We start from the raw sequence: 115343 nt of genomic DNA on the forward strand, positions 1-115343 counted from the left end.
AGCCGCATGGCGCTGAATCCTGGCAGCACGCCCCCGCCTGATCCGTACGACACCGCCGTCACCGCCGGTCCGTGACCCTCCTGGCCCGGGGGTGGTACGGGGCCGCCGGACGAACTCCGCTGTCAGTAGCGGCGGGTGATCAGCGCCCGCTTCACTTCCTGGATCGCCTTGGTGACCTCGATACCGCGCGGACAGGCGTCCGTGCAGTTGAACGTCGTACGGCAGCGCCAGACGCCGTCCTTGTCGTTGAGGATCTCCAGCCGCTGCTCCCCGGCCTCGTCGCGCGAGTCGAAGATGAAACGGTGGGCGTTGACGATCGCGGCCGGGCCGAAGTACTGCCCGTCGTTCCAGAACACCGGGCACGACGTGGTGCACGCCGCGCACAGGATGCACTTGGTGGTGTCGTCGAAACGCTCCCGGTCCTCGGCGGACTGGCGGCGCTCACGGGTGGGCTCGTTCCCCTTGGTGATCAGGAACGGCATGACGTCCCGGTACGCCTGGAAGAACGGCTCCATGTCGACGACCAGGTCCTTGAGGACCGTGAGGCCCTTGATGGCCTCGACCGTGATCGGCTTCTCGGGGTTGATGTCCTTGATCAGCGTCTTGCAGGCGAGCCGGTTCTTGCCGTTGATCCGCATCGCGTCGGAGCCGCAGATGCCGTGGGCGCAGGACCGCCGGAAGGTCAGTGTGCCGTCGAGGTCCCACTTGATCTTGTGGAGGCCGTCGAGGACCCGCTCCTTGGGGTCGATCTCCAGCTCGAAGTCCTCCCAGACCGCGTGCTCGGAGATCTCCGGGTTGAACCGGCGGATCCGGAACGTGACGGTGATCAGGTCCGACGCCGCCGCCTCGGCCTCCACCTTGTCCATGGTCGGGGTAGCCATCAGTACTTACGCTCCATCGGCTGGTAGCGGGTCTGGACGACCGGCTTGTAGTCGAGCCGGACGGTCTCGGAGCCGTCCTCGCCGACCTCGCGGTACGCCATGGTGTGACGCATGAAGTTGACGTCGTCGCGGTTGGGGTAGTCCTCGCGGTAGTGACCGCCGCGGGACTCCTTGCGCGCCAGCGCGGACACCGCCATCACCTCGGCCAGCTCCAGCAGGTTGCCCAGCTCGACGGCCTCCAGCAGATCCGTGTTGAAGCGCTTGCCCTTGTCCTGGACGGACACGTTCCGGTAGCGCTCGCGCAGCTCGCCGATCTTCTCGACGGCCGTCTTGATGGTCTGCTCGGTGCGAAACACCATGACATTGGCGTCCATGGTCTCCTGGAGCTCCTTGCGGATGTCCGCCACCCGCTCGTTGCCCGTGGAGTCCCGCAGGTTCTCGATCAGCTCCTGGACGAAGCTGCCCGGGTTCTCCGGCAGCTCGACGAAGTCGGCCTTCGCCGAGTACTCGGCGGCGGCGATACCGGAGCGGCGTCCGAAGACGTTGATGTCGAGCAGCGAGTTGGTGCCGAGGCGGTTGGCGCCGTGCACCGAGACGCAGGCGACCTCGCCGGCGGCGTACAGGCCGGGCACGACGGTGGTGTTGTCGGCCAGCACCTCGCCCTCGACGTTGGTCGGGATGCCGCCCATCGCGTAGTGCGCGGTGGGCTGGATCGGAATCGGGTCCGTGTAGGGCTCGATACCGAGGTAGGTCCGCGCGAACTCGGTGATGTCCGGCAGCTTGGCGTCGAGCTGCTCCGGCGGCAGGTGGGTGAGGTCCAGATAGACGTGGTCGCCCTCGGGGCCGCAGCCCCGGCCCTCGCGGATCTCCGTGTAGATGGAGCGGGAGACGACGTCGCGGGAGGCCAGGTCCTTCATGACGGGCGCGTACTTCTCCATGAAGCGCTCACCGTCCTTGTTGCGCAGGATGCCGCCCTCGCCGCGGGCGCCCTCGGTGAGCAGGATGCCCATGCGCCAGATGCCCGTCGGGTGGAACTGGAAGAACTCCATGTCCTCCAGCGGCAGCCCGCGCCGGTAGCAGGCGGCCTGGCCGTCGCCGGTGAGGGTGTGCGCGTTGGAGGTCACCTTGAAGAACTTGCCGGTGCCGCCGGAGGCGTAGATCACGGCCTTCGCCTGGAAGATGTGGATCTCGCCGGTCGCCAGCTCGTAGGCCACCACACCGGCGGAGTGCTTGACCCCGTCGACCTCGGTGATGAGCTGGTCGAGCACGTAGAACTCGTTGAAGAACTCCACGCCCTCCTTGACGCAGTTCTGGTACAGCGTCTGGAGGATCATGTGGCCGGTGCGGTCCGCGGCGTAGCAGGACCGGCGGACCGGGGCCTCGCCGTGGTTGCGGGAGTGGCCGCCGAAGCGGCGCTGGTCGATGGTGCCGTCCGGGGTCCGGTTGAACGGCAGGCCCATCTTCTCCAGGTCGAGGACGGCGTCGATGGCCTCCTTCGCCAGGATCTCGGCGGCGTCCTGGTCGACCAGGTAGTCACCGCCCTTGACCGTGTCGAAGGTGTGCCACTCCCAGTTGTCCTCCTCCACGTTCGCCAGCGCGGCGGCCATACCGCCCTGCGCGGCGCCCGTGTGGGAGCGGGTGGGGTAGAGCTTGGTCAGTACCGCCGTACGGCTGCGCTTGGTGGCCTCGATGGCCGCGCGCATGCCCGCACCACCGGCGCCGACGATGACGGTGTCGTACTTGTGGATCTTCATGAGGTGTCGTCAGCCCCGGCTCTAGCGGATGTTCGGGTCGAAGGTGAAGATCACCAGCGTGCCCAGCAGGATGGTGAACACCGTGGCGGCGTACAGCAGGCCCTTGAGCCACAGTCGCGTGTTCGGGCGCTCGGCGTAGTCGTTGATGACGGTACGCAGGCCGTTGGCGCCGTGCAGCATCGCGAGCCAGAGCATCAGCAGGTCCCAGACCTGCCAGAACGGGGACGCCCAGCGGCCCGCGACAAACGCGAAGCCGATCTTGGAGACACCGCCGTCGAGCACCAGCTGGATGATCAGGTGGCCGATGACCAGGACCACCAGCAGTACGCCGGACAGCCGCATGAAGAGCCAGGCGGCCATCTCGAAGTTGCCGCGGGTGGAGCGCGGGGTCCGGCCGGTCCGCTTGCGCGGGGGCTCGATCACCGGTGCCGGGTTGTCGACGTCGTACTGGGGGCCGGTCTCGACGGGGCCGATGGCGGCGGAAGAGGTGTCAGCGGACATAGCGGCGTCAGCCTCCGAAGACTTCGCGTGCGGCGTGGCCGAGGACGGGGTAGAGGGCGCCCACCATCAGGACGATCCAGATGCCCATCACGGTCCAGAGCATCTGCTTCTGGTACCGCGGCCCCTTCGACCAGAAGTCCACGGCGATGACCCGGAGGCCGTTCAGCGCATGGAACAGGACGGCGGCCACCAGGCCGTATTCGAGCAGGGCGACGATCGGCGTCTTGTAGACGGCCACGACCTTGTCGTAGTCCTCTGGCGAGACGCGGACAAGAGCGGTGTCCAGCACATGGACGAACAGGAAGAAGAAGATGAGGACGCCGGTGACTCGGTGAGCCACCCAGGACCACATTCCTTCCCGGCCGCGGTACAGCGTTCCAGCCGGCACGGAAGAACCCTCCGGGAGCGGGGACTGGGGCCTGCCGGCTTGGGTTGTCGGTCTGGCCCGGCCGGGTACGGTCCACCGGCCCCGGCCATCGTAGCGACGCTTTGTCGGTTCGTTCGCGCGGGGTCCTCCGGTGTGATCAAACCGGCAGTCAAAGAGCCACGGACGGACTACCCGGTCCGGGGCCCGGACGCCCGCCTCGGCCGGGTGCCTAGGCCGGGTCCGCCGGGGCGTGGACCCCGGCCGCGGCGAGCAGCCGCAGCCGGGCCCGGGCGAGCCTGCGGAGCTGTTCGGCCGCGATCTCCCGCTCCTGTTCCGGCTCATGGGCCAGCCGCAGCCGGATGCCCGCGAGGATCTGGTCCACCTGCTCGCCGGCGCCGTAGCCGTCGAGGCTGATCACGAACGTGTGTCCGAACCGGTTCTCGTACGCGTCATGGGCGGCGGCCAGGGCCATCAGGACGTGCGGGCCCTGCGGCGCGTCCGGGTGCGGGCCGGTGGGGTACTCGTCGGCCAGCGCCTCGGCCAGATCGCCGGGGCCGAGGTCGTAACCCGCCTCGTCGGCGGCGGCCAGCAGGGCCGCGGTATCGGGGTACGGGCGGTGGGCGGCCACCCGCTCGGCCCAGCGGGCGCTGCCGCAGCAGGCGAGCAGCGCGGCGACGGCCTCCTCGTGCGGTGCCTGGTTGAGCCGGGTCACGCCCGGCGCGGTCCGGCGCCCGGCGGGGGCGCTCTCCGGTGGCCGTACCGCCCCGGCCGGCCGAATCTGGTGCGAAGCGCCGCCCGTGCCCCCGGGCGCCCCGGTGACCGGCGACCCGCCCACGGTCCGCGGACTGCCGGTGGCCTGTGCGGGTAAGACGGCCCGGGGCCCCCGCAGGGCGTCCGGCAGACCGGTCCCGGTTTCGGCATCGCTGAACAGCGTGGGCTCCTCGGGGCGGAGGACGGCAGGGGATGCCGTGAGCGTGATCGAGTGCTGGTGAGGGAGGGGCGAATGGGACACAACGCTATCCAGGTGTACGAGCAGACGTCCGACGGATGCGCGATTTTCACCCGGACGGGAGGGTTTCAGACCATGTGATGGACGGAACATGGGCAGAACTTGACGCTCCTGATCGAACGACGGCGGGGGATGAGCACCCGGTGGGAGCCGGTTCCCGCGGGCGCCGGTCCGACCGCCCCCGGGTGAGCGGCCGGGACGCGGCACACGTATCTGCCGCAGGGGCCGTAGGAGATCCGGACGGCCGCGGGCCGCGCGGGGGCGCGGAGACGGCCGCGGACCGCGTACGGGATACGGACGGCTGATGACGGACGGCGGGACCCGGGACCGGGTTACCGGCCGGGACTGCGGGACTGCGGTGCTCAAGTACTGCGGCACTGCGGGATCTGCGGGACTGCGGGATCTGCGGGACTGCGGGACTGCGGTGCTCAAGTACTGCGGCACTGCGGGATCTGCGGGATCTGCGGGACTGCGGGACTGCGGGACTGCGGTGGTGCGAGACGGTGAGAAGGGAGACGGACGGGTGATACCTGACGCGGAGACGGCCCGGCGGCCGGTGCGGCGGCTCCGGGGCGCGGCCCCCGGGGCCGTACTCCTCGCCCTTGTCCTCGGCGGCTGCACCGGCGGTGGCGGGACGGGCTCCGGTACCGGGGCCGTGCGCTCGCCGGACGCCGTATCGCCGTCCCCGTCCCCGTCGCCGACCCGGCCGGGCCCGCCCACCAGCGACCCGGACTCCCGGCTGCCGCTCTCCGCCCCGCCCGCGACCGTGCCCGCCGTCGCCCGCCACCAGCCGGCCCGCGGCCCCGGCTGGAAACCCGGCCCCGGATCCCGTGTGGTCATCGCCCCCGGTGCCGGTCCGCTCCGCGACGAGGCCGGACTGCTCGCCCGTGAGCTGGGCATCCCCTACGCGGGCAGCGCCCCCGTGCGGACCGGTGACATCGAACTGGCGCTGGACGCGCGGGCCGCGGGCGGACCGGAGTCGTACACCGTCCGCACCGGCGGCGGCCGGACCCTGGTCACCGGCCGCGACGAGGCCGGGGCCTTCTACGGCACCCGGACCGTGAAACAGGCGCTGCGCTCCGGCGGCACGGTCCCGGAGGGCACGATCACCGACGCCCCGGACCGGCCGCAGCGCGGGCTGATGGTCGATATCGCGCGGAAGCCGTTCACCGCCCGCTGGCTGGAGGACCGGCTGCGGGAGATGGCCGATCTCAAGCTCAACCAGCTGGGGCTGCACTTCTCCGACGACCAGGGCTTCCGGATCGAGTCCACCACCCATCCCGAGGTGGTCTCGGCGGAGCGGCTGACCAAAGCCGAGGTCCGCCGGATCCTGGCGCTCGCCGCCTCCCTCCACATCACCGTGATCCCGGAGATCGACTCCCCGGGCCATCTCGGCGCGGTGCTGAAGGCGCACCCCGGGCTCCGGCTGAAGGACGCCGCCGGACGGCCGGTGCGCGGCGCCGTCGACATCGGGAACCCGGCGGCCGGAAAGCTCGTCGACGAACTGCTCCGGGAGTACGCCGGGCTCTTCGGCGGCCGCTACTGGCATCTCGGCGGCGACGAGTACGCGGCGCTGGCCAGGAAGGATCCGGAGGCGTCGTTCCCGGGGCTGGCGGCGCTGGCCCGGGAGCGGTACGGGCCCGGCGGCCGGGTCCAGGACCTGGCCACCCGGTGGGTGAACGACCGGGCGGCGGTGGTGCGCGGCCTCGGCCGGGTGCCCAAGGCGTGGAACGACGGGTTCTTCCGCGGGGGCAGGGTGTCCGTGGACCGGGACGTCGAGGTCGAGTACTGGACCGGCAAGGAGATCGGGGCCCGCCCGCCCGAGGAGTATCTGGCGGAGGGGCGTCCGGTGGTGAACCTCAACGACGAGTACCTCTACTACGTCCTCGGCGAGCCCAACGACTTCACCTACCCCACCGGGCGGCGGATCTACGAGGAGTGGACCCCGCTGGTGCTCCGCGGCACCCGGCCGGTGCCCGGGCGGTACGACGGCCGGATACTCGGCGCCCGGTTCGCCGTCTGGTGCGATCTGGCGGGGGCGCAGACCCCGGAGCAGGTGGCCCGGGGGATCGCCCTGCCGCTGGCGGCGACCGCGCAGAAGGTCTGGGACGAACGGAAACCGGCACGCGACTGGGCGGACTTCGCGGCACTGGCGCGGAAGGTGGGGCAGGTGGCCGGGGGCTGAGCCGGTGCGCGGAGCGGCGGCTGTACCAGGCGGCGGCCCCGTCCCGGCGGGTCGGCCCCGGCCCGGCTTATCACCGCGCGGCGGTGATTTCCCTTGGACGCGGGGCTGTCCGGAGGCGTAGCGTCCGCACACGCCCGTGGCCGGAGGACAGCGTGTCGTCCGGGGGAGACGGCCGTTTGCCGTGCCGATCGGGCCGTTCCCTTCGCCGGACCGCGGCCGCACCGCGCCAGGCGCCGTCCGCGCCGCCGCTTCCGGGTGTCCGTCGTTCCACCACTGCTGCTCTCCGGGGGGCCGGATCCATGACTCTCTGTTCCATCTGCCGACGGGATACCGCCGCGGGCGCGCAGGGCCTCTGCGCGCGGTGCGCGGCCGGGGCCACGATCGCCGGGCAGCAGCCCGCGGCCGGGACCGTGCCCGGTATCCCGGCCGCCCCGGCGCCCGCCGCCGGTGCGCAGGCCGCCGGGCACCCGGCCGTACCGCCGCCGCCCGCCGCTCCCGCTCCCGGTCCGGTCCCGGCCCCGGCGGCCTATCCGGCCCCGGCGCCGTACGGCGCGGCCCCGCAGTACGGCGCCGTTCCGCAGTACGGCACGTTCACCCCGCCGCCCCGGCCGGTGAAGGCGCCCGTCGGGCTCTCCTATGCGGTGATCGCGCTGCTCGGTCTCTGCATCGTCGTCGACCTCTTCGCGATCGGTGTCTCGGTGCATGTCCGCGGGGTGGCGGAGTCCCTCGACAACTCGCCCTTCTCCATCACCCAGGCCGAGGCCGACGACGCCGACCGGATGATGGCCGTGGCGATCGCCTTCAAAGGGGTGGCGCTCCTGGTAACCGGCGTCCTCTTCGTCATCTGGTTCGCCGCGGCGCGTGCCAACGCGGCCGTTTTCGCGCCGGACGTCACCCGCTGGGGCCAGGGCTGGGCGATCGGCGGCTGGTTCATTCCCCTTGCCGGACTGGTCATTCCGCGGCTGGTCGCGGGCACCATCTGGGAGGGCAGCCGACGGGAGCGGTACGCGCACAGCGGCACCGCGCCCCTGACCGTCTGGTGGACCCTCTATGTGATCGGAATGCTGGCCGGGCAGGTCGGTCTCCAGAACTACTCGAGGTCGGAGACCCCCTTCGAGGCGCTCTTCGGCGCGACCTGGCTGATCATCGCGGACACGATCGACATCGCCGCCGCCGTCGCCGCGATCGTCGTCGTACGGAAGATCACGCGCATGCAGCAGGAGAAGGCGGCGGCGGCCTGGCAGCCCGCGCCCGTACCGCCGGTGCACCACACGTACTGACTCCGGTATCCGGCCCGCCCCGGGCGGCCCGACAGTGCGGGCCCGCCCGGGGGAGTGCGGGCCCACACCGCGTCCCAGGGGGCTCGAACGGGGCGTCACAAGGCGTCCGCAAGCCACTCTCCTGGTGGCCCGAATGTAACAGAGCCCTGGCGTAAGTGTGTACGATCCGGGCCGAGTTGAAGGAGAAACAGGGGTGGCCGCCACCGCCCCGCTCCGGGCCGGCAGAGGCCATGGCCCGCCCGGGCCATGGCTTTTTCCCTGCCGGAGGGAGTAGTTTGCGCCACCGGGCCGTGTCCGCGAAGCGCCGTCCGGCCCCCCTCAGGGCGGACGGCACCGCCGTGCGGAAGCGGCCCGGTGCGCAGGTGGAGCGAGCCCGCGCCGCTGTGCGGAAGCGGCCGGATTCGCAGGTGGAGCGAGCGGCCGCGGCCGCGATGGGAGGCGTCCGGTGACGTCCGATGGCCTGAGTGAGCTGAGAGAACTGATGGCACGCGCCGACGAGCGTGCCCTGGCCGCAAGCGGGGTGGCCTGTTTGGAACGCTGCCTTCCGCTGCTGGGGGAAGGCGGGGCGGGGCCCGAGGCGCTGCGCCCGCTGTGGGCGGGGCTCGCCAACGGCCCGGCGCACTGGGCCGAACGGCTCGCGGAGGCCAGGGAGGCGCTCAAGGGCCCGCCGGAGCGCGACACCGGGGCCGTCGCCGACCCGTCGGAGGCGGCGGACGGAACCGGCCCGGCCGCGGCCGACACCGTACGGGCCATGCTCGACAACGCGCCCGCCGACTGGGCCGAGGCCCCGCTGCGGACCTGGGCGGGGGAGTGCTCGGCCACCGCACTCGACCTGAACCGCAGGCTCGCGGCCGGGGCGTCCGGTGAGGCCCCGGCCAACGATCCGCTCTCCGCGGGGGAGCTGCGGCGGCAGATCAGGATGCTGCACCTGCTGGCCGACGGCGAGGGGCCGAACGGACTCCGCCAGGCGCTGAACGCGGCCACCGAAGGCCGCCGGGTGCTGGCCGCCGCCCTCTCGCGGCGGGCCCGCAGCAGCAGCCGTACCTGAGAACCCGGACCGGCGTGGCCGCCGGAACGGGACGAGCCGGGGAACGGGGCCGGTGGCGGAGCGGGTGCCGCCGCGGAGGGGTTCGCCGGGCCTGCGGAGGAGCGCGGGCCGGGGACCGGATCAGCCGGGGAGCGCGGGGACGTGGAGTGCGTCACGTCCCGGACGCGGCAGGTGTGAGGGCGGCGCCGGGCGGTGAGAAGACCCGCCGGGACGGTCCGGTGGATGGACGACCGGGGCCGCCACCCCCCACAGGAGAGGCCCCGGTCGCCGTCCGCAGGGTCCGCGGTACGGCCCCGTAACCCACTCTGCGCCGGGCGGCCGGTTTCTGTCACAGGCCCTTCCGTACAGACTCGTCCCGAATATTGTTGCAAGTTGTACAAACCATGGACGGGGTGCCTTGCCACGACGTAGCGTGCTGGTCTCGTAGGAGTGCTCAGGGCAGAGCGGTACAGCACTGACCAGCTAATCCGAACAGGTACAGGTAGAGGTTGTGCTGGGGGACGACGCGGAGCTGACCACCGCGGTGCTCGCGGCACAGAACGGGGACGAGTGCGCGTTCCGTTCTGTGTACCGCGCGGTGCACCCGCGGCTGCTCGGCTATGTACGGACGCTCGTCGGCGAGCCGGATGCCGAGGACGTGACGTCCGAGGCCTGGCTGCAGATAGCCCGTGACCTCGGCCGGTTCAGCGGTGACGCGGACCGGTTCCGCGGCTGGGCCGCGCGGATCGCCCGGAACCGGGCGCTCGACCACATCCGGATGCGGGGCCGCCGTCCCGCCGTCGGCGGCGACGAGTCCGAACTCACCGGACGGGCCGCCGAATCCGACACCGCCGACGAGGCCATGGAGGCGCTCTCCACCGGGAGCACGATGGCGCTGATCGCCCGGCTGCCGCAGGACCAGGCGGAGGCGGTGGTGCTGCGGGTGGTCGTCGGGCTCGACGCCAAGAGCGCCGCCCAGACCCTCGGCAAACGCCCCGGAGCCGTCCGCACCGCCGCCCACCGCGGGCTGAAGCGGCTGGCCGAGCTGCTCGGCGGCGACGATTCGGAGGGCGTCAGTCCGGAGCCCTCGGGGCCACCGTCCGTTCCGCTCCGCCGGGCCGGGGAGTATTCCCGCGGTGCCGCGCGCGCTCCGTCGGACCCGGCCGGGTCCGACGGGCTGAGCGCCCCGGGCGGCCGGACCGCCGGGACCGCCGGAAATCTCGACGGTGTACCGCCGCAGCGCGGCCGGGACCAGGGGGCGGCGGCGTCCGCCGGTGTGACGCAATCCTGGTGGCGGACGCAGAAGGACATGTGATGGCCGACGACCGGAACGAGTGGCTCGACCAGGTGACGGCGGAGCGTCTGATGCGCGGCGAACCGGTCTCCGGCCTCGGCGAGCTGGGCGGACCCGCCCGCGCCGAGGCCGCCCGGCTGGCCGGGGCGCTGCGTGCGGTCGCCGCTCCCGAGGCCGGGGCCGACCGGGGCGAACTGCCCGGTGAGGCCGCCGCGGTGGCCGCCTTCCGGGCGGCCGCGGCCTCGGCGGCGGCGGGTCCGCGGTCCGCGGACGGAGCCACCAGCCTGGGCATCGTCAAACTGGCGCCCGGCGCCGTTCCGGACACCGGAGCGCCGCGCGGTGCGCGCGGCGCCGGACACCGGCGGAAACTGAGCGCCCCGTTCCGCCTCGGGGTCGTGGCCGTCGTGGCCGGATTCGCCTTCGGCGGGGTCGCCGTCGCCTCCGGTGCCGACTTTCTGCCCTCCCCCTTCGACGGAGCCGGCCCCACCGCGACGGGGACGTCCGTCTCCGCGGGTCCGGGCGAACGGCCCGATGCCGGTCCGCGGGCGCCCGGTCCCGCCACCGAGGGTCTGTCGCCGGGGGACGGCGGGCCGCCGAGTTCGTCACCCGCACGACCGGTCGGCAGCACACCGAAGCCCGAGCTCCAGGGCGAGCCCTATCACCGGGTGGCCCGGGCCTGCCGGGAGCACCGCGCGGGGACGACCCGGCCCGAGGGCCGTGCGCTGCTCCAGCGGCTGGCCGGGAAGCCGGAGCTGGTGGGCCCGTACTGCGACGGAGTGCTGGGCACCGCCCTGCCGGGGGCGGGCGCCGGGGACAACCGCGGCAGCCAGGGCCGGGTCGACGCGCGCAACGGCGCGGGCAAGGTCAAGGGCAACGGCAAGGTGAAGAACAACAAGAACAACAACAAGAACAAGGTCAAGAACAAGGGCGGCCAGGGCCAGGGGAACGCCAACGGGAACGCCAACGGCAACGCGACCGGAAACCCGGCCGGGAACGCCACCGGGAACGGCGGAGCCGGCAGTGGCCAGGGGACCCCGGGCGGCGGCACCGGCGCCCAGGACGCCCTGCCGCCCGGTCACGGCCACGGCGGCCCCCACAACCACGACCGCAAGGCCGAGAAGACACAGAAGTCCGGCGAACGCCGGGGAGTGGCCCCGGGCCGCCGGGGCGCGACGAGCGGTTCGGGCACGGGTACCGGCCCGGGGGAGTCCGTCGCCGGATCCGGTGGCAGCGCCTTCGGCGGCGCGGCCGGTACCGTCGTGTTCCCGCCGGTGCTGCTCGTCTGAGCCCGTTCTCCGGCCACCCCGGAGCTGCGATTTTCCGATGATGTTCGCGGTGGTGTGACGTTTCCGGGCGGGGCGGCGCTGTAGAGAGTGAGCCGACTGGTCATCGGCGAGCGCCAGTAGCCGGGGTTCCCCCCGTACCTACGGCTTGGCGCACCGGCGCGGGCGGGGCACGTTCCCCCGGTCCCGCCCGCGCCCCTTCTTCTCCCGCTCCGCCGTGCGGCGTTGCCCGGTGCTCACCGGTGCACCACGACCCGGTCCCCGATGCGCACTCCGTCGAAGAGTGCGGCGACGGCGGCCCGGTCCCGGACGTTGACACAGCCGTGCGAGGTACCGCGGTAGCCGCGGGCGGCGAAGTCGGCGGAGTAGTGGACCGCCTGGCCGCCGCTGAAGAAGAGGGCGTACGGCATCGGGGTGTCGTAGAGCGTCGAGACATGGTCGCGCGACTTCAGGAACACGCTGAACACCCCTTCCCGGGTCGGGGTGTACTGCGAACCGAAGCGGACGTCCATGGTGGCGCGGACCGTGCCGTTGACGACCCATGACAGGGTCCGGGTCTTCTTGCTGATGCAGAGCACCCGGCCGTCCAGGCAGCGCGGGTCGAGCGACGGCCCGCGGGCCGCGGTGGTCCTGCCCGCCAGTTCGTCCCGGGTCGGGCGCGCGGTCATCCCCAGCAGCCGGTCCCAGGTGGCCCCGGTGACCGAACCGCTGGGCAGAAGACCCCGTTTGCCCTGGAAGCCCCGGACGGCGGTGGCCGTCACCTTCCCGTAGAAGCCGGTGGGCGCGCCGCCGTACCAGCCGATCTGCGCCAGCCGGGCCTGGAGCTCGCGTACCCGCTCGCCCTGGTCGCCCCGCCGCATCAGCACCGGGCCGCCGGTCTCCCGGGCCGCCGCCGACTGCCGCTGCCCGGTGGCGGCCGGGGCCGGGCGCTCGGCGGGGGCGGCGCTCCGGGCGGGCGTCCCGTCCCCGGAACGGCCGTCGTCCGGCGGCGACGACGGCGACTGCGACGGGGGCGACGGCGGCGAGGGTACGGAGGTGGCGGAGCCCGGCGCCGGTACGGCCCCCGGCTCCCCGGCCGGCCCGTCCGCCGCCCGGGCGGAACAGCCCGCGGCGAGCGCGAGCACGGCTGCCGCGGCCGCCGTCCTGCGTACCAGTACCAGAGTCCTGCCGGTCATTGCGTCCCCCCACGGTCGCCGTACCCCTGCCGGGCCCGCACCGGCCCACTGCCGAGGATGCTCCTCCCGGCCTGCCGGGCGGTGCGTTCCCGAGCATCATGAGGAAGACGAGACGAAAGCGACACCCCGCGACCGGCGAGGGGCCGACGGCGGAGCGGTTCCGTCCGAATCCCTTCGGGATCCGTCCGGACCGGGGCGGCGGTGCCGGTGGCGGCCGGGCCCGCGGACCGGAGGCGAGACGGACGATGGCAACTGCGCGCGAGTCGGAGTCCGGGCTGCCGGTGGAGGCGGTGTACGGCCCCGAGGCCCTCGCGGACTGGGACCCCGCGGCCAGACTGGGCGCACCCGGCGCCTACCCGTTCACCCGGGGGGTCTATCCGACCATGTACACCGGCCGCCCCTGGACCATGCGGCAGTACGCGGGCTTCGGCACCGCCGCCGAGTCCAATGCCCGCTACCGGCAGCTGATCGCCGACGGCACCACGGGGCTGTCCGTCGCCTTCGACCTGCCCACTCAGATGGGCCACGACTCCGACGCGCCCCTCGCGCACGGCGAGGTCGGCCGGGTCGGGGTCGCGATCGACTCCCTCGACGATATGCGGGAGCTGTTCGCGGGCATCCCGCTGGACCGGGTCTCCACCTCCATGACCATCAACGCCCCGGCCGCGGCACTGCTCCTCCTCTACGAGCTGGTCGCCGAGGAGCAGGGCGTGCCGGGCACCCGGCTCGACGGCACCATCCAGAACGACGTGCTCAAGGAGTACATCGCCCGGGGGACGTACATCTTCCCGCCCGGACCGTCGCTGCGGCTGACCGCCGACACCCTCCGCTACTGCCGCGACCGGCTGCCCCGGTGGAACCCGATCTCGGTCTCCGGCTACCACATGGCGGAGGCCGGGGCGTCGCCCGTGCAGGAGGTGGCGTTCACCCTCGCCAACGCCGTGGCCTACCTCCGTACCGCGCTGGCCGCCGGGCTCACCGCGGACGACATCGGCCCCCGGCTGTCGTTCTTCTTCGTCGCCCGCACCACACTCCTGGAGGAGGTCGCCAAGTTCCGGGCGGCCCGCCGGATCTGGGCCGGGATCATGCGGGACGGGTTCGGCGCCCGGCAGCCGAAGTCCTGGACGCTGCGGTTCCACACCCAGACCGCGGGGGTCCAGCTCACCGCGCAGCAGCCGGAGGTCAATCTGGTGCGGGTCGCCGTCCAGGCGCTCGCCGCCGTCCTCGGCGGCACCCAGTCGCTTCACACCAACGCCTTCGACGAGGCCATCGCCCTGCCCACGGAGCACGCGGCGCGGCTCGCTCTCCGGACCCAGCAGGTGCTGGCGTACGAGACCGATGTGACCGCGACCGTCGACCCGTTCGCCGGTTCGTACGCCGTGGAGAGCATGACCGACGCGGTGGAGGAGGCCGTGCTGGCGCTGCTGGCCCGGATCGACGAACTGGGCGGGGCGGTCGCCGCCCTCGGCCGGGGCTTCCAGACCGGGGAGATCGAACGGAACGCCTACCGCATCGCCCGCGAGACCGACAGCGGGGAACGGGTCGTCGTCGGCGTCAACTGCTTCCGGTCCGCCGCGGACGCCGCCCCGGGCTCCGGCTCCGGCGGCGGGGAGCGGGCGTACCAGGCCCTGCGCGTCGACCCGGCGATCGAGGCCCGCCAGCAGGCCCGGCTGGCCGCGCTCCGGGCCGCCCGGGACCCGGCGGCGGTGACGGCGGCCCTGACGGCCCTGCGCACGGCGGCCGGGGGCACCGCGAACGTGCTGCACCCCATGAAGGAGGCGCTGCGGGCCCGGGCGACGGTCGGGGAGGTCTGCGGGGTGCTGCGGGAGGTGTGGGGGGTCCACCGGCCCGCGGCCGGATCCTGACGGCGGGCCGGACGCCGTACGCCCCCGGCGTGGTCGGCCGACCACCCGGAACCGGCCCGGGGGAGCCAGCCCGTACCGCCCCGCCGGTGTCCGCGGACGGTTGTCCACAGGCCAGGACCCCGCACTGGACAGGTGTGCGAAACTGCTCGGCATGCTGGGCGTAACCGATCTGCCGACGTTCCTCGCCGGAATGGTTCTGATCATTCTGCTGCCGGGGCCGAACTCGCTCTACGTACTCTCCGTCGCGGCCCGCAGGGGCGCGCGCACGGGCTACCGCGCCGCGGCCGGCGTCTGGGCCGGGGACACCGTGCTCATGGTGCTCTCGGCGGCGGGCATCGCCTCCCTGCTGACCACGAACGACCTGCTGTTCAGCATCGTCAAATACGCGGGCGCGGGCTATCTGACCTGGCTGGCGATCGGCATGCTCCGCGCCGCCTGGAGCATGTGGCGCGACCGTGACGGCGACCAGGCGGCCGCCGCCCCCGCCGAAGCGGCCCCGGCCCCGGCCGAGCGCCCGTTCCGGCGGGCCCTGCTGATCAGTCTGCTCAACCCCAAGGCGATCCTGTTCTTCATCGCCTTCTTCGTGCAGTTCGTCGACCCCGGCTACGCCTATCCGGCGCTCTCCTTCGCCCTGCTCGGCGGGCTGGTGCAGCTCGGCAGCGTCCTCTATCTCACCCTGCTCATCTTCACCGGCACCCATCTGGCGGACGCCTTCCGCCGCCGCCGCAGACTCTCCGCGGGCGCCACCTCCGCGGCGGGCGCGCTCTTCCTGGGCTTCGCCGCGAAGCTGTCGCTGAGCAGCGCCTGACCCGACGCCCCTGCCCGCTTCCGCCCGGCCTTTCCGGCCGGGCGGCAGCCGGCAACCCTGGGGCCGTACGGGCCGGAGCCGACCGCGCCCGGGCGGGCCACCGGCCCGGCGCCCGGGGGTGATACCGGCGTAAGTCAGCCGTCCAGCCGGGCGCCCAGCCCGGTGACCCCCGCCGGGAGATACGGCGAGGAGACCGGCACCGGCCAGCCCATCCGGCGGACATGGCAGACCAGCGCCAGCGCGTCCAGGTCGAGCACCGTACGGCCGGTGTCCGCCGCGTCGCCCCCGGCGTAGTGGTCGCGGTGGGCCTCCAGGGTGTCGGCGAGGGCCAAGGCGAAGCCCTCGCGGTCGCCCTCCACCACCTGGGAGAGCAGCACCGCGGGCGGGGCGAGGGGGTGGCCGGGGCTACGGCCGCCGGAGGCGAGGGCCCGGTCGGTCGCCGGGACCGGGTCGGTGCCGCGGAGGTAGTCGTGGAGCGCGGCCCCGTACGCCGCCACCGCCGGAGCGTCGCCCCCCTGCCGGAAGAACCCGGGCTCCACCAGGACACAGGCGGCCAGTGACCGGCGGTCGCCCGTGATCAGCGCCAGCGCCGCCGTCTGCTTCCAGAAACCGGGCCCGGCGGCCGGGTCCGGCCGGGCGGGCAGCACCCGTTCCGTGCCCGCCACGGCGACCGGCAGCCCGGTGCCCTCCGGTGCCAGCGCCAGCCGGAGCACCGCCGCGCCCGCCTCCGCCGCAGTCCGCAGCATCCCCGGTACCCCCGGGTCCCGGCCCGCCGGGTCGGCCGCCACCCGGTGCAGAAAGACCGACAGCAGTCCGTGCGTCAGATGCTTCAGCGCGGTCGCCGCCTCCGCCGGATGCTCCCGGGGATCGCGGAACCTCGCCAGTTCCCGCGCCAGATAGTCCTCGAACGCCGCGACGTCCCCCTGCCGCGCGTACGGCGGCTCCGGCCGGTCCACCAGCAGGGGACCGGCGGCCAGTGCCGCCACGGCGTCGGGGCACTTCCCGCGGCCGTACGCCGCCACCCGGTCCCGCGGCGGCCGGAAGCCCGACACCGGCCCGTACGGCAGATACGCCGACTCGAACCGCAGGGCCCAGCCGTTCCACCGGACCGCCATCGCCGCCAGCGCGATTGCTTCCAGCGGGAGGAGCCCGGCGAGCGCGGGCCGGGCGTACGACGCCTCGACCGCCCGGTGCTCCGTCAACTGGGCGGCCAGCGCCCGGACGAACGCCTCCTCGTCGTCCGCCGCCAGGGCCCGCAGGGTCACCAGCGCCGCCCGGTACTGGCGGCCGAGGGCGGGATCCGGGTCCAGCCGGTCGCAGAGCACCCCGATCAGCGCGGCCCGCTCCTCGTCGGGCAGCGGCCCGGCCTGCGACTCCGGCCTGCCCTCCACATGGCCGTGGACATGGATCAGCAGGGCGTGGACCAGTGCCACGTCCGGCCGGGCCTCGTGCCCGGCCAGCGGGGCCGCCGTATCGACGAACAGCCGGCCGTGCTCGTCGGACGTGCCCGCGACATAGGAGAGCAGGAACGCCGTGAGCCAGATCCCCGGCCGTACCGCCGTCGGGCGGCCGGTGCCGGGATCCGGATGGACGACCGTCGTACCCGTGTACCCGATCCGGACCGGGCCGCCCCGGCCCGCGGCCAGCAGGACCGAGCCGACCGCCGCGGCCGCCGCCGACTCGAAGGCGGCCCGGGCGTCCTGGTCCGTCAGCCCGGGATGGTCGACCGAGCGCGCGGCCGCATAGCCGAGCAGCGATTCGGCGATCAGCCGCCAGCGGTCCGCCGGACGCGGATCGTGCTCCACCGCCCGTAGGTCCAGGGCGATCCGCTCCCCGAACCCGTTCAGCGCCCCGGCCACCTCCGGCAGCCCGATCTCATGACGTTCGATCCGCATGGCCGCCGCCCCCCTGGCCTCCCGGCCGTCCGCCCTCGTACCTGCTGTGCCGTGCTGAGTCGATCTTGGTCACACAGCATAGGAAGGACCGCCGACTCCGTTGTCATCACGGGTGGTTACATGCCCCTGGTATGTGCCGCGGATCGCGGACCGGCCACGATTCGGCCGCAGCTCGTACGGGCGGCAGCCCCGGTCGTGTCCCCGGCCCGGCGGCCGGTCCATGCTGGGGGCTCCACTGCGGACGTCGAGGGGGAGACGTGAGCGCACGACGGAGCATTGCCGCGCTGTGCCTGGTGACAGGGCTGGTCACGACGGCGGGGGCCTGTTCGGTACCGACCAAGGATCTGACGGCCGTGTGGATCGGGGCGGACGGGATACCGGTCGCCGAGATCCGGCCGTGCGACGGGGACCGGGCGTACGGCCTGACCCTGGAGAGCTTTTCGGACACCCCGTCCGGAGCGGCCACGGTGATCTCCCCGGGGACCGCGGCGGCCGGGACCGGTGCCGTACGGCGGGTGAACACCTCCTGGTCCGTCGGACACCGGGACGGCGTCTCCGCGGCCGGGTTCCCGCTCTTCTCACCCCCGGCCGCCTGGAAGGTGCGCACGAAAGGGCCCCAGGAACTGCGCCCGGGCCACCGCTACTCCCTGGACTTCCGGGGGGACGCCGAGGACTGGGACACGTACAACTCCTGGCTCGACTTCACCCTGGAGGACCTGAAGTCGCTGAAGCCGGGCGAGGTCTGGAACGGCGACGCGGTCACCCGGGAGGAGTTCGAGAAGACGGCCCGGGACATGTGCTGACGGGCCGGGCCGCCCGCCACCGGCCGCCCGGTCCGTTCTTCAGCCGGCCCGTTCCCTGCACCGCGGGCAGCCCCCGGAAGGGGCCGCGCGGCCCCGCCCCGGCGGAGCGGGCCGCGGCCTTGCCGGGGCCGCCGCCGTACGGAACGGATCCGCCCCGCCCTCAGTCCTGCCGCTCCGCCACGCCCCACCCCACCGCGTCCGGCAGGGTCGCGTTGCCGCCGCAGACCACCAGGCCGATGCGGGTGTCCGGGCCGGAGCGGCCGAGGACGCGGCGGGCGGCCGGGAGGAGGCAGCCCGCGGCCGGTTCGGTCCAGAGCTTGGCGTGGTGGGCCAGGTCCCGGACGCCCCGGACCGCCTCCGCGTCGGGGACCACGATCACGCCCTCCAGCAGCGCCGCCGCATGGTCGTACGTCAGCCGGGAGACCGAGGGCGCGCTCAAGGTGGTCACCAGCGACGACAGCTCGACCGGCACCGGGCCGCCCGCCGCCAGCGCCCGGGACATCGACTCCGCGCCGGCCGTCTCGACGCCCCAGACCCGGACCCCGGGCAGCAGCGCCTTCAGCGCCACCGTCACCCCCGCGATCAGCCCCCCGCCGCCGATGCTGACCAGGACGTCCGTCGGAGTGTCCGCACCGGTCGCCGGAAGGTCCTCGGCGAACTCCAGCCCGACCGTCCCCTGGGCCGCGATCACCAGCGGATCGTCGAAGGGGTGGACCAGCGTCATGCCCTCCGCGCGCAGCCGCTCCATCAGCGCGAACGCCTCCGGCATGGTCTCCGTGAGCCGGACGTTCGCCCCCGCCGCCGCGGCTGCCTCCACCGACCGCGCCGAGGCCGTACGCGCCATGCAGACCGTCGCCTTGATGTCGAGCATCCCGGCCGCCACGGCCACCGCCACACCGTGGTTGCCGCCGCTCACCGCGACCACGCCCGCCGCGCGCTGCGCCGCGTCCAGCGACAGCAGCTTCGCCAGCGCGCCGCGCGCCTTGAAGGAGCCCGTGCGCTGGAGAAGCTCCAGTTTCGCGGTGACCGGGGCCCCGAGCAGCTCCGAGAGCCCGGGGGAGAACACGGTCGGCGTGCGGACCACATGCCCCTCGATGAGCCGGGCAGCCGCGTGTACATCCTCGATGGCAATCATGTCCTCATCCTCGCACCGGCCCACCGGGCCGAAACGGGGCCGGTCCGGGCGGCGCCGGAGCGGCATGACTCCTCCGGAGGCGGGGAAGGGCGAGCACCGGTACGGTCGGAAAGAGGCCGGACCTTACCCACACGGGTGCGTAACCATGCGCGCGCAGTCCATTTTTCTTCCCCTAATGGATTGAACTTTTGTTGATCAGTGGTCAGTTGACCCCCTGCTGGGCCTACTCTTCAACAGGTGAACCAACTGATGTCCCGAGAGTCCGAAGCCGATCTGCCCGGGAGCGTCTCACTGCCCGGCACGCTGTCCGAGCCCCTGCGTGCCGAGCTGATCGCGTTCCGCCGTGACCTCCATATGCACCCCGAGCTGGGCAATCAGGAGTTCCGGACGACCACCGCGATCAAAAACCGGCTCGAAGCGGCCGGCCTCGCGCCGCGGGTGCTGAGCGTGGGCACCGGACTCGTCTGTGACATCGGTACCTGGGACGGCGTGACGCCGATGCTGGCGCTGCGCGCGGACATCGACGCGCTGCCGATTCCCGACACCAAGACCTCGGTGGCCTACCGCTCCACCGTCCCGGACCGGGCCCACGCCTGCGGCCACGACGTCCACACCACGACGGTCCTCGGCGCCGGACTGGTCCTCGCCGAACTGGACCGGGCCGGGCTGCTGCCCGCGCCGGTGCGGCTGCTCTTCCAGCCCGCCGAGGAGGTCCTGCCGGGCGGCGCGCCGGACGCGATCGCGTCCGGGGTCCTCGACGGCGTCGGGCGGATCATCGCGGTCCACTGCGACCCCAAGGTCGACGCCGGGTTCATCGGACTGCGGCCCGGGCCGATCACCTCCGCCTGCGACCGGCTGGAGGTCACCCTCGACGGGCCCGGCGGCCACACCGCCCGCCCCCATCTGACCACCGACCTGGTCACCGCCGCCGCGAAGATCGTCACCGAGGTGCCGGCACTGGTGGCCCGCCGGGTGGACGCGCGCTCCGGCCTCGCTGTGACCTGGGGACGTATCGAGTCCGGCCATGCCTGCAATGTGATCCCGCAGCACGCGGAGCTGTCGGGGACCGTGCGCTGCCTCGACCTGGCGGCCTGGCGGGAGGCGCCCGATCTGGTCCATGCCGCGATCGACGAGGTCGCGGCGCTGCACCGGGCGAAATCGCAGATCGACTACATCCGCGGGGTGCCGCCGGTGGTGAACGATCCGGAGGTCACCGACCTGCTGCGGGCCGCCCAGGCGGCCCGCCGCGGCGCCCACACCGTGGAGGACACCGAGCAGAGCCTCGGCGGGGAGGACTTCTCCTGGTATCTGGAGCATGTGCCGGGCGCGATGGCCCGGCTGGGCGTCCGCCGCCCCGGCGACACGGTCCGCCGCGATCTCCACCGGGGCGACTTCGACGTCGACGAGGAGTCCATCCGTGTGGGCGTCGAGCTGTTCACGGCGGCGGCGCTGCTGAGCGCCCGCGACACCAAAGCCGCCGAGAGCGGCGAGAACGCCGAGAGCCGCGAAGACGCCTGACCCGCCGGGGACCCCAACCCACCCGGTGGCCTGTACCCCGGGCGGGCCCCGCGGCCGGGGCCGTGTCCCGTCGCACGGGACACCCGGCCGGTGCCGGGCGGCCACCCCGCCCGTACAGCCGTCCGTACGCCCCGCAAGCCCCACGCCCGGCTGTCGGTCCCGGGCTCCGGGCCCGCGCGGGGACCACACGCGCCCGGCCCCCGCACCCCCCGCGCCCGGACCCCGCAGGGGACCCGCGCCCGGCGCCGTGCGGCCCCGCACCCCCGGGGACGGGTGTCCCGGAGCACCCCGGCAAGCTCCCCGCAGGGGCCCTGCGCCCGGCGCCGTGCGGCCCCGCACTTCCGGGTGCCCGCCCCCGGCCGCGCCCGCACCCCCGGGACGGGCGCCCCGGAGCCCCCGCCCGGCCCCGCGGAAGCCCGGCGCCCTCCACGCCTCCCGAGCCCCCCGCAGGGGCCCTGCGCCCCCGGAGACCGCCCAGGCCCCCCGCAGGGGACCGGCGATTTCCGGACATGTTGTGGTGGGCGGCCCACCCGCCTCATCCGTCCCCCGTGACCCTTTTCCGTCACCGTCCCGTCACCCTCCCGACCGGCGAACGCGACGATCCGATAACGACTCATGAACGGGTCTTTAACTGACATCTACGCGCGTTACGATCGCGGCGAAACCAGCGCCGGAAGAGGCGCTTTCGGTCAGTCTCGAAGGGACCCTCCTCTTGCGCCGGGTATCCAAGATCACCGCCGCGGGCATCACGGCCGCGGCCCTCGCTCTCACGGCCACCGCGTGCGGCGAGTCCTCCACCGAGTCCAGCTCCTCCAGCACCTCGTCCGCCGGTACCGGCGGCAAGCTGAAGGTCGGCGCCGCGTACGACGTCGGCGGCCGCGGTGACAACTCCTTCAACGACTCCGCCGCGCGCGGCCTGGACAAGGCCAAGGCCGAGCTGGGCGCCGAGGTCAAGGAGCTGACCGCCAAGCACGGCGAGACCCCCGCCGACCGCGAGGCGCGTCTGGTCTCCCTGGCCGAGGGCGGCTACAACCCGGTCATCGCCGTCGGTTTCGCCTACAAGGACTCCGTCGACAAGGTCGCGGCCAAGTTCCCGAAGACGACCTTCGGTCTGGTCGACTCGGTCTCCGAGGCCAAGAACGTCGACAGCATCGTCTTCACCGAGGAGCAGGGCTCCTACCTCGCGGGTGTCGCCGCGGCCCTGAAGTCCAAGGACGGCAAGGTCGGCTTCATCGGCGGTGTGGACCTGCCGCTGATCAAGAAGTTCGCGGCCGGCTTCGAGCAGGGCGTCAAGGAGACCAAGCCGAGCGCCTCGGTCCAGATCCAGTACCTGACCACCGGTACCGACCTCTCCGGCTTCGGCAGCCCGGACAAGGGCAAGGCCGCCGCCCAGGGCATGCTCGACAAGGGCATCGACGTGATCTACGCGGCCGCGGGCGGCTCCGGCGCCGGCGCCATCGAGGCCGTCGCCGCCAAGAAGGGCACCTGGGCCATCGGTGTCGACTCCGACCAGGCCAAGGACCCGGCCCTGTCGAAGTACGCCGCCTCCATCCTGACCTCGGTGGTGAAGAACGTCGACACCGGCGTCTTCGAGCTGTCGAAGTCCGTCAAGGACGGCAAGCCGCTGACCGGCGTCCACACCTACTCGCTCGCCGAGGACGGTGTCAGCCTCACCACCACGGGTGACCACCTGAAGGACATCCAGGCGAAGCTCGACGAGGCGAAGAAGAAGATCGTCGACGGTCAGATCAAGGTCAAGACCACCATCTGATCCCAGCAGTCGATCAGGGCCCGGGCGAGCGGCCGTACCGTTCCTCCGGGCCCTGATCCACGCGGTACCCCCCGATCCCCACGGTGTTCCCACCCCCCTCCCGGGAGCACCGCGCAAGGGGCGTCAAACGATTTGGTGGCGCTACGCGCGTAGCATCTACCGGCCGCCGTAAAGCACGGTATTTTTCGCCACCACACCCCCGCCCCAGCTCCTCCTCCGCTCCTGCCCAGGGAGAGTGCGTCATCAACGCGTCCAGCAGCCCCCATGCCGTAGAGCTCCGCGGCATCACCAAACGATTCCCCGGAGTCGTGGCCAACCACGACATCGACATCACCGTGCGCCGCGGTACCGTCCACGCCCTCGTCGGCGAGAACGGCGCCGGGAAGTCCACCCTGATGAAGATCCTCTACGGCATGCAGAAGCCGGACGAGGGCACCATCACCATCGACGGCGAGCAGGTCTCGTTCCACAGCCCCGGCGACGCGATCGCCCGCGGTATCGGCATGGTGCACCAGCACTTCATGCTCGCCGACTACCTGACCGTGCTGGAGAACGTGGTCCTCGGCTCCGAGAAGCTCTACGGCATCGGGGACCGGGCGCGCGCCAAGATCAGGGAGATCTCCGACGCCTACGGCCTCGGGATCCGCCCCGACGCGCACGTCGAGGACCTCGGCGTCGCCGACCGCCAGCGGGTGGAGATCCTCAAGGTCCTCTACCGCGGTGCCCGCACCCTGATCCTGGACGAGCCCACCGCCGTCCTGGTGCCGCAGGAGGTCGACGCGCTCTTCGACAATCTGCGGGAGCTGAAGGCCGAGGGCCTGACGGTCATCTTCATCTCGCACAAGCTGGGCGAGGTGCTCTCGGTCGCCGACGACATCACCGTCATCCGGCGCGGCACCACGGTCGGCACCGCCGACCCGGCGAACACCACGCCCAAGCAGCTCGCCGAGCTGATGGTCGGCAGCGAGCTGCCGTCGCCGGAGACCCGCGAGTCGACCGTCACCGACGTTCCGATGCTCACGGTCGACGGGCTGCGGCTGACCGCCACCGACCCGGACGGCGTGGTCCGCGCCGTACTCGACGGCATCGCCTTCACCATCCACAAGGGCGAGGTGCTCGGCATCGCCGGTGTGGAGGGCAACGGCCAGTCCGAACTGGTCGAGGCGGTGATGGGCATGCGGACCGCGGACAGCGGCACCGTCGTGCTCGATGGCGCCGACATCTCCCACACCCCCACCCGGAAGCGGCGCGAGGACGGCATGGCCGTCATCCCCGAGGACCGCCACCGCCACGGACTGCTGCTCGAAGCGCCGCTGTGGGAGAACCGGATCCTCGGCCATGTCACCGAGAAGCCCAACAGCAAGGGCGCCTTCCTCGACATCAAGGCCGCCCGCGCCGACACCGAGCGGATCGTGCGCGAGTACGACGTCCGCACCCCCGGTATCGACGTCACCGCCGCCTCCCTCTCCGGCGGCAACCAGCAGAAGCTGATCGTCGGCCGGGAGATGAGCCACAACCCCAAGCTGCTGATCGCCGCCCACCCCACCCGCGGTGTGGACGTCGGCGCGCAGGCCCAGATCTGGGACCAGATCCGGGAGGCCCGCCGTGAGGGCCTCGCGGTCCTGCTGATCTCCGCCGACCTCGACGAGCTGATCGGCCTCTCCGACACCCTGCGGGTGATGTACCGCGGCAGGCTCGTCGCGGACGCGGACCCCGCGACGATCACCCCGGAGGAGCTGGGCTCCGCCATGACCGGCGCGGCCACCGGCCATCTGGAGCACACCGAGGACGCCGTCCCGGAGAGCTCCGCCGACGAGACCCCCGGCGCCGAGCGCCGCACGGACGGGGGAGAGGACCGATGAAGAAGTTCGACAAGGAGCGGGTGCTCCTGGGGCTCGCCGCCCCGCTGCTGGCGATCGTGGTCGCCTTCCTGGTCACCGCGCTGGTGCTGGCCGCGACCGGCAAGGAGCCGTTCAACGCCTTCAGCATCATGTTCGACTACGGCTCGAAGTCGGACAGCCAGGTCTACATCATCAACAAGGCCACCACGTACTACCTCGCGGGCATCGCGGTCGCCATCGGCTTCCGGATGAACCTGTTCAACATCGGAGTCGACGGCCAGTACCGGCTGGCGGCCTTCTTCGCCGCGGCCCTCGGCGGCGCGCTGACCCTGCCGGGCCCGGTGCAGATTCCGCTGATCATCCTCTGCGCGATGCTCGTCGGCGCCATGTGGGCCGGTATCGCCGGTCTGCTCAAGGTCACCCGCGGGGTCAGCGAGGTCGTCTCGACGATCATGCTGAACGCGATCGCCACCGCGATCATCGGCTATCTGCTCCAGCAGGGCCGGCTCGGCCACCTCGACCAGGCCGGTACCAAGGTCTCCACCAAGCCCATCCCGGAGTCCTCCCGCTTCTTCGAGTTCCCGACCCAGCCCGAGCCCGTCTGGGGCTTCCTCGTGGTCGCCGTGCTCGTCGGAGTGGCGTACTGGTTCACGCTCTCCCGTACCCGCTTCGGCTTCGACCTGCGCACGGTCGGCCAGTCCGGCTCGGCCGCCCAGGCCAGCGGCGTGAACGTGAAGAAGATGGTCATCACGTCCATGCTGATCTCCGGCGCCGCCGCCGGTCTGGTCGGTATGCCGACCCTGCTGAACGACAGCTACGAGTACAGCGGCGACTTCCCGGTCGGCATCGGCTTCACCGGTATCGCCATCGCCCTGCTCGGCCGCAACCACCCGATCGGCATCGCGCTCGGCGCGATCCTCTGGGCCTTCCTGGAGCGCGGCAGCGGCCAGCTGGAGTTCCAGGGCTACGACAAGGAGATCGTCGGCGTCATCCAGGGCGTCATCGTCCTCTGCGTGGTCATCGCCTACGAAGTCGTCCGCCGCTACGGCCTCAAGCGCCAGCAGCGGCAGGTCGGCGCCAAGCTCGCCGCCCAGGCCCGCTCCAACGGCAACAACGGCAACGGCAACACCGACAAGCAGGAGGTGTCGGCGTGACCGCCACGGCGACCACGACTCCGCCGCCCGCCGCCCCCCGGGTGAGCGGCGGCAAGGGCGGGCGCACCCGCCTGTCCTTCCCCATGATCCTGCTGATCATCGCGGGCGCGCTGGTCGCGCTCTCCGCGGTGCGGGTCATCACCGGGGCCGACGACATCACCTCCTCCGGCCTGATCAGCGCCTCCCTGGCGCTGGCCGTCCCGATCGGCCTCGCCGGTCTCGGCGGTCTCTGGGCCGAGCGGGCGGGCGTCGTCAACATCGGTCTCGAAGGCATGATGATCCTCGGCACCTTCTTCGGTGCCTGGGCCGGCTGGCAGACCGACCCGTGGATCGGCGTTCTCGCCGGTGTGCTGGGCGGTATGTTCGGCGGCCTGCTCCATGCGATCGCCACCGTCACCTTCGGTGTCGACCACATCATCTCCGGTATCGCGATCAACATCCTGGCGCTGGGCATCACCACCTACTTCGCCAAGCTCTGGTTCAACAGCGGCGAGGCCGCGGCCAAGGGCGGCAGCCCCAAGCAGTCGCCGCCCTCCGACGACATCGCGACCGTGACCCTGCCCGGCCTCTCGGACCTCTTCAAGACCATCGAGAACCACGAGTGGTTCTTCGTCTCGGACGTCGCGGGCATCCTCGGCGGCCTGGTCACCGATGTCTCGCTGCTGACGATCGTCGCCATGCTGCTCTTCGTGGGCACCTTCGCGGTGCTCTGGAAGACCGGCTTCGGCCTCCGGCTGCGCTCCTGCGGCGAGAACCCGATCGCGGCCGAGTCCCTCGGTGTCAACGTCTACAAGTACAAGTACATCGCGGTGATCATCTCCGGCGGTATGGCCGGTCTCGGCGGTGCCTTCCTCTCCCTGGTCACCTCGCACATCTACAACGAGGGCCAGACCGGCGGCCGCGGCTATATCGGCCTGGCGGCGATGATCTTCGGCAACTGGCGGCCCGGCGGGCTCGCGATGGGCGCCGGACTCTTCGGCTACGCCGACGCCCTCCAGCTGCGCAACGGCGGCCAGTCCGTCCACGCACTGCTCCTGCTGCTGGTGGTCGTCCTGGTCGGCCTCGCGCTCTGGAAGTACTACCGCAAGGCGTTCGTCCCGGCCACGGTCAGCGCCGTGATCGCGGCGGCCGTCCTGGTCTGGTACCTGGGCACGGACACCGTCCCGACCGAGTTCGTCACCGCGACCCCGTACATCGTGACGCTGCTGGTCCTGTCGCTCTCCGCGCAACGGCTGAGAATGCCCAAGGCGGACGGTATGCGCTACCGCAAGGGCCAGGGCAAATGACCCCGGCCGCCGCGCCGGACGCGTTCGACTGGGAGGCCCTGCGGGTGCAGGCGCGTGAGGCGATGGCCCATGCGTACGTCCCGTACTCGGACTTCCCGGTCGGCGCGGCCGCCCGGGTCGACGACGGCCGCACGGTCACCGGCTGCAATGTCGAGAACGCCTCCTACGGCCTCTCGCTCTGCGCCGAGTGCGGTCTGGTCTCCCGGCTCCACCTCACCGGTGGCGGCAGGCTGACCCACTTCACCTGCGTCGACGGCCGGGGCGAGAGCCTCGTGCCGTGCGGCAGGTGCCGTCAGCTGCTCTACGAGTTCGGGGGGCCCGAGCTGCTGCTCGACACCCCCGCGGGCATTGTCACCATGGCCGAGCTGCTGCCGCAGCCGTTCGGCCCGGCCCATCTGGCATGACCCCGGCGCGGCCCCTTCCCCGGAGTACCGGAGGAGGGGGCCGCGGCCTTTTCCGGGCCCGTACGGCTCCGGCCCGGCCGGCCGCCGGAGCCGCCCGCCCGGCCACCCCCGAGGGCGGAACCACACCCTCAGCAGCCCCCTCTCCGCCCGTACCACCCGCACCACAGGAGGAACACCATGGACGCCATCTCCGTCATCCGCACCAAGCGCGACCGCGGCGAACTCTCCGGTGAGCAGATCGACTGGGTCATCGACGCCTACACCCGTGGTGCGGTCGCCGACGAGCAGATGTCGTCCCTGGCGATGGCGATCCTGCTCAACGGCATGAACCGCACCGAGATCGCCCGCTGGACCGCCGCGATGATCGCCTCCGGCGAGCGGATGAGCTTCGACACCCTCAGCCGCCCCACCGCCGACAAGCACTCCACCGGCGGCGTCGGCGACAAGATCACCCTCCCGCTGGCGCCGCTGGTCGCCGCCTGCGGCGCCGCCGTACCGCAGCTCTCGGGCCGCGGACTCGGCCACACCGGCGGCACCCTCGACAAGCTGGAGTCCATCCCGGGCTGGCGGGCCCTGCTCTCCAACGAGGAGATGCTCCAGGTCCTGGACTCCACCGGCGCGGTGATCTGCGCGGCCGGCGACGGGCTGGCCCCCGCCGACAAGAAGCTGTACGCGCTGCGCGATGTCACCGGCACCGTGGAGGCGATCCCGCTGATCGCGTCCTCCATCATGTCCAAGAAGATCGCCGAGGGCACCGGCTCCCTGGTCCTCGACGTCAAGGTCGGCACCGGCGCCTTTATGAAGAACCTGGACGACGCCCGCGAGCTGGCGTCCACCATGGTGGCCCTGGGCACCGACAGCGGCGTCCGTACGGTCGCCCTGCTCACCGACATGTCCACCCCGCTGGGTCTGACGGCGGGCAATGCCCTGGAGGTCCGCGAGTCCGTCGAGGTCCTCGCGGGCGGCGGCCCCGCCGATGTGGTGGAGCTGACCCTGGCCCTGGCCCGGGAGATGCTCACCGCCGCCGGGCTGCCCGACGCCGACCCGGCGAAGGCCCTGGCCGACGGCTCCGCGATGGACGTCTGGCGCCGGATGATCAGCGCCCAGGGCGGCGACCCGGACGCGGAGCTGCCGGTCGCCCGGGAGCAGCATGTCGTCACCGCCCCCGCCGGTGGTGTCCTCACCCGCCTCGACGCCTACGACATCGGCCTCGCCGCCTGGCGGCTGGGCGCCGGCCGGGCCCGCAAGGAGGACCCGGTGCAGGCCGGTGCCGGTGTCGAACTGCACGCCAAGCCGGGCGACACGGTCACCGCGGGCCAGCCGCTGCTGACCCTGCACACGGACACCCCGGAGAAGTTCGACTGGGCGCTGGAGCCCCTGGCGGGCGCGTTCGACATCGCCCCCGAGGGCACGGCCTTCACCCCGGCGCCGATCGTGCTGGACCGGATCTCCTGACCGGCGCGAGCGGGCCCACCCCTTGACGTCGGCGAGTGAGCCGAAGGGGCGCGCCGTGGTCTGGAAGGAGAACGCGCGGAGATCGCGAGGAACGAGCGGTCGAGCACGATCGACTGATCTTGCTCGACCCGATTTCCTGACCGGCGCGAGCGGGCCCACCCCTTGACGTCGGCGAGTGAGCCGAAGGGGGGCGCGGATTTCTGGAAGGAGAACGCGCGGAGACCGTGAGGAACGAGCGGTCGAGCACGATCGACTGAAGAAAACCGCTTTAGCCCCCCGGAGGCGAACCGAGCCCCAAAAAAACGATGATTCCGGAAGCGGTCCCCGGTCCTTAAGAGCGTGAAGACGCCGGACAACGACGGAACGGGGACCGCAACCCATGTGCCCAGACACCTCCACCGCCAGCAGCAACGCCGGTCCGGTGGTTCTCAGGATCGCCGGGCGGGTGCTTCCCGCCGATGTGCCGGGGCTCTGCGCCGAGCTGAGTATCAGGCTCGGTGACGGCGGGGCGACGGACGCGGTCTGCGATGTACGGGAGCTGACCGGCGCCGACCTGACCACGGTCGACGCCGTCGCCCGGCTCCATCTCACCGCCCGCCGCCTCCGCTGCCGGCTGCGCCTGCGCGGCACCCCGGCCGAACTGCTGGCGCTGCTGCACCTGGTGGGACTGGGTGCCCTCGCGCACAGCGGCCCGGACCCGGACGGTGAGACGGCCTGACCCGTCACCCCCGGAGACGGTCTAGCCTTCGGCGGGCGCCGCCTCCAGCCGGTCCGGCAGACCGAAGAGGGGGAACCAGCGGGCGGTGTCGAGGAAGGAGTTGATCCCCGCGATCTTTCCGTCCCTGATGTCCATGACCATGAGCGCCCACGGCGTGTGGCCGTTGCCGTCCTCCGCCTCGTGGTAGTGCGCGAAGGCGGGCATGCCGTTGGCGACGGTCGGGACCAGCCGGGAGCCCCGGCAGACCGAGCCGACGCCGAGCATCCAGCCCACGATGTTCTCGTGGCCCTGGAGCCAGAGGTCGTAGGGCGGCATGGAGAGCGTGGCGTCGTCGTGGAGCACGGCGGTCAGCGCCTCCATGTCGTACCCCTCGAAGGCGGCGACATAGCGCTCCAGCAGCTCGCGCTGCTCCTCGTCCAGCGGATCGGCGAGATCGCCGGCCGCGGGCGGGGAGTCGGCGAGTGTGGCCCGGGCCCGCTGGAGGGCGCTGTTCACCGAGGCGACCGAGGTGCCGAGCAGCTCGGCCACCTCGGACGCCTTCCAGGAGAGGACCTCGCGCAGGATCAGCACGGCACGCTGCTTGGGCGGCAGATGCTGGAGGGCGGCGACGAAGGCCAGCCGGATGGTCTCCCGCTCGACGGCGGTGTCCGCCGGGTCCCCCGCGGACGGCAGTACCCGCCCGTCGGGCACCGGCTCCAGCCAGGTGGCCTCGGGACGGGCGGTGAGCTGAGCCTGGGCGACCGGCGTGGGGCCCGACAGGTCCATCGGCCGGGCCCGCCGGTTGCCCGCGTTCAGCATGTCGAGGCAGACGTTCGTCGCGATCCGGTAGAGCCAGGACCGCAGCGACGAACGTCCTTCGAACTTCTCGACGCTCCGCCAGGCGCGGACCATCGTGTCCTGGACGGCGTCCTCCGCCTCGAAGGAGGAGCCGAGCATGCGGTAGCAGTAGCCGGTCAGTTCCCGGCGGTACCGTTCCAGATCCGCTTCCAGGGCCTTTGTCCCGCCCCGGGCGCTCTCCCCACCGCTTTGGTCCGTCGTTGCCAGATCACTCATCGGGTCCACCCCTGTACCCATCGGCTCCAGTACTGCGGAACCTACAGGAGGGCACCGACAGCGCGGCTCAGGTTCCGGGCTTCTTGCCCCAGACGAAGACGCTGTTGCCGTTCTTCAGCATGCTCCAGTACTTCTTCGCCGCGGCCGGGGTCATGTTGACGCAGCCGGCGGAGCCGGGCGGGCTGTGGATCGGCTTGGTGACGGAGTGGAACGCCTGGCCGCCGTCGAAGAACTGGGCGTACGGCATCGGTACCTTGTAGAGGCTGGAGAAGTGGTCGATGTTCCGCCAGTAGATCTTCTTCAGCCCGGTCCGGGTCTCGGCGCCGTCGCGGCCGGTGCGGATCGGGACCGGACCGTACGCCAGCTTCTTGCCGTCCTGGATCCAGCTCAGCTGCCGGGTCAGGTCGACACAGGCGATCCGGCCCTTGTTGGTGGGACAGCTGCCGGCCTTGTTCGGGTTGGTCCCGGCGGCCTTCTGCGCCAGCATCGTGCTCATCGTCCGCCAGGTGACCGGCCCGGCCACCCCGTTGTTCGGCGTGATCCAGTGCTTCTTCTGGAAGGCGGTGATCGCCTTGCAGTCGGCGGAGGACTGCTTGCCGTCGACCTTGAGGCCGAGGAACTTCTCCACCTGCTTCTGGTACGGGCCCGGCTTCGTCGAGCACGACGCGGCCTGGGCGGTTCCGGTGCCCATCACCATCGTCAGCGGAACGATCATTCCCGCGAGTCCGAGTACGACGCCTGCGCGCCTGCGTGTCCGGACCATGGTTGGTCCCCCCTCGTTGATTTCCCCTGGTGGGCCGGTCCTTGTGAGCGACCCACCAGGTATGACGAGGAGTAAGGGGAAGGAGTTGTAGGGAGAATGTCTCGGTTTAGGAACAGCGGGAGGCGAAGCCCTCCGGGGCGCGTCCGGGGGGCCTACGGCTCCTTCCGGCCAGGCCCGCCGCGGGCTCAGCGGCCCCCGGTGGCGACCACCAGGGTCCGCCGGGCCGCCACCCGGGCGGCCCAGGTGCCGTACGCGGTGAGCGACACGACCCCGGTGACCGCGAGCAGCCCGAGGGCGACCGTGCCCGCCCAGCCGCCGGAGTGGAAGGCGATGGCGCCCAGGGTGCCGCCGACGCTGCTGCCGATGTAGTACGCCGACTGGTAGAGGGCCGAGGCCTGCGCCCGGCCCGTGGTCGCGGTCCGGCTCACTGCCGAGGACGCGACCGCGTGGCCCGCGAAGAATCCGGCCGTGATCAGCACCAGGCCCAGCAGCACCGCCGTCAGGGAGGCGGAGAGCGAGAGCAGCAGCCCGCTCGCGGTGGTGACCACCGCGAGGTACAGCGCCCCGCGCCGCCCCAGCCGTGCCACCAGCCGTCCGGCCGAGCCGGAGGAGACCGTACCGACGAGATAGACCAGGAAGACGGAGCCCACGACGCCCGGCGGCAGACCGAACGGCTCCTCCGTCAGCCGGTAGCCGATCATCGTGTAGACCGCGCCGAACACGGTCATGAAGAGCGCGCCGATCGCGTACAGCCGCAGCAGCAGCGGGTTCGCCAGATGCCCGCGGACGGTCGACGCCAGGGTCTTCGGGCTCACCGCGGCCGGGGTGAAGCGGCGCGGCCGGGGCAGCAGCACCCGGAAGGCCACCGCGGCGATCAGCGCCAGGACGCCCACCGCGGCCAGTCCGGCCCGCCAGCCGCCGAACTGCGCGGCCCAGCCGGTCACGATCCGCCCGCTCATCCCGCCGATGCTGTTGCCCGCCACGAAGAGCCCGATCGCGCCGACCAGGGCCCGGGGCCGTACCTCCTCCGCCAGATAGGCCATCGCGGCGGCCGGGACGCCCGCCAGCGCGGCGCCCTGGAGGGCCCGCAGCGCCACCAGCGTCTCCAGGCTCGGCGCCAGCGGCACCAGCAGCCCGAGGACGACGGCGGCCGTCAGCGAGACCGTCATCAGGGTGCGCCGCCCGAAGCGCTCGGAGAGCGCGCTGAGCGGCAGGACGAAGAGGGCGAGCGCGCCGGTGGCGGCCGAGACCGTCCAGCTCGCGGCCGAGGCCGTCACACCGAAGTCGGCGGAGACGGCCGGCAGCAGTGCCTGCGTGGAGTAGAGGAGGGCGAAGGCCGCGACACCGGCGGCGAAGAGCGCGAGGCTCATCCGGCGGTAGGCGGGCTGCCCGGGGGAGAGGGGCTCGGGGAGCGGCGACGGGGCCGGGGACGGGGCTTCGGGTGCGAGGGCGCCCGCTACGGGAGCGGACGCCTCGGTACTGGCGGCAGGCATGCTCCGAACCTACGGCCGCGGATTTCATGCGTCCAATGCATGGAACGTCCATAATCGTTCCCATGGCGCATGACCGCAGTTCAGAACGGTGGCTGTCACATAGCAGTGACACAGAAGACATTCCGGCGCTACTTGTCCAGCTGGTGCCGAGGCTCGCGTACTTCGCGGAGGTCGCCCGCCACGAACATGTGACGCGCGCCGCACAGGAGATCGGCGTACCGCAGTCGACGCTCTCCCGGGCGGTGGTCCGGCTCGAACGCGACCTGGGCGTCACCCTGTTCGCCCGCACCGGGCGCACGGTCTCCCTCACCCCCGCCGGGCGGACGTTCCTCTCCTCCGTCGAACGGGCCCTCGCCGAGGTCGAGCGGGCCGCCGAGTCCGTACGCGCCGACGCCGACCCCCGGGCCGGCAAGGTCGCCTTCGGCTTTCTGCACACCATGGGCTCCGAAACCGTCCCCGGGCTGCTGCGCGCCTTCCGCGCCGACCATCCCAAGGTGCGGTTCACCCTGGTCCAGAACTACGGGGAGGCGATGCTCGGCGGGCTGCGCAGCGGCGAGCTGGACCTCTGTCTGACCTCACCGGTGCCCGACGCCCCCGACCTGGTCGGCCGCCGCCTCGACGAACAGCGGCTGCGGCTCGTCGTCCCGGACGACCACCGGCTGGCGGGCCGCAAACGGGTCCGGCTCGCCGAGGCCGCGGACGATGTCTTCGTCACCCTCGAACCCGGCTACGGGCTCCGCCGGATCACCGACGACCTCTGCGCCCAGGCCGGGTTCACGCCGCGGGTCGCCTTCGAGGGCGAGGAGGCCGAGACCCTGCGGGGCCTGGTGGCGGCGGGCCTCGGAGTGGCCCTGCTGCCGCCGCCCGCGGTACCGCGCCCCGGTGTCGTCGAGCTGACGGTCACGGCACCGCGCGCGGTCCGCGAGATCGGCCTGGCCTGGCTGGACGGCCATCCGGACACCCCGCCGGTGGCCGCGTTCAAGAAGTTCCTGCTCTCCCGCCGCGGCCGGCTGATCCCCACGGAGCCGTGACTCTCCGGGGCGGGTTGCGGACGGCGCGCGTGCCGCCCGGCGGGGTGCCGCGGGGCGGGCGCGCCCTACGGCCGGAGGGACTTGCCGAAGCCCGCCGCCAGCGGCATGCGCAGGCCCAGCGGCGGCGGGGCCGCCAGCGCGTCGGCGACCGGGCGGGAGTACGGCTGCGGCAGCAGGGAGCCGACCACGAAGTCCACCGCCAGGGCGAGCACTTCCGCATGGTGCTGCCGCAGCGCATGGCCGTCCGTGTGCACCTCGAACCGGCATATGTCCCGGTTCACCTTCTTGGCCCGCTCGGCCAGCCGGTACGACAGGTCCGGGCACGACCGCTCGTCGTTCGTCCCGTGCACGATCATCACCCGCCGCCCCACGAGCTGCCGGACCGGCTCGGGCTCCCCGGGCCCGCCGGCACCGGACGGGGCGCCCGGCAGCCACGGCGCCATCGCCAGCACCGACGAGACCGCGGAGTGCCCGGCCGCCCGCAGCGCCGCGCGCCCGCCGAGCCCCTGTCCCACCAGACACACCGGCACATCCCCGTACCGCCGTACGACCTCGTCGGCCGCCCAGGCCGCATCCACCGCGAGCCCCGCCCGCTCACCGTTCCAGCCCCGGCAGCCGTAGCGCACCGGCAGCACCAGCAGCCCCTCGGCGCGCCCCGCTCCGGCCAGCGCCCGTCCCAGCGGCAGCGCCGACACATGGGCCCACGCCGAACGGCCGCGCTCGGACTCCGGAGCGCCGTCGGGCAGGACCAGCACCACCCCGCCGACCGTCGGGGGGACGGCCCGCCGCCCCCCGTACGCCCGGCCGAGCCGGGCCGTCCGCCGCGCCGCGGCCTCGGCGTTGCCGCCCGTGAGCCCCCTCCGAAGGGGCTGTGCGTGGTGTGTCACGGCAGAACAGTCTCAGAAGCCGGGGTGTACGCCACCCGTCCGCGCGATCACTGTTACATATCGGCCCGTCGGTCTCTACGCGCGTAGGCCGCCAGGCCGTACAGTGCCTGGATGACGAGCCAGACCCCCATCACGCCCACCGCGGACCAGATCCGCCGCGCTCCGAAGGTGCTCCTCCACGACCACCTCGACGGCGGGCTGCGTCCCGGCACGATCATCGACATCGCCCGGGAGACCGGCTACACCCAACTGCCCGAGACCGAGCCCGACAAGCTCGGCACCTGGTTCCGGGAGGCGGCGGACTCCGGTTCCCTGGAACGGTATCTGGAGACCTTCGCGCACACCTGCGCCGTCATGCAGACCAGGGACGCCCTGGTCCGGGTGGCCGCCGAATGCGCCGAGGACCTCGCCGAGGACGGCGTCGTCTACGCGGAGGTGCGCTACGCCCCCGAGCAGCACCTGGAGGCCGGGCTCAGCCTCGAAGAGGTCGTGGAGGCCGTCAACGAGGGCTTCCGCGAGGGCGAGCGGACGGCCAGGGCCGCCGGGCGGCGGATCCGGGTCGGTGCCCTGCTCACCGCGATGCGGCACGCCGCCCGCGCCCTGGAGATCGCCGAACTCGCCAACCGCTACCGCGACAACGGGGTCGTCGGCTTCGATATCGCGGGCGCCGAGGCCGGCTATCCCCCCACCCGCCACCTCGACGCCTTCGAGTACCTCAAGCGGGAGAACAACCACTTCACCATCCACGCCGGAGAGGGCTTCGGGCTGCCGTCGATCTGGCAGGCCCTCCAGTGGTGCGGCGCCGACCGGCTCGGCCACGGCGTCCGGATCATCGACGACATCAAGGTCGAGAACGACGGTTCGGTACAGCTGGGCCGGCTGGCCGCGTACGTCCGGGACAAGCGGATCCCGCTGGAGCTCTGCCCGACCTCCAACCTCCAGACCGGCGCCGCGGCCTCCTATGCCGAGCACCCGATCGGACTGCTCCGGCGGCTGCATTTCCGGGCAACTATTAATACGGACAATCGGCTCATGTCGGGCACCAGTATGAGCCGTGAATTCGAGCTGCTGACCGAAACCTTCGGATACACGCTCGACGATCTGCAGTGGTTCACCGTCAACGCGATGAAGTCCGCGTTCATCCCTTTCGATGAACGGCTGGCGATGATCAACGACGTCATCAAGCCCGGCTACGCCGAGCTGAAATCCGAATGGCTGTTCCGGCAGACCGCCACGACCAGCGAATCCGCCGCCGAGGACGGCTGACGGCGGCGGCCGGGACCGGACCGGCCCCGGCCGTCGACAGGGTGCCCGCCACTCGCCGCGCGGCATAACCAGCGTACGGAGCCGCTCGTTCTGCTCGGCGTGCGGGACGGCCGGGCCGGACCGCCGGACCGACCGCACACCCCCGTATCCCCATCGCGAGGACACCCCAATGAAGCAGTCCGCCGTCAAGACCCTCGGTGCCGCCGCGCTCGGCGTCGCCTTCGCCGCGGCCGCCGCGGGCACCGCCTCCGCGCAGCCCGCCCTGTCCGACTCGGCGACCTCCCTCGACAGCATCACGGGCGCCCTGCCGGTCCAGGAGGCCCTGACCCAGCTGCCGACGGGCGCGCCCGAGTCCCTCAGCGGCGCGCAGGGCGCCCTCACCGAGAGCGCGAGCACCCTGCCCGGCACCCTTCAGGGCGCGGGCCAGCGCGTCCTCGCCGGGGAGCTCGTCGGCGGCGACCCGCTCGGCAGCCTGCTCGGCGGTCTGCCGCTCGGCAGCGCCCTCCCGGGCGGCGGCCTGCCCGGCGGCCTCGCCTGATCCGACCGGTCCCGCGGGCCCGGCCGGGAAGCCCCGGCCGGTTCCGCCGTACCGCTGCCCCGCCGCCGTCTCTTCCCCCTCGTACGGCGCGGCACGAAGGGGCGCACCCCCGCCGCTGCGGAGGTGCGCCCCTTCGGCGCGTGCGGACGGCGGCCCGAGGGCCGCGCCCGTCACCAGGAGGTCGCCGAGTAGCCCTTCTGGGCCGGGAGGAAGAGCCAGAGCGCCAGATAGACCAGGATCTGGGGGCCGGGCAGCAGACACGAGGCCACGAAGATCACACGCATGGTCGTGGCCGAAGTGCCGAAGCGCCGGGCCAGCCCCGCGCACACCCCGCCGATCATGCGGCCTTCTCGCGGGCGGACCAGTGCGGACATGGAGGGCTCCTTCATGGGCCGGACGGATACGGGGGGCTCCCCGTTCCTGTCACCCATGCTGGCCCGTCCGGAGGGGACAAAGCGTCGCTCTACGGGGCGATCCCGACCCTGGGAATCTTCGGGGTCGCCCCCTGGGGGGCCTCCTCCGCAGGTACGGCAGGCGCTACGACCGTCCGCGCAGCGGCAGCGGCAGCCGCCGCGGCGGCCCGGGCCGCCACCCGGCGCCGCAGCCCGGCCCGGCAGGCCGGCACCACCAGCAGATGCGCCAGCGCCACGCCCGCGGTGTTCAGCACCAGCGAGTCCACATCCATCACCCGGCCCGCGACGCCGGTCTGGAGCAGCTCGATACCCAGGGAGATCAGCGCCCCGGCGGCGACCGTACGGATCAGCGAACCGAGCGTGGAGACGGTGATACTGCCGCCCGCCATCGGCAGCAGGACCCCCAGCGGCGCCAGCAGCAGCACCCCGCCGCCGATCCGGCGGGCCGCCTCGGCGGCACCCAGTTCGAGGTCCGCCCTGATCCCGGCGAAGACCTCCAGATTCGCGGCGGCGACGAACGGCACGTCGAGGGGCCGCAGGGCGAGCCAGCCGACGAGCAGCAGATGCGCGACGAGCAGGATCCCTCCCGCGACACGAACCCGTACTCCGGCGCTACCTTGACGCTCCACGTCCTTCATGACGCGCCCCCCGCCCCGATCGGTTCCGCAGGCTCCGTGCTCCGTGATAGGGGAGTTCCCCCGTCCGGGCCCCGGCACGCCGCCCGCCGCGTCACAACGCCCACCGGCGCCCCTCCGCCCCGGCCCCGGCCGGAGCGGTCCGTACCGGTACCCCCGCGGCGGGAGGAGTCACGGCTCAGTGGGAGGAGTCCCCGGGCGACGCGGTCCCGTCCGGGAAGGTCGCCCGGGAGGTCTCCCGCTCACCGGAGGTCACCGTCCGGGCCGGTGCCGGGGTCTTCGGATGGGACTTCGTGGTCGCCGTGCAGTCGTAGATCCGCGGCCGGTCGCCGCCCGGGCCGCCCAGGACCACCCCGCCGCCCTCGGCCGCGGCCCGGCTCTCCACCAGGGTGCAGACGAGCTGCGACAGCGCCTCCGGCGGCAGGTCCTCCGGCTGGCGGCTCAGCCGGTAGGTGCCCTCCGGGTCGCCCTCGCGCGGTGCCGACACCGTCAGCGGGGACCGGACGAAGGTCTGGAACCCCGCCTCCCGCTCCACCGGCGACGGCTCCTTCTGCAACTCCGCCACCAGCGCCCGGGCCACCCGCAGACCGCTGTCCGCGCTCTTCGCCACGGGCAGCTCCGCCGTCCGGTCGACCGCGACCAGCTGGGAGGCGCAGACCAGGTATATCCGCACCGGCACCGACTGGGGACGGGTCTGCGGGGCGTCCTCGCCGGTCACCGCGCACGGCATCCGGGAAGGCGCCGGGCCCCCGTCCACCGGCACCTGCGTGGGCCGGATCCCGCAGCCGCCGAGCAGCAGCGCGGACACCATGGCGCCGAGGACCACGGCCGCGCCCCGCCGGATACCCGTACGCGTCACCGTCCGCCGTCCTCTCCGGTCCCGCCCGCGCTCCCCGGCGCGGCTTCCGTCGCCGCCGAGGCGTCCCTCGGCAGGGTCAGCACGAACACCGCGCCGTCGCCGTCGGGCGAGTTCGCCGCCGTGATCGTGCCGCCGTGGATATGCGCGTTCTCGACCGCGATCGACAGCCCGAGCCCGCTCCCCTCCGACCGCGGCCGGGACGCGCTGGCCTTGTAGAACCGGTCGAAGACATGCGGCAGGACGTCCTCGGGGATACCGGGGCCGTGGTCGCGGATCCGGATCACCAGCTGCGCGCCCGTACCGTCGGCGACCTCCGCGCCGGTCTCCGGGTCCACGGTCCGCACCGACACCCGGACCGGCGAACCGCCGTGCTTGAGCGCGTTGCCGATCAGATTCGCCAGGACCACGTCCAGCCGCCGCGGGTCGAGCCGGGCCATGATCCCGCGCTCCGCGTCGAGTTCGACCGCGTCCAGCCAGGCCCGCGCGTCGATGCACGCCGTGACCTGGTCGGCGACATCGACCTCGTCCAGGACGACCTTGACCCGGCCGGCGTCGAACCGGCTGACCTCCATCAGGTTCTCCACCAGGCCGCCGAGCCGCTTGGTCTCGCTGACGACCAGGTTCACCGCGGGCGCGATCATCGGGTCGAGGCTCTCGATCTCGTCCTCCAGCACCTCGGCGACCGCGGTCAGCGCGGTCAGCGGGGTCCGCAGCTCGTGCGACATATCCGCGACGAACCGCCGGCTCGACTCCTCCCGCGCGCTCATGTCCGCGACCTTCTTCTCCAGCGACTCCGCGGTCTTGTTGAAGGTCCGCGCCAGCTCGGCCAGCTCGTCCGAGCCCGATACCTCCAGCCGGGTGTCCAGCTGGCCCTCGCCGAGACGGCGGGCCGCCTCGCCGAGCCGCCGCACCGGCTTGAGCACCGTCGTCGCCGCGGCCTGCGCCAGCAGCGCGGAACCCACCAGCGCCAGGGCCGTCGCGATCCCCAGCGACCAGGCCAGGGTGTTGAGGTCCTTGCTCTCCGATTCCAGGGACTTGAGCATGTAGCCCGTCGGGCCGCCGTTGGCGATCCGGCTGCCGCCGACCAGATACGGCTTGCCCTCATGGACGATCCGCTGCCAGTACAGGTGGTACTGCGCGCCGTCGCCGCCCGTCGTCTGGCGCTTGTTGACCTGCTCCCGCAGCTTCCCGGGGACGTCCTCGTAGCCGAAGACACCCGGGTCGGAGGCGCCCACCAGCGCCGGGTCCCGGTCGCCCCCGGCGACCAGCAGCACGCTGTAACCGGCCTTGCCCTGGCTCATCTGCTCGGCGGTGCGCCGCAGGTCGGCCTGGTCGGCATGGAGCGGCAGCGAGGCCGCCCGGCTCTGCAACTGGGCCCGGAAATCGTCGATCGTGGAGTTCTGGGTACGGCTCAGTACGGCCTCGCGGTTGAGCCAGTACGCGATACCGGACGCCGAGACCGCCGCGGTCAGGGCGACCAGGGCGAACACGACGACCAGCCGGAACCGCAGACTGGTCCAGCGCAGGCCGGCGACTATCGCACGCTTCGCGGCACCGGTCACCGCGCGGTACCCCCGCTCGCCACGGTCACTGCGGGGCGTCCAGCCGGTAGCCCACACCCCGGACCGTACGGATCAGCGTCGGCGAGGACGGCACGTCCTCCACCTTGGCCCGCAGCCGCTGCACACAGGCGTCGACCAGCCGGGAGTCGCCCAGATAGTCGTGCTCCCACACCAGCCGCAGCAACTGCTGGCGGGAGAGCGCCTGCCCCGGCCGGCGGCTCAGCTCCAGCAGCAGCCGCAGTTCGGTCGGGGTGAGCTGGAGGTCCTGGCCGTTCTTGGTGACCGTCATCGCGGAGCGGTCGATCACCAGCGAACCGAAGGTCGCGGAGTCCGTCGACTCCCGCTCGCCGCGGCGCAGCACCGCCCGGATCCGGGCGTCCAGCACCCGGCCCTGGACCGGTTTCACCACATAGTCGTCGGCTCCCGACTCCAGCCCGACCACCACGTCGATGTCATCGCTGCGCGCGGTCAGCAGGATGATCGGCAGTTGGTCGGTGCGGCGGATACGACGGCACACCTCGAAGCCGTCGATCCCGGGCAGCATCACATCCAGCACGATCAGATCGGGCCGCTGCTCACGGAGCAGTTTCAGGCCGTCCTCGCCCGTCGCCGCGGTGGCCACACGGTGGCCCTGGCGCGTCAGGGAGAGTTCGAGGGCCGTGCGGATGGCGTCGTCGTCCTCGATCAGCAACAGGAAAGGCACGGGAGTCATTCTGGCGTATGGCGGTCCCGGAGTTCGACCGGCACCGTACGCCCCTGCTTCCCGGCCCGCGCCCCCGCTCCCGTCCGGGCTTCCGCGCGCCGTCCGGCACGCCGTCGGCGACCCCCCTGGCCCTGTGACAGCCCTGTGACAGTCGACGGACAGCCTGATGAAGTCGCCTCGGCAAGCTTGTGCCCATCGGACGGAAGCCCGATGAACGAACGGAACACTGACTCCACACCGACGGGGGGCGCGAGATGACGGCACTGCACGGAAGCACCGCCAGCGCAGTCACGACGCGCCTGCACGACGTCGCGGTCAGGAGCGGTGAGAAGCCCGGCGCCGTGAACGGACGGGGGTGCGTTCGCGGCGCCGGACGGCAGCACAAGCCGTCGTACATGACGGTGGTCGGCGAGACCGCGACCGCCAACGGGACCCCCGCCCGGCCGGGGGCCCTCTCGGAGGCCGAGTTCACGGCGTACGTACAGGAGCGCCGCTCCTCCCTCTACGCCACCGCCTACCACCTCACCGGTGACCGCTTCGAGGCGGAGGACCTGCTCCAGAGCGCGCTGTTCTCCACCTACCGGGCCTGGGACCGGATCAGCGACAAGGCCGCGGTCGGCGGCTACCTCCGCCGCACCATGACCAATCTCCACATCAGCGCCTGGCGCCGGCGCAAGCTCAACGAGTACCCCACGGAGGAGCTGCCGGAGACGGCGAGCGACACCGACGCGATGCGGGGCACCGAGCTGCGGGCCGTGCTCTGGCAGGCGCTGGCCAGGCTCCCCGAACTCCAGCGCACGATGCTGGTCCTCCGTTACTACGAGGGCCGTACCGACCCGGAGATCGCGGACATCCTGGACATCAGCGTCGGCACGGTGAAGTCCAGCATCTGGCGGTCGCTGCGGCGGCTGCGCGAGGACCAGGCGCTGAGCTTCGGCCGTGACGAGGAGGAGTCCTTCGGCGAGCTGGTGGCCTGAAGGCGACGGGGGAACGAGTGGGGGGCCGCCGGGTCGGGGGACACGGCGGTGCTGGGGGGCCGCGGAGCCGGGGGGCTCTGCGGAGACAACGGGGTACGGGGGTACCACGGGGGAGAGCGGGGCGTCACCAGGAGCCCTGAGCGACGGGATCGGACAGGCCGGGGGGTCTTGTCCGGTCCCGTTCGCGTTTTCCGCGCCGATGCGCCGATGCGCCGATGCGCCGATGCGCCGATGCGCCGGACGCCTCTGGGCCGATGCGGCGGATGCGGCGGATGCCCGCGGGCCGGACGCCGGTGGGCCGATGCGTCCATGCTTGCCGTACCGCCGTACCGCCGTACCGCCGTACCGCCGTACCGCCGTACCGCCGTACCGGCGGGCGGCACGGCCCCGGCGCCCGGCTGCCCCGGGTTCCGGCCGCGGCCCGCCCCGGGGAGGACCGGCCGGACCGCCCCACCCCTGTACAGGTCGCTACGCGCGTAGATATGCTCTCGTGGTGACCATGCCCCGTATCCATCCCGCCCTCGCCGACGTCACCGCGTCCGACCAGGCGCTCCGCCGGTTCCTCCACGGGCTGCCCGGAGTCGACCCCGTCGGACTCGAAGCGCGCGCCGCCGCCCTCGGGACCAGGTCGATCAAAACGACGGCCAAGGCGTACGCCATCGACCTGGCCATCTCGATGATCGACCTGACCACGCTGGAAGGCGCGGACACCCCGGGCAAGGTCCGGGCGCTGGCCGCCAAGGCCGTCCACCCGGACCCGACGGACCGCGGCACCCCCACGACCGCCGCCGTCTGCGTCTACCCGGACATGGTGGCCACCGCCAAGGCCGCGCTGAACGGTGCCGACGTCAAGGTCGCCTCCGTCGCCACCGCCTTCCCCGCGGGCCGTGCCGCCCTCGGCGTGAAGCTCGCGGACACCCGGGACGCCGTCGCCGCCGGGGCCGACGAGATCGACATGGTCATCGACCGGGGCGCGTTTCTCGCGGGCCGGTATCTGAAGGTGTTCGAGGAGATCACCGCGGTCAAGGAGGCCGCGGGGGCCGCCAGGCTGAAGGTGATCTTCGAGACCGGTGAGCTGTCCACGTACGACAACATCCGCCGGGCCTCCTGGCTGGGGATGCTCGCGGGCGCGGACTTCATCAAGACCTCGACCGGCAAGGTCGCGGTCAACGCCACCCCGGCGAACACCCTTCTCATGCTGGAGGCGGTCCGCGACTTCCGGGCGCAGACCGGGATCCAGATCGGCGTGAAGCCGGCCGGCGGTATCCGGAACACCAAGGACGCGGTCAAGTTCCTGGTCCTGGTCAACGAGACCGCGGGACCGGACTGGCTGGACTCCCACTGGTTCCGCTTCGGCGCCTCCAGCCTGCTCAACGACCTGCTGATGCAGCGCCAGAAGCTGGCGACCGGCCGCTACTCCGGCCCCGACTACGTAACGGTGGACTGAGCCCGATGACCAACCCCTTCAGCTACGCGCCGGCTCCCGAGTCCCGGGCGATCGTCGATATCGCCCCCTCGTACGGCCTGTTCATCGACGGCGAGTTCACCGAGGGCTCCGGCGAGGACCGCAACAAGACCCTCTCCCCGGCGACCGAGGAGGTGCTCGCCGAGTACGTCCAGGCCAACGAGGAGGACGTCGACCGCGCGGTCCGCGCCGCCCGCAAGGCCTTCGAGAAGTGGTCCGCGCTGCCCGGCGCCGAGCGGGCGAAGTACCTCTTCCGGATCGCCCGGATCATCCAGGAGCGCAGCCGTGAGCTGGCGGTCCTGGAGACCCTCGACAACGGCAAGCCGATCCGGGAGACCCGGGACGCCGATCTGCCGCTGGTCGCCGCGCACTTCTTCTACTACGCGGGCTGGGCGGACAAGCTCGGCCACGCCGGTTTCGGCCCGGAGCCGAAGCCGCTGGGCGTCGCGGGCCAGGTCATCCCGTGGAACTTCCCGCTGCTGATGCTGGCGTGGAAGATCGCCCCGGCGCTGGCGACCGGCAATACGGTCGTCCTCAAGCCCGCCGAGACCACCCCGCTCTCCGCGCTGTTCTTCGCCGACATCTGCCGTCAGGCGGGGCTGCCGAAGGGTGTCGTCAACATCGTCACCGGTGACGGCCGGACCGGCGCCGCGCTGGTGAACCACCCGGACATCGCCAAGGTCGCCTTCACCGGTTCGACCGCCGTCGGCAAGGCGATCGCCCGGCAGCTCGCCGGGACGGACAAGAAGCTCACGCTGGAGCTGGGCGGCAAGGGCGCCAATATCGTCTTCGACGACGCCCCGATCGACCAGGCCGTCGAGGGCATCGTCAACGGCATCTTCTTCAACCAGGGCCAGGTCTGCTGCGCCGGATCCCGGCTGCTGGTCCAGGAGTCGGTCCAGGAGGAGCTGCTGGACTCCCTGAAGCGGCGGCTGGGCACCCTGCGGCTGGGCGACCCGCTGGACAAGAACACCGATATCGGTGCGATCAACTCCGCCGAGCAGCTGGCCCGGATCACCGCCCTGGCCCGGACCGGCGAGGCGGAGGGCGCGGAGCGCTGGACCGCGCCCTGCGAGCTGCCGTCCTCCGGCTACTGGTTCGCCCCGACCCTGTTCACCGGTGTCACCCAGGCGCATACGGTCGCCCGGGACGAGATCTTCGGCCCGGTGCTGTCGGTGCTGACGTTCCGTACCCCCGACGAGGCCGTCGCCAAGGCCAACAACAGCCAGTACGGCCTCTCGGCGGGCATCTGGACGGAGAAGGGCTCGCGGATCCTGGCGGTCGCGAACAAGCTCCGGGCCGGAGTCGTCTGGGCCAACACGTTCAACAAGTTCGACCCGACCTCGCCCTTCGGCGGATACAAGGAGTCGGGCTTCGGCCGCGAGGGCGGCCGCCACGGCCTGGAGGCTTACCTCGATGTCTGACCGTCTGAGCGTTTTCAAGACCTACAAGCTGTACGTCGGGGGCAAGTTCCCCCGCTCCGAGAGCGGCCGGGTGTACGAGGTGACCGACGCAAAGGGCAACTGGCTGGCCAACGCGCCGCTCTCCTCCCGCAAGGACGCCCGGGACGCGGTCGTCGCCGCGCGCAAGGCGTTCGGCGGCTGGTCCGGGGCCACCGCCTACAACCGCGGCCAGGTCCTCTACCGGGTCGCGGAGATGCTGGAGGGCCGCCGGGACCAGTTCGTCCGCGAGGTCGCCGAGGCCGAGGGGCTCTCCAAGTCCAAGGCGGCGGCCGTGGTGGACGCCGCGGTCGACCGCTGGGTCTGGTACGCCGGGTGGACCGACAAGATCGCCCAGGTCGTCGGCGGGGCGAACCCGGTCGCGGGCCCCTACTTCAACCTCTCCACGCCCGAGCCGACCGGGGTGGTCGCCGTCGTCGCGCCGCAGGAGTCGTCGTTCCTCGGGCTGGTGTCCGTCCTCGCCCCGGTGATCGCCACCGGCAACACGGCGGTCGTGGTGGCCAGTGAGAAGGCCCCGCTGCCCGCGCTCTCCCTGGGCGAGGTGCTGGCCACGTCCGATGTGCCGGGTGGCACGGTCAACATCCTGTCCGGCCGTACGGCGGAGCTGGCGGCGCCGCTCGCCGCGCACCAGGACGTCAACGCGATCGACCTGACCGGCGCGGACACCGCGCTCGCGAAGGAGCTGGAGATCGCGGCCGCGGACAATATGAAGCGGGTGCTGCGGCCCGCCCCGGCCGACTTCACGGCCGACCCGGGCACCGGCAGGCTCACGGCCTTCCTGGAGACCAAGACCGTCTGGCACCCGACGGGTTCGCTGGGCGCCTCGGGCTCCGCGTACTGAGACCGGGATACGGGAGGGCCCCGGCGCCGTCGGTCACGACGGCGCCGGGCCCTCGCCGTGCTGCCCCATCGCGTTGCCCCGGTCTTTTCCCCGGCGCTCCGGGTGCTCCCGGCTTACAGCGGCAGGCCCTTGACCAGCTTGCCGATCACCGGGAGGTCCTGGAGCGCGGCGCCGTCGGCGAGCGGCCCGGTCACCAGGTCCGTACCGATCGGCTTGAAGTCGGCGATCTGGGTGCCGATGCCGTTCGCCAGCGGGTCCACCCCCGTCTTCGCCAGCGGGTTCAGCTGGTGCTCCTTGAGATACGCGATGCCCAGTACGGAGTTGGTGAGCGCGTCCGTCACCCCGGAGCCGGGGCCGGAGAGCGCGCTGCCCAGGGTTTCCCCGGCGGAGGGGACGGTCGCCGGGGCGGCCTGGGCCGCGCCGCCCGTACCGAGGGCGGCGGCCACCGCGGCGACGGTCAGCCCGGCGCCGACGGCGATGCGCCGGGAGGTGGTGGAGTGGGGGGTCTTGGATGTCATGGATTCCTGCCTGCGATCGCCTTGGGTGACGGTTCGGGTGCACAGCGTATTTGAAGGTGTGATTCCGGATCCACCGCCCGCCCCGTGGGTCCCCTTCCCGGGGCAATGCCTCACACTGGTGTTCCGTGACTGCGATCCCCGCCCAACCCGCGCCGACCATCCGAGTCCTGCTGCTCACGGGCCCGTCCGGCTCCGGCAAGTCGTCCCTGGCCGCCCGTACCGGGCTGCCCGTGCTCCGGCTCGACGACTTCTACAAGGAGGCCGGCGACCCCACCCTGCCGCTGGTCCCGGAGAGCGACGACATCGACTGGGACTCGCCCCGGTCGTGGGACGCGGACGCGGCGGTCGCGGCGATCGAAGAACTGTGCCGGACCGGGCGGACGACCGTCCCCGTCTACGACATCTCGATCAGCGCCCGGACCGGCCGGGACGCCTTCTCCGTGGACCGTACGCCGCTCTTCGTCGCGGAGGGCATCTTCGCGGCCGATATCGTCGCCCGCTGCGAGCGGCTGGGCGTACTGGCCGACGCGATCTGTCTGCGTGGGCGCCCCTCCACCACCTTCCGCCGCCGGCTGGTCCGCGATCTCCGCGAGGGCCGGAAGTCGGTGCCGTTCCTGCTGCGCAGAGGCTGGCGGCTGATGCGCGCCGAACGCGGCATCGTCACCCGTCAGGCCGGGCTCGGCGCCCATCCGTGCGGCCGGGACGAGGCCCTCGGCCGGGTCGCCGCGGCCGCCGCGGGCCGCCGGCGCCGGGCGGCGGACCCCGCCGGGACGGCCGCGGTGCCGGTCCCGCCGCCCGCGGGCGCCGTCCTGGCACCCCGTACGGCAGAATCGGACGTATGAGCAAGCCCAAGACGCCCACGCCCGCCGAGCCCACCTACGCCGACCGGGTCTTCCGGTCGCCCGCGGGTATGGCCGGAGGGGTGCTGCTGCTGGCGCTGACGGCCTGGCTCGGTATCGACGCCGTGGTCCGGGGCTCCGGACTGACACCGCTCTTCGCGATCGCGGTCGTCCTGATCGTGGCGCCGCTGGTCGCCGCCTTCACGATCCGCCCCGCGGTCTTCGTCGGCGAGGACCGGATCCGGATCCGCAACCCGTTCCGGACGGTCACCGCGCCCTGGGGGCAGGTCGAGGGGGTCCGCTCCTCGTACTCCACGGAGATCGTCACCAAGGACGGCACGAAGTACCCGATGTGGGCGGTCCCGGTCTCGCTGCGCCAGCGCAAGCGCGCCACCCGCCAGCAGGAGAAGCGCGACCGCGATGAGCGGGCCGGCCGCCCGGTCGACCGGAACGCCCCGGTCCGCCTGGCCCAGGCGGACCGTACCGTCGCCGAACTCCGCGATTTCATCACCAGCCGCGGCGCCGCCCCCACCGCCCAGGGCGAGACCTCGGTGACCTGGGCCTACGAACTGCTCCTCCCGCTGGCGGCGGGCGCGGTGATGCTGGCGGTCCTCCTCGCGGTGCGGTAGCCGGGGCTCTCGTAGCGCAGGTGCTCGGTGAACCGGCCGCAGTCTGCGGCGGAGGCACTGATGAGCCCGATGCTTTCACCCGCTTCCGGCAGCGGCCCCGATCACCCGGGTGATCAGGAACCGGGTGCAGACAGCAGGCGTCGTTGTGGCCGGAATCAGTCTCCGCCCAGCGCCGGGCCGTCGGGCGCGCGGGCGGCTCACCGGGGGAGTTGAGAGATCGTGCTGTTTACCGTGCCCGAATCCGGGTGGTGGGCCATCGGCGCAGGTTCGGTGCTGGTGAGCACCGTGTGCATCTGGCTGGTGACCGGGTACGAGGGGATGCGGTTCCCCCGGGATGTGCGGGAGTCGCTGGAACGGAAGAAGAGGCGGGGACGGTGGATACTCGCCGTGCTGCCCGTTCCGTTCTTCGGGCTGCTGGCGATGGCGGCCCACACGGACACCGGAGGCACCCCGTCCACCACGCTGTTCATGTGCAGTGTTCTTCTCTGCACGTTCGGTGGTTCTCTGCTGACCGTCCGCGGACGCTTGTTCAGAGCCTCCGTCGAGCACGAGCGCAACCCCGATGCACCGATCCGGACCGACGACACCGTCACGACCCGGGTCCTCTGCATCACCATTCCGGTGACCACGGCGGCCGGGGCCCTGGCGTTCGTCTTCGGCTGAGGGGACCACCCGGCCGGGCGGGCCGCCGGGGTGCCCGGCCTGGGCTCCGGCTTCGGTCGGCCGCCCAGACGGCCAGTGCGCAGGCCGCGAATCCGGCCCCGAGAAGGCTGGAGCCCGGCCAGCCGTGGGCAGTGAAGACGGCGGTGGTCGCGGCCGCGCCGAGGGCGGAGCCGAGTGCGTAGAAGACCATGTAGCCGCCGATGGCGCTGCCGAGGCGGTCCGGATGCGCGGCCGTGAGCAGATGCTGGTTGCTCACATGCACGGCCTGGACCGCGAAGTCGAGGACGACGATCCCGGCGACGAGGAGCCACAGGGACCACGGGAGTTGGGCGACTGCCGCCCAGGAGAGGACCAGCAGGGCGAGTGCGAGGCCGGTGACCGGTACCGCCCGTCCCGCGTCCGCCCACCGTCCCGCGCGCACCGCGCCGAGTGCGCCGACGAGCCCGGCCAGGCCGAAGAGCCCGACTCCGCTCTCGCTCAGCCGCCACGGCGCGTCCGTCAGCGGCAGGGACAGCCCGCTCCACAGCGTTCCGAACGACGCGAACAGGAAGAACGCGATCAGTCCGCGGCTCAGGAAGACGCGCTCCCCGAACAGCCCGCCCAGCGAGGCGACGGCCCGGCGGTACCCCGCGGGCCGGCCGGAACGTTCCTCCGGCGGCAGTACGGCGAGGACCGGGGCCACGAGCCCGAGTGACAGCGCCGCCAGTACGGCGTAGACGCTCCGCCAGCCCCACACCTCGGCGAGGACGCCGGTCGCGAACCGGGCGCCCAGGATGCCGGCCACCACGCCCGAGGTCACGACGCCGATGGTCCGCCCGCGTTCGGCGGGGGGCGAGACCGAGGCGGCGTAGGCCACCGTGGTCTGGACGACGACCGCGAACAGCCCCGCCGTCGCGAGGCCCGCGAACGCCGTCCGGGCGCCGGGCGCCGCGGCCGTCAGGGCCAGGCCCGCCGCGGTCACCGCGAGATGCACGGCGATCAGCCGGCGCCGGTCGGTCACATCGCCGAGCGGCACCAGCAGGACCAGCCCGGCCAGATAGCCGAACTGGCCGGTCGCGACGATCCACCCGGTGAACTCCGCCGGTACGCCGAGATCGCGCCCCATCGGTTCCAGAACCGGTTGCGCGGCATAGACGCCCGCCACCGCGACTCCGCACACCACCGCGAGCAGCCGCCGCCATCCGTCCATCGTGCCCCCCGAAAATAAGTAGCGAAATGCAACTCATTCGAGTGTGCGGCATGATGGTTTCAATCTGCAACTCAATGTCTCGACGGGAGTGTCATGCCGACTGCCGGCGCCCGCGCCTCGGACCCCGACCCGACCGGCTCCGACCGGACCGCCCCCGACCCGACCGGCCCCGACCCGACCGGCCCCGGCGGGACGGACCCGGACCGGACGGTCCCCGACTGGACCGATCCGGAGTGTCCCGTCGCCCGCACCCTCGACCTCGTCGGCGACCGGTGGAGCCTGCTCGTCGTCCGCGACGCGATGGACGGGGCACGGTCGTTCACCGAATTCCAGCGGCGTACCGGAATCGCCCGCAATATCCTCAGCGACCGCCTCCGCAAGCTCACCGCCCACGGGCTGCTCGCCCAGCGCACCGCCCCCTCGGGGCGCCGCCGGGAGTATGTGCTCACCGCCGCCGGCCGCGACCTCTTCCCGGTGGTCCTCACCCTCCGGCAGTGGGGGGAGCGTCATGCCTTCGCTTCCGGAGAGGACCACTCCACCCTGGTCGACCGGCACGGCACACCTGTGCCGGAGCTGGTGCCGGCCGGTGCCGACGGCACGCCCCTCGACGCCGGTACCACCGAGGTGCGGAAGGTTCCGTAGCGGTGGTGGCGGGCAGCGCGCGGCAGGATCCGAAAGAGACGGCCTACGGCGGGCCCGGCCAGACCAGCAGCATGTAGCCGCCCAGCCAGGCCGACAGCAGGGTCGCGGAGGCCAGCACCACCACCAGCCGGGTGCGGGTCGCCCGGGACAGGGAGAGGGCCAGGGGGAGCAGCAGGGGGAAGGCCGGGAGGAGGAAGCGGGCGCGGGGGAAGTAGACGCCCGCGCTGCCCAGCACCACCACCAGCATGGCGCCCGTGAAGACCAGCAGGACCAGCGGCTGGCGGTCGGCCAGGGACAGGGTGTACATCACCACCGCCAGGACCAGACAGGCGGAGACCGCCAGCACGAAGAGCTGCGGGCGGGGCTCGTAGATCAGCTGCTGGCGCAGCTCCAGCAGGGTCGCCCGGCCGCCGTCCCACTCGTTCTTCCAGAGCCGCTGGACGGCGAAGTAGCCGTCGGGGCGGCCGACCCGGGCGCCGACCCAGGCGACGTAGCCCAGCCACCCGGCGGGCGCCAGGACGGCACCGCAGACGGCGAGGGCACGGGCCCGGCCCCGGGCCCGGCGGGCCGCCAGCAGGGCCGTCAGGGCGACCGCCGCCGCCAGGGCGATGCCGGTGGGGCGGGTGAGACCGGCGAGGGCGGCGAGGAGGCCCGCGGCGAGCCAGCGGCCGGTCAGGGCCGTATACAGCGACCAGGCGCAGAGGGCCGTGAACAGGGACTCGGTATAGCCCAGCCACTGCACCGCCGCGACCGGCAGCAGCCCCCACAGGACGGCCAGCAGGGTGCCCGTCCGGTGGCCGTGCAGCCGCGCCCCGACCGCGTACACACCCCAGGCGGCCACGAAGGAGCAGACCACGGCCAGCAGGAGCCCCGCCGAGGCCCGGGAGCCCGGCAGGACCGCCGAGGCCGCCCTGATCAGCAGCGGGTAGAGGGGGAAGAAGGCCAGATTGTTGGCGTTGACCTCGGTGCCGAGTTCACCGGCGTAGCCGTGCGCCGCGATGCCCAGGTACCAGTTGGAGTCCCAGGACGTTGCCAGCGTCGGCCAGACGCCGTGCCCCTTGGCATGTGCCAGCCGGGTCAGGAACGCCAGCCCCACCAGCCGTACCAGCAGATATCCGGCGAGCGCCGGGGCCGCCGCCCGCAGCGAACGCAGCAGTGGGCGGTCGCGGGCGGCCGGGGAGCCGCCGCGGCCGGGCCCGGGCGGGGGGCGGGAGGCGGGGACATAAGCGCGCGCGGTCGCTGCGGGGGACAACGGCAACTGCTCCTGACGGCTCGGCGCGCCCCCTCGGGCGCTACCGGCCCACCATTGCCCGGACCGCGGCGGCCCGGTGGCGGTCCGCCGCGACGGCATAACAGGAATCACCCGTGCGGGGCAGCACGGGTGATTCGTGTACGAAATATGTTCCCCTGCGGGGCGGTGGCCGGGCCGGGGCCGGGACCGCGACCGAGGTGGTGGTGGCCGGGCCGGGAAGTCTCCCGCGGACCGGCCCGGGAAGCGGTCAGATGCCCGCGGCCGCCGCGAAGTCCCGCTTCAGCGCCGCCAGCACCTCGGCCGCCCGCTCCCGCGCCGGGTCCAGGGCCGCATGGTCCGCGACCGGGACCACGACCTCCAGATAGCACTTCAGCTTGGGCTCGGTACCGCTCGGGCGGACGATCACCCGCGCCCGGTACGCGCCGTCGAGGTGGTAGCGGAGGCCGTCCGTCGGCGGCAGGGCCTCGCTGCCCTCCGCCAGGTCCTCCGCCCGGACGACGGCGAGGCCCGCGAGCGCCGCCGGGGGCGACGTGCGGAGCCGGGCCATCGCGTCCGCGATCACCCCGAGGTCCTCGACCCGGACCGAGAGCTGGTCCGTGGCGTGCAGTCCGTGCTCGACCGCCAGATCGTCCAGCAGGTCGGTGAGGGTGCGGCCCTCCTCCTTCAGCACGGACGCCAGCTCGGTGATCAGCAGCGCCGCCGTGATGCCGTCCTTGTCGCGGACGCCCTCCGGGTCGACGCAGTAGCCGAGGGCCTCCTCGTAGCCGTACCGCAGACCGTCCACCCGGGCGATCCACTTGAAGCCCGTCAGGGTCTCCTCGTACGGCAGCCCCGCCGCCTCGGCGATCCGGCCCAGCAGCGACGACGAGACGATCGACTCGGCGAAGGTGCCGCGCGCGCCGGAGCGGACCAGATGGGCCGCGAGCAGCGCGCCGACCTCGTCGCCGCGGAGCATCCGCCAGTCGTCTCCGTACGGGACGGCGACGGCGCAGCGGTCGGCGTCCGGGTCGTTGGCGACGACCAGGTCGGGCCGCTCCCGGCGGGCGGCCGCGAAGGCGAGGTCCATCGCGCCCGGCTCCTCCGGATTGGGGAAGGCGACCGTCGGGAACGCCGGGTCCGGGTCGGCCTGCTCGGCGACGGGCACCGGCGCGGGGAAGCCGGCCCGGGCGAACGCCGCCTCCAGCACCGGGCGCCCCACACCGTGCATCGCCGTGTAGACGGTGCGGGCGGTGCGCGGCGAGCCGGGGGAGAGGACGGCGTCCGTACGGGCTAGATAGGCGTCCAGCACCTCGTCGCCGAGGGTCTCCCAGCCCGACTCCGCGAGCGGTACGTCGTGCAGGCTCGCGATCGCGTCGATCTCCGCGGCGATCCCGGTGTCGGCGGGCGGCACGATCTGCGAGCCGTCCCCGAGGTACACCTTGTAGCCGTTGTCGCGCGGCGGGTTGTGGGAGGCGGTGACCTCCACCCCGGCGACCGCGCCCAGCTCCCGTATGGCGAAGGCCAGGACGGGCGTCGGCAGCGGGCGCGGCAGTACGGCGGCCCGCAGGCCCGCCCCCACCATCACGGCCGCCGTGTCCCGGGCGAAGTCCGCGGACTTGTAGCGGGCGTCGTAGCCGACGACCACCAGCCCGTCGCCCTGCCCCAGGCCCCGGAGATAGGCGGCGAGCCCGGCGGCCGCGCGGATCACGACCGCCCGGTTCATCCGCATCGGCCCGGCGCCCAGCTCGCCCCGGAGCCCGGCGGTGCCGAACTGGAGGGTGCCGGAGAAGCGCGCGGCGAGGGCGGCCGGGTCGCCGCCCTCCCGGACGCCGTCGAGGAGCTTCGCCAGCTCCTCGCGGGTGTCGGGGTCGGGGTCCTCGGCGAGCCAGCTCTCGGCCCGCCCGATCAGGTCCCTGAGGTTCCCGTCGAGATCCTGCTGCACGGTCGGATCAGCCTCTCGTGGCGTTGGTTCGAGGTGGTTCGCGGTGGGTCGCCTTGCTGCGCTCCGGTGGTGCCGGTCCCGCGTGGCCGGTGCCGGTGTCGTTGCCGACACCGGTCTCGCGCCGGTGGCGCCGTACGCGCCGCGGGGTCCGGGCCGGCAGTCGTACGGGCCGCGGCGCCCGGGCTCAGATCCGGGACAGCACCCGGGTCAGCAGCTCGCCCATCCGGGCCGCCGAGTCACGGCCGGCCTGGAGGACCTCCTCGTGGTTGAGGGGCTCGCCCGACATACCCGCGGCCAGATTGGTGACCAGGGAGATGCCCAGCACCTCGGCGCCCGCCTCACGGGCCGCGATCGCCTCCAGGACCGTCGACATGCCGACCAGGTCGCCACCGATCGTCCGGACCATCCGGATCTCGGCCGGGGTCTCGTAGTGCGGGCCGGTGACCTGTACGTAGACACCCTCCTCCAGGGAGGGGTCGATCTCCTTGCAGAGCGACCGCAGCCGCGGCGAGTAGAGGTCCGTCAGGTCGACGAAGTTCGCGCCGGTGATCGGGGAGGTCGCGGTGAGGTTGATGTGGTCGCTGATCAGGACCGGCTGGCCGGGGCGCATTCCGTCGCGCAGTCCGCCGCAGCCGTTGGTCAGGACGATCGTCTTGCAGCCCGCGGCCACCGCGGTCCGCACTCCGTGGGCCACGGCGGCGACGCCCCGGCCCTCGTAGTAGTGCGTACGGCCCAGGAAGACCAGGGCGCGCTTGTCGCCGATGCGGTACGAGCGGACCCGGCCGCCGTGGCCCTCCACGGCGGGCGGCGGGAAGCCCGGCAGCTCGGTGACCGGGAACTCGGCCTCGGGCGCGCCGAGCGCCTCGGCCGCCGGGGCCCAGCCCGAGCCCATCACCAGGGCCACGTCGTGGGACTCGGCGCCGGTCAGCTCGCGCAGGCGCGCGGCCGCGGCGTCGGCCAGGTCGTGGGGGGCGGCGGCACCGCCGTTGAGGTCCGGATTCACATGTGCGTTCACGCGAATGAGGGTAGCCGCAGATTCCCTACGCGCGTAGATGATGGAGCTACGGACACCCGGATCGTTGTCTTGTCGTTTCCGACGAACGGGTGGTGGCCGGGCGGCGAACGCGGACGAACGGGTGGTGGGCGGCCGGTGGACGGGCCACGGGCGACCGGCTCCCGGGGGCCGCGCCCGGCATCAGGGCCGCACCGCGCCCGGTGTCCGGCGGCCACGGCCGGGCCGCCCGCGGTCAGCAGGGGCGCTTGCGCAGCTCCATCACATAGTCGTGCGGGGCGCCCGCCGACTCCGCCGCGTCCGCGATCTCCCCCAGATAGCGGGCCGACGGCAGACCGCCCTCGTAGCCGTTGAGGACGTACACCCAGGCCGGCTCCTCGCCGTCCAGCGTGTGCACCCGCACCCGCATCCGCCGGTAGATGTCGAGGCCGACACCTTCCCAGCGGTCCATCGAGTCCTCGTCCATCGGGGCGATGTCGTACAGCGCGACGAAGACCTGGGAGCGCGGGGCCTCCACGATCGTGGACAGCGCGCCCTCCCAGCCCATCTGCTCGCCGCCGAACGTGAGCCGCCAGCCGTTCAGCCAGCCCGTGCCGCGCAGCGGGGAGTGCGGGGCGCGGCGGGTCATCAGCCGCGCGTCGAGGTTGCCGGCGTACGCGGCGTAGAGCGACATGGGATCGAGGGTACGGGAGGGGCACGGGTGGCCGCTTTTCCGCGCGGGGGCGCCGGGGCCCCCGCGCGGTCCCGGGGCCCGCCCCGCGCGGTGGCGGGAAGCGGGTCCCCGGGCCCGCCCCGGGGCCCCGCCCAGGGCTTCCCGCCCCGGCGCCACCGGCCGGACCGGCCCCGCCGCGGGCCGCTCCGGAGGGCGTCCGCGCCGCTCACGGGGCAATCCGTGGCCCGGGCACGGAGCAGGTTGATGCGTGCGGGACAATGGGGTACGTACTCCAGTCCGGCGGGACGCTTCACGGGGCCCGCCCGGCAGGCACCGGCCCACCCATCCGTACCCGGCAGCAACGAGAGCGCGAGGCGTAACCCCAGTGACCCGGATCGTGATCATCGGCGGCGGACCCGGCGGATACGAGGCGGCCCTGGCGGGCGCCCAACTCGGCGCGGAGGTGACCGTCGTCGACTGCGACGGCCTCGGCGGCGCGTCCGTCCTCACCGACTGCGTGCCTTCGAAGACCCTTATCGCGACCGCCGAGGTGATGACCACCTTCGACTCGTCGTACGAGGAACTCGGCATCATCATCGCCGACGACACCCCGCCCCTGGAGCAGTCGGCCCGGGTCACCGGCGTCGACCTCGGCAAGGTCAACCGGCGGGTGAAGCGGCTCGCGCTCGCCCAGTCCCACGACATCACCGCGTCCGTCACCCGGGCGGGCGCCCGGGTGCTGCGGGGCCGGGGCAAGCTGGAGGGCCGGCAGGCCGCGGACGGCTCCCGGACGGTCGTCGTCACCGCGGCCGACGGCACCGAGGAGCGGCTCACCGCCGACGCCGTACTGGTCGCCACCGGCGGCCACCCGCGCGAGATCCCCGATGCCCAGCCCGACGGCGAGCGGATCCTCAACTGGACCCAGGTCTACGACCTCGACGAACTCCCCGAAGAGCTGATCGTGGTCGGCTCCGGTGTCACCGGTGCCGAGTTCGCCGGCGCCTACCAGGCGCTGGGCTCCCGGGTCACCCTGGTCTCCTCCCGCGACCGGGTGCTCCCGGGCGAGGACCCGGACGCCGCGGCCGTACTGGAGGACGTCTTCCGGCGCCGCGGTATGAACGTCATGGCCCGCTCCCGCGCCGAATCCGCCAAGCGGGTCGGCGACCGGGTCGAGGTCACCCTCGCCGACGGCCGGGTCATCTCCGGTACGCACTGCCTGATGGCGGTCGGCGCGATCCCCAACACCGCGGGCATGGGACTGGAGGAGGCGGGCGTACGGCTGAAGGACTCCGGCCATATCCTCACCGACAAGGTCTCCCGCACCAGTGCCCCCGGCGTCTACGCGGCGGGCGATGTGACGGGCGTCTTCGCCCTCGCCTCGGTGGCCGCGATGCAGGGCCGGATCGCGATGTACCACTTCCTCGGTGACGCGGTGCAGCCGCTGAACCTGAAGACGGTCTCGTCGAACGTCTTCACCGACCCCGAGATCGCGACCGTCGGCTACACCCAGGCGGACGTCGACGCCGGTCTGATCGACGCCCGGGTGGTCAAGCTGCCGCTGCTGCGCAACGCCCGGGCCAAGATGCAGGGCATCCGGGACGGCTTCGTCAAGATCTTCTGCCGGCCGGGCACCGGGATCGTCGTCGGCGGCTGTGTCGTCGCCCCGCGCGCCAGTGAACTGATCCATCCGATCTCGATCGCGGTGGACAACAATCTGACCGTCGAGCAGATCGCGAACGCGTTCACCGTCTATCCGTCCCTGTCGGGGTCGATCGCGGAGGTGGCGCGGCAGCTCCACACCCGCAAGGTGACGGGCGAGGGCTGACCCTTTCCGGCCGTGCGGCGGCACGGCGGCGGCACAGTGGCAGCGCGATTCGGCGCGATCCGGGGCGGACCGACAGGTTCCGCCCCGGTGTCCGTTCCGGACCGGTCAGCTTGCGGCCACGGCCGGTCAAGTACGGGCCTCCCTATACCACTTGTCGGCGTGGTGTGAGCGCAATACTTGGCAATCGGTGCATAGAGCTGAAAATCGTCGGCGCGGCACGTTACTGTCAGTTTTGTGTTCGCTGCTGAACGTCGCCAATTGATCCTTGAAATGGTGCGGGCCAACGGAGCGGTGTCGCTCCGGGAACTCGCCCGGGTCGTCCAGACCTCCGAAGTCACCGTCCGCCGGGACGTCCGCGCGCTGGAGGCCGAGGGGCTCCTGGACCGCCGCCACGGCGGCGCGGTGCTCCCCGGCGGATTCACCCGCGAATCCGGCTTTCCGCAGAAGTCCCTCTCCGCCACCGCCGAGAAGACGGCCATCGCCGACCTCGCCGCGAGCCTCATCGGCGAGGGCGAGGCGATCGTCGTCGGTGCGGGGACGACCACCCAGGAACTGGCCCGGCGGCTCGCCCGGGTGCCGGGGCTGACCGTGGTCACCAACTCCCTGCTGGTCGCCCAGGCCCTGGCCCACGCCAACCGGGTCGAGGTGGTGATGACCGGCGGCACCCTGCGCGGCTCCAACTACGCCCTCGTCGGCAGCGGCGCCGAACAGTCCCTCCAGGGGCTGCGGGTGTCCCGGGCCTTCCTCTCCGGCAGCGGGCTCACCGCCGAACGCGGCCTCTCCACCTCCAATATGCTCTCCGCCAGCGTCGACCGGGCACTGGTCCAGGCGGCCTCGGAGGTCGTCGTCCTCGCCGACCACACCAAGCTCGGCGCGGACACCATGTTCCAGACCGTGCCGACGGACGTCATCACCCGGCTGGTGACCGACGCGCCCCCGGAGCACGACGAACGCGCCGCGACCGAACTCCAGGCCCTGGCCGACCAGGGTGTCCAGATCGCGGTGGCCGGCTCCGGCACCGCCCCCGACACGGAGCGCGGCCCCCGCCGCGACGTCCCCCTCCCGGGCCAGCGCCGCACCCGCGGCGGCGCGGGTCCCGCCCGCTTCGGCGCGGCCGCGGTGGAACGGGACGGGCTGGGCGGCGGCGGAGGCATGGAACGCAGCGCCCGCGTCGCCGACCTGCGCCGCCGCTAGGGCGGGCCGGCCCGGGGCGCCGGGTACCGCGACTCCGGGGCCGTGCACCACACCAGGGCGCGGGCATCCGGTTCTGTCGGTGAGCCCGGTGAGCCGGGAAGGACACCGTAGAAACGGCCGACGGCGAGGTCCGGCTCCGCGTAGGCCGCCTGTCCCGGACTCCCGGTCGCATTGCCCCGGCCCCGGATACGGCAAGGGCCCGCCGGGTTTTCCGGCCCGGCGGGCCCCTGCCTGCGTTCCGGGGCGTGCCCCGGACCGGCTCAGTCCTTGATTTCGCAGATGGTCGCGCCCGACGAGATCGCCGCGCCGACCTCCGCGCTCAGGCCCTTCACGGTGCCGGCGCGGTGGGCGTTCAGGGGCTGTTCCATCTTCATGGCCTCCAGGACCACGATCAGATCGCCCTCGTTGACCTGCTGGCCCTCCTCGACGGCCACCTTCACGATGGTGCCCTGCATGGGCGAGGCAAGGGTGTCGCCGGAGGCCGCGGCCGAGGACCGCTTGGCGGCGCGGCGCTTGGGCTTCGCCCCGGCCGCCAGGCCGGTACGGGCCAGGGTCATGCCCAGATGGGCCGGGAGGGAGACCTCGAGACGCTTGCCGCCGACCTCGACGACGACCGTCTCGCGGTCCGGCTCCTCGTCCGTGTCGGCGTCGGCGGTCGCCGAGAACGCGGGGATCTCGTTGACGAACTCGGTCTCGATCCAACGGGTGTGCACCCGGAAGGGGTCGCTGGTGAAAGCCGGGTCCGTGACGACGGCGCGGTGGAACGGAATGGCGGTCGCCATGCCCTCGACCTGGAACTCGGCGAGCGCCCGCGCCGCCCGCTGGAGCGCCTGCTCCCGGGTGGCGCCGGTGATGACCAGCTTGGCCAGCAGGGAGTCCCAGGCCGGGCCGATGACGCTGCCGGACTCCACGCCCGCGTCCAGCCGGACGCCGGGGCCGGACGGCGGGTCGAAGAGGGTGACCGTGCCGGGGGCGGGCAGGAAGTTGCGGCCGGGGTCCTCGCCGTTGATCCGGAACTCGAAGGAGTGGCCGCGGATCGCCGGGTCGTCGTAACCCAGCTCCTCGCCGTCGGCGATCCGGAACATCTCGCGAACCAGGTCGAGGCCGGTGACCTCCTCGGTGACCGGGTGCTCCACCTGAAGACGGGTGTTGACCTCCAGGAAGGAGATCGTGCCGTCGGTGCCGACGAGGAACTCGACCGTGCCCGCGCCGACGTAGCCCGCCTCCTTGAGGATGGCCTTGGACGCGCGGTACAGCTCGGCGTTCTGCTTCTCCGTCAGGAAGGGCGCCGGGGCCTCCTCCACCAGCTTCTGGTGGCGGCGCTGGAGGGAGCAGTCCCGGGTCGACACGACCACGACATTGCCGTGCTGGTCGGCCAGGCACTGGGTCTCCACGTGCCGCGGCTTGTCCAGGTACCGCTCGACGAAGCACTCGCCGCGGCCGAAGGCGGCGACCGCCTCGCGGACGGCCGAGTCGTACAGCTCCGGCACCTCTTCGAGAGTGCGGGCGACCTTCAGACCGCGGCCGCCGCCGCCGAACGCCGCCTTGATGGCGATCGGCAGCCCGTGCTCCTCGGCGAAGGCGACGACCTCGTCGGCACCGGACACCGGGTCGGGCGTACCGGCCACCAGCGGGGCGCCGGCGCGCTGGGCGATATGCCGGGCGGCGACCTTGTCGCCGAGATCGCGGATGGCCGAGGGCGGCGGGCCGATCCAGGTCAGCCCGGCGTCGAGGACGGCCTGGGCGAACTCGGCGTTCTCCGAAAGGAAGCCGTACCCGGGGTGGATGGCGTCCGCGCCGGAGTCCTTCGCGGCCTGGAGGACCTTGCCCATGTCCAGATAGCTGGCCGCCGGGGTGTCACCGCCCAGGGCGAACGCCTCGTCTGCCGCGCGGACGTGCAGGGCGTCCCGGTCCGGGTCGGCGTAGACGGCTACGCTTGCGATTCCGGCGTCCCGGCAGGCACGGGCGACGCGGACAGCGATTTCGCCTCGGTTGGCGATGAGCACCTTGCGCACGATGTGGCTCCCTCCTTGAAACAAGCCGAGTTTAGGGACTGCCGACACGGCCGTTCGACCCGTCCCCTAGGGTGAGCTTGCCCACACGGAGCGTGATTCGAGGCTCGTTCGAGTCGCGAAATCCCTTGTCGCACCACGGTACGACGGGTTGCTTTCTCCAGACAGTAGCCCCCGTATGTGGCACAGGTCTCTGTCCGTGGGGCCAGCCGGGCAACCCGTTTCTTTGTGGAGTCCCTACGAATGGCGGAATGATTCTTTTCATTCTCCGAGGTAGGGCCGAGTGTGTCGCGGATTGAGGGGTGCCGGGGCGGGGTTCAGGGGGGTCGGGTAGGGGGTGTGCCTCCGGTGTGCCCGCCCTGTGTCCCTTTTGTGCACCCTGGGCGCGAAGTCTCCACGCCTCCCGGGGCTCCCCGCGCGCCCGGCCCGGCCGCGCTGCGCCATGCGGGTTCCGTTCCGCCGCGGTGGTCCGCCGGGCGTGGTCCCGGGGTGCGGTCAGTGGCGCGGTCCGGGGCGCGGTCCGGACCGCGCGGGAGCACCTGCCGGCGGGCCGCCCGGGAGGCGGCGGGGCACGGCGGGTTGCAACGGGGTACGAGGGCGGGGGCGGCGGGGTGCGCCGGGGGCGGCGGGCCGCCGGGGGGTCAGCTCCAGAAGTCGGTGACCGAGTACCCGAGCTGTCCCAGCAGGGTCCGCACCAGCGGCATCGAGATACCGATGACATTGCCGTGGTCGCCGTCGATTCCGTTGATGAACGGCGCCGAGCGGCCGTTGAGCGTGAACGCGCCCGCCACGTGCAGGGGCTCCCCGGTGGCGACGTACGCGGCGATCTCGGCGTCCGAGGGCTCCCCGAACCGGACCGTGGTCGAGGCGGTGGCCGACGCGATCCGGCCGGTGGCCGTGTCGGTGACGCAGTGTCCGGTGCGCAGCACCCCGGAGCGGCCCCGCATCGCCTTCCAGCGGGCCGTGGCCTCCTCCGGGTCCGCGGGCTTGCCGAGTGCCTCGCCGTCCAGGTCGAGCACCGAGTCGCAGCCGATCACCAGGGCGCCCGCGACCTCGGGGAGGGCGGCGACCACGGCGGCCTTTGCCTCGGCCAGCACCAGGGCCAGTTCGGCGGGCGTGGGGGCGCTCAGCGCGTCCTCGTCGACTCCGCTGACGATCACCTCGGGGTCGAAGCCGGCCGCCCGCAGCTGCCTCAGCCGGGCGGGGGAGGCGGAGGCGAGGACGAGACGCGGGGTGGTGTCGCGGAGGGCTGTGGGGGTGGCGTGGGCGGTCATGCGGCCATCGTAGGCGGGGTCCGGCGCCGGGTTGCCCCGTTCGGCGCAGCACCGCCGTGATTACCTCAGGCCCACCACGATCATCCCCAGCACCATCGCCAGCGCCAGCAGGAAGCCCGCGCGGCGCAGCATGGCCTGCGTCTCGCGCAGTTCCTTCGGGGGCTCGTTCTCGGGGTCCGACCACAGCATGTCCCCGATACTGCCGTCCGGGGCCGGGTCCGCGCCTGAGTACGGGTACTCAAAAAGCGGTATCCGGGATTCCGGGTAGGCGGTGCCCGCCCGCCGGGCCGCCGGAGCACGGGGTTACGAGGGCCAGTACGTACGCGCCCAGGCCCCGGGCCCCGGCACCGGGCGCGGGGTGCGTGCCACCCGCGCCGGGGAGGACCACTCCGAAGCGGGCGGCGCGGGGGCCTGTTCCGCCCCGCCGGACGCCCGGGCGCGGACCACGGCCAGCGCGGCCGCCAGCTCCTCGGGCGTCGGATTGCCCCGTACGATCCTGATCATCATGGCGGCCCCTCTCGGGTCTGCGGTCTCGGCCGTCCCGGGTCTCCGGGCTGCGGCCCCGGCGGGCCGGGGCCGGGGTGTCCGCTACAGCGGGATGTTCCCGTGCTTCTTCGGCGGCAGGCTCTCCCGCTTGGTCCGCAGGTGCCGCAGCCCGCGCACGATCTGCGCCCGGGTGTCCGACGGCACGATCACCGCGTCGACATAGCCGCGTTCCGCCGCCGTGTACGGGTTGAGCAGCGCGTCCTCGTACTCCGCGATCAGCCGGGTCCGGGTCTCCTCCTGCGCCTCCGGATCGCCCGCCTCGGCGATCGCCCGGCGGTGCAGGATATTGACCGCGCCCTGGGCGCCCATCACCGCGATCTGCGCGGTGGGCCAGGCCAGGTTGAGATCGGCGCCCAGGTGCTTGGAGCCCATGACGTCGTACGCGCCGCCGAACGCCTTGCGGGTGATCACGGTGATCAGCGGGACCGTCGCCTCGGCGTAGGCGTAGATCAGCTTGGCACCGCGCCGGATGATGCCGCCGTACTCCTGGTCGACACCGGGCAGGAACCCGGGGACGTCGACGAAGGTCAGTACGGGGATGTTGAAGGCGTCGCAGGTACGGACGAACCGGGCCGCCTTCTCGGAGGCGTCGATGTCCAGACAGCCCGCGAACTGGAGCGGCTGATTGGCGACCACCCCCACCGGGCGGCCCTCGACCCGGCCGAAGCCGGTCAGGATGTTCGGCGCGAACAGCGCCTGCGTCTCCAGGAACTCCCCGTCGTCGAGGACATGCTCGACGACCGTGTGCATGTCGTACGGCTGGTTCGCACTGTCCGGGATCAGCGCGTCCAGCTCGCGGTCCTCGTCCGTCGTGGCGAGCCCGGCCTCCTCGGGGAAGGCGGGCGGCTCGGAGAGGTTGTTCGACGGCAGATAGGAGAGCAGCGACTTCACATACTCGACGGCGTCCTTCTCGTCGGCCGCCATATGGTGCGCCACACCCGAGGTCGCGTTGTGGGTCCGGGCGCCGCCCAGCGCCTCGAAACCGACGTCCTCACCGGTCACCGTCTTGATGACATCGGGGCCCGTGATGAACATATGGGACGTCTGATCGACCATCACCGTGAAGTCGGTGATGGCGGGGGAGTAGACGGCACCGCCCGCACACGGCCCGACGACCAGCGAGATCTGCGGGATCACCCCGGAGGCATGGGTGTTGCGGCGGAAGATCTCCCCGTACATGCCGAGAGCGCTCACCCCCTCCTGGATCCGCGCGCCGCCCGAGTCGTTGATGCCGATGACGGGACAGCCGGTCTTCAGCGCGAAGTCCATCACCTTGACGATCTTCTGGCCGTAGACCTCGCCCAGCGCCCCGCCGAAGACCGTGAAGTCCTGGGAGAAGACGGCGACCGGACGGCCGTCCACCGTGCCGTAGCCGGTGACGACACCGTCGCCGTACGGGCGGGTCCGGTCCAGCCCGAAGGCGGTGGAGCGGTGCCGGGCCAGTTCGTCGAACTCGACGAACGAGTCCTCGTCCAGCAGCAGGGCGATCCGCTCCCGGGCGGTCAGCTTGCCCTTCGCATGCTGTTTCTCCACGGCCCGTGCCGAACCGGCGTGCACCGCTTCGTCGATACGGCGCCGCAGATCCGCGATCCGGCCCTCGGTGGTGTGGCTGTCGTGCTGCTGTTCCGGCTCAGACATCGGGAAGCGGCTCCCTGGACGCGGACGAGAACTGACAAGGACTGAAAGGTAGGTGAAGAGAAGGGGGAAACGGAGGAAGCGGGGGAAGCGGGGGAAGGGAAGCGGCGGAAGGCGAAGTGGCGGAGGATGCGGGGGAAGCGGGGGTGAAGGCGATCCGGCGGGGACTGAGGGAGTCGGCTGCGGACGGACGACGGGGCCGGGCACCGGGCGGTGGCGGTTCGTTGCCGTCGGCTACCGGCTCGTAGCGTATCGGCGGGCCTCCGCCCGCGCAGTGCGGCGTATGCCACACCTACCCTGACTTGCATGACGTCTGAGAATGCGCCCGGAAACCCCGATGGAACCCGGTTCGCGGGGGCGGTGGGCGCGGGCGGCCGCTGGGCCGATCTGGAGCGGCCGCCGCTGAGCGGGGCCGCGCTGCGCCGGGCCGTGGTGCGGCCCGGGGGGCTGTGGACGTCCCTGGACGTGGTCGCGGAGACCGGCTCCACCAACGCGGACCTCGTGGCGCGGGCCGCCGCCGGTGCCCCGGAGGGTGCCGTGCTGGTCGCCGAGGAGCAGACCGCGGGGCGGGGGCGGCTGGACCGCCGGTGGAGCGCGCCCGCCCGGTCCGGGCTGTTCTTCTCCGTACTGCTGCGGCCGGGCCCGGCCGTTCCGCCGGAGCGCTGGGGGTGGCTGCCGCTGCTGGCGGGGGTGGCCGCGGCGACCGGGCTGAGCCGGGCCGCCGGGGTCGACACCTCCCTCAAATGGCCCAATGACCTGCTGGTGACGGTGGACGGCGAGGAGCGCAAGGCGGGCGGGATCCTCGCCGAGCGGGCCGGGGGCGCGGGCGGCCCGGGGGAGGACGCGGTGGTCGTCGGGATCGGGGTCAACGTGACCCTGCGCGCCGCCGAACTTCCGGTCCCCGCGGCGGGGTCGCTGGCACTGGCCGGGGCGGCCGGTACCGACCGCGATCCGCTGCTGAGGGCGGTGCTGCGATCGCTGGAGCGGTGGTACGGCGACTGGCGGGCGGCCGGCGGCGACCCGATCGCGTCGAATGTGCAGGCGGCATATGCCGCGGGTTGTGCGACGCTGGGCCGTACGGTCCGCGCCGAGCTGCCCGGCGGCCGGGAGCGGACCGGCGAGGCGGTCGCCCTGGACGGCGACGGGCGGCTTGTCATCGCCCTGCCGGACGGGGAGCGGCTGGCCGTCGGCGCGGGCGACGTGGTCCATCTGCGGCCCCTGCCGCCCGGGTGAACGGGAACCGCCGCGGGGACGTGAGCCAGGGCACATCTGCCGTATCGTTGAGGCGATCGAGCGACAGATCGGCAGGGCAGTTGCGCAGGGAAAGGGCAGGAGGCGGCTGGTGACCGTCGACGACACCACTTCCGGCGCGGGCGCGTCCGACGGGTCCGGGGCCGGACCGGGAGCCGGGCGCTCCGGCGGGACCGGCGCCCCCGGCCGGGCGGGCGATCCTGGTCCGGGCCGGTCCGGCGGCTCCGCCGCGGGCGCTCCGCCGTCCGCCGCGGCCCGGTCGGGCGCCGGGGCCGTCCACCCCACCCCGCTCCATGCCGTCGACCACACCGCCGAGCCCACCGACGATCCGCTCGCCATCCGTCTCGAACAGCTCATCCTCGGCGCCGAGCGCCGCTACACGCCCTTCCAGGCGGCCCGGACCGCCGGGGTCTCCATGGAGCTGGCGTCCCGCTTCTGGCGGGCCATGGGCTTTGCCGACATCGGCCAGGCCAGGGCCCTGACCGAGGCCGACGTGCTGGCCCTGCGGCGGCTGGCGGGTCTGGTGGAGGCCGGGCTGCTGAGCGAGCCGATGGCCATCCAGGTGGCCCGCTCCACCGGCCAGACCACCGCCCGGCTCGCCGAATGGCAGATCGACTCCTTCCTGGAGGGCCTGACCGAGCCGCCCGAGCCCGGCATGACCCGGACCGAGGTCACCTACCCCCTGATCGAACTGCTCCTGCCGGAGCTCCAGGAGTTCCTCGTCTACGTCTGGCGACGGCAGCTCGCCGCCGCCACCGGACGGGTCGTCCAGGCCGCCGACGACGAGGAGATGGTGGACCGGCGGCTCGCGATCGGCTTCGCGGACCTGGTCGGCTTCACCCGGCTGACCCGCCGGCTGGAGGAGGAGGAACTCGGCGAACTCGTCGAGATCTTCGAGACCACCGCCGCCGACCTGGTCGCCGCGCACGGCGGGCGGCTCATCAAGACCCTCGGCGACGAGGTGCTCTACGCGGCCGACGACGCGGGTACGGCCTCCGAGATCGCGCTCCGGCTGATCGACGCCATGAACCAGGACGAGTCGATGCCCTCGCTCCGGGTCGGGCTCGCGTTCGGCACCGTCACGACCCGGATGGGCGACGTCTTCGGCACCACGGTCAATCTGGCGAGCCGGCTGACCTCGATAGCTCCGAAGGACACCATCCTGGTGGACGGCGCCTTCGCGCTCGACCTGATCCGGGCCGGGGACGCGCCCAAGTCCGAGACCCAGGCGGCGGAGGAGGCCGCGGCGGCGGAGAAGGAGGGCGAGCCCCCGCCGCCGTACCGCTACGCGCTCCAGCCGATGTGGCAGCGCCCGGTGCGCGGACTCGGAATCGTCGAGCCCTGGATGCTGTCGCGCCGCACCTGACGGCGCCGGGCCTGACGGCGCCGGGCCTGACGGCGCCGCACCTGACGGCGCCGGGCCCGGTGCGCCGGTGGTCCTCCGGGCCGCCGGAGGTGTCGTCCGCCCGGCGGCGGGCAGGTGCGGGACGTACTGCCGGCCCGGTCCGTGCCGCTGCCGCGCTCTCCGTGGTGTCCGTGGTGTCCGCGCTCTCCGTGGTGTCCGGTCGGCGGGCGGGGTCTTGCGGGGGCGGGCGGGGCCGCGCATATGATCCCGTGAACCGTCGTTAACCGGGTCGTGAGCGGCCCACCGGGAGGGTGTCGGATGTCCGTACCGCCGTCGGATGGCGCGCAGTCCCCGCTGGCCCCGTCGTTCCTCTCGGCGGATCCGCCGGACCCGGCCGCGCCCGCCGGGCGGACCGACGGACCGTTCGAGCAGCGGTTCGGCGAGTTCGTCGTCGTACGGACCCACGGCCATGTCGCCGAACTCGTCCTCGACCGGCCCGCGTCGATGAACGCGGTCTCCGCGGCGATGGCCCGCTCGCTCGTCGAGGCGTGCGCCGCGCTCGCGGAGGACCGGGACGTCCGGGTGACCGTACTGACCTCCTCGCACGACCGCGCGTTCTGCGTCGGCGCGGACCTCAAGGAGCGGAACGGGCAGAGCAACGCCGATCTGATGCGGCAGCGACCGCTGACCCGCGCCGCCTACACCGGGGTGCTGGAACTGCCGATGCCGGCCGTCGCCGCGGTCCGCGGCTACGCCCTCGGCGGCGGCTATGAAATCGCCCTGGCCTGCGATGTGATCGTGGCCGACGCCACCACCGTGGTCGCCCTGCCGGAGGTCTCCGTGGGGGTCGTGCCCGGCGGCGGCGGTACGCAGCTGCTGCCGCGCCGGGTCGGGGCGGCGCGCGCCGCGGAGCTGGTGTTCACCGCCCGCCGGGTGGCCGCGGACGAGGCGTTCGCGCTGGGCCTGGTGGACCGCCTCGCGGAGGGCGGCGGCGACGCCCGGACGGAGGCCCTGGCGCTGGCCGACCGGATCGCCGGGAACTCCCCGGTCGGACTGCGGGCCGCCAAGCGGGCGCTGAGGCTGGGCCAGGGGCTCGACCTGAGGACCGGTCTGGAGGTCGAGGACGCCGCCTGGCGCACGGTCGCCTTCTCCGGGGACCGGGTGGAGGGTGTCGCCGCGTTCAACGAGAAGCGGAAGCCGGAGTGGCCCGGCGAGTAGCCCCCGGACCACCGTCACGCTGGGTGATGCCGGTGTAGCCGCCGACCGGTCGAAATCAGCCATAGGTCCTTAAGCTGGGGTGATGGCTGAGGATCAGCGGCTGCGGGCCGTGGTGGCACTGGCGCAGGCGATGGCTGCCGCGCAGACTCCCCGGGAGTTCTGGCGCGCGGCGGCCCTGGGCGCCTGTGCCGCGCTGGACGGCTCCTTTGCCGCGCTGTCGGTCTGGGAACGGGAGCTGGGGCGGCTGAAGGTCCTGGTGAACGCTGGGGAGCGGGCGCCGGACGAGGACGAGTTCCCGGAGGCCGAGACCTATCCGGTCAACCGTTTCCCCGAGATCACCGAGTTCCTCCACGAACGCTGGGCGGGCGGCGGGGAGCCGGAGGCCTGGGTCGAAACGGCGGAGTCCGGCGGGGTGCCGGGCTTCGCGGCATTCCCGCTGTCCGCGGGGCCCGCGGGGGCCGCGGTGAGCGCGGGAGGTCCGGGGGCGGCCGGGAGCGCGGCCGGTGCGGGAGGCGCCGGGCTCGCGGGAGGTGCGGCAAGTGCCGGGGGTGCCGGGCCTGCGGGAAGTGTGGGGAGTCCCGGGCCTGCTGGGAGCGTCGGACCCACGGGAAGCGCGGCAACGGCGGGAGGCGCAGGGCCTGCCGGGAGTGCGGGGGACGCCCGGCCGGGCCGGGGCGGCGAGTCCGGGGGGCTTCCCCGGACAACGCCGGCGGCAGCCCCCGCGGCGGACGGGTGGGCCGAGCCCGGCCGGGACTCCGTGGTCCCCGAGTACGGCGCCGGGCATCCACCGGGCGCGGAGGGCGGTCCCGTACCCCTGCCCGCGGAGGGCCCCGGGAGCACCTTGCCGGGAGGCGGACCGGTGCCCGGGGGCGGGCGGGCCGGTGCCTCCGGCGCGGAGGACGGTCCCGTACCCCCGCCCGCCGACGGCCCCGCAAGCCCCCTGCCGGGACACGGCCCCGCGGCCGTACGCGGCTACCGCCATCCCTCCCTCCCCCTCGGCTCCTCCGGCGCGCGCGGCCGGGCGGAGGCGCTGCGGCGCAGGCGGCGCGGCTGCTGCGTGGTCGCCCCGATCGTGCTGCACGGCCGGGCCTGGGGCGAGCTGTACGTGGCCCGGCCGGTCGGCGCGCCGGTCTTCGGGCGCGACGAGGCCCACTTCGCCACTGTTCTCGCGGCCGTCGTCGCCGCGGGCATCGCCCAGACCGAACGGCTGGAGGAGGTACGGCGGCTGGCCTTCACGGACCCGCTGACCGGGCTTGCCAACCGGCGGGCGGTGGACACCCGGCTCGACGAGGCACTGGAGCGGCACCGGGCCGACGGCACGGTCGTGAGCCTGGTCGTCTGCGACCTCAACGGGCTGAAGCGGGTCAACGACACTCATGGCCATGCCGTGGGCGACCGTCTGCTGGAACGGTTCGGCTCGGTGCTGTCGCTGTGCGGGGCGATGCTGGAGGACGCGCTCGCCGCGCGGCTGGGCGGGGACGAGTTCTGTCTGGTGTGCGTCGGCCCCGAGGCCGACGAGGTGGTCCGGGCCGCCGACGAACTCTGTGTCCGCGCCGCGGAGCTGGAACTGGGGGAAGGGGTCGCCTGCGGGGTCGCCTCCACGGGGGACCCGATCGGCCGGGTCCGCACGGCCCGGCGGCTGTTCCGCCTCGCGGACGCCGCCCAGTACCGGGCGAAGGCGGCCCGTGCGGCCAAGCCGGTGGTGGCGGGACGCGACGGCGCGGTGCTGCGGCTCGCGGACGCCCCGCAGGGCCGGCACCCCCAGGAACGCCGCCGCTTCCGCGGCACGTCCCCCGCCTCCCCGGCCCCCGGCCCCCCGGCCCCCGGCGGTTCCGGGCCGTCCGGCTCCCCGGAACCTCACGGTGCCCCCGGCGGGGCCCCCGCCTCCCCGGCGCCCGGTGGCGAAACGTGCCCGCCCGGCACGTCGTAGGCCGTGCAACACGACTGGTGACATACGTCAATTCAATCCGTACGCTGCTGAATATGGATATGCATACCGTCGTGGTGGGGACGTCCGGTACCAGCTCCGCCGATGTCGTCGCCGTCGCCCGGCACGGCGCCCGCGTCGAGATCTCCCCCGAGGCCGCGGCCGCGCTCGCCGCCGCCCGCTCCGTCGTGGACGCGCTCGCCGCCAAGCCCGAGCCCGTGTACGGCGTCTCCACCGGGTTCGGCGCCCTCGCCACCCGCCATATCGGACCGGGGCTGCGCGCCGCGCTCCAGCGGAACATCGTGCGCTCGCACGCCGCCGGGATGGGCCCGCGGGTGGAGCGGGAGGTGGTCCGGGCGCTGGTGTTCCTGCGGCTGAAGACGCTCTGCTCCGGACATACCGGCGTACGGCCCGAAATCGCCCGCACCATGGCGGCCGTGCTCAACGCCGGAATCACCCCGGTCGTCCACGAGTACGGCTCCCTCGGCTGCTCCGGCGACCTCGCGCCGCTCGCCCACTGCGCCCTCGCGCTGATGGGCGAGGGGGACGCCGAAGGCCCCGACGGGCAGGTACGGCCCGCCGCCGAACTGCTCGCGGCCCACGGCATCGCCCCGGTCGAACTCCGCGAGAAGGAGGGGCTCGCACTCCTCAACGGCACCGACGGCATGCTCGGCATGCTGGTCCTGGCCCTCGACGATCTGCGGCGGCTCTACACCAGCGCCGACATCACGGCCGCGCTCAGCCTCGAAGCCCTGCTGGGCACCGAGCGGGTCCTCGCGCCCGAACTCCACGCCATCCGCCCGCACCCCGGCCAGTCCGTCGCCGCCGCCAATATGGCGGCCGTACTGAAGGGTTCCGGACTCACCGGCCACTACCAGCAGGACGAGGCCCCGCGGGTCCAGGACGCCTACTCGGTACGGTGCGCACCCCAGGTCGCGGGCGCCGGGCGGGACACCCTGGAGCATGCCCGGCTGGTCGCCGAGCGCGAACTCGCGGCCGCCGTGGACAATCCGGTGGTCCTCCCCGAGGCGGGCCGGGTGGAGTCCAACGGCAACTTCCACGGTGCGCCCGTCGCCTATGTCCTGGACTTCCTCGCCATCGCCGCCGCGGACCTCGGCTCCATCGCCGAGCGCCGCACCGACCGGCTTCTCGACAAGAACCGGAACCACGGCCTGCCGCCCTTCCTCGCCGACGACCCGGGCGTCGACTCGGGGCTGATGATCGCCCAGTACACCCAGGCCGCGCTGGTCTCGGAGCTGAAGCGGCTCGCCGTCCCGGCGTCCGTCGACTCCATCCCGTCCTCCGCGATGCAGGAGGACCATGTCTCCATGGGCTGGTCGGCGGCGCGCAAACTGCGGACCGCCGTGGCGGCGCTCGGCCGGATCGTCGCGATCGAGCTGTACACGGCGGCCCGGGCGATCGAACTGCGGGAGGGGCTGGTCCCCGCCCCCGCGTCCGCCGCGGCCGTGGCGGCCCTGCGCGGTGCCGGGGTCGCCGGTCCCGGACCGGACCGGTTCCTGGCGCCCGATCTGGCGGCGGCCGAGACCTTCGTCCGGGACGGCGGGCTGATCGCGGCCGTGGAGCCGGTCACCGGACCACTGGGCTGACCGCCGGAATTCACCGGAGCGAAGATCCCGGAACGGCGCCGGACGCGGGCCCGCCACCGGCGCGAAGACCCCGGCGAAGATTCCGGCGGAGATTCCGGCGAAGGCCCCGGGACGGCTCCCGGGGCCCGGTGGATCAGCCGGCGGCCGAATCCGCGGTGGAGCGGCCGCGCCGTACGGCATAGGTGACGAAGGCGATGCCCACCCCGAGGAAACCGGCACCACCCAGGAGGTACGGGGTGGTGTCGATGCTGCCCGTTTCGGCCAGGCGCAGTGGTGCACCCACCGCGCTCGCCGGGTCCGCGCTCGTGCTGTACGCCCGCTCGGCCGGGGGCCGTTCGCTGGTCGCGTTCGCGGACGGGACGAACCACAGCGCACAGAGCAAAGACCCGGCTGCTGCGGCGGTCACCAGTGGTCGGGGGGCAAGGGACACGGACGCGATCCTCCTTGAGGCATCGTCGAGTTGAGGGTGTGTCGAGCGGTGCGCCGATGCTAGTGAACCGCCGCCCCCGGACGAAATCGGGTCCCCCGGGGCGGTGTTGACGGTCCCGCCGCCCTCGGGAGCCCCGCCCCGGAGCGGCTTGCGGACAGCGGTCGCCCATGGTGAGGTGTCCATGACTCTCTGCTGCCACTGCCGGGTCCGGTCCCGGCGGCGGAGGGTCCGCTCCGGTTCCGGTTTCCGGCCCGGTGCCGATTCCGGTCTGTACCGTGGAAGCCGTACCCACCTCAGGTGGGCCGTCCCGGCCGGGGCGTACGGTGGCCCTCGGGGCGGCGCGCACGGCAGGGACCGTGCAGGCCGCACGGCCCCTCCGGGTCCGCGCCGGACCGATCGCGAGTGGTGTGCGCCACATCGCCGAAAAGCCGACGACAGCTGGAACCAAAACCCTCGGAATGATGTGTTCCCCGGAGTCCGGTTCATGGGGACAGGGGACAGGCGACGATGGAGATGCGTGTGATGACGGACAGCAAGCGGCGCAGGGGTCTGATGGTCGCGTCCGCTGTGCTCGGTGGTGTGATGGTCCTCTCCGCGTGCAGCGGCGACGGCGACAAGAACGGCGGCAGCAGCGACCCCGGCAAGAAGCCCCAGGCCCAGGTCGACGAGGCGGCCGCGAAGCAGGTCTCGAAGGCCCGAATAGCCATCGAGCCCAAGAACGGCACCGCGAACGCCGGCATCAACAACGCCAAGGTCACCGTCGTCGACGGCACCCTGACCGAGGTCAAGATGGTCACCTCGGAGGGGAAGCCGGTCGAGGGCGCCATCGCGGGCGACGGGAAGAGCTGGGCCCCCGCCAAGCCGCTCAAGCGCTCCACCACGTACAAGGTCACCGCTTCCGCCAAGGACGACAAGGGCCTGGTCGCCTTCGAGAACGGCTCCTTCACCACCGTCTCGCCGGGCAACAGCTTCATCGGCCGGTTCACGCCGGAGGACGGGCAGACCGTCGGCGTCGGCATGCCGGTGTCGATCAACTTCGACAAGCCGGTCAAGAACCGGAAGGCCGTCCAGGCCGGGATCACGGTCACCTCCACCAGCGGCCAGGAGATCGTCGGCCACTGGTTCCACTCGCAGCGCCTCGACTTCCGCCCCGAGCAGTACTGGCAGGAAGGCACCACCGTCACCCTGAAGCTGGCCCTCGACGGCGTCGAGGGCGCGCCGGGCGTCTTCGGTGTCCAGCAGAAGACCGTCACCTTCAAGATCGGCCGCAATCAGGTCTCCACGGTCGACGCCAGCGCCAAGACGATGGTCGTGACCCGGGGCGGCAAGACCATCCGGACCATCCCGATCTCCGCGGGCGCCCCCGCCACCCCGACCTACAACGGCCAGATGGTGATCTCCGAGAAGTTCAAGGAGACCCGGATGAACGGCGCCACCGTCGGCTTCACGGACGACGACGGCCAGGGCGAGTACGACATCAAGGACGTGCCGCACGCCATGCGGCTCTCCACCTCGGGCACCTTCCTCCACGGCAACTACTGGGGCGCCGACTCCATCTTCGGCAAGCAGAACACCAGCCACGGCTGCGTCGGCCTCAACGACACGAAGGGCGCCGGCGACCCCAACCAGCCCGGCGCCTGGTTCTACAACGCTTCGATGATCGGTGACGTCGTCATCGTGAAGAACTCCAAGGACAAGACGATCAAGCCGGACAACGGTCTGAACGGCTGGAACATGGACTGGACGGCCTGGAAGGCCGGCTCGGCGGCCTGATCCGGGCCGACGGCCCCGTACGCGGCAGGCAGGCACGGCAGGTACGGCCCCGTACGGCAGGCAGATACGCCATGTACGGCCCCGTACGGCAGGTACGGCAGGTACGGCAGGTACGGCGCGGCGAAGAAGGGAGGCGGCACCCCACCCGGGGTGCCGCCTCCCGCCGTACTGCCGTGATTCCGGGGCCGGGCCCGGGGCTCAGCAGCCCGGGTCGTCCGTCCACGGCAGCCTCGGCCGGTACGGCGAACCGATCCGGTACTCCCCGGCCTTCCGCACGGTCAGCCGGGTGAACTCCCCGTCCGCCGCCAGACACGCCCCCGGCGCCCGCAGCCACGGCGAGTGCGCCACCCGGACCGTGACCGAACCGGCCGCGGGCATCCGCACCACCAGCTCCGCCCGGTCCTGCCGGACCACCTGAGCGGGCGCGGAGACCAGCGGCACCGCGTCCCGGACCCGGTAGACCGACCAGTGGGCGTCCCGCCACACCCGCTCCAGATACTCCGGCCCGCGGCGCACCAGCGCGGCCTCCTCCTCGGCGGGCCCGTCCGGACGCCCGTGGTGCAGGACGACGAAGCCGACCGCCCAGCGGTCCAGCCAGGCCCGGTACGTCCGCTCGTCCAGCGAACCGTCGTAGAAGAGCCGTCCCCGCTCCACATCCAGCTGCCGGTTCCAGCCGCGGGCCATATTGATGTGCGGGGCGAGCACGGTGGCCTCGCGGTGGTTACGGGCCGGGACCACCTCCACCCGGGTACGGTCGGCGCCCAGCAGCTCCAGCTGCCGCAGCAGCCCGTCGGTCTCCTTCGCCCAGGCCGGGACCTTGTTGGAGACCACCAGGTCGTCCTCGGTCTTGTCGATCAGCCAGTTGGTGTTCAGCGCCACCGCCACCGCCAGTACCAGCGGCGGCAGGACCACCGCGGGCGCCCGCCGCCGCGCGGCCGCCGCCAGGGCCGCCAGACCGCCCGCCGCGGTCACCGACGCGATCAGCGCCGCCAGCAGCACCGGCGGCCCCGCCAGCCCCACCAGCCGCTCCACATTCCGGCCGATCGGCGAGGGGGTGAAGTAGGTCAGTACGGTGCCGAGGGCGTAGATCCCGGCGCCCCAGCGCACCAGCCGCCACTCCCGGTCCCGCGGCGCCGCCAGCACGACCACCGCCGACATCCACAGCGGCATCCAGAGCTTGTTGGTCTGCATGGGCATCTCCCCGTCGAAGGGGAACAGCACCGTCGTGACCCCGACCACCAGGGCCGGGGGCACCAGCAGTGCCGCCGCCGGGCGCCAGTGGCGCTCCAGCAGATACGCGGCGCCCGCGACCACCAGGAAGAGCCCGGCCACCGGGCTCGCCGCGGTCGCCAGCGCCGCCGCCGGGGCGGCGAGCCGGGCCCGCCGTGCCCACAGCAGGGCGACCAGACCGATCGCGACACCCAGCGCGAACGTCGTCCGCCCGGAGGCGATGTTCGCCCAGAGCGCCCCCGCGCCCAGCAGCGAAGGCCAGAGCGGATGGCGCACCCCGCTCCGTACGAAGATCAGCGACAGCACCCAGGTCGCGCCGAGCCCGGCGAGCACCGACACCGCCCGGGTGCCCAGCAGCGCCATCAGCGGCGGGGCGAGCAGGCTGTAGTTCGCGGTGTGGGTGCCGCCGTACCAGGAGAGGTTGTACGCGGCCGAGGGGTGCGCCTCGGCGAAACCGGTCCAGGCCAGCTGGGCCGCGAGATCGCCGCCGCCGGTCGCCAGCCACCCCGCCCACAGCACATAGAACGGCACGGCGGCGGCCGTGACGGCGAGCGGCACCCGCGGAACGGACCACCGCCGCCTGCCGGCGGCCGGGCGCCCGTCACCGCCGGTGCCCGTCCCGGTCCCGGTGTCGGTGTCGTTCGTTATGAGCGCGTCGGCGGCCGTGGTCGGGTCGGCCGCCCGCTGCTGTTCGCTGATCCCCACGCGTACGACCCTAACCGGGTCCCGGGGGTCAGCCCGCCGGGCGCCCGGCCCGCAGCTCCAGCCGCTCCCCGCCGAAGCCGTCGCGGAACCTGCGGTCGTGGGAGACCGCGACCACCGCGCCCGGGTACCGGCCCAGCGCCTCCTCCAGCTCCTCGACCAGGCTCAGCGCCACATGGTTCGTCGGCTCGTCCAGGACCAGCAGATCGGCCGGGAACACCACCAGCCGGGCCAGCGCCAGCCGCCGCTGCTGCCCGACCGAGAGCGCGCCGACCGGCACCGTCAGATCCCCGGATCGGAAGAGACCGAGCCCCAGCAGCTCGTCCGCGTACTCGTCCGGATGGCCGGGGCGGCCCGCGGCGTACGCGGCGAGCAGCGGTTTCTCCCCGGGGCCCGGCGGCAACTCCTGCGGCAGATACCCGACCCGTACCCCGCCGGGCCGGTGCACGGCACCGGCATCCGGCCGCAGCTCCCCGGCGAGGACCCGGAGCAGGGTCGTCTTCCCGGCCCCGTTCGGCCCGGTGACCAGCAGCCGGCTCCCGGCCGCTACCCGGAGCGCGCCGATCCGCAGCCGGTCGCCGACCACGACGCCCGCCAGCTCGGCGACCACGGCGGGCACCGTGTCCCCTGCCGGGGGCGCCGCCGGGTTCGCGGGGGCCGTGCCCGCGGCCGCCGTGCCCGCCGGGGCCGCGCCCGTCGCGTCGGTGCCTGTCGCGTCGGTGCCCGGTGCCGAGGTCGTCATCGCCGCCCGGAACCGCAGCGGCTCCGGCGGGGCCGGGACCGGTTCGCGGCGGAGCCGCTCCAGCCGCTGCCGGGCCGCCCGCACCTGCCCCGACAGCTTCGCCTCGTGCGACCGGCGGTGCTTGCCGAAGCCCTGGCCCGGGTCCCGCCCGGTCGTCGCCAGCCGCCGCCCGGCGGCCGCCACCTGCTCCTCCGTACGCGCCAGCTCGCCGAGGTACTCCTCGTACTCCTGCTCCCAGCGCCGCCGCGCCGCGGCCTTCGCCGTGCGGTAGCCCGCCCAGCCGTCCCCGTAGCGGCGCACCGACCGGGTGTCCCGGTCGACCTCCAGCACCGTGGTGGCGACCCCTTCGAGGAACGCCCGGTCATGGGTGACCGCGACCACCGTGCCGCGGTGCGCCCGCAGCCGGTCCTCCAGCCACTCCACCGCGCGCCGGTCGAGATGGTTCGTCGGCTCGTCGAGCAGCAGCAGCTCCGGACCGGCGGCGAGGACGCAGGCCAGCGCGAGCCGGGCCCGCTCCCCGCCGGAGAGCGTGCCCAGCGTCCGGTCCCGGCCGAGGGAACCGACCCCGAGCCCGTGCAGCGCGGCGTCGACCCGGGCGTCCGCCTCGTAGCCGCCGCGCTCCTCGAAGGCGGTGAGCAGCTCCCCGTAGGCGGCCAGCTCCGCCTCGCCGGGCTCGGCGCCGAGCCGCTCCCCGGCCTCGCCGAGCCGCCGCTCCAGCTCCCGCAGCCCGGCGAGGGCCGCGTCGACGGTGTCCTGGACGGTGTGCCCGGGGCCCAGACCGGGGAAGGTGCGGTCCAGCGTCTGGGCGAGATGCCCGGTGCCGCCGGGCGCCAGGGCGATGATCTCCCCGGTGTCGGGGGCCTCGTCGCCCGCGATCAGCCGGAGCAGGGTGGATTTGCCCGAGCCGTTCTCACCGATGACGGCGGCCCGTTCGCCGGGGCGGACGGTGAAGGACACCTGGTCCAGGACGGGCCGGGTGCCGTAGGCCTTGGCGATGTCCCGGACGGTGAGCTGGGCCCGCCCGGAGGTCATGGAGCCGGAGCCGGAATCCGGACCGGAACCGGAACCCGGACCGGACGGCTCGGAGGGCGCGGGCAGGGTGGATGAGGCGCGTTCGCGCATGGTTCTTTCCCTGAAATGTGGAAGGGAGCGCGGCGGAGGGAGAGAGGGATCAGCCGCGGGAGGGCAGGCGGAAGCGGAACGCCGGCGGAGCGGTCAGTCGCTCGACGCGGCGGCGTCCGTGCCCTCGATCAGAGAAAGAAGTAGTGCTTATGCGATCCCATGCGTCCACGGTAACGGGGGCCGGGCGGACCCGTCGAACGGTTTCCACCCGGCCCCGGCCGGTGCCGCAGGAGGCAGGAGACGGACTACCGGCCCAGATACGCCTGGTGCACGGTGATCACGCTCAGGTTCCCCTGCCGGTCGGTGACCCGGCCGCGCAGGGCCAGTCCCTTCCCCTTCGCCGGGTTGGCGATGGTGACCTTGCCCTGCTTCACGGGGACCTTCCGCCAGGTCTTTCCGCCGTCGTACGACACCTGGACGGCCAGCGCCTTGAGATTGCCTCCGGCGCCGCTGCCCTCCACCGTTACCGGGAAGGTCTGGAACCGGCCCGCCGGAGCGGTGGAGTCCAGGGCCACGGCGGGGGCGAACCGGACCACCGAGAGCGGCAGCCGGGCCCCGGACGGCGCATGCGCGGCGTCGAAGGTCCACCGGCCCTCGACCCGGGTCGCGACCCGGGTGATCCCGGCCGGGCGGGTGACGGTGCTGGCCAGGGTGTATCTCCCCGGAACGGCCGGCATGGTCAGCGCTTCGTCGGAGATCAGGTCGTCCGCCTTCTCGTCGACCGGCTTCCCGTCCCGGTGGAGGGTGGTCCGGGCCGTCGTGTACGGGGCGTCGCCGATATGGCCCCCGCCGTCGGTGTAGAACGGCAGCATTCCCCAGAGCGACTCACCGTCCCGGTAGACCCCCAGGTCGCGGATGATCCGCGGACCGTGGACCCCCGTATTCAGAGCGAAGCGGTACGCCTTCCCGGGGTGGATCGGCTCGTGCCGGGACGTGACGTGGTAGCTCTCGGGCTCTGCCGCGTTCCCCGCACCGAGCTGCTCGTGGACGAACGACCAGCGGACCGGATCGCTCCCGGCGACCTGGAACGAGTACCGGGACGGCGTGTTCCGGGTGGTGCCGAGACCGTTTCCGTAATCGCCCGGCAGTTCGCTGACCACGATGGCCATCGAGGTCTTCCCCGGTGCCGAGGCGCCGAGGCCCAGCGTCACCGGTGAGAATTCTCCCGGCCTGAAGTGCCTGGTCAGGGGTGCGAATCGGGCCGGGGAGCGGTAGTGGGCGACGGCCAGGTCCCCGGCACCGCCCTGCCACATGCCCATCCAGCCCTGCCACGGCCGGTCACCCGGAGCCGCCGCCGGTCCGGCATGCGCCGTACGGAGGTCTGCCGGGCTTTCCGTCCGGAACGCCATGCTGTAGCCGGACGGTTCCAGGCCCCAGGCGGTGATCGCGCCGTTCGGCTTCGCCCGCGGGTCCGGCACGGTGATCCGGCTGGCCCGGGCCTTCCGGGCGTCGAGGACGACGGTCCGGTCCCGGTCCATCTCCAGACGGGGGTAGAGCACCTGGTCGATGCCCTTGGTCTCGTCGCCGCCGACGCTGGTGTAGTGGTCCAGGAAGTAGCGGCCCTTGGGGAGCCGCAGGGTCGCGGTGCCCGAGGACCAGTCGGCCTCGAAGGTCTGGTAGGCGGCGGCCCCGGTCAGACCGGCGATGCCGACAAAGGCGTACGGGTCGGGCTTTCCGTCCCGGGCGAGGGCCCTGACCGTGAGGGAGTACGACTCGGCCTCCCGGTCGACGACGACGGGGGTACGGGCGAGGCCCGTGCCCCCGGCAGACGCGGTGACCACCGCGGTGTAACCACCGTCGCCGCCCGCCGCGATCCGGGTGTCCGCGGTGATGTCGACGCCGGCGGTGCCGCCCGCGGGGACGGTGATCCGGGGCGCGCCGAGGGTGAAGAAACCGTCCGGCGCGGGGGTGCCGCCGGGGCCGGTGGCGCCGGTCAGGGCGAGATCGAGGGTGATGTCCTCGGCTCCCGCGTTGCGGTAGGTCAGCTTCCGGACGGCCGGGGTGTCGTCGTCGTGCGGCCAGGGCTGGGTGCCGAGGGACAGCGATCCGGTCTCGGCGAATACGCTCCCCGTCACCGCCCGGTCGACCGCGATCCGCCCGGCGCCCTGGACGTACGGGCTGCCGGTACCTGGCTTCGCCGAACTCATCAGCGCGGCCTTCAGACGGGCTCCGGTCCAGTCGGGGTGCTGCTGCTTGAGCAGGGCGGCCGCGCCCGCGGCGTGCGGAGTCGCCATCGACGTACCGCTCAGCCCCAGGTATCCGGGCGGGTTCTGGCCCGGGACACCGGCCGCCGCCGCGGCGGTGACGCCGACGCCCGGCGCGGTGACATCGGGTTTGATGCCCTGGTCGCCGAGCCGTGGTCCGCGTGCCGAGAAGTCCGCGACGGTGTCGTTGTCGTCGACCGCGCCGACGGTCAGGGCGGCTTCGGCGCTGCCGGGGGAGTCGACCGACCGCTCGTCGGGCCCGTAGTTGCCCGCGGCGACGGCGAAGAGGATCCCCTTCTGTTCGGAGAGCCGGTTGATCAGGGTCTCGGTGGGGCCGGTACCGGGCCGGTCGGGGCCGCCGAGGCTCATATTGACGATGTCGGCGCCCTGCGCGGCGGCCCATTCGATGCCCGCGAGGATGCCGGACTGGAAGCCCCACCCGTAGTCGTTCAGGACCTTGCCGTTGAGAAGGGCGGCGCCCGGGGCGACGCCCTTGAAACGGGGGTCCTTGGCGCCGGTGCCCGCGGCGGTCGACGCGACGTGCGTACCGTGGCCGTGGCGGTCCCCGGTGCCGCCTGGCATGCCGGTGAAGTCCGCGGCGGCGCGTACCTTGCCCGCGAGGTCGGGGTGGGTGTCGTCGATTCCGGTGTCGAGGACGGCGATGGTGACGCCGGTGCCGTCGTACGAGCGGTCCCAGGCGGCCGGGGCGCCGATCTGCCGGGTGGTTCCGTCGAGGGCGGCCCGGGTGACTCCGTCCAGCCAGATCTTCGCCACACCCGTGGTGGCGGCGGTGGCCCGGGCGCCGTCGCCGGGTCCTGCGGTGAGGGCCCGCCAGAGGGCGCCGGGGTCCGCCGGGGAAGCGGTGAGCGCCTCCGCGTTCAGGGACGGCAGGCTGCGGCCCGCGGTACCGGCCGCCCGGACGCCCTTCCGCGCGGCACCGGCCGCGGATCCGCCGTAGACGACGATCACCCGGAGCCCGTCGCGGTACGCCTTGCGGGCTTCGGGGCGGCCCAGCCCGGTGACGTCGAAGAGGTCCCGGTCCAGCTTTCCGGCGGAGATCAGCCGCTCCGCGTCGAGCGGGACGACGAAGGTGCGCCCCGCGTGCCGCCCGACGCGGACCGGTATCCGCTCGCGCCCCTTCGCCGGGTCCACCCGCAGCACCCGGTCCGCGGCGCCGAGAAGCACCCGGTCTCCGGTGAGCAGGGTGACGGTGTGCAGACCGGCGGTGGGCGGGGTCTGCCCGGCGGCACCCTTCGCGGTGCCCGGTGCCGGGGGCGTTCCGGTGGCGCCGGGGGGTGCGCCGGCAGCGGGCGAGGCGCCCGCCGCCGGTGCGGCCGTACCGGCGACAAGCGCCAGTGCCAGGGCACCGGCGGTGCCCAGGGTCCGTCTCCGGCGCACGCCGCGCCGTCTGTCCCGGTGCCCGTCTCGGTATCCGGCTCCGCATGCGCTGTTGCGACTGCTCATCACACTCCCGGGGGGATGGAGGGTCCGTACGGCGGGGCGCGGCCCGGGGACGGCTCCTCCCCGGGACCGACAACTCCGCTGCTTCTGAGGGGAGTTCAGCAGAAAAGCCGGTGATGGAAGGGGGAACGGGGTCATCACCGCGTCATGACTTCCGGGGTCGGGGCCGTGTACCGGCCCCGGGACGGCGGGTCCGTCGGGACGGAACGGCGGACCCGGGCCGCCCCGCCCCGGACGGCGGCACGGTGCCGCGGCCGGGGCCGTGGTGTCTCCGGACCCGGCCCCGGCCGTATGCCGGCCCGGGCCCGGGCCCGCTCCGGACTACCGGCCCAGATACGCCTGGTGGACCGTGATCACGCTCAGGTTCCCCTGCCGGTCGGTGACCCGGCCGCGCAGGGCCAGGCCCTTCCCCTTCGCCGGGTTGGCGATGGTGACCTTGCCCTGCTTCACGGGGACCTTCCGCCAGGTCTTTCCGTCGTCGTACGAGACGGAGACCCCCAGCGACCGCAGATTGCCGTCCGCCGCGGCCCCTTCGACGGCCACCGGGAAGGTCTGCTTCCGGCCCGCCGGAGCCGTGGAGTCCAGGGCCACGGCCGGGGCGAACCGGACCGTGGAGACCGGCAGCGGGGTCTCCCCCTCCGTACGGGCCGTGGTGAAGGTCCAGCTCCCGGTGATCCGGGCACCGGCCCGGGCGATCGCCGCCGGACGGCTGACGACGGTCGTCAGGGTGTACGTCCCGGCCGCGGCCGGGACGGTCAGCGGCTCGTCCGAGTTGAGGTCGTCGGCCTTCTCGTCGACGATGCGCGCCCCCTGACGGAGCGTGGTCCGCGCGCTCGCGTATCGCGAGTCGCCGATATGCCCGCTGCCGTCGGTGAAGAACGGCATCCTGCCGTAGACCGCGTCACCGTCCCGGTAGACGCCCTGCCAGCCCTGCGGACGGGGCCCGTGGACGGCGGTGTTGAAGTCGATCCGGTACGCCGTCGGGCCCGGGGCGTAACTCCGGTCGGGGGCGTAGAAGTACGTCTCGCCCCCCGGATCACCGGGCTTCGCCAGCTGGTCGTAGTTGAAGCCCCAGGCGGTACCGGCGTTCCCGGCCAGCCGGACCTCGTAGCGGCCGGGTACCTTCCGCTCCACCCACACTCCGGTGGCCTGGCCCGTCGGCATCGCGCCGACCGCGGAGACCTTGCCGGTCCGGCCCGGGGCGGAGGCGCCGAGGCCCACCGAGACCCGGGCGAAGTCGCCCGGCCGGTACTCCTTGGTCAGACCGTCGGCGAACCGGGAGGACTGTGCATAGTGCACGGTGCGGTAGTCGGAGACGGTGCCGCCCCGGGTTTCCTGCCAGAAGCCGATCCAGCCCTGCCACGGCCGGTCGCCGTCGGGCGAGGGCGGCCCGGCGTGCGCGGTGCGGAGCCCGGAGGGGGAGCCGGTGAGGTATTTGGCGGCGTACCCGTACGGCTCCAGACCCCAGTGGAAGGCGGCGGCGACCGGCTGCCCCGCGGCCCCGGGCACGGTGATCCGGGTCGGCCGCGCCGTACGGGCGTCGAGCACGATCGCGGTGTCCCCCGCGACCTCCAGATTGGGGTAGAGCACCTGGTCGGCGCCCTTGCGCTCGTCGCCGTCGACCGTGGTGAAGTGGTCGACGGCATAGCGCCCCTCGGGCAGCCGCAGGGTCGTGCTGCCGGTGGACCAGTCGCCCTCGAAGGTCTGCCCCCGCGCGGGCCCGGTGAGGGCGTGGACGGCGACGACGGCGTACGGGTCGGGCGCGCCGTCGCGGGCGATCGTCCGGATGGTGACGGAGTGCGCCGGGCCCTCCACGGTGACGGCGACGGGGGTACGGATCCCCAGCTCCCCGGCCGTGGCGGTGACCGTCGCGGCGTATCCGCCCTCACCGGCCCCCGCGCCCCGGGTGTCGGCGGTGACGTCCACGGCGGCGGTGCCGCCCGCCGGGACCGTGATCCGGGGCGCGCCCAGGGAGAAGAGACCGGCGGGCGCGGTGGCGCCGCCGGGGCCGGTGGCGCCGGTGACGGCCAGGTCGAGGGTGATGTCCGCGGGGCCGGAGTTGCGGTAGGTCAGCTTCCGGGAGGCGGGGGCCGTGGCGGGGGCGTCGCCGGACCGCGGCAGGGCGCCGAGCGACAGCGACCCGGTCTCGGCGAACACGCTCTGTCCGACGGCCCGGTCGACCGCGATCCGTCCGGCGCCCTGGATGTACGGGCTGCCGGTGCCGGGCTTCGCCGAGCCCATCAGCGCGGCCTTCAGGCGGGCCCCGGTCCAGTCGGGGTGCTGCTGTTTGAGCAGGGCGGCCGCGCCCGCGGCGTGCGGGGCCGCCATCGACGTACCTTCCTGGGTGATATAGCCGGGCGGGTTCTGCGGTTCGGCGCCGGTGGCGGCCGCCGCGGTGACGCCGACGCCCGGCGCGGTGACATCGGGCTTGATGCCCTGGTCGCCGAGCCGCGGTCCGCGCGCCGAGAAATCGGCGATCGTGTCGTTGTCGTCGACCGCGCCGACGGTCAGGGCGGCTTCGGCGCTGCCGGGGGAGTCGACCGTGGCCTCACCGGGCCCGGTATTGCCCGCGGCGACGGCGAAGAGGATCCCCTTCTGCTCGGAGAGCCGGTTGATCAGCGCCTCCAGCGGGCCCGTACCGGCCCGGTCCTGGTTGCCGAGGCTCATATTGACGATGTCGGCGCCCTGGGCGGCGGCCCATTCGATGCCCGCCATGGTGACCGAGTCGTAGCCCTTGCCCCAGTCGTTGAGGACCTTGCCGTTGAGGAGGGCGGCCCCCGGGGCGACCCCCTGGTAGCGGGGGTCCTTGGCGCCGGTGCCCGCGGCGATGGACGCGACGTGCGTGCCGTGGCCGACGATGTCCCGGGTGTCGGGCGCCCCGGTGAAGTTGGCGGCGGCGCGGACCCGGCCCGCGAGGTCGGGGTGGGTGTCGTCGATGCCGGTGTCCAGGACGGCGATGGTGACGCCGGTGCCGTCGTACGAGCGGTTCCAGGCGGCCGGGGCGCCGATCTGCCTGGTCGTCCGGTCCAGACTGGCCTTCACGACTCCGTCCAGCCAGATCTTCGCCACGCCCGCGGTGGCGGCAGTGGCCCGGGCACCGTCGCCCGGTCCGGCGGTGAGGGCCCGCCAGAGGGCCCCCGGGTCCGCCGGGGAAGCCGTGAGTGCCTCCGCGTTCAGGGTCGGCAGGCTCCGCCGTACCGCCGTGCCCTCCGCACCCCGTACGCCGGCCTTCGCGGCCGCGGCCGACGGACCGGCGTAGGTGACGATCACCTTGAGGCCGTCGCGGTACGCGGCGAGGGCCTCCGGCCGGCTCAGCGCGGTGATGTCGAAGAGGTCCCGGTCCAGCTTTCCGGCGGTGATCAGCCGCTCGGCGTCCAGCGGTACGGCATGGGTACGGTCCCCGCGCCGGACGACCCGCACGGGTATATGCCCGCGCCCCTCGGCCCGTTCGACACCGAGGACCTCGCCCCGGCCGTCGATCCGGACCCGGTCGCCGGTCAGCAGGGTGACGGTGCGGACGGAACGGTCGGCCGCCCCGGCAGCCGGTTCCTGCCCGGCTGCGGGCAGTGCTGCGGGCAGTGCGGCGGGTGGTACGGCGGGTGGTGTCGGGACGGCGGGTGCCGGACCCGCCGTCCCCAGGGTGAGGGCCGCGGCGGCCAGGGCCGCCGTCGTACCGAAGGCCCGTCTTCTCCGGCTGCTTTCCGGGCCGTCCGGCTGTCGCTGAATATGCACATCGTCCCCTGCGGCAAAAGGAATTCGGATGGGACCGCCGGATTTCCCGTGGGGTGGAAACACCGGCCTGCGGGGGACGTTAGGTGATCGAATCAGGGGCGGGACATACCCCGTAACGCATTCGTGATCATGGGCGGGGCGGACCCGGGACGGCCGCCGGGCAGCGCCAACCCGCCGGAGCCCCAGGGCTGTTCGGGGCTCCGGCGGGTCGTGGCGCCGGTCGTCGGTGCGGGCCGTTCAGAGGAGTTCGGTCACTTCCCCAGATAGGCGTTCAGAATGCGTACCGACGCCTTGTTGCCCTTCTTGTCGGTGAGGGACGCCCGGAGCGCGATGCCCTTGCCCTTGGCCGGGTTCTTCACCGTGATCTTCCCGTTCTTCACGGTGACCTTCTGCCACTTCTTACCGGAGTCGTACGACACCGACACGCTCAGCGACTTCAGGTTCTTTCCGGCGGCCGGGCCCTGGACGGTGACCGGGAAGGTCTGCGTCCGGCCGGCCGGGGCGGTGGAGTCGAGCGCGACGGCCGGGGTGAACCGGACCGCGGACAGCGGCAGGATCTCGTACTCGCCGGTGGGCCGGGCCGAGGTGAAGGTCCAGGAGCCGTCGACCCTGGTCCCCACCTTGCTCACCCCGGGCGACCGGGTCGCGGTCGCCTTGAGCGTGTACTCCGCGCGCTGCGCCGGCAGGTTCTCCACCTCGATGCCGAACGGCACCTGCTCGTACCGGCCGATCAGCTGCGAGCCGCGGTGGAACGTGGTCAGGGCCGAGGTGTGCGCCGCTTCGTAGGCGGCGTTGCCGTAACCGTCGGAGAACAGCGGCAGATAGGTCCGGAACGTGTCCCCCACCCGGGCCATGCCGTCGTAGTCGTCCCGCACCGAGGGCCCGTGGGCCGCAGTGTTGAAGTCGATCCGGTACGTCTTGCCCGCCTTGAACGTGCGGGGGTCGGACATATGTGCCGTTTCGGCGGCATCATCGGAGCCCGGAGCGGGCAGCTGGTCGAACTCCTGCCTCCAGCGGGTGCCCTGTCCGGCGGTCACAAAGGCGGTCCGACGGGTCTGCGCGGACTGGGTGGCGTAGGCGCCGACGCCCCAGAAATCCGGATGGGCAGGGTAGCCGAAGCTGATGAAGGCGCCGCCTTTCCCGGGGACGGAGGCGCCCAGTCCGGCGTTGACCTTGGCGAAGTCGGTCGCGCGGTAGTGCTTGGTGAAGCCGGTCGGGATGCGGTCGGCCTTGGCGTAGTGGACGGTGTTGTACTCCGTCCCGGCCCGGTTCCAGCTGCCGTGCAGGCTGTACGCCAGACCGCCGCCGCCGGTGACGGCGGGGCCGATATGGGCGGTCCGCAGCTTCTTGAAGTCCTCCAACATGACCAGGCCGCCGGCCATGTCGCCGTTCCTGGTCACCAGGTACTGGAGGGTGCCGCTGACCGGCCGCGTCTTCGCGTCGGGCACGGTGATGCCGAGCGGTTTGGTCTTCCGCGCGTCGAGGACGGCGGTGGTCTTCCCGGTCAGCTCCAGCTGCGGCTGGACCATCACGTCCAGCGGGTCGTTCAGGGTGCCGCGGGACATCCCGCTGAGCGTGTAGCTGCCCTTGGGCAGCCGCACGGTCCGCTCCCCCGCGGAGAGGTCGAGCGGGAGGTACAGGTTGTCCACCGCGCCGCCGAGGCCGACCAGGGTGGCCGAGGCGTTCGGGTCGGCCGCGCCGTCCCGGCCGAGCGCCTTGACGGTGATCTCGTACGACTCCGGCTCACGGTGCACGGCGGCGGCGGTGCGGATCACCGTGCCGTCGGTGCCGGTGGCCACCACGGTGGCCTGGTAGGTGCCGTCGGCGGTGCCGGGCACCCGGATGTCGGAGGTCACGTCGACGGCGGCGGTGCCGCCCGCGGGAACGGTGATCCGCCGGGAGCCGAGGGTGAAGAGGCCGTCGGGGGCGGCCGCGCCGCCCGGCCCCTTCGCCTCGGTCAGCGCGAGGTCGAAGGAGACGTCGGCCGTCCCGGTGTTGCGGTACGTCAGCCGCTCGGTGGCGGGCGCCGCGTCGTCGTGGGGCCACTGATGGGTGCCGAGCGCCAGCGACGCGGGCTCCGCGACGACGGACCCGGCCACCGCCCGGTCGACGGCTATCCGGCCGGTGCCCTGGGTGAAGACGTCGTACGGTCCCGGCTTCGCCGAACCCGCCAGGGCCGCCTTGATACGGGCCCCGGTCCAGTCCGGGTTCCGCTGCTTGAGCAGCGCCGCCGCGCCCGCCGCGTGCGGGGCCGCCATGGATGTGCCGGCCATGTCCGTGTAGCCGGGCGGGTTCTGCGGCCCGGTGCCGGCGGCCGCGGCCGCCGTAACGGCCACCCCGGGTGCCGTGACGTCCGGCTTGATGCCGCCGTCGCCGAACCGCGGGCCGCGGCTGGAGAAGTCGGCGATCACGTCGTTGCCGTCGACGGCGCCGACGGTCAGCGCGCCCGTCGCGGTGCCCGGGCTGCCGAGCGAGGAGCTGCCCGGACCCGAGTTGCCCGCCGAGATCGCGAAGAGCACGCCCTTCTCCGCGGCGTACTTGTCGACCAGCGCCTCCACCGGGTCGGTGCCGGGGCTGTCGTCCCCGCCGAGGCTCATATTGACGACATCGGCGCCCTGGGCCACCGCCCAGTCGATCCCCGCCATCACACCGGACCAGGTGCCGCCGCCCCAGTCGTCGAGGACCTTGCCGTTGATCAGTGTCGCCCCGGGGGCCACGCCCTTGTGGGTCCCACCCGACTTGGCCCCCGTACCGGCCGCGGTCGACGCCACATGGGTGCCGTGGCCGTTGCGGTCCTTGGCATCCCCCTCGGGGGTGAAGTTCTGCTCGGCGGCGACCTTGCCCGCGAGGTCGGGGTGGCTGTCGTCGATACCGGTGTCCAGCACCGCGATCTTGACCCCGGTGCCGTCGTACCGGGATTCCCAGGCGGCGGGCGCTCCGATCTGCTTGGTCGTCCGGTCCAGACGGGCCTTCACGACCCCGTCCAGCCAGACCTTCCGGACACCGGCGGTGGCGACGGCCCGGCCGTCCGCCGCGGTGTCGGTGAGCGCCGCCCAGAGCGCGTTCGCCCGCCCGGGCGCCGCGGTGAGCGCCTCCGCGCCCGCCCCGGACAGGGCCTTGCGGGCCTTCGTACCGCCCGAGGCCCGGACCGCGGCCTTCGCCTTCGCGGCGGAGGAACCCCCGTACGAAACGATGACCTTCACCCCGCCGCGATAGGCCCGGCGGCTCTCGGGCGTGCTCAGCGCGGTGATGTCGAACAGCTTCCGGTCGACCTTCCCGGCGGCGATCAGCCGCTGGGCGTCGTGCGGCACGACATAGGTGCTCCGCCCCACGCGCAGCGACTCGAAGGCGATCCCTTCCCGCCCCTTCGCCCGCTGGACCCCCATGACCTGCCCGCCGGGCCCGACGAGCACACGGTCCCCGGTGACAAGGGTGACGGTTTGCGAGCCCCCGCCCTTGGGACCGCCCTCGGCCGCCCCCTGGCCCCCCGCTGCCCCACCCGGCGGAGCGGCCCCCGCTCCCACGGTCAGTGCCATGCCCGCGGTAACGGCCACGGCAATGCTCAATGATCTTCCGACGCGACTGCGCATACAGCCCCCTGAAGACGTTGGAACACCCGCGCTTGCGGGTGTTCCGGGGGAGTATGGCTACGGGTGTTGTTATCACTCAATGAAGTGACGGCGGTTGCCTATGATTCGGACAGATTCCCGATTCATTTCCCTGACGGTAAATCAAGTCGCATACATGACAGGGGAATTGGGGTCACTCGAAGGCGACCGACGGCGCCGTCGAGGCCCCGCCGGGGCGGGCGGACGAACACCGTCCCCGGCCGCGCGCAGCAGCGGGTCAAGGCAGCCGCGGCCCCAGGGACGGCGGTCGGCGCAGAAGTACCGGCGCAGGTGGAAGTCCGGATCGGGATCGCCAGTCTCGCCCCGGTGGTCCGGAGCGTGCCTGGCCGGGACCCGGCCGGGCCGGCCTCTCCGGTGCGGAGTCGTCACTCTCCGGACGCCCCGGCGACCCGACCGGGCAGCTCACGCCCGTGCTTACCGGCCTGTACCTATGTGACCCATGATGAGAACCATGGGCCGGCGACGTGCGGCGATCTACTGCCGGATCAGCCGGGACAGAGGCGGCGCGGGGTGGGCGATCGCACGCCGGGAAGAGGGCTGCCGGCACTGTGCGCCCGCGTGAGCTGGGACGTCATAGCCGTCTCTCCGGACAATGACGCCAGCGCGTACTCAGGTGCTCCGCGACCGGAGCGGTAGAACCTCCTGGAGGCCGTACAGCGGGGAGAGGTTGACGCGATTGTGGTGTGGCACATCGACCGGCTGACCCGTTCCCCCAGGGAACTCGAAGATGCGATCGACCTCGCGGATCGACAGGGCATCACGGGCGCGCCTGCGGCGCGCCGGGGCGATCTGCCGCCCCCGGCGGGCATGCGGCCTGTCGGCCGGTCCCGCCGAGCGACACCGCCCCACCAGGCCACCGCCTGCAATTCGAGCCCCGCACACCCCGTCGTGACGTGCTGGACGGGGACCGGTGGCATCGGAGACGATGCCGGTACTGCACGATCCATCCGCTACGAGGGAGTGCCTCGTGTGCCTGCCTCCGGCCCGTGGGGCGGTCATGACCGTGAGGTTGCCCGATCCCCGTCACGCCGACTCGGCCGGTAGTCATGGCCGCACGTTCCAACTAAACGAAACCGGCGCAGCCCGCTGAAAGAACTCCAGGTCAACAAGCGTCGGCCCCGCGCCCGCGGGGATGGTCCGTAGCCCCCGCCCACCTCCGAAGAGGCAGACGGGTCGGCCCCGCGCCCGCGGGGATGGTCCGTTCGCGGAGGAACCACAGTTCGAGCAGGTCAAGTCGGCCCCGCGCCCGCGGGGATGGTCCCGAGGGCATCCGGCAGCACCCGCACCGTACGGGGTCGGCCCCGCGCCCGCGGGGATGGTCCCCGGTCCTTGGCGGCGTTCCAGCGGGGCATCCTGCGTCGGCCCCGCGCCCGCGGGGATGCTCCGGTTTGGGAGCAGCTTGGATAGGGTCGCGTTCGGTCGGCCCCGCGCCAGCGGGGATGTTCCGGGCAGCAGGCCGGACGCGGCGCCAAGGGCAGCGGGCAGCGTGGCCGGGGGCAGTGGCCTACGCCACCCGTGCCACCAGCAGCCGGACCGTTGTCTCAGCCCGGCCGCGCCCGCCGCGCTATCCAGCGCCCGCCCCGGTGCCATCGGCACCGGGGTCCCTCGTGGATCACCAGCCGGACCACCCAGGAGCTGGGTGTTCAGCCCTGCGGTACGTCGTCCGCGGTCCCGTCAATCGCGGGCCCGGTCCCGGGCGGGAGGTGGGCGACGATGAGGTCGACGGCTTCTTCGATGGTGTCGGGTTTGCCGAGGGTGGTCCGCTCCGCGCCCCGTACCCAGTAGCCCTCGCCACGCGGGTAGATGGTTCCCACGGTCAGCCACGGGCCCTTGATGCACCGGCTGAAGGACAGCGCCCCATGGCTGACAAGCGGGTACAGCTGCCGGAGCTCGGGGCGGGTGGACGCCGTTCGTGGCATCTCGGCTCCGATGAGGTTGCCGGCCATCCCGAGGACCAGCTCCCATTGTCCCTCGACGGTGTCCGTCGTCCACATGGCGGTTACCCTCCGACGGTGCCGCGGAGTACGGCCGGGCCGGTGCCGGGGGGAAGGTGCTCGGCGACGATCGCGAATGCTTCCTCAAGCGTTTCGGTCTCGCCGAGGACACCCTGCTCGGGAAAGCTGGTAACGATAAAGCGGTTGTCCTCGCGGCAGTATACCTGGCCGCCGATCCGCCGGTGAGGCGGATCGGCGAACGCGCTGAAGTACAGGGAGCCGTGGCTGACGCAGGGAAAGAGCTCACGCAGCCGTGGGTGCGAATGGGCGGCCCTCACCACGTCCAGGCGGACCAAGTCCGCCGACTCTCCCTCCGCCAGGAGGTAGGCCCATCGAGCAGCCACGATCTCCGCGGCGGGACGGAGGTTCTGGTCGTTCGTCATACGCTTCCTACGGTCGTGGGGATCATCTGATCACTCTCCCGGCAGCTTCCGGGGCTTGATCTCGGGGATGTCGGGCTTGGGTACTTCGATTCTCTCGTTGTTCGAGTACCAGTTGATCGATTCCCAGGTCCTGCCCTCGATGATGTCCTCGTCCCAGGCGATATCCGTTGCGTGCTGTCGCACTGCAGCCGCGACCAGGCTCATCTCCCAGGCCGTTCCGGCATACCCGGCGGGCGGGAACTTGGCCTCGCTGGTCATGTTGTAGTTCGAGCCGAGCTCCACCGCTACCTGGAACGCCTCGATGATGCTCTCAGGCGTGTTCCAGTTGCCTTCGTCTCCGTTCCTGTTCGGCATGCCGTCCAGAGTGATGGAGAGAGTTGTCTCACGGTCCCGCACGGCGTCACTGACTCGCGCCATCCATTCGGGGATGAGACCGTCGTACTTGGCGTGGGCGTCGCCGTTGTAGGTGTGGGCCCCGGGATCTCTCGGCCGGTTGGGGTCGTGCTGGAGATCGTTCGGGTCGTTGCGGAGATATCGAGCAAGGTTGTTGGACGGGCCGTCACCCGGGCCGTTGGGGCCGAGGACCACGCTGTGCCGATGGGGGTCCCGTCGGCGCGGACACGCCGACAACCCCAGCGGGTCGATCTCCCCCGTCGGATTCCCCACATACGCATACGCGTTCGGCGACGGCAGCAGGCCCAGCGGGTCCGGGGTCAGGTAGTGGCCCGAGGACGGGTCGTAGTGGCGGTGGCGGTTGTAGTGGAGGCCCGTTTCCGGGTCGAAGTACTGGCCGGGGAAGCGCAGGGGGGTGTACGCCGTGGCGCCCGGGTGCCAGCCCGTGGTGCCCCAGAGGGTGGTGCGGGCGCGCCAGGCGATGTCGCCGGTCTCGTCGAGCAGTTCGCGGGGGGCGCCCACGAGGTCGGTGACGATGGCGAAGAAGCGGTGGTCGATCTCCTGCTGGGGCGCGTCCGCGCGGAGGCGGCGTTCCGTCTGGGCGATCGGCTGGAGGCCGTCGTGGTCCCAGGTGAGGACGGTGGCGATACCGGGCTGGGCGGTGCCGGTGGTGGACTCCTCGCAGAGGACGTTGCCGTCCCAGGTGAAGTCGGTGCGCTCGGTCGCGTGGTCGCCGTCGGGGGCGAGGCGTTCCTTGGCGATACGGCGGCCGTGGGGGTCGTAGGTGTAGCGCCAGCGGGTGCCGTCGGGGGTGGTGACGCCGGTGAGGCGGTCCTCGGCGTCCCAAGTGTAGTCCCAGATGTCGGGCTTGCGGGAGAGCCGGGTGCGGCGGCGGCGGACGACCCGGCCCTGGGCGTCGTGTTCGTAGCGGATGGCGCCCGCCCGGCCGATGCGGCCGCCGGCGTAGCTGCGGGGGCCGTTGGCGGCGGGGGCGGCCGGGGTGTGGGCCTCGGTCTGGTTGCCGAGGTCGTCGTAGGCGTACCGCTCGGTCCAGCCCTCGGCGGAGACGGTGGTGACCCGGCCCGCGGGGTCGACGGTGTATGCGCGGTCGCCGTCGAGGAGGTCGGTGACGGCTGTGAGGACTCCGTCACCGCGGTAGGTGTAGGCGCGACGCTGCACGGTTCGGCCGGTGGCGGTCGCGGTGGTGGTGTCAGCGGTGGAGGTGCCGGTGCGGACGTGCTGGGCGGTGAGGCGGCCCAGGCCGTCGTACGCCTGCTCCACGGTGAGCCGTTCGCCGTGGCGGCGGATGCTCCGGCGGCCCTCGCGGTCGAAGCCGAAGGCGATCCGGTGGCCGGAGGCGTCGAGTTCGGCGCCGCCGTCCGGGTAGGTCCAGTCGCTGGTGGCGCCGCTGGGGGTGGTGCGGTGGACGCGCCGGCCGCCGCTGTCGTAGCGGAAGGTCGTCTCCCGGCCGTTGCAGATCTCCTTGAGGAGTCTGCGGCCCGTGGCGTCGTAGGTGTAGCCGATGTCGAAGCCGGGTCCGGTGGTCCGGGTGAGCAGTCCGCGGGCGTCGTAGCCGAAGCGGGTGACGGCGCCCCCGGTGTCCTTGGCGACCAGGCGGCCCGCGGTGTCCCGGGTGTAGTGGACGGTCTGCCCGGCGCCGTTGGTGCGGCTGCCGAGGCGGCCCGCGGCGTCGTGGGTGTAGGCGAGGGTGCGGCCGTCGAAGTCGGTTTCGGTGGTGAGCCGGCCCGCGGCGTCGTATCCGTAGGTCCAGCTCATCCCGCGGGGATTGGTGACGCGGGTGAGGCGGAGTTCGGTGTCGTAGCCGAAGGTGTGGCGGATGCCGTCGGGTCCGGTACGGCTCTTGAGCAGATCGAAGTGGGTGTAGGTGAAGTGGGTGGTGCCGCCGAGTGCGTCGGTGTGGGTGAGGCGGTTGCCCTCGCCGTCGTAGGTCCAGGACTCTTCGGTCCCGTCCGGTTCGATCCGGCGGGCGGGCAGGCCCTCGACGGTCCATTCGAGGACGGTGGTGCCGCCGTCGGGGCCGGTGATCCGGACCGGGCGGCCGAACGCGTCGCGTTCGTAGCGGGTGACGGCGCCGCCGGGGCCGCGGACGGCCTCGGGCAGTCCGGCCGCGTTGTGGCGGATGCGGTCGAGCGCGCCGAGACCGTCGTCGACGGCGGTCAGCCGGCCGAGGGCGTCGTGACCGGTGCGGGTGGTGGTGCCGTCGGGGTGGGTGAAGGCGGTGGGGTTTCCGGCGGTGTCGTACTCCTGGCGCCAGACCGCGCCGTCGCCCGCAGTGACGGAGGTGAGCCGGTCGTGGTCGTCGTAGGTGACGGTGGCGGTGGTGCCGTCCGGGTGGCGTACGGCGACGAGGTTGCCGCGGTCGTCGTGGTCGTACTCGGTGGTGCGGCCGAGGGGGTCGGTGCGGGCGGCGACCCGGTCGCCCGGGCCGTAGGAGCGGAGTTCGGTGTTGCCGAGGGCGTCGGTCTCGGCGACGACCCGGAGCCGGTCGTCGAGCCGGAACACCTTGGTGGCGCCGGTGGAGTCGGTGTAGCGGGTGGTGCGGTTCGCGGTGTCGTAGCCGAAGGCGCCCGAGAGGAAGCCGTCGGGGCCGACCGTCCGCATCACGCGGCCCGCGGTGTCGTAGACGTAGTGGAACGTGGAGTCGTTGCGGTCGGTCCAGGAGGTGATGCGCGCTTCGGTGTCGTAGGTGAAGCGGAGCGGGAGTCCGGAGGAGTTGGTGACGGCGTCGAGGTTGCCGTCGCCGTCGTAGCCGTACGACATGACGGTGACGGGCCCGTCGGGGGTGCGCAGTGCGACGCGGTCGACGCGGGCGTCGCGGACGGTGACCGCGACGCGGTAGCCGCCGTCGTGGACGACGCGGTCGGGGGCGCCGTCGGGGCCGCGGTGGAAGGTGATGCCGTTGCCGTGGCGGTCTTCGATACGGGTGAGCCAGAAGGCGGGCGAGGGGTGGTAGGGGCTGCCGGTGAAGGTGCGGACGGTGCCGGTGCGGGGGTCGGTGACGGTGTACGCGGTCTCGGCGCCGCCGTCGTCGGTGCCACCGTGGGTCAGGGGCAGCCGGTCGCCCTCCAGGGGGAGGACTCCGGTGGGGTCGCCGGGGGCGGGGAGCGCGGGGTAGACGAGGACGGTGCCGTCCTCGCGGGCCCAGAGTGCGCCCAGGCCACGGGCGTCGAGTTCGATGCGCTCGTCGAGGGTGGAGGCCCAGCTCCGGCCGAACCAGTGCCCGTGGCGGTAGCCGGAGAGATGGACCCGGCGCAGGACGAGCGGCAGGGTGCCGGGGAGGGTGAGGTCGGTCTGCGGGAGCAGCATCTGCCCGGAGGCGATGTCGACCGGGTCGCCCTCGCAGCGCCGCAGCTCCGGCGGAATGCTGTTGCCGCGGGGGTCGGACTTGGCGTCGTCGAGTGAGGCGGGCTGGGTACGGGTGTCCCCCGGGCCCTTGCGGCCGGAGCCGGACTTGGGCGGAGCGGTGCCGGATATGTCGCCGCCGTCGCCTTCGACCTTGCGGCCCTTGTTGACGCTGTCGCGGGTGTCGACGTCGACGCCCTTGTTGATCCGGGATATCTGCCGGACGTTCTCGGGCAGCGTCTTGCCGAGATGGTTGCCCATGGTGGAGGTGGCCTTGGTGAGGGCCTCCATGGCCTTGTCGACGACGGGGTCGAGGGCCTGGGCGATATCGTCGCGCCCGCGGTTGCGGCCCTGGTGGGACCGGGCGCTGTCGAGCCGGGAGGTGGTGCGGCCGTTGACCCGTACGCTGACGAGGTTGAGGTCGTTGCCCGCGCGCTCGTGCTCGGCGTGGTCCACCTTCCCCCGGTCGCCGCTGCGGCCGCCGGGGCCGCCGCCCGCGGAGTTGAGGTTGAGCGAGTCCTTCCCGGCCTGCGCGGTCTGGTCCAGGTCGACGCCTTCCTGGAGGCCGAGCGCCGCGGATCCGGCCTGGACGACGAGGTCGGCGGCCATGGACTCCAGGGCGGCGACCGCGGGGGCGGTCATGGCCCCGACGATGTAGCTGACGACCTCGTTCATGCACTCCTTGATGGCCTTGCGGACCAACTGCTGGCAGAGCGCGATGGCTCCGGCGCCGAGGAGTGCGGAGAGCCCGCCGGTCACCGGGATGAGGGCCATGGAGACCCCGGCCTTGGCGGCGAGGGCGCTGAGATGGCCGATGGCGACGTATTTCATCGCCTCGATGGCGGTGGCCGCCTTCTCCAGGGCCTCGGCGATCAGACCGGCGGCGGTGGCGAGGTCCTTGAGGTGTTTGCCCTTGACCTTGTCCCAGTGCTGGTTGAGGGCGGTCATGGCCTCGCCCTCGCCGGACGACAGCAGTCGCTGGACATGCCGGTTGGCGATCTGGCCGTCGTCGAGGATGTCCTCCTGGAAGGCCCGCAGACTGGCCGCCATATCGCGGTAGGCGTCCTCGTCGACGTTCGGCCAGTTGACGCCGATCAGGTCGAGCAGGGTGTCAGCCCAGTCCGGCACAGTCACGGCCATAGAGTCAAGCCCCCGTTTGAGTGAAAGTCAGCTCTTCAGTCTTGCACGGTGTCCGTGCGGAACCGGAGCCGTTATCGCGGTAGACGGCGGGGTGATGACACCGGTGCCGGATCCCCGGGACCGAACCGGAAAAAATTTCTCCGAAGTCGCGTAATGGTTCGGCGTCCGGCCGCTCTCCCTCGTGTGGGCCCGCCCCTGGGCCCGTGACGACGAGGAGAGAAAGCCCATGCACTCCACGGTGGAACGCGAACTGGAACTGCGGCTGGTGCTGTCGGCGGAGCGGAGCATCCCGGTGCCCGCGAAGCTGGCGTACCGCACCGACGACCCCTTCGCCGTGCACATCACCTTCCACATCGGCTCCGAGTCCCCGGTCAACTGGACCTTCGCCCGCGAACTGCTGGTGGAGGGGGTGTTCCGGCCCTGCGGTCACGGGGACGTCCGGATCTGGCCCACCAAGGTGGACGGGCGGAACGTGGTGCTGATGGCGCTCAGCTCCCCCGACGGCGACGCGCTGCTGGAGGCGCCGTCCTCGGTGGTGTCGGCCTGGCTGGAGCGGACGCTGCGGCTGGTGCCGCCCGGTTCCGAGGCCGGAATGCTCGACATCGACGACGGTATCGCCGGGCTGCTGGCACACCACTCGGCGGACGGCTTCGGCCGGCGTACCCGCCCGGAGAGCGGCGAGGCGGAGGACGGCGATGCCTGAGAGAGCGGACGGTTTCCGGACGGAGGACGGTGGCGAAGGCAGGACGGAGGGTGCCGGCCGGGGCAGGACGCCGAGTGGTGGCCGGGGCCGGACGAAGGGTGGTGGCCGGGGCCGGACGCCGGGGCCGGGCCACTGCGGCCCGCCCCGGCGCATGCCCGGTTCAGTCCGCGGCAGACGCCCCGGGCGCCGTCAGGAACTCCAGATTGTGGCCGTCCGGATCGTCCAGGTAGAAGCCCCGGCTGCCCTGGCGGAGGTAGGTGGACCCCGGCTCGGTGTGCAGTGGGTCGGCGAAGTACGGCAGTCCGCGTTCGACGACCTTGGCGAGGATCCGCTCGAAGAGGTCGTCCGGCACCCGGAAGGCCAGATGCTGGGAGGGTATGTCGCCGTCGTGGTCCAGATAGTCGAGGGTGAGCCCGTCGTCGAGCGTGAGCGCGGCAAACGGGCCGTTGGCGTACGGCGGCTTCGCCGCTTCGATCAGCCCGGCCAGGAAACGGGCGCCTTCGAAGCGGTCGCTGCTGTGGACGATGGTGTGGTCCAGCTTCACGGACACTGGCTCTCCTCGTGGGTCGGCGCGATGGGTGAAGTGCCGCTTCCCTGGGGCTGGTTGGGGCCCGTCGGGGCGGAAGCATGCTCGTCCACCGTAGGAACGGACGGGGTATCACGGCCATCGGGCCTTCGGCTTAGGGCTCCCGGCCGGGAGAGGGGGCCGGGAGCCCTAAGCGGAACGGGGGACCTCAGCGGTACGGGAGCCCTAAGCGGGACGGGATTCCCGGGCGGCGGCGGGGAGAGCGTGCCGGTTGCGGTGTTCGGAGGGGCTGATGCCGCGCAGTCGTTTGAAGGCGGTACTCAGGGCGAAGGCGTTGGCGTAGCCGACCCGGCGGGCGATCGCGTCGACCGTGTCGTCGGTGCCGAGCAGCAGATCCGCGGCCGTACCCACCCGCCACGCGGCCAGATACGCCATCGGCGGCTGCCCCACCTGTTCGGTGAAGTGCCGGGCGAGCACGGCACGCGAGACACCGGTACGGAGGGCGAGGGAGGCCACGGTCCAGCGGTGCGCCGGGGCGTCGTGCAGCAGCTTCAGCGCCGCACCGGCCACCGGGTGCTCCCAGGCCCGGTACCAGGCCGGGACCTCGGTTCCCGGGCGGTCGAACCAGGCCCGCAGGGCGGCCAGCAGCATCAGGTCCAGCAGCCGGTCGAGCATCGTACGGCGGCCGTGGCGCGGGCTGCCGATCTCGGCCGTGACCAGGTCGAACAGCGGGCGGTCGAAGTCGGCGGCGGGGACCACGAGGACATCGGGGAGGGCGCGGAGCAGCCGGTCGCCGACGCTGCCGGGCGCGTCGTAGGCGCCGCTGAGCACAACGGCGTCGCCTGCCGGGCCGGGCGGAGTCCCGCCGCCGGGAGTGCCCCGGCCGGTGAGGATCTCCACACCGTCGCCGCCGTCCGGGGCCGGGCAGTACGCGGCCCCCGTGATCAGGGTGCGCGGCGGCGCCCCGGGGTCGTCGGCGACGGTGTACGCGGACCCGCCCCGGACCACCGCCACATCGCCCTCCGCCAGGGGCACCGGCTCCCCCGTGTCCGGCACGATCCACGCCGTACCGTGCACCGTCGCGACCAGGGTCAGCGGGGCGCCCCCGGCGAACCGCAGCGACCACGGGCCGTCGAGGCAGGCGCAGCGGAAGACCGCGCCGTGCGCCCGGACGCCCTCCAGCAGCTCCGCCACCACATCGGCGCCCGCGCCCGGACCGGTCGGACCGGTCGGACCGGTCGGACCGGCGCCCGGACCCGGACTCGCCGTACTCGCACGCCTGTTGGCCACAACGCCCCCGTCACCCATACCGGAAGCCTAAGACGCTCGGACATGGAAACGAGAGTCCGGGCAATGGATCGTCTTCCGGGGCGCCGGTTGACTGACGGCATGACAGAACAGAGTCAGCAGCAGCGACCGCACGACCCCGGCCGGAGGCACATCCTCGTCCTCGGCGGCACCGGAACCACCGGGCGGCGGGTCGCCGCCCGCCTCCGGGCCCTCGGGCACACCGTCCGGATCGGTTCCCGCGACGGCGAGCCGGTCCGGTTCGACTGGACGGACCGCGCGACCTGGGGTCCGGCGCTGGAGGGGACCGACACGGTGTACATCGTCCCGTACGAGGGCGACCGGCTCACCCGGCCCTTCCTCGCGCTCGCCGAGGAGTCGGGGGTGCGGCGGGCCGTGCTGCTCTCCGGGCGCGGGGTCGACGTCCCGGGCTATATGGACGACGGCAATCCGTCGGGCATCACCCATATCGACGGGGACGCGGCGATCCGGGAGACCGGTCTGGAGTGGACCGTGGTCCGGCCGAGCTGGTTCGCGCAGAACTTCAGCGAGGGCGTCTTCGCGGACGCGGTGCGCGGCGGCGAGCTGCCGCTCGCCGCCGGGGAGGGCGCGGTTCCGTTCGTGGACGCCGAGGACATCGCCGATGTCGTGGTGGCCGCGCTCACCGGGGACGGACACCACGGCCGCACCTACGAGCTGTCCGGGCCGCGCGCCCTGACGTTCGCCGAGGCCGCGGAGGCCATCGCGGCCGCCTCCGGCCGGCCGCTGCGCTATCTGCCGCTGGCACCGGCGGAGTTCACGGCGGGGCTGGTCGCCGAGGGGTGGCCGGAGGAGGACGCGCACTGGTTCGCGGACACCCTGTCGCCGATCCGGCGCGGTATCGAGGGCCATCTCTCGACGGGCGTACGGGAGGCGCTGGGCCGGGAGCCGCGCGACTTCACCGCCTTCGCGGCGGCCGCGGCGGAGGCGGGCGACTGGGGGTGAGCCGGCGGGGCGGGCGGGCCGGGCCCCGCACCGGGCGGGCGGCGGGTCCCGCACGGGCCCGCCCGCCCCGCCTCCCCGCCTGCGTTCTCTCAGGCTCCGTGTCCTCAGGACTCGGTGTCCTCAGGACTCGGTATCCTCCGGCCCCGTACCCTCAGAACAGCTTGCCCGGGTTCAGGATCCCCAGCGGGTCGAAGGTCCGCTTGATGCCCCGCTGCAACTCCACACCCACCGGCCCCAGCTCCTTCGCGAGCCACTCCTTCTTCAGCACTCCCACGCCGTGTTCGCCGGTGATCGTGCCGCCCAGTTCCAGGCCCAGCGCCATGATGGCGTCGAAGGACTCCCGGGCGCGCCGGGACTCGTCGGGGTCGTGGTGGTCGAAGCAGACGACGGGGTGGGTGTTGCCGTCGCCCGCATGGGCGCAGACCCCGATCGTCAGGCCGTACTTCTCGGCGATGGCGGCCGTGCCGTCGAGCATGGCGCCCAGCGCCGAGCGCGGTACGCAGACGTCGTCGATCATCGTGGCCGGTTTCAGGGCCTCCAGCGCGGGCAGGGCGGTCCGGCGGGCCTGGAGGAGGAGTTCGGATTCGGCGGGGGTGTCCGCGGGGACGACCTCGGTGGCCCCGGCGGCCGTGCAGAGTTCACCGACGGCGGCGAGGTCGGCGGCCGGGTCGGGGGTGTCGAAGCCCGCCAGCAGCAGCGCCTCGGTGGTCTCGGGCAGGCCCATCCTGGTCATGGCGTTGACCGCGCGTACCGTCGTACGGTCCATCAGCTCCAGCAGCGACGGTGTGTGGCCGCGCTCCATGATCGCGCAGATGGCGGCGGAGGCGGCCGCCGCGGAGGGGAACTCGGCGGCCAGGACCAGTTGCTGCGGCGGCTTGGGCTTGAGCGCGAGCACCGCCTTCACCACGATGCCGAGGCTGCCCTCGGAGCCGACGAAGAGCCGGGTGAGGTCGTATCCGGCGACGCCCTTGGCGGTGCGGCGGCCGGTGGTCAGCAACCGTCCGTCCGCGAGGACGACGTCGAGCCCGAGGACGTACTCCGCGGTCACCCCGTACTTCACACAGCACAGTCCGCCGGACGCGGTGCCGATGTTCCCGCCGATCGTGCAGGACTCCCAGCTCGACGGGTCGGGCGGATAGGTGAGCCCGTGGGCGGCGACCGCGCGGGAGAGGGCCGCGTTGACCACACCGGGTTCGACGACGGCGATCCGGTCGACGGCGCTGATCTCCAGGATCCGGTCCATCCTGACCAGCGAGAGCACGATGCAGCCGTCGGTGGCGTTGGCGGCCCCCGACAGCCCGGTGCGGGCGCCCTGCGGCACCACGGGCACCCGCAGCTCGGTCGCCGTTCGCATCACGTGCTGCACCTGCTCGACCGTGCGCGGCAGTACGACGACGGCCGGGATGCCCGCCTCGCAGAAGCTCGCCATGTCCCGGCCGTAGGAGGCCGTGACATCGGGGTCGGTGAGCAGCGCGTCGGCGGGGAGTCCGGCCCGGAGCCGGTCGAGCAGGGCGTCGGGACGGCCGGGGGGCGGGCCGCCGCGGAGGGCGTCGCCGGGAGCCGTGGGTCCGTCGTCATGATCCATGGGTCCAGCGTCGCACCGACCGCCATCGGTGTGAACCCGTGCTTGCGCCCCTTGGCGGATCGTCGTACCGGACGGCCCCCGGACGCAGAGTGAAGGGCATGAGCAGAGTGAGCGCAGCAGGACGCGGGGAGCCGGAGGGTGGGCCGGGAAACGGGCCCGAGGGCGGGCCGGAGGGCGGGCCGGGAAGCGGGCCGGAAGGCTCCGGGGGCCGCGGTCCCGGGCAGCGCACCGAGCACACCGGGGGCACGGCGGGTACAGCAGGCACCACGAGCACGGGCACGGCGGGCACGGCAGGTACGGCAGGTACGGCAGGTACGGCGGATGCCCCGGGTTACGCGGGTTACGCGGGCGCCTCGGGCACGGCGGGCACCTTCGGTACCTCCGGCGCCCCGGGAACCCCGGACCACGCGGGTACCGCGGACCCCGTCAGCGCCCTGGGCCGTACCGGCACCCGAGGCACCACCGGCGCCCCGGGCCGGTTCGGCACCACACGCCCCGTCATCACGTTCGGCACCCCGGACACCCCGGGCACCTGGTCCCCCGCCGTCCCCCGCGCCTTCCTGGCCACCGAGGCCGGGAAGAACGCCGCCGTCGCCTCGCTGGTCGCCGCGGCCCTGGTCACGGGGATCGTGCTCGGGATCCCGGCCGCCCCGCCCCAGGGCCCCCCGCCGCTGCCCGGCCCGCTCGCCCGGGCGGAGACGGCCGCCCTGGCGGGCGCCCCCGCCACGCTCCCCGAGCTGAACGCGCTGATCGCGGACCGGGAGTCGTGGCTCCGGAAGCATCCGCGCGACGAGGAGTCATGGGCGGCGCTCGGGGTCGCCTATACGGAGCGCGGTCTGCGGCGCGCCGACTGGGCGGCGTACGCAAAGGCGGATGCGGCGCTGAAACGGTCCCTCACGGTCCGGCCGGGCGAGCGGGGCAATGCGGAGGCCCTCGTCGGCATGGCGGTGCTCGCGAACGCCCGGGGCGACTATCCGGCGGCCCGGGACTACGCGACGCTGGCCCGGAAGCAGAAGCCGCGCCGCTGGACCGTGCACCGCGCGCTGGTCGACGCCTACAGCGGACTGGGTGACAAGAAGGCGGTCCAGAAGTCGCTGGAGTCGGTGCAGAGCCTGTACGGCGGTTCGCAGGCACGCTCCCTCGCGGCCCGGGTCTACCGCGAGCTGGGCTGGCGCGAGGACGCCACCTCGAACGCCTACGACGCGGTGGGGGCCGCGGAGGGCCCTGCGGAGAAGGCGGTCGCGCTCTGGCGGCTCGGGGAGCTGGCCTGGGAGCGCGGGGACCACACCGAGGCGGTGACGAGTTTCGACACGGCGCTGCGGCTCGCCCCGGACCAGCATCCGGCGCTGGCGGCCCGGGCCCGCGCGCTGACCGCGCTGGGCCGTACGGACGAGGCGGTACGGGACTGGCGGGCCGCGCTGGAGAAGGCGCCGTTGCCGCAGTACGCCCTGGAGGCGGGCGAGCTGTTCGAGTCGCTGGGGCGGGACGCGGAGGCCGCGGAGGCGTACGGGCAGGTGCGCACCCTGGCCGACCGGGCGGCGGCCCACGGCGCGAACGAAGGGCTCGCGCTCGCCCGTTACGAGGCCGAGCACGGCGACCCGGGCGACGCGGCGGTGGCGGCGCGGCGGCTGAAGGAGGAGTGGGACCGGGGGCTGCGCAGCCCGTGGGCGGCGGACGCGCTGGCGTGGGCGCTGTACCGGTCGGGCCGGGCGAAGGAGGGGCTGCCCTACGCGCTGCGGGCGACGAAGGAGGGCGCGCGCAGTGCGCTCTTCGCGTACCACCGCGGCCAGATCGAACGGTCCCTCGGGATGTACGGGGCGGCCCGCCGCCATATCGGTGACGCGCTGCGCATCAACCCGGAGTTCTCGCCGCTGCTGGCCCCGGCGGCGCGCTCGGCGCTGACCGCGCTGGGGGAGCCTCCGGCGGGCGGTCCGCGGAAGCTGACGGGGCGGGAGGGGCGGGGCAGCTACGGCTCGCCGAGCCGTGTCCCGCGGCGTACGGGGACGGGGGCGACGGGGGCCACCGGCACTACGAGCACAGGTACGGGTACGGGCACAGGTACGGGTACGGGCGCCGGTGCCGGGTCCGGTGCAGGCGCAAGTACCGGTGCCGGTACGGGAACCCCCGGCGCGGGTACCGGAGCGGGCACGAGTGCCGGGACTGGGACCGGCCCGGTGGCCGGGAGATAACCGGACGGCCGCCGCGCCGGGAGTGCGCGCGGCGGCCGCCGGGCCGGGCCGGTGCGGGCTCCAGTCCCCCCGGTCCCCGGCGCGGAGAGGTTCGGGCCCCGGGCTCCCGGGCCCGGGGCTCCGGACTCCCGGCCCCGCACCCGGCGCCCCGGCGATCCGGACCCGCCCCCATCCCCGGCTTCAGAGCTTCGCGTAGACGATCAGGTTGTCCACCGGGTGGCCTTCGGCGTCGAACTCTCCGTCGCAGGTGATCAGCCGCAGCTCGGGCGCGTCGGTGGGGCCGTAGACCCGCTGGGTGGGGAAGGCGTTCTTCTTCACGATCTCCTTCGCGGTGACCGTGAAGGTCAGACTGCGGCCCTCGGCATTGCGGACCGTGACCTTCGCGCCCTTGGCCAGCTTCTTCAGATCGTGGAAGACCGCCCGGCCGTACCGGGTGTCGTTGTGGCCGATGATCACGGCGGCGCCCTTCTCGCCCGGGGCGGCCCCGCCGGTGTACCAGCCCGCGGTCATCCCCTGCTCCGGGGCCGGCACCTCGACCGTCCGGTCGGGGTTCAGGCCGAGCGGCAGCAGTTCGCTGCTGACCTTGATGGCGGGGATGGAGACATGGACGGGATCGGCGGCCTTCACGGCCGTGGCCGGGGACCCGGTAGCGCCCGTGGGCTTTCCGGCGGGTGCGGCGGTGGCCGTCGGCACCGGCTTCCCGGCGCCGCCCGGCCCGGAACCGTCCCCGGACCCCGGGCCCGGGCCGGTGGAACAGCCGGTCAGCGCGATGACGAACGCCAGGCCGACGGCGTACCGGGCCGGCAGACGGCGGTGCATGGAGAGGACCTCCGGTGACGGATGCTCAGGGGATACGGAAGGGGCCGGCCCGTGACGGACCGGTCGGGGCAGGGCCCGCGGCGGCGACGGGAGTCGCGTCCGCCGCGGGCCCTCCGGCGGACCGCTCAGCGCGCGTCGTGCTGTGCGGCGCGGCGGCGGATCACGACGGTGCCCGCGGCGGCGAGGGTGAGCGCGGCGGCCGTGGCCCCGACGATCACGGTGGTGGGGTTGCCGCCGTCCTGGGCGGTGACGGGACGCTCGCCCGCGGCGACACCGCCGCGCGGCATGAACTCGATGCGGACCGGCTTACCGTCCGCACCCGTGGCGAGGCAGAAGACGCGGTCGGTCTTCACCGTGGCCCGGTCCTTGCTCACCGGCTGAGGTGTGCACTTCTTGCCGTTCTCGACCGGGCCGAGCGTGACCGCGGGGGAGGGGCTGCTGTCGGCGAACGCACCGGCGCCGGAGACCAGGACGGCACCGAGGGCGGCGGTCGTGACGGCGAAGGCCCGCAGGGCACGGCGCGAGGACGCTGCAGTCATACGAATGGCTCCATTCGGGAGGCTCGATCGGTACGCCCCCAGGCTGGCCAACGCATATGAAGAAGCTGTCAGGGTGTTGTCGCCCGCATGTCAGCCCCCGTGCCGTCCCCGTGTCAGCCCCTGCCGTCGACCGGAAGCGTCAGGACGAACACCGACCCCTCCCCCGGAGTGCTGCGCGCCGTCGCCGAGCCGCCGTGCGCCTCGGCCAGCTTCCGAACGATCGCCAGTCCGAGACCGCTGCCGCCGGTCCGCCGGTTGCGGGACTTGTCGGCGCGCCAGAACCGGTTGAAGACGTACGGGAGATCGTCCGCCGCGATCCCGCTGCCGGTGTCCTCCACCTCGACCACCAGGCCGTCCGCACCGTCCGCACCGGCGGCACGCGCCCGCAGGGTGACCGTGCCGCCGCGCGGGGTGTGGCGTACGGCGTTGGCGACCAGGTTCCCGACCGCCTGCCGCAGCCGGACCGGGTCCGCGGTGAGCCGCGGCAGCCCGTCGGGCACGGTCACGGCGAGGCGGACCCCGCCGGTCTCGGCGCGCGGCGTGTGCGCGGCGGCGACCTGGGAGAGCAGTTCCCCGATCCGTACCGGCGCGGGGTTCAGGCGGAGTTCGCCCGCGTCGGCCTGGGCCAGGTCCTGGAGGTCGTCGATGATGTGCTGGAGCTGGACGGCCTCTTCGAGCAGCGAGGAGACGAAGGCGGGGTCGGGGTCGGCGACCCCGTCCTGGACGCCCTCCAGCCAGCCCCGGATGGTGCTCAGCGGGGTCCGCAGCTCATGGGCGACATCGCCGACCATCTCACGGCGCTGGGTCTCCAGCCGGGTGCGGTGCTCGGCCATGTCGTTGAAGGCCGCGGCGAGCCGGCCGATCTCGTTGTCGGCGCGTACCGGGACGGGCGCGGTGGCCGCGCCGTCCTTCATGAGCTGCGCGGCCGACGTCAGCGCCCGCAGGGGCCGGACCAGCCGGGTGGAGGCCAGTACGGATGCCCCGACGGTCAGGGCGAGCACCAGGGCGGCGACCCCGGCGATCCGCGCGGTGTCGTCCGGGGAGAGGTCGAAGCCGGGGGTAGTGGGGCTGCCGTCGGGGTCGCTGATGTAGAGCTGGACGGTGGCGGCGACATGGGGGACGAGCTGGTCGCGGCGGGCAGTGTCGACACAGTTCTCGGCGGCGCTGTCGACCGGATGGGGCAGCATCATCTCCTTGACGTCCATCCGGATCTTGCGGCCTTTCTCCGCGGCCCGCGGGGTGTCTTCGAGGGGGAAGATCGCCGGCATCGTGGGGAACTTCTGGTTGCCGATGACGATCCGCGGCTCGCCCTGGGCGCCGTGGCTCAGCCGGAGCGGAATCGCGGTGCGCTTGCTGCGCGCCAGGCATGCGTCGGAGAGCCCGTTCAGCTCCCTGATCGCTTTGTTCTCGGTGGCGGTGGGCTGCGCCAGCCGGTCGGCGCCGCACGACTGCCGGTAGTACTCGGCCTCCAGCCCGGCCACCATCCGTACGTAGGAGCGACCGCTGGAGGTGGTCCCGCGCTCGGCGGTCAGTGAGTACCTGTCGCGCAGACAGGACACCACGCCGTCGGCGGTCTTGCGCAGAAGCTCTCGCTCCGCGGCGGGCAGCCGGAAGGGGCCGACGGCGCGCGGGTCGATACTCCCCCTGCTGTTGCCCACCGTGGTCGCGGGCACGGCGCCTTCGGTGGTACCTCCGAACGCGGCGTCGACGCCGAGCGGGTCGATGACGGCCGTCGGCGTCTCGGGAAGAAGCGGCGGATTCTTCCCGGCCGCCGAGTCGGCGACGACGAGTCCGTCGCGCGGATTGACGAGCGCGATGCGCCGGTCGTTGGCGGCGGCAAGCTGGACGATCTTCTTCTCGGCTCCGTCCCACTGGCGGTTGGTGGCGGCGTGGCCGAGGAGTTCACGGTAGATCCGGGCGTCCTTGGCGAGGTCCCGGCCCTGCTCGCGCTTGATGGCGCCGGAGGTGGTCTGGGCGGCGAGCCAGGCGGTCGCGGCGACGGAGCAGACGGCGACAAGGGCGGAGACCGTGAGGAGGCGGCCGAGCAGGCTCTTGCGGAGCGGCAGCCGCCGGGCGCGGGCGTCACGCCGCCCGGGCGTGCGGTTACGGCGTACGGCCATGGCGGCCACCGCCGTCCGGGACGGAGGACGGCACTGCGGGCACTGCGTCGGAAATCGCCGGGGCGACCAGTTTGTAGCCCACGCCGAAGACCGTGACCAGGTGCTGCGGCCGTTTCGGCCGACTCTCGACCTTCTTCCGCAGATTCATGATGTGGACGTCGACGGTCCGGTCCCCGATGTAGCGGGTGTAGCCGTGCAGTTCCTGGAGCAGCCGCTGGCGGGTGAAGACCCGGCCGGGCTCGGCGGCCATGGCGGCCAGGATCCGGAACTCACCGGGGGTGCATTCGACGCCCTGCCCCCGGACGGTGACCTCGTGGCGTTCCGGGTCGATCACCAGCTCCCCGACGGTCAGCAGATGGTCGTCGGCGGGCGGTGGTGCCGCCCCGCCGCGCGGCGAGGTGCGGCGCAGCAGGGTACGGACCCGGGCCATCAGCTCCCGCGGGCTGTAGGGCTTGGTCATGTAGTCGTCGGCGCCGAGGTCGAGGCCGAGCAGCAGATCGTCCTCGGTGGAGCGGGCGGTGAGCATCAGCACGGGCAGCTCGTACGCCTCGGCCCGGAGGATCCGCAGCACGTCCAGGCCGTCGATCCTGGGCATCATCACGTCCAGCACCAGCAGATCGGGGGCCCGGTGCCGGACGGCCTCGACGGCCGCGCGCCCGTCCGTCACCAGCGTGACGGAGTGACCTTCCCGCAGGAGGTAGCGGCGGACCAGCTCGGCCTGCTTCTCGTCGTCCTCGGCGATCATCACATGTGCGCACACGGCACCGATCGTATGCAGATACGGGTGCCGGACGGAGGTGCGGTACGGGACCGGGTTCCGGGCCGGGCTCCTGACAGGGCTCCGGGCCGGGTTCCGTACCGCGCCTTCCGCGGCCGGTTCTCAGAGGTTGCCGCGCTTGGCCTGCTCGCGCTCGATGGCCTCGAAGAGGGCCTTGAAGTTGCCCTTGCCGAAGCCCATGGAGCCATGGCGTTCGATCATCTCGAAGAAGACCGTCGGCCGGTCCTGGACCGGCTTGGTGAAGATCTGGAGGAGATAGCCGTCCTCGTCGCGGTCGACGAGGATCTTCAGCTCGCGCAGGGTCTCCACCGGCACCCGGGTCTCGCCCGCCCACTCGCCGAGGGTGTCGTAGTACGAGTCGGGGGTGTCCAGGAACCGGACCCCGGCGGCGCGCATGGAGCGCACCGTGGCGACGATGTCGTTGGTGGCGAGCGCGATGTGCTGGACCCCGGCGCCGTTGTAGAACTCCAGATACTCGTCGATCTGGGACTTCTTCTTGGCGATCGCGGGCTCGTTGATCGGGAACTTCACCTTGAGGGTGCCGTCGGCGACGACCTTCGACATCAGCGCGGAGTACTCGGTGGCGATGTCGTCGCCCACGAACTCCTTCATATTGGTGAAGCCCATCACCTTGTTGTAGAAGCCGACCCACTCGTTCATCCGGCCCAGCTCGACATTGCCGACGCAGTGGTCGATGGCCTGGAAGGTGCGGCGGGCCGGGGGCTCGACGATCGGGTCGGCGGCGACGAAGCCCGGCAGATAGGGGCCGTCGTAGCCGCGGCGCTCGACGAGGGTGTGGCGGGTGGTGCCGTAGGTGGCGATGGCGGCGAGGACGACGGTGCCGTGCTCGTCCTTCAGCTCGTACGGCTCGGTGAGACCGGTGGCGCCGTGCTCGGTGGCGTAGGCGTACGCGGCACGGGCGTCCGGAACCTCGATGGCGAGGTCGACGACGCCGTCGCCGTGCTCGGCGACATGGTCGGCGAGGAAGCCGCCCCACTCCGTGGACTGCTTGATGACGGAGGTGAAGACAAAGCGGGCGGAGCCGTTCTCCAGTACGTAACTGGCGGTCTCGCGGCTGCCGTTCTCCGGTCCGGAGTAGGCGACCAGCTTCATGCCGAAGGCGGTGGAGTAGTAGTGCGCGGCCTGCTTGGCGTTGCCGACGGCGAAGACGACCGCGTCCATTCCCTTCACCGGGAAGGGGTCGGCCTCGCGCGCGGTGGTGGGGTGGTGATCGATGGTCTCTGTCATAGTCGCAGGCTCCCTCCGATCCACAAGGTGCGCAATAGTTCGCCGTCCCTCTGGGCAATCTGCCCACCGAGGGTCCACGATGGGGCCACGTTCTGTACATGATGACCATCGGGGAGACCTTGTGGCGATCGATCATCTGGACGGCCGTCTGATCGTGCTGCTGGCACGCGAGCCGCGGATCGGGGTACTGGAGGCGTCACGCCGGCTGGGGGTGGCCCGCGGGACGGTCCAGGCACGGCTGGACCGTCTTCAGTCGAGCGGGGTGATCAGGGGTTTCGGCCCGCAGGTCGATCCGGCGGCGCTGGGCTACCCGGTGACGGCCTTCGCGACCCTGGAGATCAAACAGGGCCAGGGCCCGGATGTGCGGGCCCATTTGGCCTCCGTACCGGAGGTGCTGGAGCTGCATACGACGACGGGCGAGGGCGACATGCTCTGCCGGCTGGTGGCGCGGTCGAACGCGGATCTCCAGCGGGTGATCGACCGGGTGGTGGGCTTCGAGGGGATCGTCCGGGCGTCGACGGCGATCGTGATGGAGAACCCGGTGCCGCTGCGGATCATCCCGCTGGTGGAGCAGGCGGCGGAGGGGTAGTCCCTCCGCCCGGGCTCAGCAGGACGGGACCTTGTCGCCCTTCTCCAGGGCCCGGAGCGAGTCCACGGCGCCCTTCAGCGTGGTGACGGGGATCAGCCGCAGCCCCTCCGGCAGCTCGGCGCGGGCGTCGGAGCACTCCCCCTCCGGCACCAGGAAGACGGTGGCGCCGTCGCGCTTGGCGGCCTGGGTCTTCAGGGAGACCCCGCCGACCTCGCCGACCCTGCCGTCGGGGCTGATCGTGCCGGTACCGGCGACGCTCCGCCCGCCGGTGAGATCGCCGCCCGCGCCGTCGCCGTCGAGCTTGTCGACGATTCCGAGGGAGAACAGCAGTCCGGCGCTGGGCCCGCCGATGTCTTCGAGCCGGAGCTTCACCTTCACCTTGGCGGGATCCTCGCCGAGATAGCCGAGGGCGGCCTTGGCGGCGTCGTTCTGCGACTCCGTCATGGCCTCCAGGTTGATCTTCTCGACCTGCTTGTCGGACTTCCCGGCGGGATAGACGGCCTCCCGCGGAAGGACCGCCCGGTCCCCGCGGAACCAGCTGTCGGCGACCTCGTCCACACCGACATCGGTGGCGGGCCCGGTCGCATAGATGGTGGTCATCCGCAGCTCGCCGGTGGTCTTCCGGACGGGCGCGCCCTCGATGGTGATCACCGGGATGCCGTCCTGCTCGCCGAGGACATCGGCGGTGGACCCGGGCTGCGCGATCACGAACGGCAGCGGCGCGAACGCGGCGGCCACGAGCAGCCCGGCGACGGGCACGGCGCTGAGGAGCAGGGCGCGGGAGCGAGTCAGACGGGAGAGCACGGGCCCAATCTATCGGGGCGGACGGCGGTACGGTCCCGGACCGTACGGCTCCGGCGGACCCGGGCGCCGGGCGGGCGCGGACCCGCGGTGGCCCGCGGTGGCCCGCGGTGGCCCGCGGCAACGGTTACCGTCCGCCTCCGCGCCGCCCCACTGTCACGGGCCGCGGCCGGTACGGCTGCCGTCCGCTCCGGGCGTCCGCCCGGAGCGGCCCCGCGGCGGCGCCCCGCCGCGACGGGCGCCCGCCGTCTCGTCCGCCGCGCCGCCCGCTACCCCGCTACCCCGCTACCCCGCTACCGCAAGGCGTCCGCGACTTCCCGGGCCGCGTCGACCACCCGGGGCCCGACGCGCTCCGGTATGGAGTCGGAGAGCATCACCACCCCCACACTCCCCTCTATCCCGGTCACCCCGACCAGCGGAGCGGCGGCCCCGCTGGCCCCGGCCTCCAGCTCGCCGTGGGTCAGGATGTAGCCGGGCCCTTCGCCGGGCCCCTGCCGGGCGGCGAGTATCGCCTTGCCGGCGGCGCCCCGGTCGAGGGGATGGCGGAATCCGGCCCGGTAGGCGACGTGGTAGTCGGTCCAGGTCGGCTCGACGACGGCCACGGCCAGCGCCTCGGCGCCGTCGACGAGGGTCAGGTGCGCGGTGGCCCCGATGTCCTCGGCGAGCGCCCGCAGCGCGGGCATGGCTGCCTCGCGGACGAGCGGATGGACCTGCCGTCCGAGGCGCAGCACCCCGAGCCCGACCCTGGCGCGCCCGCCGAGATCACGGCGGACCAGCGCATGCTGTTCCAGGGTGGCGAGCAGGCGGTACACGACGGTGCGGTTGACTCCGAGCCGGGCGGACAGTTCGGTGACGGTCAGCCCGTGGTCGGTGTCGGCGAGCAGTTTGAGGACACGCAGTCCCCGGTCGAGCGTCTGGGAGGTCTCCGCGGTCACGAGGCCCTCTCCTTCGGAGTGAGTGACGGCGAAGCCCGCGGTTTGACGCGGCACCGTCCCGTTGGCGACGCACCGAGGACCCGCCGGCAGGCCATGGCACACCGGACGGGCTCCGCGGCTTCGCTGCCACGGGGCGCAAGATTGGTGAGCGGGACAGTATCGACCAGGTTCGCTCAGCGGAAGACCTCGTCCAGAATCCGGTCTGCGGAAGATGCGGGGAAGGTCAACGGAGCCCGGCCGCGGGGTATTTGCCGTACCGCCGGAGCCGTCACCGGAGGGTGATGTTCCGGAATTCCGCGGCGGTGGGCCCGGCCGGGCAGGGTCCGGGTGGGATCCGGGCAGACCGCTGCGACCTGGGAGAAGGTGCTCCCCGGGCGCCCGGGTGAGTGCGGACCTGCGCCGCCGTCCCGCGCCCGCACCTCGCCGTACGCCCCGGGATACACCACGGTCTGCGGCCCGGACCCGGCTCGGGCTCTCGGACCCGGGCCGGACCCGGCCCCGGCTCCAGGCCGGCTCAGACGAAGGGCGTCCCGGGTTCGAGCCCCGACAGCACCCTGCCGTACAGCTCCAGATTGGTGGCGGGGTTGACGAACGAGTGCAGGTTCAGCGCGTTCAGATCCCGGACGATCCGCTGGACCGGCGCCTCCCGGTGCAGCGAAGAGGCCCCGGAGGCGGATCCGATCAGATCACCGGCCTCCTTGCAGAGCCGCGCCAGATATCCCGCCTGGGCCCTGATCCGGACCCGCTCCTCCACCGTCCAGGGCTTGTCGTCGGCCGCCCTGGACTCGATGATCGCCACCAGGTCGGCGGTGAGCAGTTCCGCCGCGGAGACCTTCAGTTCGGCCTCGGCGAACTGGAGGTGCGTGGCCGCGGCCTCGTACTGGCGCTCGTAGAAGGAGTAGGTGATGCCCCGCCGGTGGATGCTCTCCCGGAACTCGGCGAGGGCCGCCCGCCCCAGGCCGAGGGCGCTCGCCGCCGTCCAGGCGCAGAACAGCAGCAGCACCGGCATCCGGTAGAACGGGTCGGTGTTGCTGCGCTGGGAGGGATACGCGCCGTCCAGCATCGGGCCCACCGGCAGCACCCGGTGCGCGGGCACCCGGACGTCCCGGGCGACGACGGTGTTGCTGCCGCTTCCGGCGAGCCCGGTGACGTCCCAGTCGTCGAGCACGTCGAGTTCGGCCATCGGGATCGCCAGCCACAGCAGCTCCGGCGGGCCGTCGCCCGTATCGGCCAGCGCGGTCAGGAGATGCCAGTCGGCGTGCCGGCAGCCGGTCGAGAAGGGGGACTTCCCGCTGACCGTGTAGCCGCCGCCGGGCGCCGGAACGGCCTTCGAGCCCGGGATCAGGGTGCCGCCGATCCGTACGTCGGGCCCGGTGAACATCTCGTCCTGGGCCTCGTCGGAGAAGAGCGCGGCGACGAACGCGGACCCGGCTTGGATCATCGCGGTGTACCCGGCGGATCCGCAGGCGGCGGAGACCTCGCTGAGCGCGTCGATCTGGGTCCGCAGCGGGGTCTGGTAGCCGCCGTAGTGGCGGGGCACGTTCATCCGCAGGACCCCGGCGCCGGTCAGCGCGTCGGCGACCTCCTCCGGCACCCGCCGCTGCCGCTCGGCGCGCGCGGCGTGCGAGCGGATGAGGGGGTGCAGCTCGCGCAGGCGTTCGAGGAGACCGGTGTCGGTGCGAGGGGCTGACGTACCGGACAAGGGACGACCTCCGGTCTCGGACCACGGGGAGACCCTCACCGTCGCTCCGATCCCGTCGGCTGTCAATGGCGCCCGGGTGCAAGGGAGTTGATGACCGTAGGCCGGGGGCCGGTCCGCCCGAACGCCCGGGAGCTGATCACCGCGGGCCGGAGGCGGGTCTACCCGAACGCACGGGAGCTGATCACCGCGGGCCGTGGGTCGGCCCGCCGTCCGAGGCCCCCGTTCACCCACCCGGCCCGGAGGGCCGCGGCGGCAGCCGGTTCGCGGGGGTGCCGAACCAGACCTCCGTACCGCCGGGGGTCACGGTCAGGCCGAACTCCGCCGTACCGGGACGCCCCGCCGCGGCCCACCACCGATGGGCACTGGCCAGTTCGTCCCAGAGGCGCCGCGGCCCGCTCTGGTGGACCGTGCTCTCCGCCCGGCCGTCGGCCAGGACGGCCGCGGCCCACGACAGGTCGGTCAGGCTGTAGAGCCAGACGCTGACGGCCGGTCCGCGCCGGTCGGTCAGCAGGGTGCACTCCCCCACCAGCAGGCCCGCGACGGCGGCGAACGGGTGCCGGAGCCGGTCGTCGAGCCCGAGTTCGGCGGCGGTCAGCGCGGTGGTGCCGGTGACGGCGTCGCCGGGGAAGCCGTGCGGCAGATAGGCGGCCTGGTCGACGCGGTGCCGCTGGGACCTGACCTTCATGAACTCCACGGCGCCCGTGAACGGCCCCGAGGCGCTCCGCCCGTCCCCGGCGACGACGAGTCTCACCAGCCGGTCCACATTGCTGTACCGGGTCCCCCAGGGGGCGACGATCAGCCCGCCCGGCCGGGTCTGCCGGACCCATGCCCAGGGCAGGTCGAGCACCCCGGCCGTGACGACGATCCGGTCGTACGGAGCCCGGTCCGGATGCCCGAGCAGCCCGTCCCCGGTGATCACCTCGGGCGCCGGGCCCAGCGCCGCGAGCCGGGCCCGGGCGGCCCCGGCCACGGCCGCGTCCACCTCCACGGTGACCACGTTCGCGGCGCCCAGCCGGTGCGCGAGAAGACCGGCGTTCCAGCCGGTGCCGGTGCCGATCTCCAGCACCCGGGCGCCCGGCCGGACGTCCAGGTCCCGGAGCATCCGGGCGACGACGCCCGGCATGGACGCCGACGACGTCGACAGCCGCCCCGGTCCGGCCCCCGCGGGGGCCCCGTCGTCCCACTGGGTGACGATCGGTACATCGGCGTCCGCGTACGCCTGCCAGGTGCCGGGGTCGTCGCTCCGCGACACCCGCGTACTGGTGCCGGTGTCCATGTCGTACGGCCAGATGGCGTCGGGCAGGAACGCGGACCGCGGCACGGCTTCGAAGGACGGGACCCAGCCGGGTGTCAGGGCTCCCGACGCGCGCAGCCCGCCGAGAACGTCCCGCCAGCCGGAGCCCGGCAGGGGCTGGTCCGTCACTTCCGGTGTTTGCCGTCCCCCTCGGGGGCGCTGCCGTCCGGGCTCGGCGGTTCCTGCGGCGGGGTCCACGGCTGGCCGGGGAGGTTCTCACCGCTCCCGCCGCCGTCGCCGCTGCCGCCGTCGCCACCGCTGCGGGTGATCAGTTCGGCCATCACGACCTCCAGGACTTCCGTACGTACCCAAAACGGACTGTAGGGGTCCAGGAAGGCGGCGGACAGCCCGAATTGAGCCTTTCGACGGATTCCCCGGGACATCACTCCCGCGGGTGACCGGAATCGTTCGACGGCCCGCGGCGCACCGGCACCCGGACCGGGACCGGCAGCGAGCAGGACACCCGCGCGGGCGCCGCCGGTCAGCGCATCCGGGTCGCCCACTCCTGGACCTTTTTGATCCGCTCGCGGATCTGGCCGGCCGTCGCCTCCGCGCTCGGCGGGCCGCCGCAGACCCGGCGCAGCTCGGTGTGGATCACCCCGTGCGGCTTCCCGCTCTGGTGGACATAGGCGGCCACCATGGTGTTCAGCTGCTTCCGCAGCTCCAGCAGCTCCTTGTGGGAGACCACCGGCCGCCGCTCGGCGGGCAGCTCCAGCAGATCCGCCTCGGTGTCCGGCTTCTTGCGGCTGTGGGCGATCTGCCGCGCCTGCCGCTTGTGGAGCAGCATCTGCACCTGGTCCGGCTCCAGGAGGCCGGGGATGCCGAGGTAGTCCTGCTCCTCTTCGCTGCCCGGGTGCGCCTGCATGCCGAACTCGGCGCCGTTGTACATCACCCGGTCGAAGACGGCGTCCGACTCCAGGGCTTCGAAGGAGAGCTGGTCCTGTTCGCCGGTGTCCTCGTCCTGGAGCTTGTTCGCCTCGTCCATCTCCTTCTCGGACTCGGCGTACGGGTCCTCCTCGCCGGTCTTCTTCGGCCGGTCGAGGACATGGTCCCGCTCCACCTCCATCTCGTTGGCGAAGCCGAGGAGCATGGGGATGGTCGGCAGGAACACGGACGCGGTCTCGCCGCGCCTGCGCGAACGCACGAAGCGCCCGACGGCCTGGGCGAAGAACAGCGGGGTGGAGATCGTGGTGGCGTACACCCCGACCGCGAGCCGGGGCACGTCGACGCCCTCGGACACCATCCGGACGGCGACCATCCAGCGGTCGGTGCTCTCGCTGTACTCGTCGATCCGCTTGGAGGCGCCCGCGTCGTCGGAGAGGACGACGGTCGCCTTCGTCCCGGTGATCTCCCGGATGAGCTTCGCGTACGCCCGCGCGGAGTCCTGGTCGGCGGCGATCACCAGCCCGCCCGCGTCCGGAATGGCCTTCCGGACCTCCGTCAGCCGCTGGTCCGCGGCGCGCAGCACGTTCGGCATCCACTCGCCGCGCGGGTCCAGCGCGGTCCGCCATGCCTGGGAGATCGCGTCCTTGGTCATCGGCTCGCCGAGCCGCGCCGCGATCTCGTCGCCGGCCTTGGTGCGCCAGCGCATGTTGCCGCTGTACGAGAGGAAGATGACGGGCCGCACGACGCCGTCGTTGAGGGCGTGCCCGTAGCCGTACGTGTAGTCGGCGGACGAGCGGCGGATGCCGTCGTTGCCCTCCTCGTAGGTGACGAAGGGGATGGGGTTGGTGTCCGACCGGAAGGGCGTACCGGTCAGGGCGAGCCGCCGGGTCGCCGGGTCGAACGCCTCCAGGCACGCCTCGCCCCACGACTTGGAGTCGCCCGCGTGGTGGATCTCGTCCAGGATGACCAGCGTCTTGCGCTGCTCGCAGCGGTTGCGGTGGAGCATGGGGCGGACCCCGACACCCGCGTAGGTCACGGCCACGCCGTGGTAGTCCTTGCTCAGCGGGCCCGCGCTGTAGTCCGGGTCCAGCCTGATCCCTATCCGCGCCGCCGCGGCCGCCCACTGCTTCTTCAGATGCTCGGTCGGCGCGACCACGGTCACCTGCTGGACCACATGGTGGTGGAGCAGCCAGGACGCGAGGGTGAGCGCGAAGGTGGTCTTGCCGGCGCCGGGGGTGGCGACGGCGAGGAAGTCCCGCGGCTGCTCCTGTACGTATCGGTCCATGGCCCCCTGCTGCCAGGCGCGCAGCTTGCCCGCGGTGCCCCAGGGGGCCCGGCCGGGAAAGGCGGGGGAAAGGTGGTGGGAGTGGGAGGCGGTAGTAGTCACGGTCTCCGTGCGGCGATTCGTCGGGGGCGGGCGGGCACGCGCTCCGGCGGCCGTCCGGCCCGGCGCCCTCGCGTCGTGCCGGTCCGCGCCCCGGGGCTCGGTATGACAACCGGGCCACCCTACCGGTGCCCCCGCCCCGTTCCGGGCCGGACGAGGCCGCGGCCTCGG

90 protein-coding genes, 2 pseudogenes and 1 CRISPR repeat array are annotated in these 115343 nt (G+C 73.1%); of the genes and pseudogenes, 41 read left to right on the forward strand and 51 right to left on the reverse strand.

Features of this window, described 5'->3' with window-relative positions; genetic code table 11:
• Nucleotides 1-122: 122 nt before the first annotated feature.
• The 5 genes from ACWDR0_RS04745 to ACWDR0_RS04765 form a co-directional block, all read right to left on the reverse strand.
• The gene (locus tag ACWDR0_RS04745; protein ID WP_456350175.1) at nucleotides 123-881 is read right to left on the reverse strand and encodes a succinate dehydrogenase iron-sulfur subunit; all 759 of its coding nucleotides are present in this window, start codon (nucleotides 879-881) and stop codon (nucleotides 123-125) included.
• Entirely contained in the window at nucleotides 881-2635 is a 1755-nt protein-coding gene (gene sdhA / locus ACWDR0_RS04750; RefSeq protein WP_456350176.1) for a succinate dehydrogenase flavoprotein subunit, read from the reverse strand. Before sdhA ends, ACWDR0_RS04745 begins: the two co-directional genes overlap by 1 nt.
• Nucleotides 2636-2656: 21 nt before the next feature.
• Nucleotides 2657-3136 carry a succinate dehydrogenase hydrophobic membrane anchor subunit gene (locus tag ACWDR0_RS04755; protein WP_456350177.1) on the reverse strand — a complete coding sequence of 160 codons (480 nt, stop codon included), beginning with the start codon at nucleotides 3134-3136 and terminating at the stop codon, nucleotides 2657-2659.
• A gap of 7 nt (nucleotides 3137-3143) precedes the next feature.
• Nucleotides 3144-3524, reverse strand: coding sequence for a succinate dehydrogenase, cytochrome b556 subunit (gene sdhC / locus ACWDR0_RS04760; protein ID WP_146481964.1), 381 nt, complete (start codon nucleotides 3522-3524; stop codon nucleotides 3144-3146).
• Nucleotides 3525-3732: 208 nt separating this feature from the next.
• Complete coding sequence (locus tag ACWDR0_RS04765; protein ID WP_456350178.1) at nucleotides 3733-4215, reverse strand: 2-oxo-4-hydroxy-4-carboxy-5-ureidoimidazoline decarboxylase; 483 nt, start codon at nucleotides 4213-4215, stop codon at nucleotides 3733-3735.
• Nucleotides 4216-5035: 820 nt separating this feature from the next.
• Between ACWDR0_RS04765 and ACWDR0_RS04770 the strand changes: the two genes are divergently transcribed.
• The 5 genes from ACWDR0_RS04770 (at nucleotide 5036) to ACWDR0_RS04790 (ending at nucleotide 11584) form a co-directional block, all read left to right on the forward strand.
• Nucleotides 5036-6697 (forward strand): beta-N-acetylhexosaminidase, encoded by a 1662-nt coding sequence (locus tag ACWDR0_RS04770; protein WP_456350179.1) that lies wholly within the window; start codon nucleotides 5036-5038, stop codon nucleotides 6695-6697.
• Between the two features lie 299 nt (nucleotides 6698-6996).
• Nucleotides 6997-7977 (forward strand): DUF4328 domain-containing protein, encoded by a 981-nt coding sequence (locus ACWDR0_RS04775; protein WP_456350180.1) that lies wholly within the window; start codon nucleotides 6997-6999, stop codon nucleotides 7975-7977.
• A 445-nt stretch (nucleotides 7978-8422) separates the two neighbouring features.
• Nucleotides 8423-9025: a hypothetical protein gene (locus tag ACWDR0_RS04780; RefSeq protein ID WP_456350181.1), complete on the forward strand. Its 603-nt coding sequence runs from the start codon at nucleotides 8423-8425 to the stop codon at nucleotides 9023-9025.
• 490 nt (nucleotides 9026-9515) lie between these two features.
• Nucleotides 9516-10319, forward strand: a complete 804-nt coding sequence (locus tag ACWDR0_RS04785) for an RNA polymerase sigma factor (RefSeq protein ID WP_456350182.1) — start codon at nucleotides 9516-9518, stop codon at nucleotides 10317-10319.
• Nucleotides 10319-11584 (forward strand): hypothetical protein, encoded by a 1266-nt coding sequence (locus ACWDR0_RS04790; protein WP_456350183.1) that lies wholly within the window; start codon nucleotides 10319-10321, stop codon nucleotides 11582-11584. The genes ACWDR0_RS04785 and ACWDR0_RS04790 overlap by 1 nt, the downstream gene beginning before the upstream one ends.
• Nucleotides 11585-11817: 233 nt before the next feature.
• Here ACWDR0_RS04790 and ACWDR0_RS04795 read toward each other — a convergent pair whose 3' ends face one another.
• Complete coding sequence (locus tag ACWDR0_RS04795) at nucleotides 11818-12756, reverse strand: L,D-transpeptidase family protein (RefSeq protein ID WP_456350184.1); 939 nt, start codon at nucleotides 12754-12756, stop codon at nucleotides 11818-11820.
• A 245-nt stretch (nucleotides 12757-13001) separates the two neighbouring features.
• Here ACWDR0_RS04795 and ACWDR0_RS04800 point away from each other — a divergent pair, with 245 nt between their 5' ends.
• Together ACWDR0_RS04800 and leuE are read left to right on the forward strand one after the other, a co-directional pair.
• Entirely contained in the window at nucleotides 13002-14621 is a 1620-nt protein-coding gene (locus tag ACWDR0_RS04800; RefSeq protein WP_456350185.1) for an acyl-CoA mutase large subunit family protein, read from the forward strand.
• A 151-nt stretch (nucleotides 14622-14772) separates the two neighbouring features.
• Nucleotides 14773-15429, forward strand: coding sequence for a leucine efflux protein LeuE (leuE, locus tag ACWDR0_RS04805; protein WP_456350186.1), 657 nt, complete (start codon nucleotides 14773-14775; stop codon nucleotides 15427-15429).
• A gap of 134 nt (nucleotides 15430-15563) precedes the next feature.
• On the opposite strand, the gene ACWDR0_RS04810 is transcribed toward leuE, so the two are convergent.
• On the reverse strand, nucleotides 15564-17324 hold the full coding sequence (locus ACWDR0_RS04810; RefSeq protein ID WP_456350187.1) for an Imm49 family immunity protein: 1761 nt from the start codon (nucleotides 17322-17324) through the stop codon (nucleotides 15564-15566).
• 257 nt (nucleotides 17325-17581) lie between these two features.
• Here ACWDR0_RS04810 and ACWDR0_RS04815 point away from each other — a divergent pair, with 257 nt between their 5' ends.
• Complete coding sequence (locus ACWDR0_RS04815; RefSeq protein ID WP_456350188.1) at nucleotides 17582-18127, forward strand: hypothetical protein; 546 nt, start codon at nucleotides 17582-17584, stop codon at nucleotides 18125-18127.
• Nucleotides 18128-18287: 160 nt separating this feature from the next.
• Here the strand turns inward: ACWDR0_RS04815 and ACWDR0_RS04820 are convergent, their stop codons facing one another.
• On the reverse strand, nucleotides 18288-19262 hold the full coding sequence (locus tag ACWDR0_RS04820; protein WP_456350189.1) for a threonine/serine dehydratase: 975 nt from the start codon (nucleotides 19260-19262) through the stop codon (nucleotides 18288-18290).
• A 249-nt stretch (nucleotides 19263-19511) separates the two neighbouring features.
• On the opposite strand from ACWDR0_RS04820, the gene ACWDR0_RS04825 reads away from it, so the two are divergent.
• From ACWDR0_RS04825 to ACWDR0_RS04860, 8 genes are all read left to right on the forward strand, one after another.
• Nucleotides 19512-20780 carry an amidohydrolase gene (locus ACWDR0_RS04825; RefSeq protein ID WP_456350290.1) on the forward strand — a complete coding sequence of 423 codons (1269 nt, stop codon included), beginning with the start codon at nucleotides 19512-19514 and terminating at the stop codon, nucleotides 20778-20780.
• A 712-nt stretch (nucleotides 20781-21492) separates the two neighbouring features.
• Entirely contained in the window at nucleotides 21493-22551 is a 1059-nt protein-coding gene (locus ACWDR0_RS04830; protein WP_456350190.1) for a BMP family lipoprotein, read from the forward strand.
• A gap of 242 nt (nucleotides 22552-22793) precedes the next feature.
• Nucleotides 22794-24413, forward strand: a complete 1620-nt coding sequence (locus ACWDR0_RS04835) for an ABC transporter ATP-binding protein (RefSeq protein ID WP_456350291.1) — start codon at nucleotides 22794-22796, stop codon at nucleotides 24411-24413.
• Nucleotides 24410-25546, forward strand: coding sequence for an ABC transporter permease (locus ACWDR0_RS04840; protein ID WP_456350191.1), 1137 nt, complete (start codon nucleotides 24410-24412; stop codon nucleotides 25544-25546). The genes ACWDR0_RS04835 and ACWDR0_RS04840 overlap by 4 nt, the downstream gene beginning before the upstream one ends.
• Nucleotides 25543-26832 (forward strand): ABC transporter permease, encoded by a 1290-nt coding sequence (locus ACWDR0_RS04845; protein ID WP_456350192.1) that lies wholly within the window; start codon nucleotides 25543-25545, stop codon nucleotides 26830-26832. The genes ACWDR0_RS04840 and ACWDR0_RS04845 overlap by 4 nt, the downstream gene beginning before the upstream one ends.
• Nucleotides 26829-27236, forward strand: coding sequence for a cytidine deaminase (locus ACWDR0_RS04850; protein WP_456350193.1), 408 nt, complete (start codon nucleotides 26829-26831; stop codon nucleotides 27234-27236). Before ACWDR0_RS04845 ends, ACWDR0_RS04850 begins: the two co-directional genes overlap by 4 nt.
• Before the next feature lie 177 nt (nucleotides 27237-27413).
• Nucleotides 27414-28691, forward strand: a complete 1278-nt coding sequence (locus ACWDR0_RS04855; RefSeq protein WP_456350194.1) for a thymidine phosphorylase — start codon at nucleotides 27414-27416, stop codon at nucleotides 28689-28691.
• Between the two features lie 379 nt (nucleotides 28692-29070).
• Complete coding sequence (locus tag ACWDR0_RS04860; protein ID WP_456350195.1) at nucleotides 29071-29409, forward strand: STAS domain-containing protein; 339 nt, start codon at nucleotides 29071-29073, stop codon at nucleotides 29407-29409.
• 21 nt (nucleotides 29410-29430) lie between these two features.
• Here the strand turns inward: ACWDR0_RS04860 and ACWDR0_RS04865 are convergent, their stop codons facing one another.
• The 3 genes from ACWDR0_RS04865 to ACWDR0_RS04875 form a co-directional block, all read right to left on the reverse strand.
• The gene (locus tag ACWDR0_RS04865) at nucleotides 29431-30462 is read right to left on the reverse strand and encodes a sigma-70 family RNA polymerase sigma factor (RefSeq protein WP_456350196.1); all 1032 of its coding nucleotides are present in this window, start codon (nucleotides 30460-30462) and stop codon (nucleotides 29431-29433) included.
• 67 nt (nucleotides 30463-30529) lie between these two features.
• On the reverse strand, nucleotides 30530-31177 hold the full coding sequence (locus ACWDR0_RS04870; protein ID WP_456350197.1) for a L,D-transpeptidase family protein: 648 nt from the start codon (nucleotides 31175-31177) through the stop codon (nucleotides 30530-30532).
• 233 nt (nucleotides 31178-31410) lie between these two features.
• Nucleotides 31411-32718 (reverse strand): MFS transporter, encoded by a 1308-nt coding sequence (locus tag ACWDR0_RS04875; protein ID WP_456350198.1) that lies wholly within the window; start codon nucleotides 32716-32718, stop codon nucleotides 31411-31413.
• Between the two features lie 62 nt (nucleotides 32719-32780).
• Here ACWDR0_RS04875 and ACWDR0_RS04880 point away from each other — a divergent pair, with 62 nt between their 5' ends.
• Nucleotides 32781-33749, forward strand: coding sequence for a LysR family transcriptional regulator (locus ACWDR0_RS04880; RefSeq protein WP_456350199.1), 969 nt, complete (start codon nucleotides 32781-32783; stop codon nucleotides 33747-33749).
• Nucleotides 33750-33814: 65 nt separating this feature from the next.
• On the opposite strand, the gene ACWDR0_RS04885 is transcribed toward ACWDR0_RS04880, so the two are convergent.
• Nucleotides 33815-34507 (reverse strand): alpha/beta hydrolase, encoded by a 693-nt coding sequence (locus tag ACWDR0_RS04885; RefSeq protein ID WP_456350292.1) that lies wholly within the window; start codon nucleotides 34505-34507, stop codon nucleotides 33815-33817.
• A gap of 240 nt (nucleotides 34508-34747) precedes the next feature.
• Here ACWDR0_RS04885 and ACWDR0_RS04890 point away from each other — a divergent pair, with 240 nt between their 5' ends.
• Together ACWDR0_RS04890 and ACWDR0_RS04895 are read left to right on the forward strand one after the other, a co-directional pair.
• Nucleotides 34748-35902, forward strand: a complete 1155-nt coding sequence (locus ACWDR0_RS04890; RefSeq protein WP_456350200.1) for an adenosine deaminase — start codon at nucleotides 34748-34750, stop codon at nucleotides 35900-35902.
• A 169-nt stretch (nucleotides 35903-36071) separates the two neighbouring features.
• A complete protein-coding gene (locus ACWDR0_RS04895; protein WP_456350201.1) occupies nucleotides 36072-36440 on the forward strand; it encodes an ATP-binding protein in 369 nt (122 codons plus the stop codon).
• Between the two features lie 170 nt (nucleotides 36441-36610).
• On the opposite strand, the gene ACWDR0_RS04900 is transcribed toward ACWDR0_RS04895, so the two are convergent.
• The 5 genes from ACWDR0_RS04900 to afsQ1 form a co-directional block, all read right to left on the reverse strand.
• Nucleotides 36611-36814, reverse strand: coding sequence for a PspC domain-containing protein (locus ACWDR0_RS04900; RefSeq protein WP_456350202.1), 204 nt, complete (start codon nucleotides 36812-36814; stop codon nucleotides 36611-36613).
• Nucleotides 36815-36903: 89 nt separating this feature from the next.
• Nucleotides 36904-37491 carry a VanZ family protein gene (locus ACWDR0_RS04905; protein ID WP_456350203.1) on the reverse strand — a complete coding sequence of 196 codons (588 nt, stop codon included), beginning with the start codon at nucleotides 37489-37491 and terminating at the stop codon, nucleotides 36904-36906.
• 175 nt (nucleotides 37492-37666) lie between these two features.
• The gene (locus tag ACWDR0_RS04910; protein WP_456350204.1) at nucleotides 37667-38347 is read right to left on the reverse strand and encodes a hypothetical protein; all 681 of its coding nucleotides are present in this window, start codon (nucleotides 38345-38347) and stop codon (nucleotides 37667-37669) included.
• Nucleotides 38344-39909, reverse strand: coding sequence for an ATP-binding protein (locus ACWDR0_RS04915; protein ID WP_456350205.1), 1566 nt, complete (start codon nucleotides 39907-39909; stop codon nucleotides 38344-38346). Before ACWDR0_RS04915 ends, ACWDR0_RS04910 begins: the two co-directional genes overlap by 4 nt.
• 25 nt (nucleotides 39910-39934) lie before the next feature.
• A complete protein-coding gene (afsQ1, locus tag ACWDR0_RS04920; protein WP_006347054.1) occupies nucleotides 39935-40612 on the reverse strand; it encodes a two-component system response regulator AfsQ1 in 678 nt (225 codons plus the stop codon).
• A 254-nt stretch (nucleotides 40613-40866) separates the two neighbouring features.
• Between afsQ1 and ACWDR0_RS04925 the strand changes: the two genes are divergently transcribed.
• The 4 genes from ACWDR0_RS04925 to ACWDR0_RS04940 all read left to right on the forward strand — a co-directional run bounded on the left by ACWDR0_RS04925 (nucleotide 40867) and on the right by ACWDR0_RS04940 (nucleotide 45355).
• On the forward strand, nucleotides 40867-41589 hold the full coding sequence (locus tag ACWDR0_RS04925; protein ID WP_456350206.1) for a SigE family RNA polymerase sigma factor: 723 nt from the start codon (nucleotides 40867-40869) through the stop codon (nucleotides 41587-41589).
• A 499-nt stretch (nucleotides 41590-42088) separates the two neighbouring features.
• Nucleotides 42089-43036, forward strand: a complete 948-nt coding sequence (gene deoC, locus ACWDR0_RS04930; protein WP_456350293.1) for a deoxyribose-phosphate aldolase — start codon at nucleotides 42089-42091, stop codon at nucleotides 43034-43036.
• Between the two features lie 5 nt (nucleotides 43037-43041).
• Entirely contained in the window at nucleotides 43042-44478 is a 1437-nt protein-coding gene (locus ACWDR0_RS04935; RefSeq protein WP_456350207.1) for an aldehyde dehydrogenase family protein, read from the forward strand.
• Nucleotides 44471-45355: an aldehyde dehydrogenase family protein gene (locus ACWDR0_RS04940; protein WP_456350208.1), complete on the forward strand. Its 885-nt coding sequence runs from the start codon at nucleotides 44471-44473 to the stop codon at nucleotides 45353-45355. Before ACWDR0_RS04935 ends, ACWDR0_RS04940 begins: the two co-directional genes overlap by 8 nt.
• Before the next feature lie 113 nt (nucleotides 45356-45468).
• Here ACWDR0_RS04940 and ACWDR0_RS04945 read toward each other — a convergent pair whose 3' ends face one another.
• On the reverse strand, nucleotides 45469-45873 hold the full coding sequence (locus tag ACWDR0_RS04945; RefSeq protein ID WP_456350209.1) for a hypothetical protein: 405 nt from the start codon (nucleotides 45871-45873) through the stop codon (nucleotides 45469-45471).
• 125 nt (nucleotides 45874-45998) lie between these two features.
• Between ACWDR0_RS04945 and ACWDR0_RS04950 the strand changes: the two genes are divergently transcribed.
• From ACWDR0_RS04950 to ACWDR0_RS04960, 3 genes are all read left to right on the forward strand, one after another.
• Nucleotides 45999-46715: a uridine kinase family protein gene (locus ACWDR0_RS04950; RefSeq protein WP_456350210.1), complete on the forward strand. Its 717-nt coding sequence runs from the start codon at nucleotides 45999-46001 to the stop codon at nucleotides 46713-46715.
• Nucleotides 46712-47341 (forward strand): PH domain-containing protein, encoded by a 630-nt coding sequence (locus tag ACWDR0_RS04955; protein WP_456350211.1) that lies wholly within the window; start codon nucleotides 46712-46714, stop codon nucleotides 47339-47341. Before ACWDR0_RS04950 ends, ACWDR0_RS04955 begins: the two co-directional genes overlap by 4 nt.
• A gap of 219 nt (nucleotides 47342-47560) precedes the next feature.
• Nucleotides 47561-48004, forward strand: a complete 444-nt coding sequence (locus ACWDR0_RS04960) for a hypothetical protein (RefSeq protein WP_456350212.1) — start codon at nucleotides 47561-47563, stop codon at nucleotides 48002-48004.
• Here the strand turns inward: ACWDR0_RS04960 and ACWDR0_RS04965 are convergent.
• The gene (locus ACWDR0_RS04965) at nucleotides 47952-49193 is read right to left on the reverse strand and encodes an MFS transporter (protein WP_456350213.1); all 1242 of its coding nucleotides are present in this window, start codon (nucleotides 49191-49193) and stop codon (nucleotides 47952-47954) included. The genes ACWDR0_RS04960 and ACWDR0_RS04965 overlap by 53 nt on opposite strands.
• Nucleotides 49194-49286: 93 nt before the next feature.
• Between ACWDR0_RS04965 and ACWDR0_RS04970 the strand changes: the two genes are divergently transcribed.
• On the forward strand, nucleotides 49287-49835 hold the full coding sequence (locus ACWDR0_RS04970; protein ID WP_456350214.1) for a winged helix-turn-helix transcriptional regulator: 549 nt from the start codon (nucleotides 49287-49289) through the stop codon (nucleotides 49833-49835).
• 43 nt (nucleotides 49836-49878) lie between these two features.
• Here ACWDR0_RS04970 and ACWDR0_RS04975 read toward each other — a convergent pair whose 3' ends face one another.
• From ACWDR0_RS04975 to ACWDR0_RS04990, 4 genes are all read right to left on the reverse strand, one after another.
• Nucleotides 49879-51087, reverse strand: coding sequence for a glycosyltransferase family 39 protein (locus tag ACWDR0_RS04975; protein WP_456350215.1), 1209 nt, complete (start codon nucleotides 51085-51087; stop codon nucleotides 49879-49881).
• A gap of 247 nt (nucleotides 51088-51334) precedes the next feature.
• The gene (locus ACWDR0_RS04980) at nucleotides 51335-53008 is read right to left on the reverse strand and encodes a phospho-sugar mutase (RefSeq protein WP_456350216.1); all 1674 of its coding nucleotides are present in this window, start codon (nucleotides 53006-53008) and stop codon (nucleotides 51335-51337) included.
• Between the two features lie 184 nt (nucleotides 53009-53192).
• Nucleotides 53193-54011 carry a purine-nucleoside phosphorylase gene (locus tag ACWDR0_RS04985; protein ID WP_456350294.1) on the reverse strand — a complete coding sequence of 273 codons (819 nt, stop codon included), beginning with the start codon at nucleotides 54009-54011 and terminating at the stop codon, nucleotides 53193-53195.
• A gap of 244 nt (nucleotides 54012-54255) precedes the next feature.
• A complete protein-coding gene (locus ACWDR0_RS04990) occupies nucleotides 54256-54693 on the reverse strand; it encodes a gamma-glutamylcyclotransferase (protein ID WP_146482009.1) in 438 nt (145 codons plus the stop codon).
• Nucleotides 54694-55057: 364 nt separating this feature from the next.
• Here ACWDR0_RS04990 and ACWDR0_RS04995 point away from each other — a divergent pair, with 364 nt between their 5' ends.
• Both ACWDR0_RS04995 and ACWDR0_RS05000 read left to right on the forward strand, forming a co-directional pair.
• Nucleotides 55058-56497: an NAD(P)H-quinone dehydrogenase gene (locus ACWDR0_RS04995; protein WP_456350217.1), complete on the forward strand. Its 1440-nt coding sequence runs from the start codon at nucleotides 55058-55060 to the stop codon at nucleotides 56495-56497.
• Between the two features lie 270 nt (nucleotides 56498-56767).
• Nucleotides 56768-57691: a DeoR/GlpR family DNA-binding transcription regulator gene (locus tag ACWDR0_RS05000; RefSeq protein ID WP_456350295.1), complete on the forward strand. Its 924-nt coding sequence runs from the start codon at nucleotides 56768-56770 to the stop codon at nucleotides 57689-57691.
• A 260-nt stretch (nucleotides 57692-57951) separates the two neighbouring features.
• On the opposite strand, the gene ACWDR0_RS05005 is transcribed toward ACWDR0_RS05000, so the two are convergent.
• The 5 genes from ACWDR0_RS05005 to ACWDR0_RS05025 all read right to left on the reverse strand — a co-directional run bounded on the left by ACWDR0_RS05005 (nucleotide 57952) and on the right by ACWDR0_RS05025 (nucleotide 63161).
• Entirely contained in the window at nucleotides 57952-59706 is a 1755-nt protein-coding gene (locus tag ACWDR0_RS05005; protein WP_456350218.1) for an acetyl/propionyl/methylcrotonyl-CoA carboxylase subunit alpha, read from the reverse strand.
• 638 nt (nucleotides 59707-60344) lie between these two features.
• Nucleotides 60345-60977: a Maf family protein gene (locus tag ACWDR0_RS05010; protein ID WP_456350219.1), complete on the reverse strand. Its 633-nt coding sequence runs from the start codon at nucleotides 60975-60977 to the stop codon at nucleotides 60345-60347.
• A gap of 60 nt (nucleotides 60978-61037) precedes the next feature.
• A complete protein-coding gene (gene mmpB / locus ACWDR0_RS05015; RefSeq protein ID WP_456350220.1) occupies nucleotides 61038-61166 on the reverse strand; it encodes a morphogenic membrane protein MmpB in 129 nt (42 codons plus the stop codon).
• Nucleotides 61167-61280: 114 nt separating this feature from the next.
• Complete coding sequence (locus tag ACWDR0_RS05020; RefSeq protein ID WP_456350296.1) at nucleotides 61281-61481, reverse strand: acyl-CoA carboxylase subunit epsilon; 201 nt, start codon at nucleotides 61479-61481, stop codon at nucleotides 61281-61283.
• Between the two features lie 84 nt (nucleotides 61482-61565).
• Nucleotides 61566-63161: an acyl-CoA carboxylase subunit beta gene (locus ACWDR0_RS05025; protein ID WP_456350221.1), complete on the reverse strand. Its 1596-nt coding sequence runs from the start codon at nucleotides 63159-63161 to the stop codon at nucleotides 61566-61568.
• Between the two features lie 303 nt (nucleotides 63162-63464).
• Between ACWDR0_RS05025 and ACWDR0_RS05030 the strand changes: the two genes are divergently transcribed.
• The 6 genes and pseudogenes from ACWDR0_RS05030 (at nucleotide 63465) to hutH (ending at nucleotide 70506) form a co-directional block, all read left to right on the forward strand.
• On the forward strand, nucleotides 63465-64391 hold the full coding sequence (locus tag ACWDR0_RS05030) for a biotin--[acetyl-CoA-carboxylase] ligase (RefSeq protein WP_456350222.1): 927 nt from the start codon (nucleotides 63465-63467) through the stop codon (nucleotides 64389-64391).
• Nucleotides 64392-64500: 109 nt separating this feature from the next.
• Complete coding sequence (locus ACWDR0_RS05035; RefSeq protein WP_456350223.1) at nucleotides 64501-65775, forward strand: adenylate/guanylate cyclase domain-containing protein; 1275 nt, start codon at nucleotides 64501-64503, stop codon at nucleotides 65773-65775.
• Between the two features lie 297 nt (nucleotides 65776-66072).
• Nucleotides 66073-66972, forward strand: a complete 900-nt coding sequence (locus tag ACWDR0_RS05040; RefSeq protein ID WP_456350224.1) for an enoyl-CoA hydratase/isomerase family protein — start codon at nucleotides 66073-66075, stop codon at nucleotides 66970-66972.
• Between the two features lie 82 nt (nucleotides 66973-67054).
• Nucleotides 67055-67396: pseudogene (locus ACWDR0_RS05045) on the forward strand (diguanylate cyclase); the annotation flags it as partial.
• Between the two features lie 459 nt (nucleotides 67397-67855).
• A pseudogene (locus tag ACWDR0_RS05050) lies at nucleotides 67856-68902 on the forward strand (GGDEF domain-containing protein); the annotation flags it as partial.
• 59 nt (nucleotides 68903-68961) lie between these two features.
• Nucleotides 68962-70506: a histidine ammonia-lyase gene (hutH, locus tag ACWDR0_RS05055; protein ID WP_456350297.1), complete on the forward strand. Its 1545-nt coding sequence runs from the start codon at nucleotides 68962-68964 to the stop codon at nucleotides 70504-70506.
• 133 nt (nucleotides 70507-70639) lie between these two features.
• Here the strand turns inward: hutH and ACWDR0_RS05060 are convergent, their stop codons facing one another.
• Nucleotides 70640-70936, reverse strand: coding sequence for a hypothetical protein (locus ACWDR0_RS05060; protein ID WP_456350225.1), 297 nt, complete (start codon nucleotides 70934-70936; stop codon nucleotides 70640-70642).
• A 507-nt stretch (nucleotides 70937-71443) separates the two neighbouring features.
• Between ACWDR0_RS05060 and ACWDR0_RS05065 the strand changes: the two genes are divergently transcribed.
• Nucleotides 71444-72709 (forward strand): L,D-transpeptidase, encoded by a 1266-nt coding sequence (locus tag ACWDR0_RS05065; protein WP_456350226.1) that lies wholly within the window; start codon nucleotides 71444-71446, stop codon nucleotides 72707-72709.
• A gap of 198 nt (nucleotides 72710-72907) precedes the next feature.
• Here the strand turns inward: ACWDR0_RS05065 and ACWDR0_RS05070 are convergent, their stop codons facing one another.
• From ACWDR0_RS05070 to ACWDR0_RS05090, 5 genes are all read right to left on the reverse strand, one after another.
• Nucleotides 72908-74497 carry a hypothetical protein gene (locus ACWDR0_RS05070; protein ID WP_456350298.1) on the reverse strand — a complete coding sequence of 530 codons (1590 nt, stop codon included), beginning with the start codon at nucleotides 74495-74497 and terminating at the stop codon, nucleotides 72908-72910.
• Between the two features lie 175 nt (nucleotides 74498-74672).
• A complete protein-coding gene (locus tag ACWDR0_RS05075) occupies nucleotides 74673-76415 on the reverse strand; it encodes an ABC-F family ATP-binding cassette domain-containing protein (RefSeq protein ID WP_456350299.1) in 1743 nt (580 codons plus the stop codon).
• A 335-nt stretch (nucleotides 76416-76750) separates the two neighbouring features.
• Nucleotides 76751-80107, reverse strand: coding sequence for a S8 family peptidase (locus tag ACWDR0_RS05080; protein WP_456350227.1), 3357 nt, complete (start codon nucleotides 80105-80107; stop codon nucleotides 76751-76753).
• Between the two features lie 384 nt (nucleotides 80108-80491).
• Nucleotides 80492-83902: a S8 family peptidase gene (locus tag ACWDR0_RS05085; RefSeq protein WP_456350228.1), complete on the reverse strand. Its 3411-nt coding sequence runs from the start codon at nucleotides 83900-83902 to the stop codon at nucleotides 80492-80494.
• A 251-nt stretch (nucleotides 83903-84153) separates the two neighbouring features.
• Entirely contained in the window at nucleotides 84154-87315 is a 3162-nt protein-coding gene (locus ACWDR0_RS05090; protein ID WP_456350229.1) for a S8 family peptidase, read from the reverse strand.
• 897 nt (nucleotides 87316-88212) lie between these two features.
• On the opposite strand from ACWDR0_RS05090, the gene ACWDR0_RS05095 reads away from it, so the two are divergent.
• Nucleotides 88213-88575, forward strand: a complete 363-nt coding sequence (locus ACWDR0_RS05095; RefSeq protein ID WP_456350230.1) for a hypothetical protein — start codon at nucleotides 88213-88215, stop codon at nucleotides 88573-88575.
• A gap of 67 nt (nucleotides 88576-88642) precedes the next feature.
• A CRISPR array of direct repeats spans nucleotides 88643-88973; the repeat unit is 24 nt; unit sequence GTCGGCCCCGCGCCCGCGGGGATG.
• Nucleotides 88974-89174: 201 nt separating this feature from the next.
• Here ACWDR0_RS05095 and ACWDR0_RS05100 read toward each other — a convergent pair.
• The 3 genes from ACWDR0_RS05100 to ACWDR0_RS05110 are packed head-to-tail and all read right to left on the reverse strand — an operon-like array spanning nucleotide 89175 to nucleotide 94804.
• The gene (locus ACWDR0_RS05100) at nucleotides 89175-89525 is read right to left on the reverse strand and encodes a DUF6193 family natural product biosynthesis protein (RefSeq protein WP_456350231.1); all 351 of its coding nucleotides are present in this window, start codon (nucleotides 89523-89525) and stop codon (nucleotides 89175-89177) included.
• Nucleotides 89526-89530: 5 nt separating this feature from the next.
• Nucleotides 89531-89908, reverse strand: a complete 378-nt coding sequence (locus ACWDR0_RS05105; RefSeq protein WP_456350232.1) for a DUF6193 family natural product biosynthesis protein — start codon at nucleotides 89906-89908, stop codon at nucleotides 89531-89533.
• 30 nt (nucleotides 89909-89938) lie between these two features.
• Nucleotides 89939-94804 carry a DUF6531 domain-containing protein gene (locus tag ACWDR0_RS05110; RefSeq protein WP_456350233.1) on the reverse strand — a complete coding sequence of 1622 codons (4866 nt, stop codon included), beginning with the start codon at nucleotides 94802-94804 and terminating at the stop codon, nucleotides 89939-89941.
• Between the two features lie 226 nt (nucleotides 94805-95030).
• On the opposite strand from ACWDR0_RS05110, the gene ACWDR0_RS05115 reads away from it, so the two are divergent.
• Nucleotides 95031-95507: an SsgA family sporulation/cell division regulator gene (locus tag ACWDR0_RS05115; RefSeq protein WP_456350234.1), complete on the forward strand. Its 477-nt coding sequence runs from the start codon at nucleotides 95031-95033 to the stop codon at nucleotides 95505-95507.
• Nucleotides 95508-95667: 160 nt separating this feature from the next.
• On the opposite strand, the gene ACWDR0_RS05120 is transcribed toward ACWDR0_RS05115, so the two are convergent.
• Nucleotides 95668-96057, reverse strand: a complete 390-nt coding sequence (locus tag ACWDR0_RS05120) for a VOC family protein (protein ID WP_456350235.1) — start codon at nucleotides 96055-96057, stop codon at nucleotides 95668-95670.
• Between the two features lie 201 nt (nucleotides 96058-96258).
• Nucleotides 96259-97230 (reverse strand): AraC family transcriptional regulator, encoded by a 972-nt coding sequence (locus ACWDR0_RS05125; protein ID WP_456350300.1) that lies wholly within the window; start codon nucleotides 97228-97230, stop codon nucleotides 96259-96261.
• Between the two features lie 192 nt (nucleotides 97231-97422).
• Here ACWDR0_RS05125 and ACWDR0_RS05130 point away from each other — a divergent pair, with 192 nt between their 5' ends.
• Nucleotides 97423-98304 (forward strand): NAD(P)H-binding protein, encoded by an 882-nt coding sequence (locus tag ACWDR0_RS05130; RefSeq protein ID WP_456350236.1) that lies wholly within the window; start codon nucleotides 97423-97425, stop codon nucleotides 98302-98304.
• A gap of 151 nt (nucleotides 98305-98455) precedes the next feature.
• Here ACWDR0_RS05130 and ACWDR0_RS05135 read toward each other — a convergent pair whose 3' ends face one another.
• The gene (locus tag ACWDR0_RS05135) at nucleotides 98456-99889 is read right to left on the reverse strand and encodes an FAD-binding oxidoreductase (RefSeq protein WP_456350237.1); all 1434 of its coding nucleotides are present in this window, start codon (nucleotides 99887-99889) and stop codon (nucleotides 98456-98458) included.
• A gap of 98 nt (nucleotides 99890-99987) precedes the next feature.
• Here ACWDR0_RS05135 and ACWDR0_RS05140 point away from each other — a divergent pair, with 98 nt between their 5' ends.
• Complete coding sequence (locus ACWDR0_RS05140) at nucleotides 99988-102078, forward strand: tetratricopeptide repeat protein (protein WP_456350238.1); 2091 nt, start codon at nucleotides 99988-99990, stop codon at nucleotides 102076-102078.
• A 180-nt stretch (nucleotides 102079-102258) separates the two neighbouring features.
• Here ACWDR0_RS05140 and ACWDR0_RS05145 read toward each other — a convergent pair whose 3' ends face one another.
• The 5 genes from ACWDR0_RS05145 to hppD all read right to left on the reverse strand — a co-directional run bounded on the left by ACWDR0_RS05145 (nucleotide 102259) and on the right by hppD (nucleotide 107582).
• Nucleotides 102259-102897, reverse strand: a complete 639-nt coding sequence (locus tag ACWDR0_RS05145; protein WP_456350239.1) for a class F sortase — start codon at nucleotides 102895-102897, stop codon at nucleotides 102259-102261.
• 125 nt (nucleotides 102898-103022) lie between these two features.
• Nucleotides 103023-103436: a hypothetical protein gene (locus ACWDR0_RS05150; RefSeq protein ID WP_456350240.1), complete on the reverse strand. Its 414-nt coding sequence runs from the start codon at nucleotides 103434-103436 to the stop codon at nucleotides 103023-103025.
• A gap of 113 nt (nucleotides 103437-103549) precedes the next feature.
• On the reverse strand, nucleotides 103550-105556 hold the full coding sequence (locus ACWDR0_RS05155; protein ID WP_456350241.1) for a sensor histidine kinase: 2007 nt from the start codon (nucleotides 105554-105556) through the stop codon (nucleotides 103550-103552).
• The gene (locus ACWDR0_RS05160) at nucleotides 105540-106316 is read right to left on the reverse strand and encodes a response regulator transcription factor (RefSeq protein ID WP_456350242.1); all 777 of its coding nucleotides are present in this window, start codon (nucleotides 106314-106316) and stop codon (nucleotides 105540-105542) included. Before ACWDR0_RS05160 ends, ACWDR0_RS05155 begins: the two co-directional genes overlap by 17 nt.
• A 120-nt stretch (nucleotides 106317-106436) precedes the next feature.
• Nucleotides 106437-107582: a 4-hydroxyphenylpyruvate dioxygenase gene (gene hppD, locus ACWDR0_RS05165; RefSeq protein ID WP_456350243.1), complete on the reverse strand. Its 1146-nt coding sequence runs from the start codon at nucleotides 107580-107582 to the stop codon at nucleotides 106437-106439.
• Nucleotides 107583-107703: 121 nt separating this feature from the next.
• Between hppD and ACWDR0_RS05170 the strand changes: the two genes are divergently transcribed.
• Nucleotides 107704-108171, forward strand: coding sequence for an Lrp/AsnC family transcriptional regulator (locus ACWDR0_RS05170; protein ID WP_456350244.1), 468 nt, complete (start codon nucleotides 107704-107706; stop codon nucleotides 108169-108171).
• Between the two features lie 15 nt (nucleotides 108172-108186).
• Here ACWDR0_RS05170 and ACWDR0_RS05175 read toward each other — a convergent pair whose 3' ends face one another.
• The 6 genes from ACWDR0_RS05175 to ACWDR0_RS05200 all read right to left on the reverse strand — a co-directional run bounded on the left by ACWDR0_RS05175 (nucleotide 108187) and on the right by ACWDR0_RS05200 (nucleotide 115175).
• Nucleotides 108187-108975: a YlbL family protein gene (locus ACWDR0_RS05175; protein WP_456350245.1), complete on the reverse strand. Its 789-nt coding sequence runs from the start codon at nucleotides 108973-108975 to the stop codon at nucleotides 108187-108189.
• Between the two features lie 290 nt (nucleotides 108976-109265).
• On the reverse strand, nucleotides 109266-109907 hold the full coding sequence (locus tag ACWDR0_RS05180) for an IclR family transcriptional regulator (protein ID WP_456350246.1): 642 nt from the start codon (nucleotides 109905-109907) through the stop codon (nucleotides 109266-109268).
• 514 nt (nucleotides 109908-110421) lie between these two features.
• Nucleotides 110422-111609: an acyl-CoA dehydrogenase family protein gene (locus tag ACWDR0_RS05185; RefSeq protein WP_456350247.1), complete on the reverse strand. Its 1188-nt coding sequence runs from the start codon at nucleotides 111607-111609 to the stop codon at nucleotides 110422-110424.
• Nucleotides 111610-111832: 223 nt separating this feature from the next.
• Entirely contained in the window at nucleotides 111833-113032 is a 1200-nt protein-coding gene (locus ACWDR0_RS05190) for a methyltransferase domain-containing protein (RefSeq protein WP_456350248.1), read from the reverse strand.
• Entirely contained in the window at nucleotides 113029-113184 is a 156-nt protein-coding gene (locus tag ACWDR0_RS05195) for a hypothetical protein (RefSeq protein WP_456350249.1), read from the reverse strand. The genes ACWDR0_RS05190 and ACWDR0_RS05195 overlap by 4 nt, the downstream gene beginning before the upstream one ends.
• A 200-nt stretch (nucleotides 113185-113384) precedes the next feature.
• The gene (locus ACWDR0_RS05200; RefSeq protein ID WP_456350250.1) at nucleotides 113385-115175 is read right to left on the reverse strand and encodes a DEAD/DEAH box helicase; all 1791 of its coding nucleotides are present in this window, start codon (nucleotides 115173-115175) and stop codon (nucleotides 113385-113387) included.
• Between the last annotated feature and the right edge of the window lie 168 nt (nucleotides 115176-115343).

This window comes from Streptomyces sp. NPDC003691 (genome assembly GCF_053981115.1).

Excerpts from the sequence above, each read along its gene's own strand:
- ACWDR0_RS04745 (WP_456350175.1), bottom strand. The coding sequence starts at position 881 with ATGGCTACCCCGACCATGGACAAGGTGGAGGCCGAGGCGGCGGCGTCG.
- sdhA (WP_456350176.1), bottom strand. The coding sequence starts at position 2,635 with ATGAAGATCCACAAGTACGACACCGTCATCGTCGGCGCCGGTGGTGCG.
- ACWDR0_RS04755 (WP_456350177.1), bottom strand. The coding sequence starts at position 3,136 with ATGTCCGCTGACACCTCTTCCGCCGCCATCGGCCCCGTCGAGACCGGC.
- ACWDR0_RS04775 (WP_456350180.1), top strand. The coding sequence starts at position 6,997 with ATGACTCTCTGTTCCATCTGCCGACGGGATACCGCCGCGGGCGCGCAG.
- ACWDR0_RS04790 (WP_456350183.1), top strand. The coding sequence starts at position 10,319 with ATGGCCGACGACCGGAACGAGTGGCTCGACCAGGTGACGGCGGAGCGT.
- ACWDR0_RS04795 (WP_456350184.1), bottom strand. The coding sequence starts at position 12,756 with ATGACCGGCAGGACTCTGGTACTGGTACGCAGGACGGCGGCCGCGGCA.
- ACWDR0_RS04800 (WP_456350185.1), top strand. The coding sequence starts at position 13,002 with ATGGCAACTGCGCGCGAGTCGGAGTCCGGGCTGCCGGTGGAGGCGGTG.
- leuE (WP_456350186.1), top strand. The coding sequence starts at position 14,773 with ATGCTGGGCGTAACCGATCTGCCGACGTTCCTCGCCGGAATGGTTCTG.
- ACWDR0_RS04810 (WP_456350187.1), bottom strand. The coding sequence starts at position 17,324 with ATGCGGATCGAACGTCATGAGATCGGGCTGCCGGAGGTGGCCGGGGCG.
- ACWDR0_RS04820 (WP_456350189.1), bottom strand. The coding sequence starts at position 19,262 with ATGATTGCCATCGAGGATGTACACGCGGCTGCCCGGCTCATCGAGGGG.
- ACWDR0_RS04825 (WP_456350290.1), top strand. The coding sequence starts at position 19,512 with ATGTCCCGAGAGTCCGAAGCCGATCTGCCCGGGAGCGTCTCACTGCCC.
- ACWDR0_RS04840 (WP_456350191.1), top strand. The coding sequence starts at position 24,410 with ATGAAGAAGTTCGACAAGGAGCGGGTGCTCCTGGGGCTCGCCGCCCCG.
- ACWDR0_RS04850 (WP_456350193.1), top strand. The coding sequence starts at position 26,829 with ATGACCCCGGCCGCCGCGCCGGACGCGTTCGACTGGGAGGCCCTGCGG.
- ACWDR0_RS04855 (WP_456350194.1), top strand. The coding sequence starts at position 27,414 with ATGGACGCCATCTCCGTCATCCGCACCAAGCGCGACCGCGGCGAACTC.
- ACWDR0_RS04860 (WP_456350195.1), top strand. The coding sequence starts at position 29,071 with ATGTGCCCAGACACCTCCACCGCCAGCAGCAACGCCGGTCCGGTGGTT.
- ACWDR0_RS04865 (WP_456350196.1), bottom strand. The coding sequence starts at position 30,462 with ATGAGTGATCTGGCAACGACGGACCAAAGCGGTGGGGAGAGCGCCCGG.
- ACWDR0_RS04870 (WP_456350197.1), bottom strand. The coding sequence starts at position 31,177 with ATGATCGTTCCGCTGACGATGGTGATGGGCACCGGAACCGCCCAGGCC.
- ACWDR0_RS04875 (WP_456350198.1), bottom strand. The coding sequence starts at position 32,718 with ATGCCTGCCGCCAGTACCGAGGCGTCCGCTCCCGTAGCGGGCGCCCTC.
- ACWDR0_RS04880 (WP_456350199.1), top strand. The coding sequence starts at position 32,781 with ATGGCGCATGACCGCAGTTCAGAACGGTGGCTGTCACATAGCAGTGAC.
- ACWDR0_RS04890 (WP_456350200.1), top strand. The coding sequence starts at position 34,748 with ATGACGAGCCAGACCCCCATCACGCCCACCGCGGACCAGATCCGCCGC.
- ACWDR0_RS04895 (WP_456350201.1), top strand. The coding sequence starts at position 36,072 with ATGAAGCAGTCCGCCGTCAAGACCCTCGGTGCCGCCGCGCTCGGCGTC.
- ACWDR0_RS04900 (WP_456350202.1), bottom strand. The coding sequence starts at position 36,814 with ATGTCCGCACTGGTCCGCCCGCGAGAAGGCCGCATGATCGGCGGGGTG.
- ACWDR0_RS04905 (WP_456350203.1), bottom strand. The coding sequence starts at position 37,491 with ATGAAGGACGTGGAGCGTCAAGGTAGCGCCGGAGTACGGGTTCGTGTC.
- ACWDR0_RS04925 (WP_456350206.1), top strand. The coding sequence starts at position 40,867 with ATGACGGCACTGCACGGAAGCACCGCCAGCGCAGTCACGACGCGCCTG.
- deoC (WP_456350293.1), top strand. The coding sequence starts at position 42,089 with ATGCCCCGTATCCATCCCGCCCTCGCCGACGTCACCGCGTCCGACCAG.
- ACWDR0_RS04935 (WP_456350207.1), top strand. The coding sequence starts at position 43,042 with ATGACCAACCCCTTCAGCTACGCGCCGGCTCCCGAGTCCCGGGCGATC.
- ACWDR0_RS04940 (WP_456350208.1), top strand. The coding sequence starts at position 44,471 with ATGTCTGACCGTCTGAGCGTTTTCAAGACCTACAAGCTGTACGTCGGG.
- ACWDR0_RS04945 (WP_456350209.1), bottom strand. The coding sequence starts at position 45,873 with ATGACATCCAAGACCCCCCACTCCACCACCTCCCGGCGCATCGCCGTC.
- ACWDR0_RS04955 (WP_456350211.1), top strand. The coding sequence starts at position 46,712 with ATGAGCAAGCCCAAGACGCCCACGCCCGCCGAGCCCACCTACGCCGAC.
- ACWDR0_RS04965 (WP_456350213.1), bottom strand. The coding sequence starts at position 49,193 with ATGGACGGATGGCGGCGGCTGCTCGCGGTGGTGTGCGGAGTCGCGGTG.
- ACWDR0_RS04970 (WP_456350214.1), top strand. The coding sequence starts at position 49,287 with ATGCCGACTGCCGGCGCCCGCGCCTCGGACCCCGACCCGACCGGCTCC.
- ACWDR0_RS04990 (WP_146482009.1), bottom strand. The coding sequence starts at position 54,693 with ATGTCGCTCTACGCCGCGTACGCCGGCAACCTCGACGCGCGGCTGATG.
- ACWDR0_RS05000 (WP_456350295.1), top strand. The coding sequence starts at position 56,768 with ATGGTGCGGGCCAACGGAGCGGTGTCGCTCCGGGAACTCGCCCGGGTC.
- ACWDR0_RS05010 (WP_456350219.1), bottom strand. The coding sequence starts at position 60,977 with ATGACCGCCCACGCCACCCCCACAGCCCTCCGCGACACCACCCCGCGT.
- mmpB (WP_456350220.1), bottom strand. The coding sequence starts at position 61,166 with ATGCTGTGGTCGGACCCCGAGAACGAGCCCCCGAAGGAACTGCGCGAG.
- ACWDR0_RS05020 (WP_456350296.1), bottom strand. The coding sequence starts at position 61,481 with ATGATCAGGATCGTACGGGGCAATCCGACGCCCGAGGAGCTGGCGGCC.
- ACWDR0_RS05025 (WP_456350221.1), bottom strand. The coding sequence starts at position 63,161 with ATGTCTGAGCCGGAACAGCAGCACGACAGCCACACCACCGAGGGCCGG.
- ACWDR0_RS05030 (WP_456350222.1), top strand. The coding sequence starts at position 63,465 with ATGACGTCTGAGAATGCGCCCGGAAACCCCGATGGAACCCGGTTCGCG.
- ACWDR0_RS05040 (WP_456350224.1), top strand. The coding sequence starts at position 66,073 with ATGTCCGTACCGCCGTCGGATGGCGCGCAGTCCCCGCTGGCCCCGTCG.
- hutH (WP_456350297.1), top strand. The coding sequence starts at position 68,962 with ATGCATACCGTCGTGGTGGGGACGTCCGGTACCAGCTCCGCCGATGTC.
- ACWDR0_RS05065 (WP_456350226.1), top strand. The coding sequence starts at position 71,444 with ATGGAGATGCGTGTGATGACGGACAGCAAGCGGCGCAGGGGTCTGATG.
- ACWDR0_RS05075 (WP_456350299.1), bottom strand. The coding sequence starts at position 76,415 with ATGACCTCCGGGCGGGCCCAGCTCACCGTCCGGGACATCGCCAAGGCC.
- ACWDR0_RS05100 (WP_456350231.1), bottom strand. The coding sequence starts at position 89,525 with ATGTGGACGACGGACACCGTCGAGGGACAATGGGAGCTGGTCCTCGGG.
- ACWDR0_RS05105 (WP_456350232.1), bottom strand. The coding sequence starts at position 89,908 with ATGACGAACGACCAGAACCTCCGTCCCGCCGCGGAGATCGTGGCTGCT.
- ACWDR0_RS05110 (WP_456350233.1), bottom strand. The coding sequence starts at position 94,804 with ATGGCCGTGACTGTGCCGGACTGGGCTGACACCCTGCTCGACCTGATC.
- ACWDR0_RS05115 (WP_456350234.1), top strand. The coding sequence starts at position 95,031 with ATGCACTCCACGGTGGAACGCGAACTGGAACTGCGGCTGGTGCTGTCG.
- ACWDR0_RS05130 (WP_456350236.1), top strand. The coding sequence starts at position 97,423 with ATGACAGAACAGAGTCAGCAGCAGCGACCGCACGACCCCGGCCGGAGG.
- ACWDR0_RS05135 (WP_456350237.1), bottom strand. The coding sequence starts at position 99,889 with ATGGATCATGACGACGGACCCACGGCTCCCGGCGACGCCCTCCGCGGC.
- ACWDR0_RS05140 (WP_456350238.1), top strand. The coding sequence starts at position 99,988 with ATGAGCAGAGTGAGCGCAGCAGGACGCGGGGAGCCGGAGGGTGGGCCG.
- ACWDR0_RS05145 (WP_456350239.1), bottom strand. The coding sequence starts at position 102,897 with ATGCACCGCCGTCTGCCGGCCCGGTACGCCGTCGGCCTGGCGTTCGTC.
- ACWDR0_RS05150 (WP_456350240.1), bottom strand. The coding sequence starts at position 103,436 with ATGACTGCAGCGTCCTCGCGCCGTGCCCTGCGGGCCTTCGCCGTCACG.
- ACWDR0_RS05155 (WP_456350241.1), bottom strand. The coding sequence starts at position 105,556 with ATGGCCGTACGCCGTAACCGCACGCCCGGGCGGCGTGACGCCCGCGCC.
- hppD (WP_456350243.1), bottom strand. The coding sequence starts at position 107,582 with ATGACAGAGACCATCGATCACCACCCCACCACCGCGCGCGAGGCCGAC.
- ACWDR0_RS05195 (WP_456350249.1), bottom strand. The coding sequence starts at position 113,184 with ATGGCCGAACTGATCACCCGCAGCGGTGGCGACGGCGGCAGCGGCGAC.